The 115,343-nt window shown below is 42.3% G+C and carries 84 protein-coding genes, 1 tRNA gene and 1 riboswitch (1 of these 86 running past the window's edge); of the genes, 44 read left to right on the top strand and 41 right to left on the bottom strand.

Annotated elements, in window-relative coordinates; all coding sequences use genetic code 11:
• From RB622_RS11170 to RB622_RS11145, 6 genes are all read left to right on the top strand, one after another.
• Positions 1–1,442 carry the 3' portion of a DNA translocase FtsK gene (locus RB622_RS11170; RefSeq protein WP_308046628.1) on the top strand. 1,120 nt of this gene lie to the left of the window's left edge, so the window shows 1,442 of its 2,562 coding nt (coding positions 1,121–2,562); the start codon falls outside the window, past its left edge; its stop codon occupies positions 1,440–1,442.
• 201 nt (positions 1,443–1,643) lie between these two features.
• Positions 1,644–2,888 (top strand): acetylxylan esterase, encoded by a 1,245-nt coding sequence (locus tag RB622_RS11165; protein WP_308046627.1) that lies wholly within the window; start codon positions 1,644–1,646, stop codon positions 2,886–2,888.
• 35 nt (positions 2,889–2,923) lie between these two features.
• Complete coding sequence (fucP, locus tag RB622_RS11160) at positions 2,924–4,174, top strand: L-fucose:H+ symporter permease (RefSeq protein ID WP_308046626.1); 1,251 nt, start codon at positions 2,924–2,926, stop codon at positions 4,172–4,174.
• A 6-nt stretch (positions 4,175–4,180) separates the two neighbouring features.
• Complete coding sequence (locus tag RB622_RS11155) at positions 4,181–5,080, top strand: ROK family protein (protein WP_308046625.1); 900 nt, start codon at positions 4,181–4,183, stop codon at positions 5,078–5,080.
• A 185-nt stretch (positions 5,081–5,265) separates the two neighbouring features.
• Positions 5,266–5,916 carry an outer membrane lipoprotein carrier protein LolA gene (locus RB622_RS11150; protein ID WP_308046624.1) on the top strand — a complete coding sequence of 217 codons (651 nt, stop codon included), beginning with the start codon at positions 5,266–5,268 and terminating at the stop codon, positions 5,914–5,916.
• A 222-nt stretch (positions 5,917–6,138) separates the two neighbouring features.
• Complete coding sequence (locus RB622_RS11145; RefSeq protein WP_308046623.1) at positions 6,139–7,008, top strand: mechanosensitive ion channel family protein; 870 nt, start codon at positions 6,139–6,141, stop codon at positions 7,006–7,008.
• Positions 7,009–7,886: 878 nt separating this feature from the next.
• Here RB622_RS11145 and ahcY read toward each other — a convergent pair.
• The 4 genes from ahcY to murF all read right to left on the bottom strand — a co-directional run bounded on the left by ahcY (position 7,887) and on the right by murF (position 12,367).
• Positions 7,887–9,203 (bottom strand): adenosylhomocysteinase, encoded by a 1,317-nt coding sequence (gene ahcY, locus RB622_RS11140; protein WP_308046622.1) that lies wholly within the window; start codon positions 9,201–9,203, stop codon positions 7,887–7,889.
• Positions 9,204–9,551: 348 nt separating this feature from the next.
• A complete protein-coding gene (locus tag RB622_RS11135) occupies positions 9,552–10,142 on the bottom strand; it encodes a carboxymuconolactone decarboxylase family protein (protein WP_308046621.1) in 591 nt (196 codons plus the stop codon).
• 137 nt (positions 10,143–10,279) lie between these two features.
• Positions 10,280–10,831 carry a peroxiredoxin gene (locus RB622_RS11130; protein ID WP_308046620.1) on the bottom strand — a complete coding sequence of 184 codons (552 nt, stop codon included), beginning with the start codon at positions 10,829–10,831 and terminating at the stop codon, positions 10,280–10,282.
• A 228-nt stretch (positions 10,832–11,059) separates the two neighbouring features.
• Positions 11,060–12,367, bottom strand: a complete 1,308-nt coding sequence (gene murF / locus RB622_RS11125; RefSeq protein WP_308046619.1) for a UDP-N-acetylmuramoyl-tripeptide--D-alanyl-D-alanine ligase — start codon at positions 12,365–12,367, stop codon at positions 11,060–11,062.
• Between the two features lie 138 nt (positions 12,368–12,505).
• On the opposite strand from murF, the gene RB622_RS11120 reads away from it, so the two are divergent.
• From RB622_RS11120 to RB622_RS11065, 12 genes are all read left to right on the top strand, one after another.
• The gene (locus RB622_RS11120; protein WP_308046618.1) at positions 12,506–14,728 is read left to right on the top strand and encodes a T9SS type A sorting domain-containing protein; all 2,223 of its coding nucleotides are present in this window, start codon (positions 12,506–12,508) and stop codon (positions 14,726–14,728) included.
• Positions 14,729–15,004: 276 nt separating this feature from the next.
• Positions 15,005–16,084 (top strand): L-rhamnose/proton symporter RhaT, encoded by a 1,080-nt coding sequence (gene rhaT, locus RB622_RS11115; RefSeq protein WP_308046617.1) that lies wholly within the window; start codon positions 15,005–15,007, stop codon positions 16,082–16,084.
• A gap of 20 nt (positions 16,085–16,104) precedes the next feature.
• Complete coding sequence (locus RB622_RS11110; protein WP_308046616.1) at positions 16,105–17,343, top strand: DUF6786 family protein; 1,239 nt, start codon at positions 16,105–16,107, stop codon at positions 17,341–17,343.
• 177 nt (positions 17,344–17,520) lie between these two features.
• Complete coding sequence (locus RB622_RS11105) at positions 17,521–18,708, top strand: VCBS repeat-containing protein (protein WP_308046615.1); 1,188 nt, start codon at positions 17,521–17,523, stop codon at positions 18,706–18,708.
• A 48-nt stretch (positions 18,709–18,756) separates the two neighbouring features.
• Complete coding sequence (locus tag RB622_RS11100) at positions 18,757–19,602, top strand: sugar phosphate isomerase/epimerase family protein (protein ID WP_308046614.1); 846 nt, start codon at positions 18,757–18,759, stop codon at positions 19,600–19,602.
• A gap of 240 nt (positions 19,603–19,842) precedes the next feature.
• Positions 19,843–19,935: riboswitch (SAM riboswitch) on the top strand.
• Between the two features lie 162 nt (positions 19,936–20,097).
• On the top strand, positions 20,098–21,354 hold the full coding sequence (locus RB622_RS11095) for a TlpA disulfide reductase family protein (protein WP_308046613.1): 1,257 nt from the start codon (positions 20,098–20,100) through the stop codon (positions 21,352–21,354).
• A gap of 44 nt (positions 21,355–21,398) precedes the next feature.
• Complete coding sequence (locus RB622_RS11090; protein WP_308046612.1) at positions 21,399–22,577, top strand: cysteine desulfurase family protein; 1,179 nt, start codon at positions 21,399–21,401, stop codon at positions 22,575–22,577.
• A gap of 186 nt (positions 22,578–22,763) precedes the next feature.
• Positions 22,764–25,967, top strand: a complete 3,204-nt coding sequence (locus tag RB622_RS11085) for a SusC/RagA family TonB-linked outer membrane protein (RefSeq protein WP_308046611.1) — start codon at positions 22,764–22,766, stop codon at positions 25,965–25,967.
• Between the two features lie 210 nt (positions 25,968–26,177).
• Complete coding sequence (locus RB622_RS11080) at positions 26,178–27,623, top strand: SusD/RagB family nutrient-binding outer membrane lipoprotein (RefSeq protein ID WP_308046610.1); 1,446 nt, start codon at positions 26,178–26,180, stop codon at positions 27,621–27,623.
• 241 nt (positions 27,624–27,864) lie between these two features.
• Positions 27,865–28,143 (top strand): hypothetical protein, encoded by a 279-nt coding sequence (locus RB622_RS11075; RefSeq protein ID WP_308046609.1) that lies wholly within the window; start codon positions 27,865–27,867, stop codon positions 28,141–28,143.
• A gap of 217 nt (positions 28,144–28,360) precedes the next feature.
• Positions 28,361–28,855 (top strand): GNAT family N-acetyltransferase, encoded by a 495-nt coding sequence (locus RB622_RS11070; protein ID WP_308046608.1) that lies wholly within the window; start codon positions 28,361–28,363, stop codon positions 28,853–28,855.
• A 1-nt stretch (position 28,856) separates the two neighbouring features.
• Positions 28,857–29,780: a bifunctional helix-turn-helix transcriptional regulator/GNAT family N-acetyltransferase gene (locus tag RB622_RS11065; RefSeq protein WP_308046607.1), complete on the top strand. Its 924-nt coding sequence runs from the start codon at positions 28,857–28,859 to the stop codon at positions 29,778–29,780.
• A gap of 67 nt (positions 29,781–29,847) precedes the next feature.
• On the opposite strand, the gene RB622_RS11060 is transcribed toward RB622_RS11065, so the two are convergent.
• Complete coding sequence (locus tag RB622_RS11060) at positions 29,848–32,640, bottom strand: TonB-dependent receptor (protein WP_308046606.1); 2,793 nt, start codon at positions 32,638–32,640, stop codon at positions 29,848–29,850.
• Positions 32,641–32,870: 230 nt separating this feature from the next.
• Complete coding sequence (locus RB622_RS11055; protein WP_308046605.1) at positions 32,871–35,795, bottom strand: TonB-dependent receptor domain-containing protein; 2,925 nt, start codon at positions 35,793–35,795, stop codon at positions 32,871–32,873.
• 646 nt (positions 35,796–36,441) lie between these two features.
• On the opposite strand from RB622_RS11055, the gene RB622_RS11050 reads away from it, so the two are divergent.
• Complete coding sequence (locus tag RB622_RS11050; RefSeq protein WP_308046604.1) at positions 36,442–38,565, top strand: ATP-binding protein; 2,124 nt, start codon at positions 36,442–36,444, stop codon at positions 38,563–38,565.
• 170 nt (positions 38,566–38,735) lie between these two features.
• On the opposite strand, the gene RB622_RS11045 is transcribed toward RB622_RS11050, so the two are convergent.
• The 3 genes from RB622_RS11045 to RB622_RS11035 all read right to left on the bottom strand — a co-directional run bounded on the left by RB622_RS11045 (position 38,736) and on the right by RB622_RS11035 (position 43,745).
• Positions 38,736–40,265, bottom strand: coding sequence for a malate:quinone oxidoreductase (locus RB622_RS11045; protein WP_308046603.1), 1,530 nt, complete (start codon positions 40,263–40,265; stop codon positions 38,736–38,738).
• Positions 40,266–40,581: 316 nt separating this feature from the next.
• Positions 40,582–43,209: a sialate O-acetylesterase gene (locus RB622_RS11040; protein WP_308046602.1), complete on the bottom strand. Its 2,628-nt coding sequence runs from the start codon at positions 43,207–43,209 to the stop codon at positions 40,582–40,584.
• A gap of 200 nt (positions 43,210–43,409) precedes the next feature.
• Positions 43,410–43,745: a hypothetical protein gene (locus tag RB622_RS11035; RefSeq protein ID WP_308046601.1), complete on the bottom strand. Its 336-nt coding sequence runs from the start codon at positions 43,743–43,745 to the stop codon at positions 43,410–43,412.
• Between the two features lie 599 nt (positions 43,746–44,344).
• On the opposite strand from RB622_RS11035, the gene RB622_RS11030 reads away from it, so the two are divergent.
• Together RB622_RS11030 and RB622_RS11025 are read left to right on the top strand one after the other, a co-directional pair.
• Positions 44,345–45,586, top strand: a complete 1,242-nt coding sequence (locus RB622_RS11030) for a histidine kinase (RefSeq protein ID WP_308046600.1) — start codon at positions 44,345–44,347, stop codon at positions 45,584–45,586.
• A gap of 17 nt (positions 45,587–45,603) precedes the next feature.
• Positions 45,604–46,239 (top strand): response regulator transcription factor, encoded by a 636-nt coding sequence (locus RB622_RS11025; protein WP_308046599.1) that lies wholly within the window; start codon positions 45,604–45,606, stop codon positions 46,237–46,239.
• A 59-nt stretch (positions 46,240–46,298) separates the two neighbouring features.
• On the opposite strand, the gene acpP is transcribed toward RB622_RS11025, so the two are convergent.
• On the bottom strand, positions 46,299–46,532 hold the full coding sequence (gene acpP, locus RB622_RS11020) for an acyl carrier protein (protein ID WP_308046598.1): 234 nt from the start codon (positions 46,530–46,532) through the stop codon (positions 46,299–46,301).
• A gap of 593 nt (positions 46,533–47,125) precedes the next feature.
• On the opposite strand from acpP, the gene RB622_RS11015 reads away from it, so the two are divergent.
• On the top strand, positions 47,126–50,140 hold the full coding sequence (locus RB622_RS11015) for a C25 family cysteine peptidase (RefSeq protein ID WP_308046597.1): 3,015 nt from the start codon (positions 47,126–47,128) through the stop codon (positions 50,138–50,140).
• Between the two features lie 32 nt (positions 50,141–50,172).
• The gene (locus RB622_RS11010; protein WP_308046596.1) at positions 50,173–53,592 is read left to right on the top strand and encodes a C25 family cysteine peptidase; all 3,420 of its coding nucleotides are present in this window, start codon (positions 50,173–50,175) and stop codon (positions 53,590–53,592) included.
• A gap of 203 nt (positions 53,593–53,795) precedes the next feature.
• Here the strand turns inward: RB622_RS11010 and RB622_RS11005 are convergent, their stop codons facing one another.
• From RB622_RS11005 to gcvT, 10 genes are all read right to left on the bottom strand, one after another.
• Positions 53,796–55,739 carry an asparagine synthase-related protein gene (locus tag RB622_RS11005; protein WP_308046595.1) on the bottom strand — a complete coding sequence of 648 codons (1,944 nt, stop codon included), beginning with the start codon at positions 55,737–55,739 and terminating at the stop codon, positions 53,796–53,798.
• A 48-nt stretch (positions 55,740–55,787) separates the two neighbouring features.
• Positions 55,788–55,922: a lasso RiPP family leader peptide-containing protein gene (locus tag RB622_RS11000; protein ID WP_308046594.1), complete on the bottom strand. Its 135-nt coding sequence runs from the start codon at positions 55,920–55,922 to the stop codon at positions 55,788–55,790.
• Between the two features lie 140 nt (positions 55,923–56,062).
• Positions 56,063–56,803, bottom strand: coding sequence for a hypothetical protein (locus RB622_RS10995; protein WP_308046593.1), 741 nt, complete (start codon positions 56,801–56,803; stop codon positions 56,063–56,065).
• Between the two features lie 45 nt (positions 56,804–56,848).
• Positions 56,849–57,601: a hypothetical protein gene (locus tag RB622_RS10990; RefSeq protein ID WP_308046592.1), complete on the bottom strand. Its 753-nt coding sequence runs from the start codon at positions 57,599–57,601 to the stop codon at positions 56,849–56,851.
• Positions 57,602–57,786: 185 nt separating this feature from the next.
• Complete coding sequence (locus RB622_RS10985) at positions 57,787–58,431, bottom strand: uridine kinase (RefSeq protein WP_308046591.1); 645 nt, start codon at positions 58,429–58,431, stop codon at positions 57,787–57,789.
• A gap of 330 nt (positions 58,432–58,761) precedes the next feature.
• Positions 58,762–59,145 (bottom strand): GxxExxY protein, encoded by a 384-nt coding sequence (locus RB622_RS10980; protein ID WP_308046590.1) that lies wholly within the window; start codon positions 59,143–59,145, stop codon positions 58,762–58,764.
• Between the two features lie 166 nt (positions 59,146–59,311).
• A complete protein-coding gene (locus tag RB622_RS10975) occupies positions 59,312–61,114 on the bottom strand; it encodes a T9SS type A sorting domain-containing protein (RefSeq protein WP_308046589.1) in 1,803 nt (600 codons plus the stop codon).
• Positions 61,115–61,140: 26 nt separating this feature from the next.
• Positions 61,141–63,021: a hypothetical protein gene (locus tag RB622_RS10970; protein WP_308046588.1), complete on the bottom strand. Its 1,881-nt coding sequence runs from the start codon at positions 63,019–63,021 to the stop codon at positions 61,141–61,143.
• A gap of 47 nt (positions 63,022–63,068) precedes the next feature.
• On the bottom strand, positions 63,069–63,779 hold the full coding sequence (locus RB622_RS10965; protein WP_308046587.1) for a 2-phosphosulfolactate phosphatase: 711 nt from the start codon (positions 63,777–63,779) through the stop codon (positions 63,069–63,071).
• 91 nt (positions 63,780–63,870) lie between these two features.
• Positions 63,871–64,953: a glycine cleavage system aminomethyltransferase GcvT gene (gene gcvT / locus RB622_RS10960; RefSeq protein ID WP_308046586.1), complete on the bottom strand. Its 1,083-nt coding sequence runs from the start codon at positions 64,951–64,953 to the stop codon at positions 63,871–63,873.
• A gap of 162 nt (positions 64,954–65,115) precedes the next feature.
• Between gcvT and RB622_RS10955 the strand changes: the two genes are divergently transcribed.
• Positions 65,116–66,285, top strand: a complete 1,170-nt coding sequence (locus RB622_RS10955) for a VCBS repeat-containing protein (RefSeq protein ID WP_308046585.1) — start codon at positions 65,116–65,118, stop codon at positions 66,283–66,285.
• 37 nt (positions 66,286–66,322) lie between these two features.
• Here RB622_RS10955 and RB622_RS10950 read toward each other — a convergent pair whose 3' ends face one another.
• From RB622_RS10950 to panD, 5 genes are all read right to left on the bottom strand, one after another.
• A complete protein-coding gene (locus RB622_RS10950; protein ID WP_308046584.1) occupies positions 66,323–66,709 on the bottom strand; it encodes a DUF5618 family protein in 387 nt (128 codons plus the stop codon).
• Positions 66,710–66,844: 135 nt separating this feature from the next.
• On the bottom strand, positions 66,845–67,522 hold the full coding sequence (locus RB622_RS10945) for a zinc metallopeptidase (RefSeq protein ID WP_308046583.1): 678 nt from the start codon (positions 67,520–67,522) through the stop codon (positions 66,845–66,847).
• A gap of 94 nt (positions 67,523–67,616) precedes the next feature.
• Positions 67,617–68,102 carry a D-glycero-beta-D-manno-heptose 1-phosphate adenylyltransferase gene (gene rfaE2, locus RB622_RS10940; RefSeq protein ID WP_308046582.1) on the bottom strand — a complete coding sequence of 162 codons (486 nt, stop codon included), beginning with the start codon at positions 68,100–68,102 and terminating at the stop codon, positions 67,617–67,619.
• Between the two features lie 32 nt (positions 68,103–68,134).
• Entirely contained in the window at positions 68,135–69,169 is a 1,035-nt protein-coding gene (locus RB622_RS10935; RefSeq protein WP_308046581.1) for a lysylphosphatidylglycerol synthase transmembrane domain-containing protein, read from the bottom strand.
• A gap of 34 nt (positions 69,170–69,203) precedes the next feature.
• Positions 69,204–69,569 carry an aspartate 1-decarboxylase gene (gene panD, locus RB622_RS10930; RefSeq protein WP_308046580.1) on the bottom strand — a complete coding sequence of 122 codons (366 nt, stop codon included), beginning with the start codon at positions 69,567–69,569 and terminating at the stop codon, positions 69,204–69,206.
• A 347-nt stretch (positions 69,570–69,916) separates the two neighbouring features.
• Between panD and RB622_RS10925 the strand changes: the two genes are divergently transcribed.
• Positions 69,917–71,386, top strand: a complete 1,470-nt coding sequence (locus RB622_RS10925) for a Gfo/Idh/MocA family oxidoreductase (RefSeq protein ID WP_308046579.1) — start codon at positions 69,917–69,919, stop codon at positions 71,384–71,386.
• 64 nt (positions 71,387–71,450) lie between these two features.
• On the opposite strand, the gene panC is transcribed toward RB622_RS10925, so the two are convergent.
• The gene (panC, locus tag RB622_RS10920) at positions 71,451–72,293 is read right to left on the bottom strand and encodes a pantoate--beta-alanine ligase (protein WP_308046578.1); all 843 of its coding nucleotides are present in this window, start codon (positions 72,291–72,293) and stop codon (positions 71,451–71,453) included.
• Positions 72,294–72,518: 225 nt separating this feature from the next.
• Between panC and RB622_RS10915 the strand changes: the two genes are divergently transcribed.
• From RB622_RS10915 to RB622_RS10900, 4 genes are all read left to right on the top strand, one after another.
• Positions 72,519–73,325, top strand: a complete 807-nt coding sequence (locus RB622_RS10915) for a glycogen/starch synthase (protein WP_254411917.1) — start codon at positions 72,519–72,521, stop codon at positions 73,323–73,325.
• A gap of 303 nt (positions 73,326–73,628) precedes the next feature.
• A complete protein-coding gene (gene glmS / locus RB622_RS10910) occupies positions 73,629–75,467 on the top strand; it encodes a glutamine--fructose-6-phosphate transaminase (isomerizing) (protein WP_308046577.1) in 1,839 nt (612 codons plus the stop codon).
• Between the two features lie 160 nt (positions 75,468–75,627).
• Positions 75,628–76,227 carry a gliding motility lipoprotein GldD gene (gene gldD / locus RB622_RS10905; RefSeq protein ID WP_308046576.1) on the top strand — a complete coding sequence of 200 codons (600 nt, stop codon included), beginning with the start codon at positions 75,628–75,630 and terminating at the stop codon, positions 76,225–76,227.
• Positions 76,228–76,299: 72 nt separating this feature from the next.
• Complete coding sequence (locus tag RB622_RS10900; RefSeq protein ID WP_308046575.1) at positions 76,300–77,016, top strand: hypothetical protein; 717 nt, start codon at positions 76,300–76,302, stop codon at positions 77,014–77,016.
• 10 nt (positions 77,017–77,026) lie between these two features.
• Here the strand turns inward: RB622_RS10900 and RB622_RS10895 are convergent, their stop codons facing one another.
• From RB622_RS10895 to RB622_RS10885, 3 genes are all read right to left on the bottom strand, one after another.
• Complete coding sequence (locus RB622_RS10895) at positions 77,027–77,815, bottom strand: SDR family oxidoreductase (protein ID WP_308046574.1); 789 nt, start codon at positions 77,813–77,815, stop codon at positions 77,027–77,029.
• 133 nt (positions 77,816–77,948) lie between these two features.
• Entirely contained in the window at positions 77,949–78,512 is a 564-nt protein-coding gene (locus RB622_RS10890; RefSeq protein WP_308046573.1) for a transposase, read from the bottom strand.
• Positions 78,513–78,637: 125 nt separating this feature from the next.
• Positions 78,638–80,356, bottom strand: a complete 1,719-nt coding sequence (locus tag RB622_RS10885) for an IlvD/Edd family dehydratase (protein WP_308046572.1) — start codon at positions 80,354–80,356, stop codon at positions 78,638–78,640.
• A gap of 117 nt (positions 80,357–80,473) precedes the next feature.
• Between RB622_RS10885 and RB622_RS10880 the strand changes: the two genes are divergently transcribed.
• Entirely contained in the window at positions 80,474–81,742 is a 1,269-nt protein-coding gene (locus tag RB622_RS10880; RefSeq protein ID WP_308046571.1) for a serine hydrolase, read from the top strand.
• Here the strand turns inward: RB622_RS10880 and RB622_RS10875 are convergent, their stop codons facing one another.
• Positions 81,743–82,138, bottom strand: a complete 396-nt coding sequence (locus tag RB622_RS10875; protein WP_308046570.1) for a MerC domain-containing protein — start codon at positions 82,136–82,138, stop codon at positions 81,743–81,745.
• A 198-nt stretch (positions 82,139–82,336) separates the two neighbouring features.
• Between RB622_RS10875 and RB622_RS10870 the strand changes: the two genes are divergently transcribed.
• Entirely contained in the window at positions 82,337–82,756 is a 420-nt protein-coding gene (locus RB622_RS10870; RefSeq protein WP_308046569.1) for a transcriptional repressor, read from the top strand.
• Positions 82,757–82,809: 53 nt separating this feature from the next.
• Here RB622_RS10870 and RB622_RS10865 read toward each other — a convergent pair whose 3' ends face one another.
• Together RB622_RS10865 and RB622_RS10860 are read right to left on the bottom strand one after the other, a co-directional pair.
• Positions 82,810–83,364, bottom strand: a complete 555-nt coding sequence (locus tag RB622_RS10865; protein ID WP_308046568.1) for a hypothetical protein — start codon at positions 83,362–83,364, stop codon at positions 82,810–82,812.
• Positions 83,365–83,403: 39 nt separating this feature from the next.
• Positions 83,404–85,725: a TonB-dependent receptor gene (locus RB622_RS10860; protein ID WP_308046567.1), complete on the bottom strand. Its 2,322-nt coding sequence runs from the start codon at positions 85,723–85,725 to the stop codon at positions 83,404–83,406.
• A 302-nt stretch (positions 85,726–86,027) separates the two neighbouring features.
• On the opposite strand from RB622_RS10860, the gene RB622_RS10855 reads away from it, so the two are divergent.
• On the top strand, positions 86,028–86,753 hold the full coding sequence (locus RB622_RS10855; RefSeq protein ID WP_308046566.1) for a hypothetical protein: 726 nt from the start codon (positions 86,028–86,030) through the stop codon (positions 86,751–86,753).
• A 16-nt stretch (positions 86,754–86,769) separates the two neighbouring features.
• Here RB622_RS10855 and RB622_RS10850 read toward each other — a convergent pair whose 3' ends face one another.
• From RB622_RS10850 to RB622_RS10830, 5 genes are all read right to left on the bottom strand, one after another.
• Entirely contained in the window at positions 86,770–87,831 is a 1,062-nt protein-coding gene (locus RB622_RS10850; protein WP_308046565.1) for a 6-bladed beta-propeller, read from the bottom strand.
• A gap of 174 nt (positions 87,832–88,005) precedes the next feature.
• Positions 88,006–88,968, bottom strand: coding sequence for a 1-phosphofructokinase family hexose kinase (locus RB622_RS10845; protein WP_308046564.1), 963 nt, complete (start codon positions 88,966–88,968; stop codon positions 88,006–88,008).
• A 146-nt stretch (positions 88,969–89,114) separates the two neighbouring features.
• The gene (locus RB622_RS10840) at positions 89,115–89,885 is read right to left on the bottom strand and encodes an SDR family oxidoreductase (protein ID WP_308046563.1); all 771 of its coding nucleotides are present in this window, start codon (positions 89,883–89,885) and stop codon (positions 89,115–89,117) included.
• A gap of 112 nt (positions 89,886–89,997) precedes the next feature.
• Positions 89,998–91,242 carry an ATP-dependent Clp protease ATP-binding subunit ClpX gene (gene clpX / locus RB622_RS10835; RefSeq protein WP_308046562.1) on the bottom strand — a complete coding sequence of 415 codons (1,245 nt, stop codon included), beginning with the start codon at positions 91,240–91,242 and terminating at the stop codon, positions 89,998–90,000.
• A gap of 389 nt (positions 91,243–91,631) precedes the next feature.
• The gene (locus tag RB622_RS10830; RefSeq protein ID WP_308046561.1) at positions 91,632–92,306 is read right to left on the bottom strand and encodes an ATP-dependent Clp protease proteolytic subunit; all 675 of its coding nucleotides are present in this window, start codon (positions 92,304–92,306) and stop codon (positions 91,632–91,634) included.
• A gap of 301 nt (positions 92,307–92,607) precedes the next feature.
• Between RB622_RS10830 and RB622_RS10825 the strand changes: the two genes are divergently transcribed.
• Positions 92,608–92,985 carry a helix-turn-helix transcriptional regulator gene (locus RB622_RS10825; protein ID WP_308046560.1) on the top strand — a complete coding sequence of 126 codons (378 nt, stop codon included), beginning with the start codon at positions 92,608–92,610 and terminating at the stop codon, positions 92,983–92,985.
• 160 nt (positions 92,986–93,145) lie between these two features.
• On the opposite strand, the gene tig is transcribed toward RB622_RS10825, so the two are convergent.
• Positions 93,146–94,489, bottom strand: coding sequence for a trigger factor (tig, locus tag RB622_RS10820; protein ID WP_308046559.1), 1,344 nt, complete (start codon positions 94,487–94,489; stop codon positions 93,146–93,148).
• Between the two features lie 162 nt (positions 94,490–94,651).
• A tRNA-Leu gene (locus RB622_RS10815) sits at positions 94,652–94,733 on the bottom strand.
• Between the two features lie 172 nt (positions 94,734–94,905).
• Here RB622_RS10815 and RB622_RS10810 point away from each other — a divergent pair.
• From RB622_RS10810 to RB622_RS10800, 3 genes are all read left to right on the top strand, one after another.
• A complete protein-coding gene (locus tag RB622_RS10810; protein WP_308046558.1) occupies positions 94,906–97,188 on the top strand; it encodes a bifunctional (p)ppGpp synthetase/guanosine-3',5'-bis(diphosphate) 3'-pyrophosphohydrolase in 2,283 nt (760 codons plus the stop codon).
• Positions 97,189–97,362: 174 nt separating this feature from the next.
• Positions 97,363–97,869: a Fur family transcriptional regulator gene (locus RB622_RS10805; RefSeq protein ID WP_254411896.1), complete on the top strand. Its 507-nt coding sequence runs from the start codon at positions 97,363–97,365 to the stop codon at positions 97,867–97,869.
• 85 nt (positions 97,870–97,954) lie between these two features.
• Positions 97,955–99,250 carry an adenylosuccinate synthase gene (locus RB622_RS10800; RefSeq protein ID WP_308046557.1) on the top strand — a complete coding sequence of 432 codons (1,296 nt, stop codon included), beginning with the start codon at positions 97,955–97,957 and terminating at the stop codon, positions 99,248–99,250.
• Between the two features lie 79 nt (positions 99,251–99,329).
• On the opposite strand, the gene RB622_RS10795 is transcribed toward RB622_RS10800, so the two are convergent.
• The gene (locus RB622_RS10795; protein ID WP_308046556.1) at positions 99,330–102,281 is read right to left on the bottom strand and encodes a DEAD/DEAH box helicase; all 2,952 of its coding nucleotides are present in this window, start codon (positions 102,279–102,281) and stop codon (positions 99,330–99,332) included.
• A gap of 369 nt (positions 102,282–102,650) precedes the next feature.
• On the opposite strand from RB622_RS10795, the gene RB622_RS10790 reads away from it, so the two are divergent.
• Complete coding sequence (locus tag RB622_RS10790; protein ID WP_308046555.1) at positions 102,651–103,859, top strand: site-specific integrase; 1,209 nt, start codon at positions 102,651–102,653, stop codon at positions 103,857–103,859.
• A 21-nt stretch (positions 103,860–103,880) separates the two neighbouring features.
• Here the strand turns inward: RB622_RS10790 and RB622_RS10785 are convergent, their stop codons facing one another.
• Positions 103,881–105,377: a hypothetical protein gene (locus RB622_RS10785; RefSeq protein ID WP_308046554.1), complete on the bottom strand. Its 1,497-nt coding sequence runs from the start codon at positions 105,375–105,377 to the stop codon at positions 103,881–103,883.
• Positions 105,378–105,730: 353 nt separating this feature from the next.
• On the opposite strand from RB622_RS10785, the gene RB622_RS10780 reads away from it, so the two are divergent.
• The 7 genes from RB622_RS10780 to RB622_RS10750 are packed head-to-tail and all read left to right on the top strand — an operon-like array spanning position 105,731 to position 115,225.
• On the top strand, positions 105,731–107,308 hold the full coding sequence (locus tag RB622_RS10780) for a type I restriction-modification system subunit M (protein ID WP_308046553.1): 1,578 nt from the start codon (positions 105,731–105,733) through the stop codon (positions 107,306–107,308).
• Positions 107,309–107,322: 14 nt separating this feature from the next.
• Complete coding sequence (locus tag RB622_RS10775) at positions 107,323–108,348, top strand: virulence RhuM family protein (RefSeq protein ID WP_308046552.1); 1,026 nt, start codon at positions 107,323–107,325, stop codon at positions 108,346–108,348.
• Position 108,349: 1 nt separating this feature from the next.
• Complete coding sequence (locus tag RB622_RS10770) at positions 108,350–109,012, top strand: restriction endonuclease subunit S (RefSeq protein ID WP_308046551.1); 663 nt, start codon at positions 108,350–108,352, stop codon at positions 109,010–109,012.
• Entirely contained in the window at positions 108,955–109,395 is a 441-nt protein-coding gene (locus tag RB622_RS10765; RefSeq protein WP_308046550.1) for a restriction endonuclease subunit S, read from the top strand. The genes RB622_RS10770 and RB622_RS10765 overlap by 58 nt, the downstream gene beginning before the upstream one ends.
• A 39-nt stretch (positions 109,396–109,434) precedes the next feature.
• Entirely contained in the window at positions 109,435–112,377 is a 2,943-nt protein-coding gene (locus tag RB622_RS10760) for a type I restriction endonuclease subunit R (RefSeq protein WP_308046549.1), read from the top strand.
• A 28-nt stretch (positions 112,378–112,405) separates the two neighbouring features.
• Entirely contained in the window at positions 112,406–113,860 is a 1,455-nt protein-coding gene (locus tag RB622_RS10755) for a toll/interleukin-1 receptor domain-containing protein (protein ID WP_308046548.1), read from the top strand.
• Positions 113,861–113,902: 42 nt separating this feature from the next.
• The gene (locus RB622_RS10750; RefSeq protein WP_308046547.1) at positions 113,903–115,225 is read left to right on the top strand and encodes an RNA-directed DNA polymerase; all 1,323 of its coding nucleotides are present in this window, start codon (positions 113,903–113,905) and stop codon (positions 115,223–115,225) included.
• Positions 115,226–115,343 lie beyond the last annotated feature (118 nt).

Here is a 115,343-nt window from a genome sequence, read left to right as displayed (position 1 = left end):
AGCATGAAAAAGTAACGCAGGAAGAACTTGAAAGTAATAAAACCAAGATTGTTGAAACACTTGGCAGTTACGGAATTAATATATCCAAAATTAAGGCGACAATTGGGCCAACGGTAACACTGTATGAAATTATTCCGGAAGCGGGTGTACGGATTTCGAAGATCAAAAACCTCGAAGGTGATATTGCGTTGAGTTTGGCGGCTCTGGGAATCCGTATCATAGCACCGATGCCGGGGCGTGGTACGATCGGTATTGAGGTGCCGAATAAGAACCGGGAAACTGTCTTTATTCGCTCGGTTTTGATGAATGAAAGATTTCAGAAGTCAACCTATGACCTGCCGATTGTGCTCGGAAAAACAATTTCCAATGAGATTCATATTGCGGATCTGGCAAAAATGCCTCACTTGCTTATGGCCGGGGCGACGGGGCAGGGTAAATCTGTTGGTTTGAACGTAATCCTGGCTTCACTGATTTATAAAAAACATCCGGCAGAATTGAAATTCGTGCTGGTGGATCCGAAGAAAGTGGAATTGACGCTTTTCAATAAACTGGAAAGACACTTCCTGGCCAAACTTCCAAATGCAGATGAGGCCATTATCACCGATACTAAAAAGGTGATTTTTACGCTGAATTCTTTATGTATCGAAATGGATTCCCGTTATGATCTTTTGAAAGAAGCCTCGGTAAGAAACTTGAAAGAATACAATGCCAAGTTTGCCCAGCGCAGGTTAAACCCTGAAAAAGGCCACCGCTTCCTGCCTTATATCGTACTGGTTATCGATGAGCTTGCAGACTTGATGATGACGGCCGGCAAAGAGGTAGAAACACCGATTGCCCGTTTGGCGCAGCTTGCGCGTGCGGTGGGAATTCACCTGGTAGTTGCTACGCAGCGTCCTTCGGTGAAGGTTATTACAGGTTTGATTAAAGCCAACTTTCCGGCCCGTTTATCCTTCCGGGTAACATCCAGTATTGATTCCCGGACGATTCTGGATATGGGTGGAGCGGAACAGCTGGTCGGACAGGGAGATATGCTTTTGGCGATCAACTCGGAAGTGATCCGTTTGCAATGTCCGTTTATTGATACGAGAGAAATTGAAGATGTCTGCGAATTTATTGGTTCACAGCGCGGTTACGATGAAGCCTACGCATTACCGGAATATGAAGGTGATGAAGGCTCAGAATCCAGAAGTGAGGTTAATACGGATGATTTTGATGGGTTATTGCCTGAGGCTGCCCGTCTGATCGTGACGCATCAGCAAGGTAGTACATCGCTGATCCAACGGAAAATGAAACTGGGTTATAACCGCGCAGGCCGTATTATGGATCAGCTCGAACTGATTGGTGTGGTGGGTCCTTTTACAGGCAGCAAAGCCAGGGACGTGATGTTCCATGACTTAAACGGCGTGGATGAGCATCTGAGGGCGATGGGTATAAGTGGTTAATACCTGATCAATATTGAAAATATACGGGCTGTCGGTTCGAAAAAGTGTTTAGAGACTTTCGGACCGGCAGCTTTTTTTATTGTTATCAAAATAAAAAAATAGGAAGGACAGGGTAATATCAGTAAACCGGCACCATTGTATACTTTTGGCTGATAACCTGAATTGTCTTTTCAAACCAAATAGCTAATTGGGAACTCTAAAATGAAAAATAGACTCTGGTTTCTCGCCTTCTCATTACTTGTGACTTTTTCTTCCTCGGGTCAAAACAAAAATACTTCGTTGCCAGATGCGCTGACTTTCAATAATGGATCAAAAGTTACCAGTGTCAGGCAATGGAACGCGAGAAGAGAAGAATTACTGAAAACCTTTCGCACCGAAATGTATGGTACCTCGCCGGGACGACCGAAGGACATGCGTTTTGAAGTTTTTGATCATGATAAAAATGCGCTGAATGGAAAAGCGACCCGTAAGCAGGTTGCCATTCATATCCGGGAAAATGGAAAAGAGGTGAAATTTGACCTGCTGATTTACATTCCTAATCATGTGAAACATCCGGTACCTGCGATTATCGGGATTAATTTCATCGGTAATCAGGCCATCCATGCCGATCCGGGAATTAAGCTCACGGAGGCCTGGGTTGAAAACAGCAAAATGTTTCCCTGTGCGGTAGATGGAAAAGCGACGGACGCTTGTCGCGGCGTGAATGCCAGGCAGTGGCAGGTGGATAGTATCCTTGACGCCGGTTTTGCTTTGGCAACCATGTACCGGGAGGAAATAGCGTCGGACCGGAAGGAAGAAATGTTTAAAACGGGCGTTCATACGTTGTATCCGGAACTTCAAAATCGGGAAGATAACTTCGGAACTATTGCGGCCTGGGCCTGGGCGTTGAGCCGCGGTATGGATTATTTAGAGACGGATCAGGATATTAATGCAAAAAAAGTTGCTGTTTTCGGGTTTTCTCGTTTGGGCAAAGCAGCACTCTGGACAGGCGCGTCTGACACGCGTTTTGCACTCGTGTTAAGTAATGAATCCGGTGCCGGGGGCGCTAAACTATTTCACCGGGGCATAGGCGAAAATATCCGCAGACTGAACACCGTTTTTCCGCACTGGTACGCCAGAAGTTTCAGGAAATATATGGATCAGGATACATTATTGCCTTTTGATCAACATTTTATCGTGGATCTTATCGCACCAAGGCCAGTCTACATTGCCAGTGCGGAGGACGATAAGGGGGCAGACCCCGAAGGAGAATTTGCTACGGCAAAGGAGGCTGATGCAGTCTATCGTTTCCTTAAAACAAAAGGGCTTCCGGTGAAGGAAATACCCGCGCTAAACAAGGCTGTTATGGGGCAGATAGGTTACCATATCCGAACGGGGGGGCATGATGTTACAAGTTTTGATTGGAAACAGTTTTTAAATTTCTCTATTTTACGCCTCCAAAAATAAAAATACCAGAATAACTAATTTACAATATATCAAAAATGAATACAGCAACCTCGCCTGGTAAGGAAATTACAAAGGCCCGATTTACAGAAGACAGGTACCTGATTACCCTCATCTTTGTTACCTCCCTTTTCATGTTCTGGGGCATTGCCATTACGATGGGCGATGTTTTAAACAAACACTTTCAGACTGTATTGAGCCTTACCAAAACACAGTCGGCTTTTGTACAATTTGCAATTTTTGGTGCATATGGTGTGATGGGTATTCCTGCCGGACTATTTATGAAGCGCTTTGGTTATAAAAACGGCGTGCTTTTCGGGCTTTCACTTTTTGCTGGTGGTTCGTTCTTATTTGTTCCGGCTGCTGCGGCAGCTTCATTTCCGTTTTTTGGAATTGCATTGTTCATTCTGGGATGTGGTATTTCTACGCTGGAAACTGTGGCACATCCGTTTGTAGCTTCTTTGGGCGACCAGCGGACCAGTGATATGCGTATCAATTTTGCTCAGGCTTTCAATGCGCTTGGCACGATCATTGGACCATGGATGGGTTCTCATTTTCTTTTTGGAAATCATGTGGAAGGGAGCACCGATCTGACATCGGTTAAAATGCTGTATATCGTTATCGGAACTGTGATCGCTACGATCGCTGTACTATTTTCCTTTGTAAAAGTACCGGCATTGATCGATCCGCACGTGGCAGTGGCAAACCCTGATGCGGCCAATGTGGATACACATCCCGAAAAGGGCCTTTTTGCACACAAGCATTTTAAATGGGCCGTCGTAGCACAATTTTTCAACGTGGCGGCACAGGCGGGTACATGGGCGTTTTTTATCAATTATGGTCATGAAAAAATGGGATTCACGGACGCCGTTGCCAGTAAATGGATGATCCTCTTTTTTGTTCTGATGCTTACCGGCCGTTTTGTAGGTACTTTCCTGATGCGGTACATTGCACCGCCTAGATTGCTGGCCATTTTTGCAGCCTGCAACATCGTGATGTGTTTGCTGATTAGCCAAAGCTGGGGCTGGCCTTCATTTATTGCGTTACTGATGCTGAACTTCTTTTTCAGTATCATGTTCCCGACGATTTTTAGTTTGGGATTAAAAAATCTGGGAGCACACACGCAGCAGGCTTCATCCTTTATTTCTATGGGTGTTGTTGGCGGTGCTCTTTTCCCGTTCTTGATGGGGGCGGTGGCTGAACACGATGTAGCTTCTGCATATTACTTGCCGATAATCTGCTATTTTGTGATATTTTTGTTCGGTTTTAAATTTTACAAAGTTCGATAGTATTTAATGAAACTCTGGGGTATAGATTTAGGAGGCACAAAAATAGAATGTGCCGTGTTGGATTCTGATAATGATATGCGTGTTGTAGCCCGTAAAAGGCTGCCAACAGAGTCTGCCAAAGGATACGATCATATTTTATCGCAAATAAAAAGACTGATTGATTCGGTTGCCGAAGAAGTGGGTGAGAGACCGGTTAAAATTGGTTTTGCGACGCCGGGTGTTTCCGAACCCGATACCAATCTGATGAAAAACTCAAATACGACTTGTCTGAATGGCAAGCCGATGCAGCAGGATCTTACGGACCTGCTGGGCATTCCTGTAAAACTGGCCAACGATGCGAATTCTTTTGCGCTTTCGGAAGCATTGATGGGAGCCGGGAAAGACTATCCGGATGCTGAGGTTGTTTTCGGCGTGATCATGGGCACCGGTGTTGGCGGCGGACTAGTCGTTAATAAAAAGATTATTGGCGGTCATCACGGAATCGGCGGAGAATGGGGACATAATATCCTTGAAGAAAACGGAGAATCCTGTTATTGCGGCAAAAGCGGCTGTGTTGAGCAGGTGATCGCGGGCCCGGCCCTTGAACGTTTTTACGAACAGCAAAGTGGTGAGAAGTTGTCTTTGAAAACGATTCTTGAGCAATATCATGAAGGCGGAAATGTGCATGCAACAGCAACCATTGACCGTTTGCTTGAATATTACGGACGCGCCATTTCTACGCTTATCAACGTACTGGATCCGGGGCTGATCGTGATCGGCGGCGGTGTTGGTAACATTGATCTGCTTTATGGAGAAGGTTATGAAAGAATTAAAAAATACATTTTTAATAATCGTGTTGTGACCACGCCGATTCTGAAACCAAAGTTGGGAGACAGTGCCGGTGTTTTCGGAGCCGCATTGTTATAAATTCAGGCCTGAAAAGAAATTAATAGTCCTGGTTATATCGCCGGATGCTGACAGCAGCGTTTAGCAATGTAGCCAGGACTTCTTTTGACTTTTAAACCTTCATCCCGCAGTTTTGTCTAAATTTGCAGTTGCGTTTTAACCTGGCATGCTTTTTAAAGAATTAAGTAAGAAATAAAATATTGATTATGAAAAAAATAACAAGTTTCTCGTTTGTGCTTTCCATCGTCGCTTTTGCAAGTGTATTTACAACGTCGGTGCAGGCACAGGGAGATAAAAAATCGACGGCTATTTTAGACGCGATGAGTAATAAGTATCAGAAGATAAAATCTTTCAAAGCAATTTTTACATACACACCGGAGGGAGGAAAAGCTTTAAAAGGGGACGCGACCGTTAAGGGGACAAAATTTCGTTTGAAGATGGCAGGTCAGGAAATTTTCAATGATGGAAAGCTGATGGCAACTTATATCAAGGAAACAAACGAAGTGAATTATCAGGACTTTGATCCATCGGCAGGTGGAGACCTTGACCCGACAAGAATTTACTCGGCCTATAAAAAAGGTTTTAAGTATGCTTTCTTACAGGAAAAGAAAGAGGGTAATCAGGTTTATGAAGTGGTTGAGTTAACGTCAACAGGTAAAAACAGCCAGGTAGAGAAGGTTCAGATCCAGGTTAATAAGGCTGATAAATCGATAAACAGCTGGAAGATTTTTCAGAAAAATGGTCAGAAAGTGACCTATAAAGTGGAGCAGTTTCAGCCCGATGTTGCGATCGCTGATACTTATTTTACATTTAACTCCAAACAATTTCCAGGTGTTGAAGTGGTTGATTTGAGGTAATTGATCAGAAAATCATTGCTGGTTAAAGATTAAAAAGGGAGAAAAGTCGTTATGGGTTTTTCTCCCTTTTTGTTTTAAAAATGACAAAGGTTGACAAAGAAAATTTGCGATAAATGATGTAAACTGTGCAACAATTATCGCGTAAGTTTGTTTAAAATTAGTACCAGCCGGATTTTAAGAAGTTATCTGTTATCCGGCATTCTTATTCTTTTTTGCGTATACATGTTATTTCTTGAGCTTTCAAAAAAAGTGGATCCTATTTTCATAAAACTGGACAGTTGGTTTGATCTCAGCATTAGTTATGTGCCTAATGTTTTGATTGCAATTCTCTTGTTGGTTATTTTCCGGTTTTTGGCTGGTTATGGGGGGCGGTTGATGGCGAATGTATTGGCTAAGGCTTCACAGAACGAGGCGCTGGTAAGTCTTGTTTCCGCTTTGACCAGGATCGTTATTCTTACCACAGGACTATTTTTTGCACTGGGAATATTGGGATTGGAAAAGACCGTAACATCCATGGTGGCTGGTGCGGGTGTATTGGCGTTGGCGCTGGGTTTTGCGTTTCAGGATTTGACTACCAATTTTATTTCGGGTGCTTTTATCGCGATACAAAGACCAATCAAAGTAGGTGATATTATTGAGACAAACGGATTTACGGGGAAAGTTAAATCGATAAACCTTCGTTCGGTTATCATCGATAATCTGGCGGGGCAACAGGTTGAAATCCCCAGTAAGGACATTTTTCAAAAACCGATTACGAATTTTACGCATTCAGGAGAGAGGCGCGTTCAGATTGACTGTGGCGTTGGATTCACGGAAGATCTTGCTTTGGTTGAGAAAATTAGCCTGGAAGCGATGCATTCGCTGGGGTTTTTGAGTGCGACCAGATCGGTGGATTTTAGTTATGTAAAGTTCGGAGCCAGTACCATTGATTTTCAGGTGCAGTTCTGGATCGATCAGGCAAAGACAGGGCCGGGGTCAGCGAAAAGTGAGGCGATAAAGGTTTTAAAAACGGCGTTTGATATTCATGGGATAGTCATTCCGGTGAAGGGCTCGGAAGTGACACCGACGGAGGCTAAGAAGGATTTGACATAATAAGGCTGGTAGTTTGAATGGGGATATCGTTTCCAATTCTTATATCACCCTTTCAGGGTTTGGGCCGCGGCTGTTAGCTATTTTTTTTCTACAATAATTTCATCCCTTCGGGATTTGGTTGGTAGCGAGGGTGCGATTTATCTAATGTATTGCCTTTGTTGATTAATTTGTTTCTTCGACTGAAATATTGTTTCCAACTCTTATGGCGCGATTTCAGGGTTTGGGCCGCGGCTGTTAGCGATTTTTTTCTGCAATAATTTCATCCCTCCGGGATTTGGTTGGTAGATCGGGTGCGATTTATCCAATGTATTGCCTTTGTTGATTAATTTGTTTCTTCGATTTGAATCTTGTTGCAATTCTTATATCACCCTTTCAGGGTTTGGGCCGGGGCTATTAGCAATTTTTTTCTACAATAATTTCATCCCTTCGGGATTTGCTGGATTGACTAGTTAAGACACGTCCATACCGCTGATAGGTATGAAACGTAATGTTTATATAAATACCAGATGTTATTAAAACCCACCAACCAAATCCCGAAGGGATGAAATTATTGTAGAAATGAGCTCCTACGAGCCAGATCCAAACCCTGAAAGGGTGACATACCCCCTAGACATGATATTTCCAACCGGGGAAAGAATAAAATCCAAAATCACGTCAAGTCAAAAAGCGAAAACATTAACTAATAGCTCGCCCAGCGCACTAACCAAATCCCGGAGGGATGAAATTATTGTAGCAAAAAATTGTCCACGAGCCGGATCGGAACCCTGAAAGGGTGACATAATATCTTCGACAATATTTCTTACCAACGAAAAAGGCCTGTTTCGAATCATGTTCGAAACAGGCCTTTTAACGTTTAGCCAACCGCTAAAAAGCAATGCTTAGTATCTGTAAGTATCCGCTTTGAAAGGACCTTCTGTTGGTACACCGATGTAAGCCGCTTGTTCAGCCGTTAATACATCAAGTTTCGCACCAACGTGAGCCAAGTGGAAAGCAGCTACTTTTTCATCCAAAGCTTTTGGAAGAACGTAAACTTTTTTCTCGTATGCAGCCGTGTTCGTCCAAAGTTCGATCTGAGCAAGAGTCTGGTTAGAGAATGAGCATGACATCACGAAAGATGGGTGACCCATTGCACAACCTAAGTTAACCAAACGGCCTTCTGCAAGCACGATAATGTCTTTTCCTTCTACTGAATAGATGTCAACCTGAGGTTTGATCTGAGATTTTGTAGAGCCGTAGGCCGCATTCAACCAAGCCATGTCGATTTCGTTATCGAAGTGACCGATGTTACAAACTACTGCCTTATCGCGCATTTTAAGGAAATGCTTTTCAGTGATGATACGGAAGTTACCTGTTGCTGTAACGATGATGTTAGCACGCTCAACTGCTTCGTCCATAGTCACAACTTCGAAACCGTCCATAGCTGCCTGAAGCGCACAGATCGGATCGATTTCAGTAACCAAAACACGGCATCCTGCACCACGAAGAGATTCAGCAGAACCTTTTCCAACATCACCATAACCTGCTACTACTGCCACTTTACCAGCAAGCATCAAGTCGGTTGCACGACGGATTGAATCTACAAGTGATTCACGACAACCATATTTGTTATCAAATTTAGATTTAGTAACGGAGTCATTTACGTTGATTGCAGGCAAATGAAGCGTGCCATTTTTAAGACGGTCATACAGACGAAGAACACCTGTTGTCGTTTCTTCTGAAAGGCCTTTGATGCCTTCGATCAATTCAGGGAATTGGTCAAAAACCATGTTGGTAAGGTCACCACCGTCATCAAGGATCATGTTCAATGGCTTGCGCTCTTCACCGAAGAAAAGCGTTTGCTCGATACACCAGTTGAATTCTTCCTCGTTCATACCTTTCCAGGCATATACAGGGATACCCGCTGCCGCGATTGCCGCTGCTGCGTGATCTTGCGTTGAGAAAATATTACATGAAGACCAGGTAACATCAGCACCCAAAGCTGTAAGTGTTTCGATCAACACTGCAGTCTGGATCGTCATGTGAAGACAACCTGCAACGCGTGCACCTTTCAAAGGCTGTGATGGGCCGTATTCAGCGCGGATTGACATAAGTCCTGGCATTTCAGCCTCAGCCAATGTAATTTCTTTGCGACCCCATTCGGCCAGCGTTATGTCTTTAACCTTGTAAGGAATGTACGTTTCTGTTGACGTTGCCATTTTCTATTTAGATTTTGTTGTCGTTTTGAATACGACAAAATTAAGTAGAAAAACCAACAGGATTCATATTTGTAGATGAAAATTGGGGTTTTGATTTAGAATTTAGATATTCTATCCGGAAATGACTTCGTTAGATAATTTTTAAAGCAACAGGAGGGGTTTCAGAACGTATGTGTAGATATTTTGTCTAGTGATTGTTTTCGTTGATCTTTTATTCAGGAAAACAGGGTTAGTGCGTCTGATAATCAGTGTAATACTTCTGATGTTTAAATCGAAAAGCGCTGCCTTATGAGCAGCGCCTCGTATATAAAGATTACCAATGGGTTATTCAACCGCCTGATAAGAAGATTAGATTAATACAGTGAAACTCTTGAAAATCGCTCCGATGCGTACGGCATCAAAAATACGAGCCTGTGTTCCGCCGTGGTTAAGCACGGATTGTTCGTGAGAAGTTACGCACATTTCGCAGCCGTTCAGTGCTGAAACAGCCAGACTTAGTAATTCGAAAAATTCTTTGCCAAGTACCGGATTAACCATGATACTCATTTTGATTCCGGCAGGAGCCGAGTTGTAAAACTCTTTGTCCATAAAGTGTCTGAAACGGTAGAACACGTTATTGGCATTCATCAAAGAAACACAGGCAGTAACTTCGGCAAGTTCTTTTTCGTCAGCACCTTCGGCAACGGCGAGTTCTTCCAAAGCTGTGATAAGTGCCGCGTTTTTCTCGTTAACTGCAACGGAAAGTGCAATTAACAAAGCTTCTTTACGGTTGATATTTTGAGATTTTAAAACGTTACCGATATTGATTTTCAGGTCTTTCAGGTAACGGTGATCTATTGCTGCCAGCTTGTTGATAAGCACGCTTTCAAATTCAGCAGGCAAATTGATTTCTTTATACAGAGAATCTTTCGTGTTCCCTGTTGCTGCAAATGGATACATTTTAGTGAGATTGGAAGTGGGGAAGAATGAAGTGTTCTTTAACTGTTTGCTATTAGCGGTTGGCTTTTAGCTTTAAAAATGAGCCAGACCTATTTCCTGGCTCATTTTCTTCAATTTGACTTAACTTATATCGTGAATTAAACTAATGTCGCTTCTCCTTTAACCCAGTTGCAAGGACAAAGTTCGTCAGTTTGCAAAGCGTCAAGTACACGAAGAACTTCGTCTACGTTACGTCCAACTGAAAGATCATTTACACATACCCAACGTACGATTCCTTGTGGATCAACGATGTACGTTACACGGTAAGCGATTTTTTCGTTTGCTTCAAGGATACCAAGATCTTCAGCCAAAGATTTTGAAGTATCAGCAAGCATAGGGAATTGAAGATCACGAAGATCATCGTGGTTTTTACGCCATGCAAGGTGAACAAATTCGCTATCTGTTGAAGCGCCGATCAAAATAGTATCGCGGTCAGCGAAGTCTGAAGTCTTTTTGTTGAATTCAGCAATCTCCGTTGGGCAAACGAAAGTAAAGTCTTTTGGCCACCAGAACATCACCATCCATTTGTCAGCATTTTTGTGATCGTCAGATGTGATATCGTAGAATTCATTTCCTTTTTCAAGAGAAACTACGGATGTTTTTTTGAATTCCGGGAATTTCGATCCAACTGATACAATTGTATTTTTCATCGTTGTTATGGTTTCTGTGGTTTGTATTATTTTATGATCACAAAACTACGAACAACGGGTACCCAAGGCAAGAATTGGCATGGTACTATTCAAGGTAATGCTTGAATTAAATAAATGAATTTATGTTTTCTATTGAAAAAGTAGTCTGTATAAATAAAATCTATAAGTCTATAAATTTGGACTATATAATTATATTTATAAATTAAGTAATTATATAAATCCAAGATACTATTGCGGCATCACACTCAGCACCGACTCCAAAGCCATGCCTCTCGAACCTTTGATCAGGATGTGTGTATCCATTTGCGGATTGTCCATAACCCAGTTATGCAAGGAGAATTTATCGGGGAAATAATACGCTTTTGGCAAAGCCGGTAATGCAAACTGCATCAGTTTTCCTGAAAGAATCACAAGGTCAAACTTGGCCTCCGCGACTAATTTTCCTAAAGCCAGATGTTCTTCTTCCGCCGCATCTCCCAATTCGAACATATCACCCAGGATGACCATTTTGCGTTTGGCATCCAGTCTTGCGAAATTTTCAATCGCAGCAACCATCGAAGAAGGGTTCGCATTGTAGGCGTCCATGAAAACGGTATTGGTCCCGCGTTTTACAATTTGCGAACGGTTGTTGTCAGGCTGATAATTAGCAACGGCTTCGTACGCATCTTCATCGGTAACTTCAAAATGCTTGCCAACGGCCAGTGCAGCGCATATATTGTCAAAATTATAATGGCCAGGGATATGCGTTGTGACGGTTTTGTCTTTATTGCCTTTGAAGATAACCACCGGACTTTCCTGTATCAGTTCCGGATTAACGGGGCTGCTTTCGGTACAGTAAAAAATAATTTCTCCAAACGCCCGGCGTTTGCTAACCATTTCCATGACCGCATCGTTTTGTACATTAACGAAAACAGTACCTTTCTTCTTGGACAGAAAATCCAGAAGCTCTCCTTTTCCTTTTATAATCCCTTTTACGCCGCCAAATCCTTCCAAATGGGCCTTCCCTATATTGGTGATCAATCCGTGGGTTGGCTGTGCAATGCTGCTCAGCAGGGCAATTTCTTCCTGATGATTGGCACCCATTTCCACCACGGCCATTTCGTATTTCGCAGGATCGATGGCCAGTAAAGTCAGCGGTACACCGATGTGGTTATTCAGGTTTCCCTTTGTTGCATAAGTCTTGTATTTCATAGACAAAACCTTGGCAATAAGTTCTTTGGTCGTCGTTTTTCCGTTGGAACCTGTCAACGCAATAACGGGAAAAGTAAAGGTCTTGCGGTGGTGACGGGCAAGATCCTGAAGGGCAGTCAATACGTCTTCAACCAGTAAATGTCTTTTATCGGTAACGACATCAGGATTGTCGACAACTGCGTAAGCGGCCCCTTTTGTCAATGCTTCAGAGGCATAGGTATTGCCGTCGAAGGTATCTCCTTTTAAAGCAAAAAAAATGCAGCCGGGTGTAATTTGGCGGGTGTCTGTGCTGATGGTGTGGCCTTTAAGGTAAATATCGTAAAGCTGTTCCAGTGAGGTATGCATGAGAATTATCTGACGGTATAAAATCGGTTCATAAACTTTGCCTGTTCCGCTCAATCAAATGGCCGTAATTTCGTTACGTTTACATATGCGATTGTCCAGCTGAACAGACCGACAAAATTAATAGATTATTATTCAACGATGCGCACGAAATTTACCTGCCTCTTATTCTTTGCTTTTTCTGTTGTTTTAACCGCCCGGAGCCAGGCCCAAAAGTCATGGTTCAAAATGGATAGCCTTACCGTTCTTGCTGCCAATGGAAAAAAACTCCTCAATCCCTGGACCGGTGGTTTGAATGCCGGACAGTTTTCTAAAATGGATCTTAATGGCGACGGAACGGAAGATCTGATTGTTTTTGACAGAACCAGCGGAAGTTTGTCCACATTTCTGGCTGTTGCCGATCCGGCGAATGCGCAGAAGAAGGCCTGGAAACACGCGCCATCTTATGAATATCTTTTTCCAAAAATGGATAACTGGATGGTTCTCGCAGATTTTAATAAGGATGGTCATAAAGATCTTTTTACCTATACGCCATTGGGAATCATGGTGTACAAGCAGGTGCGCGACGGGAAAAACTGGTCATTTAAGCTTGAAAAAGCCGCGTTATACACTGAGGGGCTGTCAACTGACGTGAATTTGCAGGTTTCCGGGCAGGACATTCCGGGGATAACCGATATTGATAACGATGGGGATATCGACGTGATTACGTTTGATTTTGAGGGGATGGCCATTGAGTTGCACCAGAATATGAGCATGGAGCGTTACGGGGTTCCGGATAGTCTGATTTACAAGCGAAATGGGCAGTGTTGGGGGAATTTTCACAAAGGCGACGGTGAGGGTTTTGAACTTGGCGGAGATTGCGGTGTGGTAGGTAATTCACCCAGGCGGGTGATGCACACGGGAAATTCCATCATGTTACATGATCTTGACGGCGATGGTAAAAAGGATTTGATCGTTGGGCATGTTAGCAACGACCATATCTCTTTTCTGAAAAACACCGGCGAAAATCTGGTTGCGAACTTCACCAGTTATACACATAATTATCCCTCAGTAGATCCCATTTCATTTTATATTTTCCCTGCGGCCTATTATGAGGACGTAGATTTTGATGGTGTGAAAGATTTGATTGCCGCGCCGAATGTACCGAATAATGAAGGGAATCTGATGAATTTACAGTCTTCAAACTGGCTCTATCACAATGCAGGGACGAGTGAAAATGCAGATCTTAAACTCGTTCAGAAGAATTTTTTACAGGATCAGATGCTGGATGTCGGAGAAAACGCGGCGCCTTCTTTTTATGACGTTGATGGTGACGGAGATCTGGACATGGTGATAGGCACGGGTGGCACGCGTGATGGAAATAATTTTCGTGGCCGTTTCTGGCTGCTCCGTAATGTCGGAGATAAACAAAATCCAAGTTTTGAAGTGGCTTCTGATAATTATCTCAATGTCCCGGCAACGCTGAATATGTATAATCTTAAACCCCAATGGGCCGATTTTAATGGTGATGGCATACCCGACCTTGGTTTTGCCGGAACAACCGTCAAAGGCCTGGCTTATTATTATATTCCAAACAAAGCAGGAAAGGATCAGGCGGTGCAGTTGAACCCTGCGGACATGATTTCGATCACAATGCCTGATCAGTCGCAGGTTACCGATTATCCCTATTTTTATGATGGCGATGGCGATGGTGATCTGGATTTGCTTGTTGGTAAACCCCGGGGAAATGTCAACTATTACAAAAATACGGGCAGCAGCAAACAATTTGTGCTCAACCTGGAAACTGAGGCCTTTGCCGGTTTGGACGTGAATTTTGATGGAAGAAATGTGCAGGTATCCGTTGCGGATGTGGATCTCGATGGCAGACCAGACCTCTTAACCGTTGATTTTTCGGGCAAATTAAGGATTTCTCATTCCGGCGAATGGGGTAAATGGACACAGCGGGAAAGTCTCCTGATTGATCATAATGGAAAAGGCAACAGCCCGCTATTAGGTTTTTATCTCTATGCAACTGCCGCAGATTACAACGGAGACGGTAAGCCGGATATCGCCGTTGGGGGTAATACGGGAGGTTTACGTTTGCTCCAGAATATCCTGCCGCTGACGATCACCCCGGTGGAACCGCCGATTGAGCAAAGTGTAAAAGTGTATCCCAATCCGGCCAGAGAATATGTTAAGGTGTTTTCCAGCCAAAACGCTGCGCTTACGGTATTCTCGGCGAATGGCGTGGCAGTACAGCAAAATATTGTAATAAGGGCAAATCAGGAGAAAGAAATTTCGACACTAAACTGGACGCCGGGCTTATATGTATTAGAATTTAATACCGGTTCGGCGCGGGTTGTTAAAAAGATTGTCATTCAGTAAGGTCGTTATTGCAGTTTTGAATAACGTTAAAATTGAATTTGTTCAAATAAATAACGAAAAATTATAAATGAGATATAGGTTAAGTAAACACTTACACTCAGTTACTTAACCTGTGTCAGCCATTGAATTATGTAATTATTAAATCAAAAAACCGTATTTAGAGCAGTACGGTACAGGATGCGCTATTTCTCTGTGGGTGGCAATTTACGGGTTAAATGAGTGGTACAGTTGAACTTACACATTCATTAACCGAAAAAACATTAATCCTGTAACCTCATGCAAGCACTTCTCGGTGTAATTTTTCATTTTATTGGTGGCTTCGCTTCCGGCAGTTTTTATATTCCTTACAAAAAAGTCAAAGGATGGTCTTGGGAAACCTACTGGATCGTGGGCGGACTATTTTCCTGGTTGATTGTGCCTCCACTGGCGGCTTATCTGACTATCCCGGGTTATACTGAAATTATCGCACATACGGATGGGGGGATCCTGCTTCTGACTTATTTCTTTGGCGTCCTCTGGGGTATTGGCGGATTAACCTATGGTCTCGGCGTACGTTATCTGGGTGTGTCCCTGGGAAGTTCAATCATCCTTGGACTTTGTTCGGTTTTTGGAGCCCTAATTCCTTCGGTTTATTATTTGTTTGAACCAAAAGCAGGAAAAGATTCTATTAAAGACCTGGCCACCAGCAATTGGGGACAAATGGTTTTGCTTGGATTGCTGGTTTGTGTGATCGGGATTATTATCTGCGGAAAGGCTGGTGCCATGAAGGATAATGATTTGAAAAAGAGCGGGGTTATTGGCGATAATGCTGAATTCAAGATTGGCCTGGGACTTACGGTTTCCATCATCTCAGGTATATTAAGTGCATGTTTTGCTTTTGGTATTGACGCGGGAAAAGTAATGGCGGAAGAAGCAAACGATATTTGGAAAGCGGCGAACCCAGGTGAGGGTGAATTCCTTTTCCAGAATAACGTAACCTATATTGTCATTTTGCTGGGCGGTTTGACGACCAACTTTATCTGGTGTATGATGCTGAATGCGCGTAACAAAACTTTCAGCAATTATACGGATAAAAGCACGCCTTTGCTTTCCAATTATATTTTCTCGGCGATTGCAGGAACCACCTGGTTTCTTCAGTTTTTCTTTTACGGAATGGGAGAAAGTAAGTTGGGTAACGGCCCGAGTTCCTGGATTTTACACATGGCATTTATCATTTTAATTGCCAATACCTGGGGGCTGGTCCTGAATGAATGGAAAGGTGTGACCAAAAAAACGCTGACGACGATTGTGGCTGGTATTTTGGTGATCATTCTATCGGTATTAATTGTGGGCTATGGAAATTACCTGCATGAGTAAATAGATTTTTTTTGATGCTTATGAAGAAACAAATCTCAATTATTTTCATCATTGCGCTGGTGACCGTTGGTTGCCAGAAACAAAAAAACAAGCAAGAAAAAACTGTGGAAGAAACTATGGCAAGCCAGGAAGGTACTTTTGGGTACGACCTGGCTTTTTTGAAAAAATATAAGCCTGTTATCCTGCTGACAGCACCCGATGCTGAAAAATCGCAGGCTATCGTCGTTGCTGACTATCAGGGCAGGGTGATGACCAGCACCACGTCCGGAGATTCTGGCACCAGTTTTGGCTGGCTGAATTATGCACTGATAAAAAGTGGTGCGCATAAGCCCCATATCAATGCCTTGGGCGGGGAAGACCGTTTTTGGTTATCTCCCGAAGGCGGGCAGTTTTCAGTTTATTTTAAAAAAGGGAAACCGTTCACATTTGAGCACTGGCAAACGCCTGCGGTTATCGATTCGGAGCCTTTTGAGGTGGTTTCCTCGGGATCGTCTTCCGTGAAATTCAGGAAGACAACGGCGCTTGAAAATAATGCAGGGACAAAGCTGAATCTGCTTATCGAGCGTGAAGTGAAGATGCTGAGTAAAACAGAAATCTTAGAGGCACTTGAAGTTTCCGATCTTGATCACCTGCGTGCAACGGCTTATACTTCCATCAATTCAATCACGAACACCGGAGCTGACTGGAACCGTGAAACCGGCACGTTGGGAATCTGGATTTTGGGCATGTTTAAGCCGTCACCTAAAACAACGATCGTTGCTCCGTTTTCCACCGAGCATGCGGCAAAACCCCTATTAACTTCCAATTATTTTGGCGATATACCCGGTGATCGGCTGGTAACCGGAAATGCAGCGGTATTTCTGAAAGCAGATGGTAAATTCAGGAGTAAAATCGGGTTGTCGCCTAAATCAGCAAAAAATGTGGCCGGAAGTTATGATGCTGAAAAAGGTATCCTGACAATCATTTCTTACGATATCGATGAAAAAGGTGAATACCTGAAATCGACCTGGGAAATGCACAAAGATCCTTTTGGTGGCGACGTACTGAACGCATACAACGACGGGCCGTTGGAAGATGGTTCTCAAATGGGGCCTTTCTACGAACTTGAATCCAGCTCGAAAACCGATATTTTAAAGAAAAATGAGAAGCTGGTACATCGCCACAACACCTTCCATTTTGAGGGCGACAAAGTTTCGCTGAACAAAATTTCGTTAGCTGTCTTAGGCGTAACACTGGATGCGATTGAGAAAACTTTCTGATTCAAAATCTTGATTTACAGAAAGTCATCATTTTAGTAAGTAGTAGAGAAAGATATAGTTTATATTATTGATTTTATAATAAGCTATTAATCACTTGGTTATTGAGCTAGTCGCATATTGCCAACAGCTACTTAAAACTGCGCTTGTAAAATATTATCCCGGAAAATATACATGGTTATGAAAGTGAAAAAGAGAGACTTCATAAAAGTATTTTGTTTGACGCAGGTACTGATGTTGGGCACGCTGGCTTCCTATGCCCAGAAAAAGGGAAAGACAACTGTTTTTGAAAAACACACCATTACCTCCGATTTTATTGCTGAAGGTGCTGCTATTGGCGATGTGAATAAGGATGGGAAAAAGGACATCCTTTCCGGAGCCTATTGGTTTGAAGCGCCAAATTGGACGAAACATGAAATCATGCCACCTAAGGTTTTTTCATGGAAAGATGGATACAGTGATTCATTCCTCAATTTCAGCGTTGACGTAAATCAGGATGGCTGGGTTGACCTGATCCGTATTGACATTGCTGCCAAGCCCGCCGTTTGGTATGAAAACCCTAAAAACAAATCAGGGCATTGGACTGCGCGCCAGATCTATCCGTCTATTGGCAACGAATCTCCGCTTTTTGTAGATATCGATGGTGATGGCAGACTTGATTTGCTGGCAAATGACCCGGAAAACAAGCAGGTGATCTGGCTAAGTCAGCCGCGGAAAAAGGGTGATTTTGAGTGGGAAAAGAATATCATCAGCAGCGATCCGGAAATTGCAACCCACATGTACACCCACGGCTTGGGTTATGGGGATATCAACGGTGACGGAAAACCGGATGTTATTGTAAAAAATGGTTGGTGGGAAGGTACTGATCATCCGAAGACAAAAAACTGGAAGTTTCACGCAGCGAATTTGAGTCAGGATTGCGCGCAAATGTATGTGTACGATGTCAACAAAGACGGGCTTAATGATGTATTAAGTTCATCCGCACATAACTATGGGATTTGGTGGCACGAGCAGGGCAAGGATGCGCAGGGTAATACCACCTGGACGGAGCACGAAATAAGCAGGGATTTTTCTCAATCCCACGGACTTGGTTTTAAGGATGTTAACGGAGACGGTGTTCCCGATCTTGTTACTGGAAAACGCTGGTATGCACATAATGGAGGTGATCCGGGCGCACAGGATGCGTCGCTGGTCTACTGGTATGAATTGAAACCTGGAAAAAATCCGACCTGGATTCCTCATCGGATAGATACCGAAGCGGGTGCGGGCCTACATGTCGAGATTGAAGACATGAACAAAGACGGGCTCACTGATATCGTTACAGGCAATAAAAAGGGTGTTCACTTTTTTGAAAATCACAGGAAATAATCGTTATTCCGCCATCATTTCCCAATACACACGTTCAATCCCATTTTCATGAAATTCGGTATCAATACCTATTTGTTTTCCTCTCCATTTACAAACGAGAGCGTTAAATTTTTTCCTAAGTTTAAAGAATGGGGTTTTGATTTTGTAGAAATAGCCGTTGAGGAACCTGCTGATATTAACCCCGCCCTCGTACGGAAAGCGCTGGACGACAACGGGCTGGAATGCCGTTCGGTATGTGCCGCAACAGGGCCCGGGCGTGACCTTCGCGGGAATCGAAAAGAACAAATTGTGTCGATGGATTATATCAAATCACTGATTGATATCGCGCCGGTTTTGGGCAGTTCCCTCGTTGCCGGACCGATTTATTCGGCAGTCGGAAGGGCTGAATTTGTGACGGCAGAGGAGCATCATAAACAATGGCTGACTGTGGTGAAACATTTAAAATCACTTTGTGCGGATGCTGAAAAACAAAATGTAAAACTGGCTATTGAGCCGCTGAACCGCTACGAAACCGATTTTATCAATACATGTGACCAGGCATTAAGTCTTATCAAGGATGTTGACAGCGACGCGCTCTATGTGCATCTTGACTCTTTTCATATGAATCTTGAAGAGAAAGACCCTGCGCTGGCAATTTTGAAAGCCGGTAAAAAACTGGCTTTGCTGCATGCTTCGGGCAGCGACCGCGGTACACCAGGCGGGGATCAGATTAACTGGGAAAGAATTTTTGTGGCATTGGACAAGATCGATTACCAGGGCGACATTGTGATTGAATCTTTTACACCCGATGTCAAAGTGATCGCGAAAGCAGCCTCGATCTGGCGAAAAGTGGAGTCATCCAGTGAGTCCATAGCCATCGACGGATTGAAATTCCTCAGGTCTTTAAACTTATAGATTATTTTTTCTACCACCCAAGGCATCTGGCATGACCAAATATTATATCAAAATATTAGGTTCCTCTAGATGTATTAGGTGGTGACGTAATAAAACATTTACAATTATTCTTTACTAACACGTCGGGGGCGAAATATTCTTTTCGCCCCGTTTTTCGCCCTGATTTCTTACTCTTAAAAAAATTAAGAAAATCCTTGCACAGGAAATTTTTAATTCACAGCTTTGCCTATCGAAATAGTAGATTTATAAAGAACGAAGGGAGAGGTTAGGCTCAATGATCTTCTGGCAACCTATGACTCATAAGGTGCCCCAACCTAATTCTAATGATAAATCTTTAGAATCCACTGAACAAAAAGTTATTGCCGAGTACATCCTGTTATAGGATTTTATTGATGTTGTCCCGGAAAAAGAATCATTCAACTGGAATTATTTGTCTATATATCTAGTTAGATGGTAGAGAATATATACTATTATTTAAACTGAAATTTTATATATATGAAAATCAATCGTTTATTGTTTGCGCTGTTATCGGCATCGATTCTCGTAACCGGAATTACCGGAAATACATTTGCCAAGAACAAACCGGTTAAAGAAGGAAACTGGCGTGGTGTTTTTAAAGTCGGTGAATTGGATATTCCTTTCAATTTCGAAGTTAAAAAGAAGACAGGGGATGCGTTGGTGCTAACCGCTGTTAATGGCGATCGCCGGGATGATTTCAATGCGAAATATATCACAGCGGATTCCTTGCTGGTAACGCTCAATACATTTGAAGCAGGTTTGTTTGCAAAGATTGAAAATGACGGAAGTCTGACGGGGGCACATAAGAGTCTTGTGCCGGGTGCAGGCAGAGTGATTCCGTTCACGGCAAAGCCGGACCAGTCGTATCGTTTTATTGAACCTGGAAAAGAAATCAAACCTGCGGCAGACATTACTGGAAAATGGCTTATTAAAATAAAATCCGACAAGCTAGCTGCGGATCGTGTGGCTGTTTTTGAACAAAAGGGAAATAAATTAAACGGAATTATCCTGTCTGTCACAGGCGACAGCCGTGAACTTCAAGGGGATGTGCAGGGAGATGAATTTGTACTTTCCGGTTTTACAGGATCTGGGCCTTCTTATGTAAAAGGAAAGATTATCGATGGAAAATCAATTGAGGGTGCTATTGGCGCCGGTGCCAATCCGATCAGATTCTCCGGGACGAAAGATGAGAATGCCGCGCTTGCGGATGCTTATGCACTTACGTTTCTGAAACCCGGTTATGACAAATTGGATTTCACTTTTCCCGATCTCAACGGCAAACAGGTTTCGTTAAGTGATGAAAAATACAAAGGCAAGGTCGTGATCATTGAGCTATTGGGAACCTGGTGTCCGAATTGTATTGATCAGGTTCAGTTTATGGCGCCCTGGTATAAGGAAAACAAACATTTGGGTGTAGAAGCCATCGGTTTGGCTTTCGAGGCAAAGGACGACTACGAGTTTGCGAAAAAGACTTTGACAAAATTGAAAAACCGCTACGACATTCAGTATGATCTGCTTTTTGCAGGAAAGGCTGATAAAGATGTGGTAGCTCAAAAATTGGTAGCATTGAAAGAATTTCTTGCCTTTCCGACGACGATTATCGTAGGACGTGATGGCAAAGTAAAAGAAATCCATACCGGATTTTCCGGAAAAGGAACGGGGCAGTTTTACGATGATTACGTGAAAAAATGGAATACGGATCTTGCCAAACTGATCGCCGATCCACTGCCTTAATTAAAAATATTCAAGTTGGAAATCTTCAAACTAAAAACTTAAAAATGGAAATTTATTGTGATAGCGCGGCCACGACGGCCATTGATCCAGAGGTTATTGAAGCCATTTTGCCTTACCTGACAACAAACTTTGGCAATCCTTCGTCAAGCCATTGGGCCGGGCGCAAAGTGCGCGAAGTGATTGATGCCGCGCGTCAGACGGTTGCAAGGTTATTAAGTGTGACGCCGGAGGAGATTTTCTTCGTATCAGGCGCTACGGAAGCAAATAATCTGGCACTTTCCGAGTCAATCAGGGAGTATGGTTTGACGCACGCGATCACAAGCCGGATTGAACACAAAGCCGTTTTGGAACCGCTTTTGAGACATGAAAGAGAAGGCGATATCGAAATAAGTTATGTGAAGCTGGATAAAAAGGGAAATGTAGATCTGGAACATCTGGAAAGATTGTTAGATGCCAACCCACAATCACTGATAAGTTTGATGCACGGCAACAATGAAATCGGGAATCTTACGGATATACAGGCGATTAGTAAACTGGCGAAGAAATACAACGCAGCATTTCATACGGATACTACGCAGACCATCGGTAAAGTACAGCTCAATCTGAGTGAATATCCGGTTGATTTTCTGGTGGGATCGGCACATAAATTTCATGGTCCGAAAGGAGTCGGATTTATTTACATCAACAAAAGGCATAAGCTAAAACCACGGATTTTGGGTGGCGGCCAGGAGGGCGGACAAAGGGGAGGAACGGAAAATGTGATTGGCATTGCTGGTTTGGCCAAAGCACTGGAGATTGCTTACCGCGATTTTGATGCAGTCCAGGAAAAAACATCCGCGCTGAAACAACGCCTGATTGCACAACTTGAAAACAGCGGTATTGAAAATATCGGTTTTAATGGCGAAAGCAGATCTGAGGTTAAAAGTCTTGGCGCTATTGCTAACGTTTCCTTTCCCTGTTTGAAATCGGGGAGCTTGGTCAACAGCCTTGATCAGTTGGGGATAGCGGTGTCCGGCGGGAGTGCCTGTTCCAATCTGGGCAACGGCGGCTCTCACGTAATCAGGGCGATTGAGCATGAGGCTGACAAAGAAAATGTTCGTTTTTCTTTCAGCAAATTTAACACGAGCGAAGAGGTTGATCAGATGGTAAGCACAATCCTAAGAATTTACCAGTCCGATGTAACCCTTTCAGGGGCAGGGATTTTGAAGGAATCGTTTGCCTGAATTTCTTAACGGACAGGGGTTTTACATACGATTCACGACGCTATTTAAATACAACCGTTCACGCACAGTAATGCCAAATGTTTTGGAAAGAAATCTTGTGCGTTTATATTTGTATATTAAATCTATAAATTTAATAGGATAATAATTTTGAAAATAATTTACCGCAATGAATACCCAGTTTTAATTATGAAAAAAAATCTAATTTATTTACTCCTGGTTCTTTTTACCGGGCAAGTAAATCTGGCGTTTAGTCAGGACATCACGGTCACTGGAAAGGTTGTTTCGCAAACGGATAAGGAGGCTTTGCCAGGCGTGTCCATATTGCTTAAGGGAACTTCCCGTGGCACAACCACAACGGCGGAAGGCAATTACAGCATCGAAGCAACTCCGGGATCCGTTCTTATTTTCTCTTTTATCGGCTTAAAAACGACCGAGTTAACCGTACCAGCCAACGGAAAACTGGACGTAATACTGGCAAATGATGACACAGTTTTACAGGAAGTTGTCGTGACGGCACTCGGTATAGCGAAGGAGAAAAAGTCACTTGGTTATGCTGTGCAGGAGTTGAAAACAAAGGATTTGGCGGAGGCGCGCGAAGGAAATCTCGTGAATGCGCTGGCAGGGAAAATAGCCGGTGTGAATATCACCAATAGTCAGGGTGGTATGGGGTCGTCCCGCATCGTGATCCGTGGGGAAACGTCCATCGCGGGTAATAACCAGCCTTTGTTCGTGGTCGATGGTATTCCGGTGGATAACTCACAACTGGGTGCAGGTGCCAACGGCTCCCGCGACTTTGCAAACGCAATAGCCGATATCAACCCGGACAACATTGAATCGATCAGTGTTTTGAAAGGGCCCAATGCAGCGGCATTATATGGTTCCCGTGCGTCAAATGGCGTTATTCTGATCAAAACGAAATCGGGGAAATCTTCGGTTCAAAAAGGACTGGGCGTAACTTTGAACATCGGTTACACCCTGGATAAATTGCTTGTTTTACCAAAATACCAGAATGTTTTCGGACAGGGAACCGGCGGACAATTTTCTTACAAAGATGGAAAAGGCGGCGGCATAAACGACGCGACGGATGAAAGCTGGGGGCCTAAAATGGACGGACGTTTGATCCCGCAATTTTTCTCAAACGGTGAGGCGGTACCTTTCGTGGCACATCCGGATAACGTAAAGAACTTCTTCGAAACCGGACATACAAGAACAACGGGTGTCTCGGTTTCGGGGTCAAATGAAAAACTGGATTATCGTTTTTCATTCAATAACAGCAAGCAAACCGGGGTTATTCCGAATACAGATATTTCTAAAAACTCGTTTGGTGTAAACACAACCTACCGCATCAATGACAAACTGACTTTATCAACCAGCGCTAATTTTGTACGCACGGGCTCAGACAACTTACCGGGAACATCCGGACGCGGAAGCAGTGTAATGCTTCAATTCTTATGGTTTGGCCGTCAGGTGGATACCGAGCTGCTGAAAGACTACAACAAAGGCGGATTTGATTACAACTGGAACCACAGTTATTATAGTAACCCATATTTGCTTCAATACGAAAACACGGTTGAGCAGCGCCGCGACAGGTTTTTTGGCAACGTAAACCTGAATTATAAAATTACAGACTGGCTGACTGCCACCGTTCGGACCGGTAATGATTACTATACCGACAGGCGTAAATTCAAAGTAGCCTACGGAACAAATGGTACCCCTTTCGGATCGTATACTGAAGATGGTTATGCCGTAAATGAGAACAATACCGATTTTAATTTCAATTTACACAAAGCGATTGGCGCAGATTTTGAAGTGGACTGGTTGGTAGGAGGAAGTTTTCGCAGCAATTTCAACGAACAAAATTATCAGCAGGCTCCTAAGCTGGCAGTAAGCAATCTGTACACGTTGAATAACTCACGTGATGCGTTGATTTCTTACAATGTGTTGCGCAAGCAAAAAGTATATAGTGGATTTTCTTCAGCCCAGATCGGTTTCAGAAACTATGCATTCCTGAACCTGACAGCCAGAAACGACTGGTCGTCGACGCTTCCTTCGGGAAATAACTCTTATTTCTATCCCTCGGTTAACGCCAGTTTGGTACTTACAGATGCATTTAACATCAAAAGCAACATCCTGACTTTTGCTAAAATCCGCGGTGGATGGGCTGAGGTTGGAAAGGACACGGATCCTTATCAGTTGGTCAATACATATCCGTTCAACCAGCCTTTTGGCAGCAGTCCTTTGCTGACCGTTTCGGATGTACTTTTAAACGCCAACCTGAAACCTGAAATCACCCGTTCAACGGAGGTTGGTTTGGATCTGGCCTTGTTCAGAAATAAAGCCAGACTGGATTTCAGTTACTACAATACTGACAGTTATAACCAGATCCTGAAAGCTGACGTAAGTCCTACAACGGGTTACAAACAGAAATTGCTGAATGCAGGCCACATCAATAACCGTGGATTTGAAGCGATGTTAAACGTAAAACCCGTTGCAACTGCTTCTGGCTTTAAATGGGATATCGGTATCAATTTCTCAAAAAACGTAAGCAAGGTAGTTTCTCTGGATGACGAAGGATTCCTGAATGACTACAAACTGGGATCAAACGGATCGGCTACGGTGTATGCCAGTAAAGGCCTGGGTTATGGTGCCATTTTTGGAACCGCCTACACCAAAGATGCCAGTGGAAACATTGTGATCGGCGCCAATGGCTTACCGGTTCGTGATGCCAATCTGAAAGTTTTAGGTCATTACACTCCCAAATGGATCGGTGGGGTTACCAATTCGTTTTCTTTCAAAGGATTTAATCTGAGCGTTTTGATCGATACAAAACAAGGTGGGTCTATCTACTCGGCAACCAATGCAACGGGGAAATATACGGGTGTTTTGGCGGAAACATTGCAGGGGCGTGACGCGGCACATGGTGGTTTAACCTATTACTATCCTGGAAATAACAAATCAGCGGCAGCGGTTCAGGTGAATACGAGTGGTTCTGCACCCGGCGGCGAAGTGGTTTACGAAGACGGGATCATTGCAAAAGGTGTTACTGCTGACGGCAAACCGAATGCGACTATTGTTTCAGCAGAGAGATATTACAAAGGTGTTTACAGTAATAGTGCCGGGATTAACGAAGCGAGTGTTTTGGATGCTTCATTTATCAAGCTGAGAGAGGTGAAACTGAGTTATGCGTTTCCTCAGAGCTGGGTTGGTAAATACAGTTTGCAAAATGTAGTGCTTTCGGTTTATGGACGTAACCTGGCATTCCTGCAAAGAAAAGCTTCCAATATTGATCCTGAAACCGCCTTCAACACAGGCAATTCGGGGCAGGGTTTGGAATCACTTCAATTGCCAACAACCAGTTCTTACGGTTTTAACCTGTCAATCGGATTTTAATGATCCGATTTCCGGTAAAACTGTTTACCACAAAGAGCACGAAGCGGAGGCCGCGCGGTAAATACACGAAGGTTGCAATGAAATTGCCGCAATGTAAAAAACTTTACCCCTTTGTGTAAAGCTTTGTGCCCTTTGTGGTAAAACAAAATATCAAGTTTTTTGTCATACTCAATATAAATCATATTGAACCATTGTTTAATAACAGAAATAATGAATCATAAAAATATAATTTTCAGAAGCGTTTTCACTTTGGCACTTGCAGGTTTTTTAGGGGCGTGCCAGGATGATCTTGAAGATGTGAACAAAAATCCAAACGAGGCAATCATTGCCCAGCCGGATTATTTGCTTGCCAATGCGATCAAATCCAATGCCGATATTATCCTGGGTTCTGATGCTTCAATGGAAACGACGACCTTGTATGTACAGCATTGGGCAAAAATTCAGTATACAGATCCCGATAAATACACGGCCAGCGTAACAAATATTCAGAATGTCTGGACAAATTTTTATTCGCTGGGCCTGACCGATTTCGATAAGGTGATCAAGCTCGGAGAAGAGTCAGGAAATGTGAATTACCAGGCTGTCGGGCTGATCTTAAAATCGTGGTCATTTCAGTTGCTGACAGATTTATACGGAGATATTCCTTATAGCCAGGCGGTGAAAATCGAACAATTTCTTACACCTAAATACGATGCCCAAAAGGATGTTTATCTGGGTTTATTGGCTGATCTGAAAAAAGCGTCGGATTTGATCAATACCAGCGGAAGCCCGATCAGCGGGGATCTTGTTTACAATGGAAATCTGACAAAATGGAAAAAATTTGCCAATTCGCTTCGTCTGAGAATCGCATTGCGAATCGCTGACAAAGACCCGGTAACGGCAAAGGCCGTGGTAACGGAGCTGGCTGCAAACCCAAGTCTGCTTATTGCGAGCAACGATGAGATTGCCCAGTTGAATTACCTGAGCTCGCCAAACCAGAACCCGGTTTCAAAAGACCGTGAAACCCGTGATGATTACCGCGTAAGTAAATCCGTGATTGACAAACTCCAGGAACTAAAAGATCCGCGTCTGGCTGTTTTTGCAAACAAAACGGTTGATGCGACGCCAACTGGTTATGTGGGCGTGACAAATGGTTTGCTTGCGGATTCAGCAGCCAAACTTGGGTTTACAAAAACTTCTAAACTGGGCGATTATTTCACTGCACCGACGTCACCAGCTGTGTTTCTAAGCTATTCGGAAGTACTTTTCAACCTGGCGGAAGCGGCCCAGCGTAATTTTACTTCCGGTGATGCGGGCGCGTTATATCAGCAGGCGATCACGGCTTCTTTGCAGCAGTTTAAAATCAGCAGCGGAGATATTGCAACCTACCTGGCACAACCATCCGTGGCTTACAATGCGGCTAATTATAAAAAATCAATTGGTGACCAGAAGTGGCTGGCATTGTTCAGTCAGGGACTTGAAGCCTATGCAGAGTGGAGAAGACTCGATTATCCGCAACTCAAACCGGCTTATGCAGGTGTGTTGAATGGAAAATTCCCATCGCGATTGACTTATCCGACAGGCGAGCAGGCATTGAACAGCACCAATTATAAGGCGGCTGTGGCAAACCAGGGAGAAGATAAGCTGACAACCAAACTATGGTTTGACGCTCAGTAAGGTTAAAAAGATATAACAAGCAGATTTTGTTTTCCGCCGGAAGCATAGGTTTCCGGCAGAAAACAAAATTTAAGCCGAAGAAAAGCAGGTTTTAGGTACAATATCGGATTAATTTAAGTTATTAATATATAAAATTAGTAGACTATATAGAATAGTCGAGAATTAGTAGTAAATTTGAGTAACATAAGCAGAAACAATTTCAAAATAATCACAACATCAATGACTATAAACTTCATATCCAATGAAAAACACGTATCAAATAAAAATTTCCTACCGGAATAATCTGAGTCTTCACAAGATTACTTCGCTCATCGAATCGGTGAAAGGCGTGAAGATCAAACAACTGAATCTGATCAGCAAAGGCAGAGACTTTGTGGGCGTGCTTGGCGTCGAAGTTGCGCATCTGATCGATCTTGACGCTGTTGTATCGCTTATCCAGTCAAACCGTGAAGTATCTACGGTAGAAAAAATACATCCCAATCCCTTCGCTGCTTCCACAGAAATGTGGTGTACGCCTTAATGCTTCCGGCCCCGGTTCAAGAATCTGACTATAAAATCAAGACAACCGCCTTATAGTCTTTTCTTTCTTTTTAGATTTTATCCATCGCTTCCTGATTTTTATTGTCCTTAAAAACAGTGGTTTAAGACATATTTTTGTCAGCCTGTGAAAATTTAATAGTTTCGTTTTTTGCATTTTATGTAGTCAACTACATATATTTGTACATAAATTTAGCAGTATGTCAAATATACCTCACATAGAGCCTGTTGGTAATGCATATTCCCAACAGATCGTAGACCTGATCATCCCTATTCAGCAGATTGAATTCGGCGTGCCGATAACCCTGGCAGACCAACCCGATTTGCTGGATATTGAAAACAATTATCACGCGACGGGAGGCAATTTCTGGGGCGCTTTACACGAGGGTAAAGTTGTCGGGACGATTGCCTTGATTGCTATTGGCGATAAAAAGGGCGTGATCCGTAAAATGTTTGTCAACAAGGATTTTCGGGGAAAAGAGTTCGGGATTGCGCAGAAACTGCTGGACGAACTTGTTGTTTACAGCAAGGCCAATGGAATCGACGACCTGTATCTTGGGACCGTTGACATCTTGAAAGCAGCGATACGTTTTTACGAAAGAAATGGTTTTGTAGCGATAGCCAAACAGGATCTGCCAGCTACTTTTCCCATTATGTCGGCGGATAATGTTTTTTACCATCTTGAAATCCAATGATATGAACAGTATCGATCAATCCGGTATTCTTGCGATTTCCACGCGTTTGCAGCGTATCAGCGACCGGCTGAGAAAGGATGGTTTACAGATTTATAAGGAAAATGGTATTGAATTTGAGCCCAAGTGGTTTCCGGTGATTTATACTTTGGAGCAAAAAAAGTGTTTAAGTATTGGCGAACTGGCGACTGAGATCGGTTATGCGCATCCGTCCACCATCAGTTTGTTAAAAGAGCTGGAAAGAGAGAAGCTGATTATTTCAGTAAAAGATAAAAAGGATGACCGGAAACGATTGATTCAACTGACGTCAAAAGCCGAAGAGTTGATCACGAAAATGAGGCCTGTCTGGCAAATTATGATAGCGGCTGCAACAGAACTTACAGATACGACCAACAACATCATGCTCGCCATTAACGAGGTCGAGGCAGCATTCAAAAAAAAGAGTTTTCTGGAAAGGGCATTAACGATTATGGAAAATAACCAAACGGCTTTGGCAACGGAAACGAAGGATCATGTGGAAGTCAGAAAGATAACGGGTGCAGAGGATTTGAAAACGGCTTTTGCGATCCGCCGCCAGGTTTTTGTTATCGGCCAAAATGTGAACGCAGGCGCTGAGGAGGAAGGAAATGAGGAGGCTACCCATTTTCTGGCAAAAGTCAACGACCTGCCCGCCGGGACAGCACGCTGGCGTAAAACAAAAGATGGCTATAAGCTGGAACGTTTTGCCGTGCTGAATGCATATCAGGGAAACGGGGTAGGAGGAGCGCTTGTGCAAGCGATTTTGGCTGAGCTGCCGAAAGGTGCGAGGGCTTATCTGCATGCGCAGTTAAGGGCAGCTAAGTTTTATGAGAAAAACGGGTTTTCGCAATTTGGAGATGTCTTCACAGAGGAAAATATAGAACACATCAGAATGGAACGGTACATCTGAAAAATGGCTTACTTTCGACGATTAAAATTCGAAAGTAAGCCATTTTGCTGTTAAAGCTTATCCGTTTTTAGAGTGTCAGCGATAAGCGGGCGAATAGAAAACGCCCGTTAAAACCAAATTGCTGGCCAGTTCGGGAATACACAAAATAACCGGCGCCGGTATTTCCTCCGATGGTTTTATCGGGATAAATATCCAGCAAATTATTCGCTCCAAGTGTCAGACGAATGCTTTTGAAAAAGTCATAACTCAGGGCAAGATCAGTGATCACTTTTCCGCCGAAAGTCTGGGCATCCGCGTCAACATTGGTGGCAGCATCCACCGGTCCGAAGTACACATTACGCAAGAATAGACCAAACTTGTTCAGGTTATAACTGAGCGTTAGGTTGCTTTTAATACGCGGAACTGCCGATTCAAAGTAAGTACGGCTGGATTTATCAAAATAAATACTCTCTTTTCCGACCAGTAGCGGCGAAGCCTTTATCGGGCCTACGACATCCGTTTTGACAAATGTGCCCGCTAAATCGGCGCGGAAGCGCCCTTTTCCCAGGCGCTCGGTATAGGTCAGCACCGCATCAATTCCCTTGGTTTCCGTATCGATGGCATTGGCGAAGAAGCGGGCCGTTTGCGCATTCGCCTGATCAAGTAGTTCGTAAATCTCCTTATCCTGATCGCTGGCACCCGGTTTGTTGCTGCCGGTAAAATTGCCCGTGTAAATCACACGGTTGTCAATGCGAATGTAATAGCCGTCGACCGTAAGTTTAAATTTGCCAAAACTACCTGTTAAACCAAGACTGTAATTTTTAGAAGTTTCCTGTTTCAAAGCCGGGATACCCAGTAATTTGGCGGGTCGGCTGTCGTTGGTAAATGTTCCGGACTGGATAATCTGTCCGTCGATAAATAAACTGGATGTTGCGCTAAAATAACGCTGATGCAAAGAAGGTGCCCGAAAGCCCGTACTCGCAGCCCCGCGGATAGCCCAGTTTTCCCCGATTTTATAACGTGAAGAAATTTTCCAGTTTAAGGTAGATCCAAAATCTGAATAATTTTCAAACCGCAATGCACCACCAACCAGCCAGGATGGTGTGAAGTTAAATTCCAGATCGGTATAGGCGGCAACGGCGGTACGGGTAGCATTGACCGCATTTTCAGGACGAAAACCTGGGAAAGCCTGTGCTCCACCGGCATAAGGACTACCGTTCTGCGCTTTCCGTGTCTGGATATTCCCGGTAATATCCGGAATTAAAATATCTTTACCAGCGCCATCCGTTCCCACTTTAATAGCCCGGCCATAATCGGCATACGAATTTTCTTCGCCTTCGATAATCTTGTAGTTTTCAAAACGATGCTCGGCACCGAAAGCCACATTTAACCCGTATAAAACATCGTCAAACCGGCGGTTAAAATCCAGGTTCGTGGTATTTTGGGAAAAACGGTAACCTCCGTCCGTGAAGGTTGTGGGCGATGCTTTCAACAACGAAGCATTGAGCGCATTGGAGGTGGTGAAATCGATCTGGTTTCGCCCGAAAGTGTTGCTGAAATCGGCATTCCATTTGCCAACTTTTCCACGGATACCGGTGGCGAAAGACTGGTCATAATTATCCGTCCCGATTAACGGAAGAAAACCGAGCGGATAAATTTCCTGGATATTCTGTGTGATTTGTGCCGGCTGTCGGCGAAAAGCCGCTGATTCGCCGCTGCGGTAATTCAGACCACCGAAGGCATAAAACTCAGCGTCATCATGTAAAGGAATGACGCTGTTGAACGAAAATGCGCCGCCACGGTTGGATGCCTGCCCGATTCTTGAATTAAAATCGGAACGTTGCAGTCCCCGCCTTTGCAATTCTGCATTGGTGATATCGGCACCGGTTGGATTTGGGTATAAAGTCGGGTTGTTGTAATCATTGAAAATAACGCCGGTGAATTCTTTCATCCGGTTGGTTGGATTTCTGAAATCAAAAGATCCTGCAAAATTGATGAAACCGCCCTTGGTGCCTAATGGCAAACCAAAATTTACGTTTGCCTGTACGTTTTCGCCGTCCATGGTTCCTTCGGAATTTTTGGACACATAACCGCCCGTCGTGATGTTAGTGCGGATCTGGTTTACATTGTCTTCCAGAATAATATTGATCACACCGGCAATGGCATCAGAACCGTACTGGGCAGCTGCGCCATCACGAAGAATTTCTATTTTTTTAATGGCCGAAGTAGGAATTGCATTTAAATCCGTTCCTACGGATCCTTTTCCAAAAGTACCGTTGATGTTGATCAGCGACGTATTGTGCCGGCGTTTTCCGTTGATCAAAACCAAAACCTGATCAGGTCCAAGCCCGCGGAGCGAAGCCGGGTCAATATGGTCTGTTCCGTCTCCAAGAACCTGCGTGTTGGAGTTAAAAGACGGCGCGACGTAGTTTAAAATCTGGTTCACTGAAACCTGTCCCACGTCTTTCACGATCCGCTGTATGTCGATAACATCAACGGGCACGGGCGTATCAAGTTGCGAACGAGGCTCGCCACGGGAGCCCAGCACGACAAATTCTTCGAGGGAGATTGTTTCCAGATTAAAATTAAGTTCGAGTGTTTGTCCGCTACCCAGGGTCACAGACTGTGTTTTAGGCGCGAAGCCTGCAAAACTTGCTATTACCTGATAGCTTCCCGGGGATAAAGGAAGTTTGTAGGCACCTTGCGCATCGGTAATTACGCCGGAACTCTGTCCCTGCACATAAACCGAAGCGCCCGGTAATACTTCCTGTCCATCTTTTACAACGCCCTGGACGAAAGATTGGGCAAAGCTTAGGTTTGTCAGAACAAAAAACAGAAAAATTGTGGCTTCCAGTTTTCTCATGGGTAATAAACTTTTCATAGTCGGATCTGTTTGATGAATAATAACTTGAATGGCAATCACAAATCAGTACAGCGGCGTCAAACGCTGTAACAAAATAAATTAGATTTAAATTTTATAAAATTGGATTAAATTAATTTGATGCGTGGTATAAAAATAATGTTGCTAAATGGAAATGAAAGAAACCAAAAAGAGCAAGAGTTAACTTAACCCTTGCCCCTTCTGTTATTTCTTGGAAATTTTGTGACCCTTTAATTCAATAGATTATCAAAAGTAATGGCGACGTAATAAAGGCCGCCAAGTGTTGGCCCACCAGCATACTGGATGTAGTTGTTATTGAAAATATTGCTGCCACCTACTTTCACCGATCCTTTAATCGAAGGTACTTTGTAAGTAACCTGTGCATCGAAAGTATGGATTGCCGGAACATTTCCGTTAACCAGAGGACTTTCCCAAAGGAATTTTTGCTGCCATCTGTAAACTACACTGAAACCTAGGTTTTTAGCGATCTGGCGGTTTCCAAACTGGATATTGGTCGTCCACTCCGGCGTGTTAAATCCGGTAACGAAGATATCCGTTGTTGCGTTACTTTTAATTTTATTGAAACTGGTATTACCCGAAACCGTATAGTTTTTATAAAAATTATACGTCAGTCCCAAAGCAGAACCATAGTTTCTGTATTTGTTTTTTGCATTGGTATAAACACGGTAACGATCCTGACCGGAGTCTCTGTTGGCATCTAACATGGCCAAAACGGCTGCGTCAGTACCAACGGTCTGTCCTTTCGGAACGTCCACCTGCACCTGGCCAAGGAACCCATCATACGTGTTGGTATAGGCATCAAAGTCAAAAACCAATGTATTGTTCAGGAATACGCTTTTGTATCCGAATTCAAAAGAATGAATTCCTTCCGGGCGACCTTTTTCAAGCTGCGCTTTCACAAGTAAATTGCGGTTTGCCAGCGCTGCCTCATTACGATTTGCACCCGCTGCAACGGCAGCATTCACGGCTGCATTAAAGACTACACCCGAAGCCCGTGTGTAGCTGTTGTCAAGATATCCAAGCCCTTCGTTGATGTAAGGAAGGCTTCCTACACGTTTTACCCGTCCGTTGTTTACGTAAGACAATGCTTCAAACAAACCGGGGAAGCGATATCCCTGCTGGTAAGTGAAACGGAAATTGTTGCTTTTATCAGGGGAATAAACGGCAGCCAGACGCGGTGTCAGAATTGGTTTGAATTCAGGATTGTAGTCAAAACGCAGCGAACCGAATAATTTAAGTTTCTCCGCGAAAAGTGTTTTAGTCACCTGTGCAAAACCACCGATTTTTTTGTAGTCGATATTCTTGCCATAGGTACCGTTTTCCAAAACTTTACCACGGTCAGCGATCGGGCGTGAGAAGTCAACAAAGTTGTTTCCGTCCGGGATGATTTCATACAAACGTGCATCTCCACCGATCAGTAAATCAAAAACTTTGGTATATTTTGAAAGATCCCACTGGCCTTCAACGTGATACAAATGACTTTTCTGGATCAGGGCAGCGCCACCTGAAACAGGAGCATCCGGAATGGTGGATGATTTGATATCCCAGTTGTTGATGCTGCGGATCAATGCTTTTTGATCTTCAAATGCCTTGGTACCAGGAACGGCGCGGTTTGCATCGGCAATCTGGCGGGCAGAAGCTGTTGCTGCGGCAAGGTTCCCATCATTTAAGGCCCCTCCATTGTCGGTTGCATATTTATTCAACGCAGTTTTATAGGCCGCACTCCAGACAGAACCGCTTCCTCCGGTAGACAGATCCATATTGTCAGCAAGAGGTTTCACGTTGAAAGAGTCTCCCGAATCTTCTGACGACATGTAGGCACGTACCAGGAAGTTGGCTCCTTTTAATTCCAGTTTGTGGTTTTGAACGATCACGTTATCAAGCTGGATCTTATTTCCACGCTGAAAAACACCGTCCATTTTACCGATGCGATAGCTATATGAAAGTTCTGCTTTGTCGCTCAGGCGATAATGCAATGCCGCGTCAAATTTAAGGTTATCAACATTCGGGCTGACAAGATCTTTTTCCCAATAACCCGTGCGGGCTACGTTCAAGGTCTGATTTGCTTTTCCGTTAATGTTCAGGCCGCTGACCGAAACCGTGTTGCTGCCTGCAAGCACGTCGTCGCCATATTTATTCCAGCCATCAAAAGCCGCATTGTTTGCACCATTCAGCGTAGAGAAGCTTGGGTTGGCACTTTTTAGGTTATTTGGATTTTGATCCAGACGCGTATCCGCCAGCCAGTCGGTTCCTTTCATATAACTGAAATTGACCTTGAAAGCGAATTTGTTGTTAAAAGCTTTGGCGTAACGTATAGCCGTTTCTGTTAAAACACTTGCATCGCGTCCCGTTCCGCCTACGTGGTTAACACCGGTTTTCTGATAAATACTTAATCCCTGATAAAAGAAAGGACTTTTTGTCAAAAGGTTAGACATCCCGTTAATCGCGTTCAAACCATACAGCGCAGATGCCGCGCCGGGTGTGATTTCCACACTGGCAATGTCAAGTTCTGTCGGCCCGATTGCGTTTCCCAGCGGTACCCCCAGCGTGGCCGCCTGCATGTCAATACCATCGACCAACTGCATGAATCGGTAGTTACTCGGGATATTGAACCCGCGGGTGTTAGGTATTTTAAAAGTCAGACTTGAAGTCGTCATTTGTACGCCTTTTACATTTTCAAGTGCATCGTAAAAGGATGGTGAAGGAGATTCCCGGATTGCACGGATATCCAGTTTTGCAATGGCAACGGGTGATTTCAGAATACTTTCTTCCACCCGTGAAGCCGTTACCACAATTTCCTGAGCCAGCTGTGTTTGTGTTACGAGCTCAACATTGATGTTGGAACCAGGACTGGAAACTTCAAATTCCTGCGTCTGAAATCCAACACTTGAGATAATCAATGTGAAAGGATATTTGGCTTTTGAGCGTAGTTTGAAACTTCCGTCATTATCGGTAGTCGTTCCTGCAACGGTACCTTTAATAAGCACACTTACTCCTGGTAGTGTGGTCTTATCTCCTTTGTCAATAATTTTTCCGGAAATTTCAATGAAATTATTTCCCTGGCCAAAGCTCAGCACGGGAGTAATCAGCAGTACGAACAGGGTAAATTTCTTTACATAAAGCAGTGCTTTCATAAATGTGTATGGTATTTTTAGACGAATTGGATAAAAATGGTGGTTGTTTTGGTTGCCTGTGGCTCACTTGGTTAGGTGGCGACAGCATTTCAGTAAGGAGGTATTTTTCATAGTTGTTTTATATTCTCTATCGATTTAGTAGACAAAAGTAATCCCATTTTTGTAAACTTCAAATTTTCCAAAGAAATTATAATCATTTTAAGTGGAACCAAGTCGGGAAACCTATCAGCGAGCCTGGAATACGGGTTCTTAAAAATGTGAATTGTTAACTGATAAGTAGCTGTTGGCAATTAGCTATATGCGATTAGCTCAGTAAGCGGATGATTAATAGCTTATGATAATAATTAATAATGTAAACTAATTTTTCACTACTACTTAGGATGTTAAGTCTGAAAATTATGGCCGTATCTGATAGGAGAAAGCGGGGTCAGTTTTTTTCTCATAAATTAAAGAATAAGCCTAAGCAAAATGTACCCGGATTACCTTAACACCAACGGAGCGTGGGGAAGTAGTTTTTGTAGGATTGTAAATAATGCGGGATTATTTTTTGTAGTATTTTTTAATGTACTGGTAATAAATTAATTTTAGTCTTTGGAATAGTTTCTGAAATTATTTCGATAAAGCTCATAATTCTCATCAGAAATAAATGGTAAAGAGTCTTTCTGCCCATTTTGTCAATCTTCTCACTAAGGTAGGTAGTGCCGTATTCATTGCCGTTGCCGCTTTTTTTTTAGTATCCTGTCTGGGCCGGATAACGCAAAATGCCGATCATACGAACTATGTTGACAGTATCAGGGAAAAGGCCAATCGTATGATGGATGATGGCGAATTCAATAAGGCACTGGCTTTTTTTGATTCGGCTTATCACCAGATCAAACATCCCGGCACTGGTGACGAGATCGGGAAATTTAACTTTAAAGGGCAGAATTACTATCCCAAGATCGGAGACAATAAGAATGCACTTATCCATCTGGATAGTATTTTTTCTCTTCTGGCCAACGAAGACCTGAAAAAGAAGTACATCAGGGAATATTCCGCTGCATTATTTAGAAAAGGTGATCTGCTGCTTGATTTACAAAGGTTTAGTGAAGCGTATTTGTATTATTACAGAGGAAATTTAATTGCCAGGACCATACTCGATCCCTGTGCCGTTAGTGAGTATACCTATAGGTTGGGGATGGTGAGTTACAAACAAATGAAGTATGCTGAGGCGATCAATAATTTTAAGCAGTGTTATGAGGACGCGGCTTTTTGCCACAAGGATTTCAAGAATTTTGCCCTGAGACAGGAATTGCTCGCCAACATTGCGCTGAGTTATGGAAAATTGAACATGACCGACAGTTCTTTGGCTTTTAGCATGAAGGCGCTCGCTTTTATTAAGGAAGAAGGGGAGGTATTTCCTGACAGGAAGGATTACATCGAGATGGCCAAAGCGGTTGTATATGGGAATCAGTCGGGGCGGTATTATGAAAAAGGAGATACCCTGACAGCCATCGATTTGTTGCAGAAAAGTTATGAAACCAATGCTCAGAGAGGATTTGATTTGCGGGATGCGCAGGTGGCGATGGCAAGACTGGGGTATATTTATGTTGAATCGGGCCGTTTGGATGATGCTTATGCAATGGGGGTGAAACTTCAGGCGTCTCTGGATACAAGCTATAATTTGTCTGCCGATATACGGTTGCAAAAACTTTACTGGAAATACTATGACGGGCTCAAAAAACCGGAGCAAGCTTATGTTTTTCTGCAAAAATACATTCAGCTGAAAGATTCGCTTGATACCAGGGATAGGAAGCTGGTTAGTGCAGATGCCGGTAAGGAATTTCAGCACATTGAGCAGCAGTACAATTACAATCTGTTAAGTAAGGAAAATGACCAGAAAAAAAGCTATTTATATGCCCTGGCAGTTTTCATATTAATGGCGCTGGCCATTTTATTATTGATCTGGCAAAACTGGCGCGGTTCAAAATCCAATGTGTCTTCATTGACAAAACTTAATAAACAGATCACTTTTCAAAACACACAGCTGGAACAAACACTGAACGACCTTCGGCAAAGTAATGATGACAAGGATAAGATCTTGAAAGTAGTTGCGCATGATCTTCGCAATCCGCTGGGGGCTATTGTTTCTATTTCTTCTATATTGCTTGATGAGGAAGGCATTTCTGAGGAAAATGAGGAGCTGTTGAAAATGTTGAAAACCTCGGGACTGCAATCCATTGAAATGATCAGTGATTTGTTGTCGGCCAACCTGAACTACCGTCCGGAAGAAATGAAGATGGAAAAAATTGATATGCGCATGTTGCTTCATGAATGCGTGGATCAGTTGAAATTTAAGGCGGAGGAAAAGGAACAGCAACTGCAGTTGGAACTGGAAGCTGATGCGGTTGTGTCGGCCGATCGTGAGAAACTGCAACGGGTAATAAGTAATCTGATCGTCAACGCAATTAAGTTTAGCGAACTGAATGCTGTGGTGAAGATCAAAATGGTAGTCAGTGAGGATAGGATGGAACTTTCTGTGACCGATCAGGGCATTGGGATTCCTGAGGAACTAAAGAATAAGATTTTCGATCCGTTCACGGAAGCAAAACGCTGGGGGACTTCTGGCGAACAGCCATTTGGTTTAGGACTCTCCATTTCCAAACAGATTGTTGAAGCACATGGCGGGAAAATCTGGTTTGACAGTGTAGAAAATACCGGCACCATTTTTTATATAGAACTTCTTGTGAGTGAGTCTGTTATTGTCGAGTCGCCGCGGTTATCATTTTAGGCATTTAAATAAAAACCGGACTACGCGCGTAGTCCGGTTTTTATTTAAATGCGGATAAGTAGTCGTGAAAAATTAGTTTATATTGTTGATTTTTGTAATAAGCTAATAATCATCCGGTTACTGAGCTAATCGCATATAGCCAATTGTCAACAGCTACTTATTTGCAAGAATTATGCAAGGATTTCCTGCTCCATTCTTGAAGCACTTAGCTGCAATACCTCTGTCGTCCATGCTCTGGTTTTGGCAGCAAGTTTTGCATCCTTGGCCAGGGAATTTCCAAATGAAGGAATAAGCGTTTTCAGTTTTTGTTTCCACTCCGCCGACTGCGTTTCCTTTGGATAACAGCGGTGGATCAAATCAAGCATGATCGAAACCGAAGTGGATGCACCCGGAGACGCACCAAGTAACGCGGCCAGAGACCCGTCCGCAGCCGTTACCATTTCGGTCCCGAATTCCAGTACACCGCCTTCTTTTTTGTCTTTTTTGATCACCTGAACACGTTGTCCTGCTTTTTCCAGCACCCAGTCTTCCAGGCGCGCGCCCGGCATGTAATCTTTTAAAGCATTCAAACGGTCTTCGGGTGACTGTCTAACCTGATCGATCAGATATTTTGTCAATGGTATATTGTGAATACCAGCGGCAAGCATTGGCTTAATATTATTTAATTTGATCGAACGCGGTAAGTCAAGATAAGAACCATTTTTAAGGAACTTCGTTGAAAAACCTGCATAAGGACCAAACAGAAGCGCTTTTTTTCCGTCAATGACACGGGTGTCAAGGTGAGGAACAGACATTGGAGGCGAACCAACCGCTGCTTTTCCATACACTTTGGCCTGATGGCGCTCGATGATTTCAGGTTTAGTACAAACCAGCCATTGGCCGCTTACCGGGAAGCCGCCAAATCCTTTTCCTTCCGGAATCCCTGATTTTTCCAGTAATGGCAATGACCCGCCACCGGCACCGATAAATACAAACGGCGTACGTACTTTCTGTGATTTCCTTGTTCCGAGATCTTTGATGGAGATTGTCCATGAACCGTCAGGCGCATGTTTGAAATCTTCAACTTCGTGGTTCAGGTAAAGATTGACACCATCCAGTGTTTCAAGATGGTCGAATATTGTTCTGGTTAATGCTCCAAAGTTAACATCGGTACCAAGCTCCATGCGCGTTGCAGCAACGGCCTCTTCCGGAGCCCTTCCGTCCATAATCAAGGGAACCCAGTTTTCTATTTCCGACTTGTTTTCAGAATATTTCATTCCTTCAAACAAGTGGTGAGAGGTTAGTGCGTCGTAACGTTTTTTCAGATAGTCGACATTCTCGCTTCCCCACACAAAACTCATGTGCGGAATATGGCGAATGAATTCTTCCGGCGACTCAATAATTTTATTCTCTACAAGATACGCCCAGAACTCTTTTGAAACTTCAAATGATTCGGCGATTTTAATAGCTTTAGAAATTTCAACAGAACCATCTTCTTTTTGCGGCGTGTAATTCAACTCGCAAAAAGCGGAATGTCCTGTTCCTGCATTGTTCCAGGCATCGGAACTTTCGGCAGTTACACGATCCAGTCTCTCAAAAATGGAGATTGTAAAAGCGGGATTCAACTTCTTAAGTAAAATCCCCAGCGTAGCACTCATGATACCGGCTCCGATCAATACGACATCCGGAGCAATCGATTTTATAGACTTTTTGGTACTCATTATGTAGGAAAGAATTATAGTTCATTAGGCTTATCAGCCCGGGCTGTGCGCCCCGGAAAAATCCAAAATCTCTATAATGAACAATATTGCTGATAGTATTTGTTTCCAAAATAAGCTAATTGAAAAAATAAATTGGCCCAAATTGTAAAAGTTCTTTTTTTAGATCAATTAAAACATTGTTAGATTCTATAAATTTCACTGCAAAAGTAATTTTTAGAAAGGGGAACAACAAATAAAAAAATGTTGCCAGCGATGAGCTGACAACATTTTTCTTAGATAAGTACCTGATGTAACTTTTTACGAATAAATGACTTACTTACTTTTTGACTATTTTAAAAACTTCGTTATTGATCTTGATCAGATATAGTCCGGCGGGTAATTTTGTCATTTCAACGTTGTAATAATGGCTGTTCGGACGTGCAGACAGCAATTTTATCCCAGAAGGATTTGTAATTTCAACTGAGTTTATTTCAATTTCTGATTGAATGCTTAATTGATCGGTTACAGGATTTGGATAAACTGTTATAGCGGTTGCTGCTGTCACTTTAAGGCTGATAATCCGGCTATGTTCGAAGGATCCGTCCAAATCAACTTGTTTTAAGCGGTAATAATAAATACCGTCGGCCATGGTATAGTCCTGGTACGTATATTGTCTGGCGGATTTGGAATCACCGGCTGCCGATACCTTTCCGATCGTTTGGAAATTGATGGCATTGGTGCTGCGTTCTATTTCGAAATGAGATGAATTCTTTTCTGAAACCGAAGCCCATTCCAGTGTCGAGGCATTGTCGGTAGTATAACCTGAAAAGTATTTCAGCGTTACGGGAAGCGCACTGTTAATGGTACTGACAAAAAATCCACCGGTGCTTATGACATCAAAACTGACAATCCAGCTGCTAAGCGTATTGTCCCAAACGACGGATGCAGGCATGATTTCACTGCGGCTACCCGTGTAACTACCAAGGGATCCATCGGTGGATGTTCCTTGATACTGAACGATACGCAGGTTATTGATACCCGCTTGATCTGTCGGATTTTTGGCAAGATCCATTGCGCTTACCACATTAAAAGCATCGAATTCCTGCTGGCTGAAAAATAGGGTTAACTGGGAATTGATACTGCCGTTCACATCCGTTTTTATGTCAAAATGACGTTGCAGATAAGGAGCATTCTGATATGTTTTCACGGAAGGGTCAATAATAACCCTGGTGGTTAATGTACCGTTGATCTGGGGCGAGCCCGTCGAGGGAAGTATTGCTCCGATAATCCGGCAATCCGTTGCCATGATGCCATTGGCTCCCGTATGAATAGTCTGCTGTGACATGTCGGTGTTTTTGGCAATGGAAGTTGGCTGCACAGTACCGGGGATTTTTAGTCTTGGCGAGAAAATGACATTCTTGAAATTGTCTGTAAGCTGGAGTTTGTAATCGCCTGACGATGACGTGAACTGCGCTGAACCGGAAAGAGAATTGTTACAATTGTCCGGAGAAAGCCAGCTGTATCCAGACCAGCCATTGGGCGCCTTAAGTATTACATCGGCCGTTTCGGTGCGGGAAAGGGTGACATTTGGTGGTGGTATGGCGGCATAAGGTGTTGAATGCTGGAAAAAATCCTGGTTTAGTTTTTCAGACCAGAAGCCTGCCAGATGCAAAAGACCTGCGCCCGAGAAATGAACCTCATCGCTTCGGTAATTGCTGTCCCAGTAATCGTCTGTGGCGGGGCCGGCAAATACGTCAGGCAGTTTGTAAGCCATATCGTTGCCATGGCTGCCAATACCAATCACATCATTTTGTGCATCAATAACTGGTTGCCAGGTGCGGGATGTACCGCCAACGGGGAAGCGAGAAACTCTGGAAACTACCCAGGCCAGCTTGTCTTTTCCCGTTAAGTCGCGGGTGGCCTGTATTACTTCACGGATATCTTTTAAATAATCAGCATCCGTGCGGCTGACCAGGTTATCGGTTTCACCCTGATGCCACAATACTGCCCTGACGCCCAGTTGTGCTATGTAGTTATTCAGCGCGATCCGTAAATGACCGAATGGAAGCCCTGTGGGAAAGGTGTATCCAAATTCGCTTACCGTTACCTGGGAGGGGTTAATCGTTTCCCGCCAATTCCTGATGCCGGTACTGGACCAGCCGGCGTTAAAAATCATGACAGGAACCTGTAATTTTTTAACAAGGCTATCGCCAAAAGCACCCCAGCACCAGGCATAGTTCCCAAATGGAGCCGTTTTCGTCGCGGCATCCAGATGGACAAATTCGGGGCAGGGAAGCTGGATGTCGCCATAAGGTGCAATACCGGGGAAATTATTGGCGTCCACATTTTGAAAGTTGACGCTGTTGACGCGGTCATCGGTTGCGCCAGGACCGTTCGCATTGCCGTCGCCACCGGTTGCGTTCGACTGGCCTGCAACAACAAAAACTTCACCGGCACCAACGTGTTCGACTGTTCCACTGCCGACTTCGGCATTGTCGAGTATGGCTCTTACCTGAAGCTTGTACCAACCCCCGGAAACGGATAAGGATCCATAAAAATTACCGCCAACGGGGTTATTCTGGATTGTTGCCCAGCCTCCTCCGGCAGGAGATTCAATACCTTGCCCGGTAGCGCGTGGTACAAAACGGGCTTCCACGCGATCCACACAGCCGGAAAAATAACCAGCGATGGTTATTACGGCCTGATTTGCATTGTCTCTTTGAAAAACGACGCGGTCAGAGGGATAGGTAACAGTTATTTGAGCTGAACTGATTTGTGGCAGGATAAGCGCCAGGACTAAAATAGGGATATAAAGTAATTTCATAAAAGTGCCTTCAGCAGAAGGGTAATTAAAGAGCGCATGGCCTGTGGGCCAGATCAGAAAATGAATAAATTGTTTAAACTCGGGAATGAGATGTAGTCGTTCAGCGTCAGATAAGTGCGTGTAGCACTGGCGGAAAGACATTGTTTTTCACCCTTTTTGAAAATGACATGTACACAGAGAACCTCAAATCGATGGCTGATTTGTGATTTTAGCAGTTGTGCGAGAACAGTGCCGCTGCTGAAAAGGCATGGGGAAATTGAAAGAAAATAATTTCCTGAAGAGGTAAATTTCATAAGTAAGAAAAATTGGAAAGATGGATGCAGAGAATTTTAGAAAAGATCTCAGACAAATTCACTTTTCAATTTATCATACAAATTATAAAGACGTCCAACAAAGTCGTTACATTCATCCTCGGTCAGGCAGTCAATGGTATTGGTAACAGGATTGACCACGACACGTCCTTCTTCATTTAACCGGGGCCCGCCTTTTTTGATAAAAATCACAAGATCTTCCCACTCGGCGGAAAGTTGTTCGGAAAAATATTTAGGATCCAGGATGTTAAAATAAGCTGCCTGTGCTTTAAGGCGCTCTTTGAGTTTTACCGACGTACTGGACAGGGAGAGGCTTTCTACCATTTTGGAAAGCTCTACATAAGTGAAAATGTTAGACTGTTTCATAAGCAAGGAGGGTTTATACGATAAAAATATGATGATTTATAGGTGTGTGTTGTAATGTAAAAAGAATAATGTGTGTCAATTGTTTTAATATCAGCGAGTCTCATTTTTATGGGACCCGAATACAAATTTAGTTGGTAAAGTTAAAAATTAGAAATTATATTTCTAATAGTATAATATTGGTGACTTTGTAGAAATAAATTGATGAAGATTATCTGGATCGTTGAAATCAACCTGCTGGATAAGTAATTGATCGGGAGATACTTCATGTGTCCGTACGGGGCATTGCTATACAAGCAGGTGTTTGTCTGACAGCGGGATGTTACATTAACAACACCGGAAAAAAATCCCCGGGATTACGCATTCGCTGGCAGGTTTACACTACCAGCGAATTATTTGATGCCCTATTAGGCTGATGGAGGAGGATTTTAGCTATAAGTGTTTGATAATAAAGTGGACTAATTTTTGCCCTTTACCGATGAGGAGTCAAAAATAGAGGCATAAATGCCGGTAATCAATCACCCATATTGGGGGATTTTAAAAAACGAGGGGGCTGGTGTTCATTAAAATGCAATAAGGCTGGTTAAATTTGTTCTGTTAACATGACAAAGATGATTCCTGAGAAGCTGATCCATTATTTTTTGCCCCCCGAAATGCGAAATCAGTTGCATCCGGAATACGATCAGGTGCGGACCATCGTCAGCGGTACCACTGTGGCTACGGCGTTGTTGCTTGTTTTGCCAATTCCGCTCGCGTTTTTCCCTCCGCCACTGATGGGGTATTATGTGATGGCATTTCTGGGGATATGCACGTTATTTTGTCTGAAATTTTATGGAATCTACTGGCCGCCGCTAATTCTGGCATTGCTGACGAGTTATTTCGTCATCATTACGGATACTTTGGAAACCGGCGCGATCGATTCTCCGGCCGTTACCACTTTATATTTGCTCTTGCTGACCGGCTTTTGGTTTAACCGGAAAATAGGCCTTTGTATGATGGTGCTGAACATGATCTCGATCACCATTATATTCTATTCCGTACCGGAAGTCAATGGGCAGAGTTTGTATGCCGTGGTGTCGCATATCGTGCTGACGATATTTTTTGGCATTTTCTTTTGGTTTGTTCAGGAGCAGCATGACGCGGCGCGTTTGCAGATCAGGGAGCAGCAGCATATCCGGATCGATCTTTTAGACCGCGCAGTAAAGGAGCGTACGCAGCAGTTGACTACGATGCGTCAAAATCTGGCCAGCGATTTTCACGATGAAACCGGCAATATGTTGTCGGCTATTACCAGGCAGGCGGCGGTTTTGAAATTGAAACTGAAGGATCAGTCGTCGGTACTGACTATTGTGGATAACATTATAGCCAACAGTGATCAGCTTTATGCGTCCAGCCGCGATTTTTTATGGAGTGTCAATAATAACAGCGATGATCCACAGGAGCTTTTTGCCTACCTGACTTCTTTTGGGCAGATATTTTATAACCAGTTTGATATTGCATTTTCAGCAAACGTAACGATTAATTCGGCTCAGGAGTCGGCACATTTACAGCCCTTTGCTTCAAGACATATCATTTTTATTTTCAAAGAAGCCATGACGAATGTTGCCAAACATGCCGGTGCCAGGGAAGTTATTTTGGAAATGGCAGTGTATCAGAAACATGTCAGTATTTCGTTGCAGGACGATGGCAGCTGGAAGGAGCCCGATGAAAAAGTTTTTCATAACGGACTACAAAGTATGGAGAAGCGGAGTCGGGATAATCAGTTCAAATTCAATGTGTACGGCAGTTCCAGAGGAACCCGTCTGCAATTGGAGGCTCCGGTTTATTTTACAATTTTAGCATAGACGATCAACCCGAAATCATGAAGAAGCGGATCACCATTATTGAGGATAATGCCTCTATACGGGAAGGTTTCAGTGCGGTGCTGGATACCATCGAAAAATATAAGGTTATGAATTTGTACAGCAATTGTGAAGATGCGCTGACAAATCTGGATCAGGACCAGCCCGATGTTGTGCTCATGGATATTGAGCTGCCCGGTATGGACGGGATTGCAGGGACCATCAGGATCAAAAAACAATTACCAAATTGCATTGTTTTGATTATCACCGTTCTGGAAGACAGCGAGAAGGTTTTTCGTTCGTTGTGCGCCGGGGCCGGAGGTTATATTGTAAAGAATTCAAATCTTTCGGAGATTGTTCAGAATATCGACGAAGCCCTGGCAGGCGGAGCACCCATGAGTTTATCGATCGCAAGGATGGTGGTGCAGTCTTTTCGTCAGCAACAGGATTCACCGCTGACAGACCGGGAAATCCAGGTTTTACAAAGTATTGCCGAAGGGAAAAGTTATTCTAAAATAGCGCTGGATCTGTATGTCAGTAAGGAAACCATCCGCAGTCATATCAAGAATATTTACAGAAAGCTCGAAGTGTCAAGCAAAGCAGATGCGATTAAGATTGCCAACTCCAATAAATGGGTGACGGGGAGGTCTTTATAAGCCAGTGCCGTGCTGGACGATCCTGGCTTATAAAAAGTATATTGTAAACCGAAAACTAATTATGCCAATACGTTCATACGTTCTTCCAGATATGCTACCAGGCTTTTTACGGTAATTATTTTTGAATAATCATCATCAGGAATAGCAATATTAAATTCCTGCTCAAGCTGCATCATCAAATCAACAGTATCCAAGCTATCGAATCCCAAATCTTTAATAAAGTTCGCGTTATCGGTAACAGCACTGCTATCCACGCCAAAATTATTTAATATTTTGATAATACGTTCTTTCATGCTCATGGGGGCTAATATGTAAAATTTACAATTTTTATAGTCTCAGGATTTCGGTATAAACGAAATTAATGTAGAATTAGTACCGCTAAATAATACAAATCGTTCCCCGAAAGTAATTTATTTTTTATATTCCTCATTATTAGACTATTATCCATATTAAAATATTTTAAAATGAGCTTGTTGTTTTGATAATAAATTGGATTAGTTATGTTTAATCTAATACGACATAGCTATTTTATATTAGTCACGCAAATGTGATTTAAAGATGGCTTTAAAAATTTGCCCTGTATGAAGTAACCAGAGGAATATTACGGAGAAACGTTACCATTTTGTTTTTTCTGGTCATAAGTATAGCGGGAGGCGTTTCGTTATCGGAAGTCACGATAGTTTTTTTTTGACCCTATATATACCCAGCGGTTATAATAATAAGAATAACTTGTACGGATGTTTAACTTGTTGTATTTTTATCGTCAATTACTGGAATTAAATGGGTGTTTATTACCGTGATTGATCCTGTAAGACATGCTTTTTGCTTTCAGCATGCGCTAATTGAAATACTGAAATATCGTAACATCATTAACCCTTAATGCACGATGCATACAAAATTTACTTTATACGGAAATAGGATAGCTCATAGCTTGTTCTTAGCCGTTTTCTGTTTGATCCTTGGGATCTCAAATATCAGCGCGCAAACCCCCTGGAGCGGTGTTTATGGAAATGAGTGGTTGGCTGGGAAGTATGGACAGGAGTGGATTAAGATAAGTGTTAGCCAGAAGGGGATTCATAAGGTTACCTTAACCGGAAATTTTATTGGAAAGGCTAACAAATTGCATTTGTACCATAGAGGTGTTGAAGTTGCATTAATCAGCGCGACGAACTCAGAAATTGAGTTTTATGGTGTTCCCAATGATGGAAAATCAGACGAGCTTTTGTATAGAAAAGATATTTTTACACCTGACCCAACCCAGAGAACAAATCCATATTTTAGCTACTATTCGGACATCAGTGCTTATTTTTTAACGTATTCTGATATTGATGGAGTAAGAGCAGTGACAGTTAATGAGGCTGTGCAGGATATTAGCGTCGAACCATATCATTTGGAGGAATCGGTTAAATCTTTTACTAATCATTATTCTTTGAGTAAGGATATAAATTTTATTACGGTTACCCTTTTACAAAGTTACTTAGAGAATGGAAAAGGGCCGACGAGCGAAATTTATGGTAAAATACAAAATGTTTCAAATCCAAATCTAAAGGGCGACCCAATTTTTTTGTTACCGATAAAAAATTTATACGTGGATCAAAGTACTAAGCCGCAATTAGAGCTATTGATTTATGGTAGGACTAACAGTGATAATGATATTGGAATCAAGGTAGGAAAGGCAGGATCAAGTCTAAGAGCAATCGAAAATTTTACTTTTTCTGGATTTACGGGAGTTAAGAAACAATATTTACTGGAGGTTTCTGATGATGAGTCTATATCTGATGTTCCTAAAAATGGTGATTTAAATATTGGCATGATTACAAATAGAATAACAGCTAGTTCCCAAACAACAGGGCTATATTCAGTTACATATTTGAAAGTTACCTATCCTCAGCTATTCAATATGGATCAAAAGACTTCAGCTGTGTTTAATCTTAAGTCAGTATCAGCGGGTACAAATATTACCAAAGTTGTAATTGATAATCCGCCATCAAATGCTAAAATATACGATATATCTGATCTGGATAATCCCAAAATACTGACTGGGCAGTATGTTAGTTCGAAATTAAATGTCATGATACCTAGACAAGCTGATAAAACGTTACGTTTTCTGGTTACTTCGGACCCTGAGCTAAATGTGGTATCAACAACTCCTGTCGCATTTGTAAACAATAATCCTTTATCGTACAATTATTTGATTATAACCAATGACGTTCTCAAAGTTGCAGCAGACGAATATGCCTTGTATAGAAATTCTCAATTAGGCGGTTCAATGAATCCTATTGTGGTCAATGTAACGGATGTTTATAATCAATTCAATTATGGCGAACCAAGTCCGGTTGCTATAAGACGATTTGTAGATTATATGATATCAAAAGGAATAAGAGCGAATCATAATTTATTGTTGCTTGGACATTCTATATCAGAAGGCGATCAATTAGTTAGTAATAAAGAACTTGTAGGGCAAGTGCCTACAATTGGTTTTCCTGGATCTGATATTTTATTGGTTCAGGGGTTGAAAGGAACGCCTGCCGATGTCCCGGCTATTCCCGTTGGTAGGGTTACCGCGACAACAGTTGAGCAACTGAGAAATTACAAGGAGAAAGTGGAAGCGTATGAGCAAAGTACAACTAACCTGTCCTATAGGAGAAAGGCGATGCATATAAATGGGGGAGTAAACCCAGGAGAGAGCGATAGGTTTAGTACTTATTATACCAACAACTTAGATTCGAAAGTTACGTCGGCTCCTTTTTTAGGGACGGTACTTGCGAAAAAGAAAGAGAGTACGAATTACGTTAACCCTTTTACCCTAGATATTTCCAGTGATGTAAATACTGGTGTTGGATTCATTTCTTATTTTGGGCACGGAAATCCACATTACAGTGATAACAATATTGGTTATATTTCTGATGAAAGAAGGGGGTATAATAATATCGGCAGGTATCCTGTAATGTATTTTAATGGTTGTGGTGTCGGTAATATTTTTACAGGAAGTACAACTAAGTATCCCGATAACTATGCTAATAGCGATAAAGATCTTAGTAAATCGGTTTTGTCTATGTCGGCCGATTGGCTTCTGGCGTTTCAAGCCGGCGCGGTTGCAGTAATTGGAAATAGTTATTATGCGTTTGAATCGTCCTCGCGGGATTATTTGTTTGCTATGTATGACCAGATATTTCCAAAAGCGGATATTGAGAGAAATACAATTGGGAAGATTCATCAAAATACTGCAAGATTTATCTTGACAGGAAGTGCAGGTGGAAGAGTTATGGCAGTTGATAACTATTCAATGGCAAATACCCATCAATCGCTTTTGCAAGGTGATCCTGCCTTACATATCCTTTGGACTCAAATTCCATTTCCTGTTGAGCTTTATAATTTTAATGCTAAAATTTATAATAATAAAGAAGTTAGAATCGAATGGAAAACTGCCTGGGAGAAAAACAATAGCCATTTTGTAGTTGAAAGAAGTTACAATGCTAAAAATTTCAGTCCAATAGGCAGTGTTGAAGGAAAAGGTAATGCAGACAGAGAATCTTCATATCAGTTTTTTGATTCAAAACCAATTCCGGGAATCAATTACTATAGGCTTAAACAAGTTGATACTCCTGAAACAGGGACCTCTAAAGAAGTAGCAACATATTCGACGATTGTTTCTGTAAATATTCCGGATACCGAAATGTTATCTGTTTTCCCGAATCCAGTTTCGGATGTCGTTACAATTAGATTAAATATCCCTTCCAAAATTATTTCTTGGAAAATTCATGACTTAAGAGGGGAGCTCGTTTCAAAGGGGACATCATCGAAGGAGATTTCTGTAAGAAATTTGGTTCCAGGAGAATATATAGTAGAGATGATGACAACTGAGGGAGAAACGTACAGTAAAAAAATTGTTAAACAATAGGAAAAAATACACACTTGTTTAATTACATTTCAATGCACTCTATTTTAAGATATTTAGGCCCAATATTGATTTTTTCATTATTAAGTATTTCTGAGCTATCTGCGCAGTGGGGGGCTCCCTATTCCAATAATTGGCTTAAAGATCAATACAATCAACCTTTTGTAAAAGTAAAGGTTACTTCAAATGGGGTCTACAAAATACCTATTTCTTCTTTGCCGGCTGAATTCCGTACGGTAAATTCCTCAAGGCTTCAACTTTGGCACCGGGGAAGTCAGATAGATATTATAAGCGCAGATAACAGTGAAATTATTTTTTACGGTGTATTGAATGATGGACAATCAGATGAGCTTTTGTATCGTTCGTCTATCACTCAGCCGAGTATAAACTCAAGAACTAATCCGTATGTAAGTATTTATTCTGATGTAAGTGCTTATTTCTTGACCATTGGTCCCAAAGACGGGAATAGGGCATTGAAGATATCGAAGGATTTAGATAAAGGTTTGACTTCTGATCCATACCACCTTCAAACAGATATTCTGAAATTTGTCGAGCATTATTCTCATAGTCCTTCAATTAACTTTATCACTTTGAACTTAGTGCAAAGTTTTCTTGAAAAGGGTAAGGGATTAACCAGTAAAATATATGGTAAGAACTCGGCAGTGACTAATCCGAATTTAAATGGTGACCCGGTTTTTAATTTGGTGATGCCTAATTTATATATTGATTCAAATAAAAGGCCAGAATTAGAGATCTTACTCTACGGCAGGACAACAAACAGCAATAATATATCTGTTCAAATAGGTAAAAATATTAATGAACTTAGGACATTCTCCGACAATATTAATTTTGACGGTTTTACAGACGTAAAAAGATTATATGGCTTAAAAGTGTCAAATGATTTATCAGATTCTGATGTAACAAACGATGGGAATACATATTTGAAACTGGTTTCTAATAAAGTTACGGAATTAAATAGTTCTACTGGACTCTATTCTGTTACGTATCTGAAATTATCTTATCCTCAAATGTTCAATATGAATAAAAAGGGGAAAGCGGTATTTAATTTATTACCGACAAGTAATACGTTCAGTAGAGTAGCAATTAAAAATGCTCCGGAGAACGTGAAGGTATTTGATGTGACAGACATTCATAAACCTAAGGTCTTATCTGGGAGTATTATCGATGGGGTTTTTGAAGTAATGGTACCGCGTCAAAAAGATCAAATGGCGTCTTTGTTGGTGACTAATGAAGAGGCGGTAATCACTAGTGCCGGGATTTCGGTGGAAAAGATTTCTTTTATAGAACCTTCGGATTATAACTATTTGATAGTTACAGTGTCAAATCTTAGAAAAGTTGCTAATGAATATGCCGAATATAGAAAATCCGAGATCGGTGGCTCTTTTAAGCCATTGGTTATGGATGTTAAGGATATTTATTCACAGTTTAATTATGGGGAGCCAAGTCCCGTTGCTATTAGGCGATTTGTGGACTATATGCTTTCAAAAGGTGTAGATCCTAAGCACCAATTATTGTTGATTGGGCATTCCATATCCAACGGAGATTCGATTAATTATAAAAAAGAGTTAGAAGGAATGGTTCCAACGGTCGGATATCCTGGTTCTGATTTATTATTAGTTACGGGGTTGGCTGGATCTTCAATTGATAATCCGGCGATTCCAGTTGGTAGAATTTCTGCTGTTACAGAGAGCCATGTAAGAAATTATCTTGAAAAAGTTAAAAGCTATGAATCTAATGCCAACGGTGATATTAGTTGGAAGAAGGAAATACTCCATTTGAGTGGTGGGAAATCGGCTTCTGAGATTGTGCAGTTAAAGACTGCACTTTCATCATTGACACCAGTAGTGGAAGGGGGAGAAGTTGGTGGGATGGTGAAGGCATTTGAAAAGCAAAGTGTTATTGAAGTGGAAAAAGTAAATATCACTCCTGAATTGAATAACGGGGTTGGTATGATATCCTATTTTGGACATGGCTCAACGAATATAACCGATTTGGATATGGGTTATGTTTCAGATGCTACGAGAGGATATAAAAATAAAAATAAGTATCCTCTGATGTTCTTTAATGGTTGTGGTGTTGGAAATATCTTCAAGGGAAATTTAAATGAAGATATTACTGCCGGAGATCGTGAACCATTGTCGTTTGACTGGATGTATGCGAAAGACAAAGGGGCTATTGCTATCATTGCTAATTCTTATTATAGTTTCTTAAGTCCATCCTCACGTTATATTAAAGAACTTTATCAACGTATATTTTCTAGCTCTGCTACAAGCCAATTGACCATTGGCCAAATACAAAAAGATATAGCAAAACAAATATCTTCGGAATCGTACTCGGAATACGATGTTGCTAATTTACACCAATCCGTTTTGCAGGGGGATCCATCGTTAAATTTGATTAGATCGAGCAACCCGGACTATAAGTTGGATGCAAGCGGCGCAATAACTTTACACTCGGAATCTTCTAATAAGACAATTGGACAGTCAAAGACGTTAACCGTTGCAATTGACATATCTAACATTGGGAGTTACAGTAAGAATCAATTAATACCAGTGATTGCTAGATTGTTTTACCGTAGTGGCTATACAGAAGATAAGAGATTGAATGTTGCTTCACTTTCATATCGGGACACCATATTTTTAAGTCTCAATAATAGTCAACCTCTTGGAAGAATTGAAATTGGAATAGATCCGGAAAACACGATAGTTGAATTGAGTAAGTCTAATAATAGTGGACAATTAATAGTAGATTGGGATATTGCCAAGTCACAAAAAATCTACCCATTGGGAAAACTTGTTGATATAATCCCACCAATTTTAAATGTTTCTTTCAATAACTTAGGTTTGAAAAACGATGAAGCTATAGCCCCTAATCCAGAGATTAAAATAATCCTAACCGATGATAATCCGTTGCCTTTGGATTCTACATTGCTTGATGTTTATATAAAGCATTGTGGAGACAATAACTGTGACTTTGTTAAATTATTGTACTCTGATAGCCGGATTAGATTTACCGCTGTCAATAGCAACACTCTGCAGATAAAGTATATTACAAGTACTTTTTTGACTGGTAATTATGAGTTGTTAATAAATTCTAAGGATGGCTCGGGAAATACGATATCTAACTCCTATCACATAAAATTTGAAATTTTGGGAGAACCAGTAAAGCATAAAATTACAGTTAGTCCTAATCCTGCGTCGGAATATATACGTTTTGAATTGGAAGGTTATGAATTGGGATTGTATAGTTCAATGGAATATGTTATTTATGATCAAAAAGGAAATATTATTGAAGATAAAAGAATTGATGCTGTCAATAAGATTTGGTACTGGATACCGGGAACAATACCTGCTGGAATGTATTTTTACAAAGCTTTTCTGAGGAGAGATAATTTTAGCGATGAGATATTTGTAGGGAAAATTATAATAAAATAATAAACTTAGATATTTTAACCGGTTTTGATCTAGTAATCTATCATTACATACCTATTTCGTGGGACGATTTCTTAGATGTAAATGGTTGGTTCTATGCTAATTGTAGGAATAGTGTAAATGAATTGGTGAGGAGAAAAGATACCATGATAAAGGGCTTGCTGAACCGTGAATAGAAAAATTTGAAAGGTAAATTAAATAGTAAATTAATCTAGAATTTTATTCTCATGTAACCATTCAAGCCAAACCGCGAGAGCGATTGTTCGTAGAACATGAAAGGTTGCTTTTCCTGGTTGCTCATTTTTGTGAAGAATTTCAGTCACTAGTTTGAATTTTTGTTTATCTACAAATTCCCATACGGGGCTGTTATCGTTGATAATTGTGCCGTATGCTTGTGCGTACAAGCGGATGGCTACATCTCTGCCATATAAGCTAAACTTCCCTTTGTCCCCTCTGGTACGAACGCTTTCCGGTAAAATTCCCTTCATTCCGGCCCGCAAATACCCACGTAGCCTTCCCATATCGTACTTTACCGTGAGTGGAGCTGACATTCCAAGTTCGAATAGGTTTTTATCATAAAAAGGGAATTTTTCTAAAACCTGATAATGACTTCCCAAAGTATATAAATTTTCCATTATTGTAATGGATTCACCACCATATATATCATCAAATGATGTGGTGTCGATGTTGTACAAGCCTTGCTTCATTACATCGGGAAGTCTAATAGAGTTTTCATTTTGAGAAGAACATGTTAGCATGATTTCCTCGTTTAAAATGGTATTTGGATATATTTTGAAATCTTTAATTTTATCAATTGCAGAATAGCTAATTTTTTTAAGAACTGATGACAGTATAGAGGTGCCAAAAAAGCTATTTACCTCGCGTGCATGAGCAATGAACTCCAGATAAGGAAGTTTTTGAGCTTTATGCTTCAATTGTTTAAAAAGAAAACTGGCTATATAGTGGTGTTTCTTTTTTGATGGCGTTAGCGAATCCCAATTACGATTAATATCAGAGCGGGAATATATTGTCGAAGCGAAGGAGAGAATTTCTTGCAGTTCAGTCCATCTATAGTTATTATACAGCATCTCTGGATACTCAATTCCTATGCCTACAATGCCGTCTCCATCATGTCCGCTAAACATGTTATTTGAACCAATTTCATTTGCAAATTCGAACATCGTCCCAGTAAGTGCTGATCCGGAAATCATTTCTTCTGGACGCCCATACAAAGACGTATGCAAGGACAAGAAGTGAAGATCATTGGTAGAAGGACTAAGGCTATGAAACTTAGCTCCAATGCGTTTTGCGACATCAAGGGCAAAATGTTTTTCACTTCTCTTGATGTTTGGCAAATCAATAAAAACAGTGTCAAGGCAGGAATCTGGATTTATCGATTTAATCATTGAGCAAATAGATGAAGAGTCGATACCACCACTTAGCTGAGCGGTAATTAGATTCTCGCCACTCATAGATCTTTCAACGGATTCTTTAAACAACGATTTAAATACTTCCCCGAATTCTTCGACTGACTTAAGATGCTTCCATTTTTGAGGATAAAATTCAAAATCCGGAAATTCTCTAATTGAAGCGCTATTACTAACATGTAGACTATGTCCAGGAAGTAATCTTTTGATCCTGGTATAAACGGTATCTGAGGAGTAAGATTGCGAAGTGCCGAAGGTCAGATACTGGGCAATCCATTTAGAATTTATTTTTAGATATTGCTTCACTTGATCAATTTGAAGCAACGAAACAAGTTGAGTAGAGAAAGCGAAAAATTTTGATTCGACATTTATGTAGTAGATAGGGATACCAGATAGAACATTGCGAAATAGCTTTAATTCTCCCGTTATGTCATTATACCATAATGCAATTTCAGGTTGATCGGCGCTTTGTCTTATTATATTGTCGAATGTGCTTAAGCTAATAAACTCGCAATCTGAATACAGTTGCGAGTTTATTAGCTTAGAAGAAGTTGATTTCTGATTAAAAGCAACGAAATTGGAAGAGTCTCTAAATTCAGATCTTGTTGAAATATCAAACCGAGAAAAAAATAGATTCCCCGGGAAAAAAATATTATCATTCAAAAACCCTCCCTTGTGCAGATTTAGATTATTTTCAAAGTAAATACACCCTTGGAGAATCACAACATATTTTAAATTGATATTTAACTTTTAACTTAGTTGCTATAATTATTAAGCCTTTGCCGTAAGGTCAAAATCCGTAGAGCCACCAGTTCCACCTCTTGTTAATTTCGAAACAGTTCCTTTTTTAACCAATACCGGCTTACGGTAAGATTTTTTTGTCTGTGTAGAGTGCAGATTTATCATTTCAGTGTTTTTTATGGTTTACAATATATCCGAGTGTAAAATTAGTAGGATTTTTTTTATTTCCAAATTTGAGAACTAAAAGAAAGTGTTGGTTGATTTCTTTTACAGAGCCCAACCTTACGAATACTTTTTTTGGGAACTCATAAAGTTCCGTATTCTATAATTTTGCGAACCTTATGCGTGCCTGAATCTACGACCCCTTGCCCGATACAATCTGGTGTTGCCTGACAAAAATCGTAAGCCGTTTGTTCATCGTAAACAAGGCCCACGCCAAGTGCATAGCGTTTTAAACCCAGACTATAAGTAATGACAGAGGTTGTATCTGCTCTTTCCACAACCGTTAAGCTGTTGTCAAAAGAAAGCTTTTCAAGCTGATAGGGTTGATTAATATCCTGATAATGATAATCTTCTTTATCGAGCGTATTATACATATTCCCATTCCATATTACTTTCGAATCAATTGGAAAAATAAGTGGAACCGTATTTTGATTGTCAATATTAAGGATCAATTTATCCGGAAATTGTTCTATTGCGTATTCTTTAACTTTTTGCCAGTAGTCAGTTGCTAAGTTTCGGGAATAACGTGACACGATGTAGGTCGAGATTCCGTTTGTGTTCGTAGATACACGACTAACTTCATCTTTTTCCTGCCACAAGCGTATAACTGGCTTGCTTTGTCCCGATGAGTAAACCTCTTCGCTAACCTGGTAGATTTGGTAGCGGCCTACGGCAAGAGGGAGGTAGTCATAGGTGTTGACCGGATTGGTGGATGAATCGCCACAGGATTGAAATAGTAAACTCAGTAAAAAGAAGTATGCCGTAATTTTGAAATAATTCTGGTAAGCTTTGGTGCTGTTTTTAGCGTTGTTCGATACTCTCATGCCTCACGTAAAGTTTGTAAATTAGTTCCTATGTGTGTAGTTGATTTAGTTATTTTGGCCATATGCTATAATTTTCCTGGTTTTCCTTTGACCGGACGCAATGACTTTATCCCCAATAAAATCTCCGTTGTACTGTAAATATTCAAAATCAGCTTGCTCTGCGCATATCAAACCTACATTTAGCGCATAATATTTTTGCGCAACTTTATAATCCGTCATGGAAGTATCAAAACGTTCCTTCACCATTAAAGTATTATCAAAAGATATGGCTCCAACGGCAAGAGGCTTATTGATATTCTGGTAGCTATTTTTGTAACCGTAGCGATAATCTTCTTCATTGAGGTTAAAATACATATAGCCGTCCCACTTCAGGTTTGAATCAATCGGGAATAACAACGGTACGTTTACTTCATTATCCACTGTTTCAATGATTTTGTCAGGGAATTGCTGAATGCTGAATTCCTTCACTTTTTGCCAGGTGCCGGACGCAGCATTACGCGTGAAGCGGGATAAAATAAAGGTTTGCACGCCATTGTCAGTTTTTAGTAATTTTGTTACTTCATCTTTCTCCTGCCATTTAGTCACAACGGAATCTTTTTGGCCTAAAGCATAAACGACTTGATTCACTTCAAAAATTGAAAACTGACCAACTTTTACGGGGAAATAATCGTATGCATTGATGGGATTAGCATCATTGTCATGGCATGATTGTAAAACAAATATGGAGACGATGACAAGAAAAACCTGCGCAACGAAATTTTTGCCAGGCAGTTTCAAATAGCGTGTGTGAATTTTCACCTAGTTAAATTTAGAAGGGTAGATCAATGGAATGAATTGCCGTACTTTCTTTTCAGTATTGCATGATACAAATTTACCCCATACCAGTATCAAAAAATAATTTTCCGGTAACAAAAATTCGAATCTGATTGTAATGGATGTAAGTTGTTAATCCCTTTGGGATAATCACTTACATCCATTAACGACTATTTCGTCGTTCGCTCAGCCAGCTTCTTTTTCAAAAATCCAACCAGTACACTCAATCCCGTATCAAAACGCGTGTTGTTGTTGATGATCATATCGGCTTCTGAACGGAGGGGCAGTATGTATTTGTCATACGTGGGGGCCACGTGATGTTCCCAGCGGTAGAGGACATCGTCAAGATCGTACCCGCGTTCGTTGTTGTCGCGGATGATACGACGCTTTATTTTGACATGTTCCTTGGCATCTACGAAAATTTTCAGATCTATAAGACGTGCGATTTCCGGGAAGTATAACACAAAAATCCCTTCCACAATAATAATTGGACGCGGTTCAAAAACCAGTATTTCCGGTTTGATCAGTGGGTTGTTGAACGTATATTCTTTTTGTTGCACCTCACGACCCGCCCGCAAAACGGCTATATGTTCTGCAAAAAGGTGGTGGTCGATGGTTTCGGGAAGGTCGAAGTTTTCTACGCCGTTTTCGTCTCTTGGTATTTCATGGATCGGGCGGTAGTAATTGTCCTGTGAAATGCGGCAGACATCTTCCGGTCTGAAAGAATCGATCAGACATTTCATGAAAAAAGTTTTGCCAGATGCGCTGCCACCGGTTATGCCAATGATATAGGGTTGATTTTCAGTGGGTATCATTTCTTTTTGTTTTACTATATGTTTTACCACAAAGGACATCAAGGGGTAAAAGGTTATTTATTTGCTTTTATGCTGTCCTTTTTACATTGCGTTCTTCGTGTATTACTTGGCGCGCTTTGTGTTAAAAGACTTACCACCAAGGACACCAAGTTTTAGACAAAGGGGTAAAAGGTTATTTATTTGCTTTTATGCTGTCCTTTTTACATTGCGTTCTTCGTGTATTACTTGGCGCGCTTTGTGTTAAAAGACTTACCACCAAGGACACTAAGTTTTACACAAAGGGGTAAAAGGTTATTTATTCGATTAAATTTTTTTCTGGGATATGAAAATTTAAAATAGGGTTCCGTTGATTACTCTTTTTACTCCATCTTTTAATTTGGTCACGTTAAAATTTATCAATAGACCAAGCTTGTAATGTCCTAATTTTAGGTAAGTTATTGTTTGGGCCAAATGTATATCATTTAATGCTTCAACGCTCTTCAATTCTATAACTAGTTTATTTTCAATCAGCAAATCAATTCTATATCCGCATTCTAATTTTACTTCGTGGAATATGAGGGGCATAGGCTTTTCTTTCTCAACATATAACCCAGATTTTCGTATGTTGTAGAATAAACATTCCTTGCAGGCACTTTCAAGTAATCCTGGGCCCAGCGCACTATGGACCTCTATGCTAAGTCCAATAACTTTATTTGATAGTTCGTTTTCCGTCATTTATAGCGTGTGTTTAACTGTAATATTTACATTGCGTCCTTCGTGTATTTACCGCGCGTCCGCTTCGTGCCCTTTGTGGTAAAACCAAATTTACCACAAAGGGCACGAAGTTTTACACCAAGGGTAAACGGTTATTTACATTGCGTCCTTTGTGGTAAAGAACTAACTACCAGATAACTGCCAATTTTCCAGCTATTTTCTCTCTTCTGTCGGAAGATACAATGATTATTAAATAAATGCCTCCTTTGGCTCTTCTGCCGGTATAATCATTCAGGTTCCAGGAAGCTGTTCCGCCTTGTGAGCGGGTTTCATAAACAAGGCGCCCGGAAAGATCGGTTATTTTTACAATACTGTTATCGGTCAACCCTTTGATCCCCAGATTTCCTTCATAACCCGGGCGGACCGGATTGGGGAAAATGGTAATGGCTGAAAGATTTTCCTGCGCCGTTGTTGCGTCACTCCGGTAGGAAACCATGCCATTTGGTGTATCGGCAAACAATAAGCCTGTTTCATTTTCAAAGAGCAGATCCCTGACCTGATTTGAGGGCAGCGGGCTATTCTCAATGTTGAATTCTGTTATGCGTTCGCTCCCATCGGCAGTGAACTGAAACAATCCGTTATTGGTCGCAATCCATTTGCGGTTGCCAGGTTCGACGGCAATGGCATTACATCGTTCATTTGAAAAAAGTTTTCGTTGACCATAAACCGGTAATATTGCGTCTTGCCGGGAGCCGCTTAATATCTCATCCGGAATAAAATAGCCTACGCCACGATCACTTGCAAACCAGATGAATCCATCGGTGTCGACCGCGAGGCTGTTGATTGCGGATGATGGTAATCCTCCGTTTCCGGCGGCCACTGAAAGTACGCGCTGCTGATTATTTTTTTGGTTTTTCACTAGAATACCTCCACCGAGATAGGAAGGTAGCCGGGACCAGACAAGGCCGTTTAAGTCAACGATTGCTGAATCTTTTTTAACGGTGATGGTCGTGTCTCCCTGGGACGGATTGTACGACTTGAACGTGCCATCTTTGTTACTGAGCAAACCTTGCTGCGCATCAGCTGTCCAGAAAAATGTGCTATGGAAGATTGACTCTCGTAAAGACCGGAAAATGGGATTTTCATAAACATCGGGTTTATCTTTACCCAAAACGATGATTCTGTTGGATAGGGTAGCCAGATTTTCGGAAAACGAGCTATTGGCGCTGGTGGAAGCATAGACCACATCCCATTTTTCACTATTCTTTTTGAAAATTCCCTGACCGGAAAAACCGGCGTACAAACTATTATTTTGATAGGAAATCGCGATGGCTTTGTAAGGCGTTGAAATGGTTTTCCAATTGGCAAAATACTGACGGTTGATACTGGAATTCAGTGAAGTGCCTAATAAACCTTGTGATGTAGCAGCAAAAAGTGAATCGGAAGTGAAAGTCATGTCCGTGACCTGAACTTCTGTGCCGTTCGGGCCGATATACCGGTACGTTTCGACCACTTCCCGTAACCTGGGGTTGATCACAATGATGCCGAAATTGGTACTCAAATAGGCGCTTTGATCTTTAAAGAGAATCTTGCTGATACGCTTTGATTCCGGTAAACCGGCCGCGTCCTGCAAAAAGGGCCAGTTAATGATCTCTTGAGGTTCAGCCTTCTCATTTAAATACAATAAATCCACATTTCCGTTGCGGTAGGCAAGTAAGAGAAGGTTTGCAGTTGCATCATAAGCCATGCTGCTGATACCGACGTCGCTCAGACCATTGGCTTTGGAGTAAGCAACAACCTGGTTGTCGGCAGGATTGATGCTGAAAAGTCCGTTATAGGTAGAGCAGAAAATTCTATTCTTTGCCTCAACGATGTGCTGGGCGGATTTATAGCTGAAATGAGATTGCCATTGTCCCAGCGCAATATCCTGGGCTTGGGTATAAGTTTTTAGTAAACCCAAAAGGAAAAGCAGTATAAAAGTGCGTATCATTCCGCTTTTCCTTTTGGGTTGAAAAATTATTTATCAACAGTTACGGTTGCTGAACCCGTGCCAATACCTGTCCCACAGCCGCTTTTTAGGGAGCTGATTGTGTATTCTGTCGTCGCGGTTGGAGAAACGGTGATCAGGTATGGATTCAGGAAGGTTCCGTTTACCGAAGTTCCGTCGGATAGCGTAAACGACCATGGCGGTAACCCGTTTTTGAATTTCAGCGTGATCCGCGTTGACCTGCCTCCGGTGATGAATGCTTTGCCTGAAACCTCTCCAACGGCTTTATTATTGGCGATAACCCTGATTTCTTCCTCTTTGCTGGATACAGCCGGAGACGATGAAATAATCCGGATCTTCTGTGCTCTTACGGTATCGCCCGGTGCCACTGCTGCGGTAACTTTTGCTGTAAACGACGTAGGTGTTACCGTTGTTGGCAGGTCAACAAATCGTCCGGTTTTGTCCGTGATCTGCACGACAAATCTGTTGGTGGAAGAATATCGGCCAACAGTTTTGTAGGGAATTTCAATACTGCTTCCGGCGCAAACCATGGATTGCGGCAGTTTCTCCATCGTGATACTTGCTGGCGGTGTGGTAACACTAACTTTTGCGCGGCCCGAAAATTTACCTACACCACAAAGTCCACCGGCCGATGAAATCTGGTAATTGGTATCGTTGTATGGTTTCACACTGATCTTGTGCGGCGAGTCCATAATATTGTTTTCATAAGTTCCGTCCGACAGCATGACAAACCACGGGCCGCCGCCGTCGAAACGAACAAATAAATCTCCGGTGCCGTTTTCCGGAAGGTGCAGCGAATCTCTTTGCAACGTCGCAACGGTTGGTGAAACAATGCTGATATTAGCCGTTTGACTAATCAGATAAGGAGCCGACGACATAACCCGCAAGCGATAGTCACCCGGTTTGTAGGTATTAGGAATTTGTGTGGTGATATAACCCGTCGTATCAGGCGATGAAATTGTTTTAAATGCGCCGGTACGATCCGCGATCTGAACAACAAAACGGTTGCCGGATTTGAATTTTCCGGTAGCGCTGAAAGGTACCGGAAAGGGAATTCCTGAACAAACGCGGACCAACTTATCTACCTCTTTCAGTTCTAGCTTAGGCTCCGGGTTGTCGTCAACGTTGATAATGGGTTCTCCCGACGTGGTCCCGCTACCGCAGGCATTGGAAACACCCACAATACTATAAGCCTGTACATGTTTTGGTTTGACAGTCAGATAATGCGGATTGGATAACGTCTGATAAACAATCGTGCTGTCGGAAAGACGGAATGACCAGGGCGCAGTGCCCTGCAGATTAACTCTCAGCTGTACTTCATGACCCGGCATAACACGCACTGCCTGTGTGCCGTCAATGATTTCTATCCGGGCCGTTGGTGTTTGTAACAAACGGATTGGTACTTCCTGGCTTTTAATCACCGGAATTGTACTCAGAATCTGTATTTTGTAAACCTCGCCTCCGATTTTATACGATGGGATCACCGCTTTGATCGGTCCGCCTTTTGTTGGCAGCGAAATAGGGATAGACTTCCCCGACGGATCAATCAGATGGGCGATAAAGTTATTGTCCGCATCAAAGGGGCCTTCGGTTGCGAAAGGAACGGTTATCGTTGTTCCGGGACAAACCGATAAGTACGAAAGGTCACCGGTAATAATTTTATAGGCGTAAACTGTATCGCCGTTGGCTTTTGCAGCTTTCAAAAGCTGTTCTTCTGCTTCCTTTTCGGATAATGTGTCAGCAACTGCCTCGTTAGATTTTTGACCCTTTTTTTTCAGAGGAATGGTTAAAGTACTGTCCGATTGCGGTTCCGACGGGACTTCCTGGGCAGCAACCCATGTTGTGCTCAAAAACAAACCAAGAAAAGCAATGATGAAGAATTTTGACATGAATAGTTGTTCTGACTTATTGATTAACGAAATAAAACAGGGAACCGTTAGTGCATGGCTACAAGCGTAGTTCCCCTTAAAACCGGTACGACGTCATAAAGATCTGTTTGCAGGCAGTATGCGATATCTTTTTGAATACCAAGACGCTGTAATCTTCTTACGTGTGATGAATTTGAAACGGAGGCAAGCAGGTTCTCCCGACTTTCATTATAAAGTCTTTGCGCCATCAGCGTTCCATCTTCTCTTAACATAAACTGATCTTTTAAAGCCTCGGCCAGTGCGCCTGCAAATAACGTGTCTTCAAGGTTTGGTCTTCCTTTCCAGCCGGCGCAAAGAACCAAAACGTCATATTGTTCTGATCTTAAATGGTTAGCCAATGCACCCAGGTTTAGAAAAGCACCTACCATTACTTTTACGGCGGATGCTCTGGCTTTTGCAATGGATAACGTACCATTCGTCGTGGTCATTGCAATTTCAGAGCCAATTAATCGCTCGTTCATATAACTGAACGGAGAATTGTCAAGGTCAAAACCTTCTACTTTATGTGCATCACGTTCGGCTGCGGCTATAAATCCTCTGTCCTGCAATAGTTTACATTCTTCGACGGTGGCAACGGGCGTAATACTTTTTACGCCATAAGCAAGGCCGGTAACCATACAGGAAGTAGCGCGGAAAATGTCGGCTACCACAACAATAGAATTATCAAGTTTATGTAAGTGGAGTAAATCAGGCGTCAGGCAAACATCCAGGTGTTTCATATAAAAGACAATGCGGGAATTTTTTGTAGTAAGAATATGGAGAAAATGATGCTGACGAACAGGTAAAACCTATTCGTCAGCAGGTCCTATGTCAGCCTTTTACGAAAGGTAGTTTTACAACTTTCGCTTTCAAAAGGCGGTCTCTCACCTTTACAAAAATCTCTGTTTCCGGTTTGCTGTATGCAGTTGGAACATAGCCTAAGCCAATACCTTTCTGTAACGTAGGTGACTGCGTTCCCGAAGTAACATCACCCAATTTATGTCCCTCCGCATCACATAATTCGTAATGCCCGCGTGGAATGCCACGATCGATCATTTCAAATCCTACCAGTTTATTTTTCAAACCCGCTTCTTTCTGACTTTTCAAATCAGGGGAATTGATGAAATCTTTTGTGAATTTAGTCACCCAGCCTAAGCCAGCTTCCAAAGGCGAAGTTTTGTCGTCGATATCATTACCATAAAGACAGAAACCTTTTTCAAGACGCAAGGTATCGCGTGCGCCCAATCCAACGGGCTGGATATTAAATTCTTTTCCTGCTTCGAAAATAGCATCCCACATTTTATGGGCGTCTTCTTTTTGTATATAAATTTCAAATCCGCCGGCACCGGTATACCCCGTGGCAGAAATAATTACATTGTCGATACCCGCCATCGTGCCAACCTGAAACGTATAATATTCCATCGCTGCCAGATCAACCGCTGTTAATTTCTGTAAAGTAGCCGTGGCTTTTGGGCCTTGTACAGCCAAAAGGCACAGGTCGTCAGAAAGGTTTTTCATTTCCACACCTTCTGTGTTATGGCTCTGGATCCAGTTCCAGTCTTTTTCAATATTGGATGCATTCACGACGAGCAGATATTCTTCTGCATTGTAGCGGTATACGAGTAAATCGTCCACCACACCGCCATCAGCATTTGGTAAATAGCTGTATTGTATTTTTCCGTCAAACAAGACCGAAGCATCATTGGCCGAAACTTTTTGTATAAGATCCAGTGCTTTTGGGCCCTTAACGCTGAATTCTCCCATGTGGGAAACATCGAAAACACCTACATTGTTGCGGACCGTGTGATGTTCTTCCATATCCGAGGAATAGCGCACTGGCATCTCAAAACCTGCAAAGGGTACTATTTTAGCACCTAATTGAACATGGACCTGATGTAGGGGAACAGTTTTCATAAAATGGTTTTTGGTTCTCTTTAAACTACAAAAGTATGAAAAGCAGAACAAAGCGACGCAAAAATGTATGTTTTGAAATGTGGCTAACGATCTTTTTGAAGTATATTGTGAAAAAGTAGGCTTTAATGGCTTCTTTTGAAGTGAAAATTGAAAATTTAATCTATGAAAAAACAAATATTATCCGGCATCATTTTTTTACTCTTTCACCTGAAAACCAACGGGCAAACGGCAACTTTTAAAGGAGAAGTGATTGATGACGAGATCAGCATCGGCTATGGGGTGGTGACGGGGGATGTCGATGGTGATGGGAAACCGGATATTCTGCTGGCAGATAAAAAGGAAATTGTCTGGTACAAAAATCCGGGCGAGAAGACCGCGAAATGGATCCGTTATGTGATTGCGAAAGATCTTACCGAACAGGATAACGTATGTATCGCTGCCCGGGATATTGATGGTGACGGGAAAGTGGAAGTGGCCGTGGGCGCGCAATGGAATCCGTCAGAAACAAAAAATAATAAACTATCGGGCGCAGTATTTTATTTGGCCCCCGGTGAAAATCGAACCGAATTATGGCACCCGGTTCGGCTGCATCACGAGGTTACGATACACCGAATGCATTGGGTGAAAAAAACAGATGAAACTTTTCAGCTCGTTGTATTGCCATTGCATGGAGAAGGGAATGCCAGCGGGGTTGGCGCAGGCGTAAAAATGATTGCTTTTGATGTTCCTGAAAACAGAAAGGGGCTTTGGGGATATGATCTGGTGGAAACCAATATGCACATGACGCATAATTTTCAACCTATGGAGGTGTCTGGCCGCTTTGCTGGTCTGGCCGTTGCAGGTAAAGAAGGTGTACAGGTATTCCTGAATGGGGTGGACGGCTGGGCGCCGTCAGGAAACTGGATGGTGCCGGGGCAGGGGGTGGGAGAAATCAGGATGGGTACTTTGGGTAAAAATCAGCTCTTTTCCGCTACCGTTGAACCAATGCATGGGAACTCGCTCGTGGTTTATTCCAAGGATAGCCGGACCGTTCTGACGGATAAAATGAAGGAAGGACACGCATTGGCTTGCGCGGACTTTTTTGGACAGGGCCGTGATCAGATTGTAGTGGGCTGGAGGAATCCAAACGTGGCGGATATTATGGGCGTGCGAATGTTTGTGGGTATGGATCCGGAAGGGAAAAAGTGGCAGGAATATTCTTTGGATGATAAGATTAAAATCGCCTGTGAGGATTTGACGGTTTCTGATCTGGATGGTGATGGTGATTTAGACGTTGTCGCTTCCGGACGCTCCACACATAATGTTGTGATTTATTGGAATCAAAGAAAATGAGTATAGCTCTGCAATGAGATATGTAAAAAGAGGGAAGTCAAGCAACCGCTTTTGCCATTTTTTGCTCCGTCCAGTTAATAATATTTTCAGCTTCCTGAAGGCCGATGATGATCACTTTTGCATTCTGCACACCATCGTAACCCATGGAGAGGTGCAGGATTTCATAAACATCAGCAAATGAACCCGTAATTTTTTTATCTATTCGGGATAACTCCAGCTGATACCACTCAACGCTTTTTCTGGCATTCTTTTTCTTATTACCAAACAAAGCGTCCAATGCTAACAACACGCCGGTATAGGCCGTATGTCCTGCCATTTTGATGTATTTTTTATCCTGATAACGGTCATCTTCTTTTCGCGCTTTATCCCTTAATATTTCTTTCGCGTTAGCAAGATGGCGGCGTGCTTCTGATATGGAATCCATGGCGTGGTGTTTTGATTAACAGCTTTTTGATTGAAAGTTGCTGAAGTATGATCAAAGATAGCCATCAAAAAAAGAGCAGCCAAGTTTTCAAAACTTGACTGCTCCGTATATTCCAAATTCGAATAAACTTGTCTGTTAATTTCTTCTGCCCAACAAAATGCTTACGTAATAAACCAAGGTGGCCAAAGAGCTGATTGCTGCTACGAGGTACGTTCTGGCTGCCCATTTAAGCGCGTCTGCGGCCATCACATATTCCCTTTCATTCACGACTCTGTTTTGCTGAATCCAGGCCAACGCCCTATTACTTGCATCATATTCCACCGGAAGTGTGATAAAGCTAAATAGTGTTGTCGCTGCAAAAAGCGCAACACCAATGGCTAATGGGATCGGCGTGGTCTGCAACAACAAGATTCCTCCCAAAATAACCCATTGCATATAACGCGATGAAAAACTTAAAAACGGAACCATCTGGGACCTGAATTTCAGCCACTGATAAGCCGTTGCATGCTGAACTGCGTGACCGCATTCGTGGGATGCCACAGCTGCTGCTGAGACACTGCGTCCATGAAATACATCAGGGCTCAGGTTAACTGTTTTATCCTGTGGATTATAGTGGTCCGTCAGTTGGCCTTCAACAGAAACAACCCGTACATCATAAATACCACTATCTCTAAGCATTTTCTCAGCAATCTCGCGACCACTCATGCCATTACTTAGCCCGACCTGCGAATATTCTTCAAATTTACTCTTTAAACGCCATTGCACATAAAAGCTAATGCCCATGACGAGAATAATAATTAAGTAAGCACCCATATTTTCTCTTTTAGTTTTGTTACGAAAAATTAAACTTTCATTAATACAATAAGAGGGAAATGTCAGCTACTTACTTCCGAAGATATATTTCCTCTTAATATCCTTTTTTTATCTTCTCAATAAGTGCTGAGGTTGAATAACCTTTTACCAAAGCTATTGTTTTTACCTCTCCCCCCAAATTAAGAACAAAATCTGCACCAGCAATAGTTTCTACTGTATAATCGTCACCTTTTACCAAAATGTCAGGTTTTAGGGCCTCGATTAACTGACTTGGGGTAGGTTCGTCGAACAAAATGACAGCATCTACGAAAGACAAAGCTGCCATTAAACGTGCTCTCGCGTATTCGTTCACAACCGGACGCAACGGACCTTTTAACCGGCTTACCGACGCATCGGTGTTCAGGCCAAGTACCAGACGACCGCCCAGTGCATGTGCTTTTTCCAGGTAGTCGATATGACCTAAATGTACGATATCAAAACAGCCATTGGTAAAAACCACCTTCTGTCCGGCTCTTTGCCAATCCTCAATTAACGTTTTTGCTTCTTCTACGCGTAAAATTTTACTCTCTGTCGCATTCATTCTTGAAAAGGGAATTAGGATTTATAAAGGATTTAGTGATTTGTCGTTGCTACGGTCGGTTCATCAGCCGTTTTATTCTGGATCAAAACATAAAGAAATGCCAGGGCGCCTACCACCAGCATAAACAACATCTGCGTTCCGTGAATGAAGGTCGCCAGTGTAATGCCATCTTTTTGGGTCAGTCCGTATAAAACCATAACGCTGCCCACCAGTAAATGATAAGCCCCGATGCCACCCTGCGTTGGGGCTGTCATACCAATCGAGCCTACAACGAGCAACGTAAGCCCTGCTAATAATCCAAGCTGCGAGGTTTCCGGGATACAGAAGAACAAAACGTAGGAAACCAGATAATAACAGATCCAGATGATGGCCGTGCTGAGAAAAAACAGTCCCGGATTTTTGAGTTTCCGTACACTTAACAAGCCTTCGAGCATTCCTTTCAGAAACCCAGCAATTTTTTGAACAATCGGGTTTTGCAACAACTTATTTTTTATAGCATCACTTCTGAAAACTACGATAGTCGCTACAATGATCCCCAGAAAAACAATACCTGTCAGGATCAGCAGGGTACTGGGGCCGGAGTCGACTGATCCGTTTCCCTGAATTTTACTTTGAAAAATATCCGTAAAAAAACTGCTTAACCTGTCAAATTCCAGGATAAAGTTCAGTCCTATCAATCCAAGAAGAATGATTACATCGAAAATACGCTCAGCGACCACCGTCCCGAAACTCAGGTTTACGGGAATCCTTTCAAGCCTGTATAATGTTCCGCAACGGGTTACCTCGCCCATGCGGGGCACAATATAGTTTGCAAAATAACCCGTCAGAACTGAGACAGAGCTATTAAGAAGTCTCGGTTTGTAACCCAGCGGCTCCATAAGCATTCCCCACCTCCAGGCTCTTGTAACGTGGGCGCAGAGTAAAAGAAACGATGAAAGTGCAATCCAACGCCAATCTGCCTGAACGAATCTGGTAAGCATATCGGCCAGATCTATATCCTTGAATACAAACCAGATCAAGCCACCCGCCAGTCCAAGCGAGATAATATAGCGAAGAGCGCTTTTCATAAAATTAGAATATTGATGCGTGATAAGATTTGTACTAACCTCTGGCCGTTACACTGATTACCTGATTGTTATGATCAGGGAATACGACCATCGGTTTGAAGGTTTTTGCTTCTTCCGGTGTCATGCTGGCGTAGGAGATAATGATCACAATATCGCCAATCGCTACTTTTCTTGCAGCGGCACCGTTCAGGCAAATCATTCCTGATTTACGTTCTCCTTTGATCACGTACGTCACAAACCGCTCTCCGTTGTTGTTGTTAACGATGTGCACCTGTTCATTTTCAATTAAACCTGAGGCATCCATCAAATCTTCGTCAATCGTGATACTTCCAATGTAATTCAATTCCGCCTGAGTCACCTTTACCCGGTGAATCTTCGATTTCATCAATGTTATTTGCATTACTCAGCTAGATGAGTGAATATTAATATAATATACATACCAATCCTGCAAAGTTACAGGAATTATACGACGCCTTCAAAACATCGGGCTATTCGGGGGAGTTCCAATTTTTTCCCAGCGCCATTCCGATCTTCCTTTACAGCGGTTAAACAGAGAATAAATCCGTGTTAATGAGCAGGTAATCTGGATGATAAGTCTGGAGCAGAATCTTAATCATCAATTAATGGAAACGGATGCGGCAATATATTCGAACATCATTATATTTAAGCCCTGATTAATTCAATTCAGTATGAATGAGTCTGACAACGCTTTTGACTATTATTAATTTATTTTAAGACTAAAACCCGATGAGTACAGAGAATAAACCAAACGGTGTCACGCGTCGTGACTTTCTTCAGAAAACTACCGCGGCGGCAGTGGGAAGTTTCTTTATTGTGCCCAGAAATGTTCTGGGCAAAGGATTTATCGCACCTAGCGACAAACTGAATATTGCCGGTATAGGTGTGGGAGGAAAGGGATTTTCGGATACCAATAATGCTTGGAATAAAGGGGCGGAAAATCTGGTAGCGCTTTGTGATGTGGACTGGGGCCAGGCTAAAAAGAATTTCGAATTACATCCGACCGCGAAAAAATATAAGGATTTCAGACGCATGTTTGATGAAATGGATAAGGATATAGATGCCGTTACCGTTTCTACAACGGATCACATGCACGCCATCATTGCGATGACTGCGATGCAGCGGGGGAAACACGTCTATGTACAAAAACCATTGACGCACAATATATATGAGGCGCGTATGCTGACCGAAGCAGCGAGGAAATATAAGGTTGTGACACAAATGGGAAACCAGGGTGCTTCCAATCCTGCACAGGTTCAGATGAAGGAATGGTTCAAAAAAGGCCTGATCGGGAATGTGCATGAGGCGCACGTATGGACCAACCGTCCGGTGTGGCCGCAAGGTATTCCCGTGCCGGTAGGGAAAATGCCAACGCCGGAGGAACTTGACTGGGAACTTTGGGTTGGTTGTGCGGATTGGGTAGATTATAACCCGGCATGGCACCCATTCAAATGGCGCGGCTGGTGGAATTTCGGTACCGGTGCGTTGGGCGATATGGGCTGTCACTTGATCGACCCTGCTTTCAGAACATTGGGACTTGGTTATCCTACCGAACTTGAATGTAGTGTAGGTACAGTGTTTATTAAAGACTGGACTGCAGAGTATATTCCGGAAGGTTGCCCTCCGTCGTCACGCGTTCAGTTGAAATTCCCTGCCAACAAGATTAATAAATCGGAAGTGACCTTAACCTGGCATGACGGTGGATTGCGTCCTTTCCACCCGGATTTGATTCCTGCCAATGATCCGCTGGGTGAGCCGGATAGCAGCAACGGTGTGTTGTTGATCGGTGAAAAAGGTGTGATGACTTGCGGCACTTACGGGAAAGCTCCGAAAGTATACCTGAAAAATGGTACCAAACTGGAATACAAAGAGGGAGATTTTGGTAACAAATATACGCCAATGCCTGAGTTTGGACATCATGTTTCATGGTCAGACGCTTGTAAAGCCGGTTACCAAAGCAAGGAGCACAAAGCATTGACATCGTCATTTGACTACGCTGGCCCGCTTACGGAAACGGTTATTATGGGTAACCTGGGTATCCGCAGTTATAACCTTCGTGCGGCAAGAGCCGATGGTAAGGGCTTTGATTACCCAGGACGTAAGAAATTGCTATGGGATGGAAAAAGTATGAAGGTTACCAACTTCGATGAGGCGAATCAGTTTGTGAAACGCACCTATCGCGGTGACTGGAAATTGTAGTAGTTGCACATTCTGTCAAATACAAAAGGCCTCCGATCGGAGGCCTTTTGTATTTGACAGAATGTTAAAATATGATGTTATCAATTAATCGGACAGGTCCTAGGAAAGCGGCGATGCAAAGTGCCGTGGTGCCGGCGCCACCGAGAATATGAATGGGCTGCAAAGATTCGATATTGACAATCTCGAAATAATCCAGCTCGAAGCCAGCCATGGCATTAAACTCGATCCTGACGGACTCTTTTACTTCTTCGGTATCATCACCGGAAATCAATTTTTCCCTGGCATCCATCAGAATTTTATAGATAATCGGACCGTGTGCGCGTTCTTCCTGGCTCAGGCGGCGGTTACGGGACGACATGGCGAGTCCGTCATCCTCCCGCACGGTCGGGCAAATAACCAGTTCCAGATTAAAGGAAAGGTCTGCGACAAGTCTTTTTACTACCGTCACCTGTTGCAGGTCTTTTTGGCCGAAATAAGCCTTATTGGGCTGTACAATATTGAAAAGCTTGGAAACCACTACGCCAACACCATTGAAATGACCGGGGCGGGAGGCTCCCTCCATCACGGTTTCGATCAAACCAAAATTCATGGTAAGCGTTGTCGGTTCGGGATACATTTCTGTCACGGACGGGGCGAATACAACGGAGGCACCGGCTTTTTCAAGCATTACACAGTCGTTTTCCAGCGTTCTGGGATATTTTGCCAGGTCTTCCGGGTTGTTGAACTGGGTAGGGTTTACAAAAATGCTGGCGACCGAAATATCGTTTTGCTGTTTTGCGGTTTCTACCAGTGAGATATGTCCTTCATGCAACGCACCCATGGTTGGAATGAGCCCGACAGTCTTGTTGTCGAGACGCTGATGAAAAAGAAATTTTTTTAAGCTATGAATTGAAGTAAAAACTTCCATGAAAAGTGTTATATATAGGAAGGTGCAGGATCAATACAAACACAACATGTTTTTTCGTTTGTATAATAGGTTAATCCGGCCTGTTCGCTGGGGTTTCTGAAATATTTGGCATAGATATGCCCAAACTCTGCGCAATATTACAATTAGTTTTGAATTTCTATTGAAAATGCAGTTTTTTTTATGTAATTTTGCAAAACTTTTTTTCACAAACTGCTTTAAATATCTATGGACAAACTACGAATTTTGTATGTAGCCAGTGAAATCAATCCTTTTCTCCAGACCACAGATGTTGCCGATTATGTAAGAAGACTTCCGCAAGCAATGCAGGAGCGCGGTGCAGAGATAAGAATTTTGGTACCTCGATTTGGTCTAATCAATGAGCGTAAAAACAGGCTTCACGAAGTAGTTCGATTGTCAGGAATTAATATTACGGTTGGTGATGAAGAAAAACCACTTATTATCAAGGTTGCTTCTATCCCAAACGCAAAGCTTCAGGTTTATTTTATAGATAACGATGACTATTTTCACCGTAAATCCGTGTTCTTCGATAAGGAGAATAACTTTTACGATGATAACGACGAACGTGCGATTTTCTTTTGCAAAGGTGTTTTAGAAACAGTTAAGAAACTTGGATGGGCTCCTGACGTTGTGCATTGCAACGACTGGATGACCGCTTTGATTCCATTATATCTTAAAACAACATACCGTAACGATCCCATGTTTAAGGATACGAAAAGTGTGTTTACTGTGCATAATAATGCTTTTGATTATAAATTCGACGCGGATTTACAAAGCAAGGCAAAAGCAATGGATGTGAGTGATGAAGCCTTATCACATCTTCATTCAGCAGATTTTGAAGGTTTTGTTAAAATCGGTTGCGCTTATGCAGATGCAGTTGTAAAAGCGGAGGAGCATTGCAGCGAAAGTCTTAACCAGATTTTCAACGATGCGCCGAAGCGTGTAGAGCTTGACGAAGAGGAAGAGAAATTCTCGGAGTCATATTACAATCTTTATACTGATTTAATGAGTTAAGATTTTTAAATAGATGAAAAGCGGCGATCAGATTCTGGTCGCCGCTTTTTTTGTGCCATATTGTTTTGCCTGCATAACCAGTTTCGCCGATACCGGTAAATTTCCAGAACGTCATGAAATGATCCTATCTTTATTTTTTAATATTTTTTAATATGTAAAGGCTTCATAATGAATATGCTATGGTGTGTTCGAGCACTCTCTGGGAATTGGATAATTTCTAGTATTTTGTTTGTTATCGAATTGTTATTGCTATTTATTTGCACTCAATACTGTATACACATTTAACAATTAATTATTCAAAATATGTGCGGAATTGTAGCTTACATAGGAAATAGAGAGGCCTGTCCATTAATTATCAAAGGTCTCAAAAGACTTGAATACCGGGGTTATGACAGTTCTGGCGTTGCGTTGATAGAAGACTCGGAATTGAATATTTATAAGAAAAAAGGAAAGGTGTCTGACCTGGAAAGCCAGCTTACCGATAAGAACCTGAATGCAAAAATCGGGATCGGCCATACGCGTTGGGCAACGCATGGAGAACCTAACGATGTGAATGCACACCCGCATTTTTCCAACGACCGGAAACTGGCTATCATTCACAATGGTATTATTGAAAATTACGCAGCGATCAAACAAAATCTGATACAAAAAGGACACGTTTTTCAAAGCGCCACGGATACCGAAGTACTGATCCATTTTATTGAAGACATTCAAAAGGAAACGGGAACCTCACTGGAAGAAGCTGTAAGGCTTGCCTTGCTGGAAGTTGTTGGGGCTTATGCGATCGTTGTCATGTCCGTGGATTTTCCGGATCAGCTGATTGCGGCGAGGAAAGGAAGTCCGTTGGTGATTGGCGTTGGTAAAGACGAGTTCTTTTTTGCTTCTGATGCCACACCGATTATTGAATATACCAAAGACGTGGTTTATCTGGATGACTATGAAGTGGCCGTGGTCCGCGATGGAAAACTGAGCATTCAGAATCTGGATAACACCCAAAAAGTACCGTACATTCAGAAACTTGAAATGGAACTGGAAACCATCGAAAAAGGCGGTTACGACCATTTCATGATTAAGGAAATTTTTGAACAGCCACGTTCCATTGCCGACAGCATGCGCGGCCGGGTAAGGGCGGACGAAGCACATTTGCAATTGGGCGGCCTGGCCAATTATATTGATAAGCTGGCTGCTTCGGAGAGAATTGTCATCGTTGGCTGTGGTACATCCTGGCATGCCGGTCTGGTGGCCGAATATTTGTTTGAAGAACTGGCACGGATTAATGTTGAAGTGGAATACGCTTCGGAATTCCGTTACAGAAACCCTGTAATCAAGGAAAATGATATCGTGATTGCCATTTCACAATCCGGTGAAACGGCCGACACCCTGGCGGCTATTGAGCTCGCCAAATCAAAAGGAGCGACGATTTTTGGTGTTTGCAATGTTGTCGGGTCTTCCATAGCACGGGCGTCGCATGCGGGTGCTTATACCCACGCAGGGCCCGAAATCGGGGTGGCGAGCACAAAGGCTTTTACGGCCCAGGTGACAGTTTTGACGCTGATTGCGATCGCTACGGCTAAAAGAAAGGGAACGATTTCAGAGGAGACATACCGACAGCTTTTGGTAGAACTGGAAACGATCCCTGCTAAAGTGGAGCAGGTTTTTGAAAATGCTGCCAAAATCAAGGAAATCGCTTTCATCTTTACCTATGCCCGCAATTTCATTTATCTGGGACGTGGTTTGAATTTTCCGGTTGCACTGGAGGGTGCATTAAAACTGAAAGAGATTTCTTATATCCACGCCGAAGGATATCCAGCCGCGGAAATGAAACACGGCCCCATTGCCCTGATTGACGAGGATATGCCGGTTGTTTTTCTGGCGACGAAAGACAGTTCTTATGAAAAAATAGTTTCAAATATTCAGGAGGTAAAAGCGCGTAAGGGGCGCGTGATTGCCATTGTGACGGAAGGAGATACGTTAATTCCGACAATGGTTGATTTTGTAATTGAGGTGCCGAAAGTACATGAAATCCTGACACCGCTCGTGTCTGTGATTCCTTTACAATTGTTGTCTTATTACATCGCGGTGATGCGCGGCAGAAACGTGGATCAGCCAAGAAATCTTGCTAAATCCGTGACTGTGGAATAATTGGTATGTTCATGTTTCAAATAAAAAGGGAACCGGTCTGACAAAGACTGGCTTCCCTTTTTGCTTTTGTCTGTTACGGTAAATCAATAAGTCAAAATATTATAAAGCTCTTTTCGTTAGCTTTGCAGGCAAAATTTCCGTTTAGAGAAATCCCAAATCAATGCAAAATCGTTTTCCTGCTTTTATCCTAATGCTTTCTTTTTTGTCGGTTTTTCTTTTTTCCTGTGGAAAAGAGGAGCAGGCCTATGTACCAAAACCCAAAGGTTTTAACCGTATTGACCTGCCGGAACAGCTTTATCAAAAACTGACGGAAAACCATCCTTATTCATTTGAGTACTCGAAATCGGCTGAAATCCTTCCGGACACCTTTGCGCTTGCCGAAAAAGATTGGATATTTATTTATTACCCCCAATTTAAGGCCAACATCCAACTGACTTATAAGCCCGTTAGGAATAATCAGACACTGTTGAGAAACTATATCAATGACTCGTTCAAGTTAACGGGGAAACATCAGGTCCGGGCTTCTTCGATTCAGGAGCAAAAATTAATGACTCGAAATAATTTGACGGCCATGATTTTTAAAATTGAAGGTGACGTGCCAAGTCCTTATCAGTTTTATACAACCGACAGTACTACGCATTTTCTGCGAGGTGCCATATATTTTTCCACAGCCACGAAAAATGATTCTTTAACGCCCGTGATCAATTTTATACAAAAGGATATGATCCATTTGCTTAACACACTGGAATGGAAGAGATAAAGTGCCTGCGGCTATTGTGGTGAAAGGCGGAAGAATGTATCTTTGAAAATAATATCTAACACTTCACAAAAGATGGCCAGAAAACAAATAAAAAATCAGCTTCCACTCGATTTTTCAGTCCGCGGCAATAGAATTATTTTGCATTTGGGACAAATAGAATGTCAGCGGGCAGCGGATCAGTTATTTGAAGAACTTGTCAATGGCGACTGGGTGATTGAACCGGCCGGTGAAGTGGCTGATGTATCGTATGCACAGGATATTGTCCACCAAATCGGGCATAAGCTGCCCTATCCCGAGGGAATCAAGATTGCTCAATTGCATCATGTCGATTCAGCCTTTAAAGGATTCTCGGCGATGTATCACCAGAAAGGCTGGGTCTTTGTCAATGCTGCTTTGGAGTTTAATGAGCGGAATTATCATATTCATTTACTGACCGTATCACTGGGGCTGCATAGTTCTTATGCCAATCCGGTTTCGCTTGCCAATCGCTCGGAGCAGTTGATTTTTGACGCATTGCTGCCTTTCAAAGACGTAGAGAGTTTTTTCAGGGATGATATTTCCAAAATTCCAGGTTTTTTAGCTTCTGATATTGCCAATTTTTTCAAAGTGCCTTTCCCGATCGTACTGAAAAGAGCGCTTCAATTGAGAATTATTTCGGATGAACAATACCGTAATTTTATGACGGTGAAGCCTGTTTCTTCCGCAAAACCGAGAGAACTTTTTATTTCCCAGGAAGGAAATATAGACGATCTGGAAGCTCAGTTGTTTGCGGAAGGTTTAGGCGAGTAATTAATTTTTTTCAGACATCCATATTGCTAAGATCGGGTAGGGGACTCACCGATGTCCATCCACCGTCTACGATCAGACTTTGTCCTGTGATATGCCCTGAATACGGGGAAAGCAGGAATAAGGCCGCATTGGCAATATCCTCACAAATGGCAGGCCGTCCCATAGGTGTTATGGCCGACCAGGTTTTAGGATAGGTCGGGTCGGTTGTTAACGTTCTTTCCGTAAGCGTGGCGCCTGGCGCAACGGCATTGATCGTGATGCCATGCGGAGATAATTCCAGTACCAGATTTTTGGCCAGCATTTCAAGCCCGGCTTTGGTCATGGCATAAGCGCCCAGAAACTGATGCGACTGGTGTCCGACAACGGACGACATCAGTAAAATTCTTCCGCCGGATTTTTGTGACCTTATTTGCCTGGCGGCTGCCTGGGTTAACAAAAAGGAGCCCATTAGATTGACTTCCAGTACTTTTTGTAAGTTTTCTTTCGGGTAATCAAAGAAGTCTCCAAACAGCGTGATTCCGGCATTGGCTACCGCGATGGTAAGTTTTCCAAAACAGCGTACCGCTTCATCAACCATGCCATCGATAATTTCTGTTTGGGAGGCATCTCCGGAAAAAGCAACGCATTCGCCGCCAAGGGCACGGATGCTGTTCGCGGCCTCTGTTGCCAGCTCGGCGTGGGCATCATTTAAAATTACACAAGCTCCCTTCAATGCTAGTTGTTTGGCAATCTCAAATCCAATTCCCTGGCCCGCGCCGGTCACAATGGCAACTTGATTATTAAATAGGTGGGTGCTCATAGTACTAATATGTTAATGTTATTTACCCGTCGGATGGCGGAAAAAGCCATCCGACGGGTTTGCTCCGTCCGACGGCTTTTTTGGCCGTCGGACGGATATGAAACAGCGTGATAAATGACATCCGTAGGGTCACTTAAAGTATTTTATCCAGATATTCCTTCTCAATAACCTGGTTTGATAGTTTTAAAAATTCGACACCATTTTCAGGAATATTCAACAGTAGTCGTGCTTTTTCCAAATTACACATTTTATCGGCTCTCACCAGTGCATAGCTTTTTACTGAACTAAACTCCCAATTTTCAATCGCTCTCACCAAACCTGCACGCAGTGGATTTTGATGAATATAGTGAAAACAAATTTCTGCATGTTGCGTGTTGTTTTCTAATGATTTAGTCTTTGTGTGTTGTTGAAATAATGAACCTGTTCTATTTTCCTGCTTATTAATTGCCTGTGAATAAGAGCTCAAAATAATTTGAATAGCCTTATTGATCGAATTTTCCTGCATATTTTCTTTTGACTCGATCAGTAAATGAAAGTGATTCGGCATCAGGCAATAGGCTAAGAGATCACAATGTTTGAGCAGGTGATCATTTATCTTTTTTAGGAAATAAACATAGTTGCCATAATTGAAAAAGATCTTTTGAGCATTATTTCCCCTGTTGTACACGTGATAAAGTGTGTTTGACTTAAATTCCATAAGTGTGTGTGGTTTGCGCTGTATTATAAATATAGCTTTTAAAACTGGTATCTGTGTGTGATTTTGTTTGTGTTATTTACTCGTCTGATGGCAAAAAAGCCATCAGACGGGGTGTCCCAAAGACTTTAATGCGAATCCCGCGCCACTTTGTCTCCGGATCCGCCTCTGAGGAAGTCCAGGTCGGCACCTTCGTGCGCCTGTGTAACGTGGTTTATATGAAGATTAACGTAACCGCGGTTGTAACCCATATCCAGCGGTTTCCATAATTTCCGGCGTTGTTCCAGTTCTTCGTCAGAAACTTCAAGATTCAGTTTTCTATTTTCGACATCCAGCTCAATGATATCGCCATCCTGGACCAGGGCAAGAACGCCGCCAACTGCCGCTTCCGGGGAGACGTGTAAAACAACGGTTCCAAAACCCGTTCCGCTCATACGGCCGTCGGAAATACGGACCATGTCGATAACGCCTTTCTCCAATAGTTTTTTAGGAAGCGACATGTTGCCAACTTCAGGCATACCCGGGTAACCTTTGGGGCCAACATTTTTCAAAACCAGGATACTGTTTTCATCCACATCGAGTGCCGGATCATCCAGTCTGGCTTTGTAATCATCTATATCTTCAAAAACGATTGCTTTGCCGCGGTGTTGCATCAGTTCCGGTTTCAGTGAAGCGGAAGGTTTGATCACGGCACCATTTACACACAAATTACCACGGACAACGGCCAGACCCGTCAGATTTTTTACAGGCTCTTCCAGCGTACCGATTACCTCGTTATCAAAACATTCGGCAGAAGCACAGTTTTCAGCAACGGTTTTACCGTTGGCAGTAATCGCATCCTTGTGTAAGAGCGAAAGCATTTCCTTAATCACCACCGGCAATCCGCCTGCGTAGTAAAAATCTTCCATGAAATAACCGCCAGAAGGTTGCAGGTTGAGCAGTAAAGGTATCTTTTCGCATAAAGCGTTAAAATCATCAAGGGAAAGTTCGACGCCAATGCGGCCTGCAATGGCCAGTAAGTGGATTACAAAATTGGTAGATCCGCCGATGGCCGCGTTCAGCATGATGGCATTTTCAAATGCTTCGCGCGTCAGTATCTGCGACAATCTCAAATCATCTTTTACCATTTGCACAATCCGGCGGCCTGATAGATGCGCGATTACTTTTCTACGCGAATCTGCTGCGGGTATCGCTGCGTTTTCCGGTAAGGTTAAACCAAGGGATTCGACCATACAAGCCATCGTGGAAGCCGTTCCCATTACCGCGCAATGTCCCTGGCTGCGGCACATACAAGCCTCGGCTGTGGTAAGTTCTTCCTGTGAAATTTCACCTTTGCGGTACATTTCGCTGAAACGCCATACGTCGCTGGTCCCAATTGTTTTACCACGATAACGTCCTGTCAGCATTGGCCCGCCCGAAACCACAATGGTCGGGATATCAACACTGGCAGCTCCCATGACGAGCGATGGCGTTGTTTTGTCGCAGCCACAAAGTAACACCACTCCGTCGATCGGGTTGGCACGGATTGATTCTTCTACGTCCATACTCGCCAGGTTGCGGTATAACATGGCCGTGGGTTTTATTAATGTTTCGCCCAGTGACATGACGGGAAATTCAAGCGGAAATCCGCCCGCTTCCCAAACCCCTCTTTTCACGGATTCGGCAAGTTCACGGAAATGTCCGTTGCAGGGAGTCAGTTCTGAAAAGGTGTTACAGATGCCTATTACGGGACGTCCTTCGAATTCATCCGCAGGATATCCCTGATTTTTCATCCATGCTCTGTATATAAAACCGTCCTTTCCTGACTTTCCAAACCAGCCACGGCTGCGCAATTTATTTTCTTCCATTATTCGCCATTGTTTATATTCGAATAGTAAAGGCAGAAAGTGGTTAAATATAATTCTGTCTGTCCTTTAAAAAGTAAAATATAGTATCTTCGTTAAACACGTGCTCCCGGTTAACCTATGATTTCGTCAGATATTATCAGAACGCTTTCGTTAAAAATCTTTACCTGCTTTATTCTCGGTATGATCTCAGCTCCGGTATCTGGACAAACCATTCACAATGGACAGTTTCTTGAAAAACTTCTGAAAAAGCACTCAACGCACTTAGCCAACGTACTCGATAATCCTGACAAATACGAAGTTCAGATTCTTTATACCAAAATAGACCGGAACAGGAAAAATGAGCCGCATTTTACTACCTATGGTTATCACGTTAACAACGGTAAATATTTTTATCCGGCCAGCACCGTTAAATTATCTGCGGTTGTGCTGGCACTGGAAAAGCTGAATAAGCTAGGTATCGATAAAAACACGCCGATGCTCACCGGTGCTGACCGCCCGGAACAAACGACTGTGACAGCTGATACAACCGCTGAGGATAAACTGCCATCCGTAGCGCATTATGCCCGAAAAATACTGTTGGCTAGCGACAATGATGCTTTTAATAGATTGTATGAATTTATCGGACAAGCCGATTTTAACGACTCGCTGCATGCCAAAGGGTATAAGGATGTCAGGATCACGCATCGGCTGGAATCTTCGATTGGTGCTGAAAATAACCGTTATACCAATCCTGTTACATTCGAAAAAGACGGAAAGGTGCTTTATAACCAGCCGGGAAAGTATTCAGAAAAAAAATACATTTCACCTGAACCGATAAAAATGGGGAAAGGCTATATGAAAGACGGATCACTGATCAATGAGTCTTTCGATTTTACAGAGAAAAACTTCTTCGCGCTGGAAGAACAGCACAAGCTTTTGAAATCACTTTTCTTTCCAGAGCAGGTCCCTGCCCGGCAAAGATTCAACCTGACCGCTGAGGATTACCGGTTTTTATACCAATACATGTCGCAATTCCCGGTGGAAACCGAGTATCCGGCCAATTATACCGATGATTACTACGATGGGTATTGCAAGTTTCTGCTTTTTGGCGGAACAAAAACAAGGTTGCCGAGGCATATCCGTTTGTTTAACAAATGCGGGGATGCATACGGTTATCTGCTTGACAACGCTTACATCGCCGATTTCGAAAAGGGGATCGAGTTTATGCTGACGGCGGTGATTTATTGTAATGAAGACCAGATTTTCAACGATGACCACTATGACTACGAGGCGATCGGGTTACCGTTTATGCGTGATGTTGGAAAGGCGATTTTTGATTACGAGCTGGAAAGACATCGTCCGATACGCCCGGATCTAAGCCGTTTCGAAGTCCGTTATGATAAATGATCAGGAAACTTTAAGCTTGGTTTGCGGGGCAATCTGACAAATGTAAAGGTTGATAAGATGTCCGGTGATCAGCAACGCAGATCCAAGATAACCCAGCCATTGGAATACGGCGTTACGTTCTTCAAAAATCAGTGAAACTGCAAAAAGCACCAGGGCAGACCAGAGTAAAACATTTACGAAAACAGACCGGTGATTTCGGGTAGCAAAATAAACCGCGGCCGCGTTGATCAGGATAAACAAATAATCAAGCGAAAGAAAACCGACGTGCAGGTGATGGTCATGTCCGAAAGCAGAGCCAAGCGCCAATACCGGCATGGCAAGACAATGTACAATACAAAGCAATGAACCAAGTATGCCGACGTAATCTGCTTTGTTGTGAGAATGACTGATTTTCATGCGTAAATACAATAAGGTTGCAAAAGTAACGGTAATCTGTAACACTTGCAACGATGTTGCAGTGTTTTTTGTTCAATATTGATGAAGCCGGAGAAAAGAATTTATCTTTGTGAGGATTTTGCTGAACTTAGAACTTAACTTTGGACTGGAAGGTTTTTAAGATAACCGAAACCAGATTAAGAATTAAATTGGTTGAAAATGGAACAGTTAAGAGAAACACTCAAAGGCCATCATTTGCGTACGACCACGTGCAGGGAAGATGTTCTTTTGACGTTCATGAATAAAAAAAATGCGCTTTCTCATGGTGATCTTGAAGGCGCGCTGGGCGAAAACTACGACCGTGTAACGATATACCGTACTTTAAAAACTTTTTTGGAAAAGGGAATTATCCACAAGGTTTTGGATGATGAAGGGCTACGGTATGCACTTTGCTCGCATCAGTGCTCGGAAGAAAAACATCAGCATGATCACATTCATTTTAAATGCAATGCGTGCGGGAAAACCAATTGCCTGGAAAATTTACATATCCCCCATGTGACTTTGCCAAGCGGATACCAGCCGGAAAGTTTCAATTTACTGATTCAGGGAAAATGTCCTGAGTGTTTGGGAAATAATTAAAATAATAAAACGAGTTCAGACATTTTCTGAACTCGTTTTATTATTACCTCTGCTTACTTGACTTTCAGGTTAAAGTCAAGATTTACATCGTCACTGCCTGGTCCTGGTGTCCCGTTTTTAGCATTGGGCTGGTGGCGTAGCTGTACTTTCAGTTTCCCTGTACCGGCAACTCCTGCTTTTGCAGTTCCCGTCAGTCCGATCGGATAATTATTTTTGTCTTTATCTCCGTACGTATAAGTCAGTAAGGACGTTGGGTTTGGCGTGTAAACCAATAAATGTTCGTCTGATTTTTCAGCAATTTCTTCCGTAATATTGTCCACAGGCGTTTTACTTTCGTCCAGGAATTCAACGGCCAATGTATAACTCGTGTTGGCTTTAAGCGAGATCGTATCGAATTTTGTCGGCGCATTTCCTCCATCCCCATCCGGATCCTTGTAGGAGAATGAGGTAACGGTATTGGTTCCGGATTCGGTGAATTTAAGGGTTACTGACGTGATCAGTTCATTTTCGTCATCCACTTCTACCTCATCACCGGAGTCCTTGCATTGTGTAAATAATGTGGCTATGCCAAATAACAACATCCAGGTTAATTTGCGGTTCATTTTCATACTTTACTTGTTTTATGTATTGTAAAAAGGGAAATCCTATTATGCGCCAAACTTCCATTTGATGCGGAGTGAAGCATTCCTGCCGATATCGTCGGCGTAGTAGCGGAAACGGTTCATGTAGTCCCGGTAAACGGTATTGAAAAGATTCGTGACTGAAATCCTGACTTCCAACTGCTGTTTTTCGGAAACGTGAATTGTTCCGCCCGCCTGGATATTCCAGAGTGAATAGGCTGCCGGCGGAGGCAAAAAGTCGCTGGCTGGCGGTACTCTTTTCTGATGGGTAACCCATAGATTTCCGGCAGAAAAATACAGGTTATGCCACTTTCCAAGTTCCGGCAGTTCGTATTTAAGCTGATTGTCCAGCCTGTTTGCAGGAATCATGACCAAATAACTGTCATTCCGTTTGTCATAAGCCCGCAGATAACTCAGCTTGCTGGTTATCGTCAGGTTTTTCACAAATTGCCAGGCAGCGGAAACATCGATTCCTTTGAAAGAAGCATCCGTTTGGGTGTATTTAAAATAAGGAAATGCGCCACGAACGGTCAGGATCGGGTCGGGCTGTGGTTTCAGGTAAATGAAATCTTTGATATAATTATAATATCCCCCGATTTCAATTGTGAGTTTTTCGCTGGCGTATTTCACACTGGCGATGGTATTGAGTGCTTTTTCAGAATGCAATGTTGAGTCACCTTTTTCAAAAGCCGCCGCCCCATGGTGTACGCCGTCGCTGAATAATTCACTGACATTGGGCGCCCGCCAGGCCGTACCCGCATTTAACCGGGCCGATAAATTGGGCGAAAAATTCCTTGTTGCCCCGATGGTACCTGAACCATTGGAAAAAGTAAAATCATTGGATACTTTTTTGCGGCTTACAATGCGGTGCGTATTCAGCGTTCGGTAATCATAGCGTGCTCCGGCTTCAAATTCCCAGTCATTTTTCACATAACGCTCAATCCAGAAAATACCAATATTAAACTGGTTGAAATTTGGGATCAGGGGTCGGCCAGTCATCAGGTTATATTGATACAATGTGCTGACGCCGATTTGTCCTGAAATTTTACCGGCAATGGGTTTATGATCCCAGATCACATCATTTGTCAGCGTGTGCAGTTTGAAAGTCAGCTCAGGGTGATTGAGCGAAGCTATCGAATCATTACGCGGCACATGTAGGTCATACTCGTTCCGGTTATTGATTTGCTGGGCAATGGTCCATTGCAGACGATTCCCGTCTTTAAAATGATAATGCGTTTCGGCTTTTAAAAGGTCGTGCGTAACGTTTTGGTTTGGTCTTCCGATTTTATAGCTAAAACCCGATTTCACGAACGGTTCGCCGTTTTTAATGACGTTCAATAGATCGGTCACGCTGCCGATATGCGATCCTGAGAAAATACCGATTTTGGTATCGAAACGACTGTAAAACAAATCAATACCGAATCCTTTTTTACGATAACCTGCGCCAACGGAGAAGTTTTTTTCACTGATGCCTGTATTGTCCAGAAAATAATTGGATGTACGGATATTTCCTCCACGTTTTATGGTTCCCTGTGCGCGCCAGGCAAATCCAGAAAATCCCTTCACGCCTCCCTGCAATGTGGAGGAAGCAACGCCTTGGCGACCATTGCTAAAACCAACCAGATTGACTTCCCCGCTCAATGTTTTGTTAAAAGGCAGTTCCTCGGGCTCTACGAGAATAACACCGCCAATGGCATCCGATCCATAACGAACACCCGCGGCTCCCTTAATGACGGACATACGAGTAGCCACAAAAGGATCAATTTCCGGCGCGTGTTCAGAACCCCACTGCTGGCCTTCCTGCCGAACGCCATTGTTCATGATTAAAACGCGATTGCTATGCAAGCCGTGAATAACCGGTTTGGAAATGGAAGAACCCGTTTGCATGGCGGTGACACCGGTAATACCTTTCAGACTTTCGCCGAGGGCCTGTCCTCTGGTTTGTTCGAGATCATTGCCCGATAAGATTGTTAGCGGCTGGGAAGACGGTGCATCGGTCCGGTGAGCCGTGATCTCAACGTCTTTTAGATGCACTTCCTGTTCCTGCAGATTAAAGTTTTCTTCGTGACCCGCCGTTAGGTCAATTGTTTGTTTGTAAGCACTATATCCAACAATTCGGGCTTCGAGCTGATAAGTGCCGGGGCATAAATTCCGGATTTCATATCGCCCCTTGTCATCGGTGAAAACGCCAGTATTTTTCCCGATGAGCAAAACCGTAGCCCCCACAACTGGCTGACCGCTATGCTGATCTTTTACAATACCGCGGATGAAGCAGGCACAGGTCGGGTTTTGCGCGTGACCCAGGGATATTGCGGTTAATGTAAGGAGCAAAAAAAAATATTTTTTCATCGGGTTATTCAGTGATCAATAAGTGAAAGAGCTGATTGCTATCAGCAAACGCTCTTGGTCTTATATTGGCCGGGTTATGTTCAAGAATGAGCGTGAAACGGGTTTGTAATGCATAACTCGTTTTGTTACAACGTTGCAAAAGTATAATTTATGCAACTGTGTTGCAATAAAAATTCAGAATTTCTTTACGGGTTTTATTTTAACCATGTAAATTTGATTACTGATATGAGTCTAGATCCCAGGTCAGTCCATTTTTTAATCCTGAAAAAGTGTCTGATCTTTTATTTATAAAAATACTCTTAATGCCTCCGCTGATTGCGGGGGTTACGCTCTCGGTACGGAAATGGGGAGAGGGATTTGGTGGCTGGGTAGGAGGGTTTCCCTGGGTTGCTGGTCCAATTTCCTTTTTTATTGCAATGGAAAACGGAGCCGCCTTCGCTGCGTCGACCATTCCCTCGGCTTTGATGGGATCCATCGGTACTACTTTTTTTGCATTGATTTATTCGGTAGTTGCCCCAAGGTTATCCTGGCTTCCGACTGTTTTGATCAGTTATGTGGCGTTTTTTGTTGTTGCGCTGGCATCGTTGAGCCATACGCCGTCACTTCCTTTTGCGGTCGGACTTAATCTCGTTGTGCTTTCCGGGGTTTTATACATTTTCCCAAAACCGAAAGGCAAGGGAGAATCCAGAAAGAATCCGACCTATGACATTCCTTTGCGGATGTTTGTTGCGACTTTGTTTGTGGTTTTGTTAACCCAGCTTTCGGAGAAACTTGGTCCAACGTGGAGTGGAATTCTGACACCGTTTCCAATTATGACTTCAACGCTGGCTGTTTTTACTCATGCGCAGCAAGGACCGCAAGCAGCAGCCCGAATACTTTATGGACTGCTGCTTGCGGGATATGGTTTTGTCGTATTTCTGTTGGGTGTCTGGTGGCTGGTGCCCAAGCTGCCGATTGGTCTGGCTTATGGAACCCTGGCTATCGTGGTGATGACCGTAAATGCCTTGCTGATTAAACTGATCCGATAATGCGGATTGTTCAGCATCAAACCCGTTCCAGTTTTACCGGATAGGTTTTCTTCGCATTCCACTGACAAACGTAAATGTTTTTATCCTGGTCAATACACACGTCGTGGCAGTGCATAAATATGGGTTTGTCCTGAACCATCATTTGTAATTTGTTGCCGATGTATTCGGGTTTTGTTCCTCCGGGGTTGGAAATAACCTTATTGTTTTTATCAAGAATGGTAACAAAACCAGAGTTCGGTGTCTGGTTGTAATACCGCAAACGCGACCAGCAAACGCCTGCGTATAAGGTATCGCCATTAATTACAGGACGGCAAACGAAGGCGCCGGGAAGGAAAATCGTAGATAAATATTTTCCATCCAGCGTAAAACGTTTGAAGGAATTGTGAACGCGTGAAGTAACGAGCAAAGTTGGATTGGTTTTATCACGATAATCCACCGTAATACCGTGCGCGGTTGAAAACTGGCTGTCACCGTCGCCTGATCCCCCAAACTTATCAATAAATTCTCCTTTGGGGGTATATCTTAAAATCCACTGTGAACCATAACCGTCAGCGATATAAATCGTGCCGTCAGGACCGATGGCAGTTTCTGTCGGTTTGAATGCGTCAGCCTCTTTGTAGGCGCCAACTTTTGAAGGATGTTCGATGGTCAGCAGGATTTTTCCTTTCATATCGGTTTTAAAAACCTTACCGATATTCGGATCGCAGACAAACAAAAATTCCTCCCCGTTGGCATTCCAGAGCGTGAGACCGTGCCCTCCCGGGAATTCGTGTCCCCAGCTGTCAAGCAGTTTTCCGGAACGGTCATAGATCAGAATATTGTTTTTTACTTCATCGCCAATCATAATCAGGCGACCTTTGCTATCCTGCACCATTTCATGGCAGTTGTTGATCGGGAACTTGGACGAGTCAAGATTTCCCCAGCCCTGCTGTACACGATATTTATGTGAGCCATGGCCTATAATTTCTCCATCCGCTTTTGGTTTGGCGTGGAGTATATAAAATGGCTTGAAAGTAAGCGCTGTGGCTGTTACAGCGGCAATTTTTGCGAATTGGCGGCGTGAGTGTTTCTGATCCATGAATTATTGTTTTCATGGAAAAGACATATCAGGTAAATTTCTCCCTATGTCTTATAAAAAGAGCCTATCGTTTTTTAGGCGATAAGCTCTTTTAGTAGTTGCTATAATACTGATAACCCTTCGGGTTTGTTAAAGATGCGGCCCCCGAATATATTTTGGCTGCTATCCTTAAATTCAGGAATTTCCTGAATAACGTTGCCCGTAGCGGTTTAACCAGTCCATGAGTTTATTCACATCCTGCATTTTAAACAATTCACTTCCGGCACTCATCGTCGCGGCCGATCCGCAGGCAACGCCCATTCTCACGGCTTCCCGCAATGATTTTCCTTGTGAAAGCGTCCAGACAATGCCGGCCACCATACTGTCACCGGCCCCAACGGCACTTTTTTTCTTAACCGGAGGCGCGGGAATATGTTCAACCTGATCTTCCGTTACCAGCATGGCACCCATAGCACCCATCGATACGACGACCACCTCACACTGATTACGAATGATCAATGCGCGGGCAGCGTCATCGACATCATCCATTTCGAGTTTGTCCACACCAACCAGCTGACTTAGCTCCGTAATATTGGGTTTTAACAGATATACACCGGCTTCTGTCGCAGATTTCAACGCATCTCCCGACGCATCCGCAATGAAACGTGCACCTTGTTTGTGAGCGATTTTTGCGATTTGTCCATAGAAATCAGCAGGAGCACCCGGCGGCAAACTTCCGCTGGCTATGATGTAAGAAGGTTTTGGATCAAATTCTTCAATTGTTTCAAGAATCGAACGAACTTCTGTCGGCATTAATTCTGTACCGGGCACGCCAAACCGATATTGAAAACCCGTGCTGGTTTCCAGCACGTGAAAATTTTCACGGGTCCATTGCTTGGTTTCAATAACCATCGTTTCCACACCCTCACTTTTCACGAGTTTGTGCAGGCGTTGGCCCGTAGGCCCGCCAATCGTGAATACGGCAATCGGATTTCCACCAAGACGGTGAATAGCTTTGGCAACATTAATTCCACCACCACCGGCTTCAAAGTTGGGTGTGTCGCAACGAAGCTTGTTTTCCGGCACGATGCGGTCAACGTTAGCACTCTTATCCAAAGCCGGGTTAATAGTCAGCGTTACAATGGGTCCGGTAGCCATATTTTTTGAAATTATTTAATATTAAATTGAAACCAGTTACTAAAAATCGTGTCTGCTGGGCGAAATTACGTGAATATAAACAGAAAAGTGAGTTACGGTTATTTCAATTTACATTATCACGAATAAATACTTAAAACTTTTCACCCTTATCCTTCTGTCAGATTCCAGCCTCCATCGACGGTCAGCGTCTGCCCGGTGGTGAATTTGGAAAGGTCCGACATGAAGTAAACGGCCGCACCGTCAAGGTCTGCGGGCAAGCCAAAACGACCTCCGTTTAATGTCTGTTTTGCACTGATAAACTCCTCAATCTGCTGGTCTTTATTCTGAGCGCTTTCAATGATCGATGGCGCCAGTACATTGATACGGATATTATTTGGCGCATAGGTGGCGGCAATGGATTTTGAAAACCCGATAACCGCAGATTTTGCCGTGGCATAAGCATGTGCCGAAAAATGCCCCGGGAAAGGGGAGAAGTCAAGTGCTGAGCTCATATTTAAGATCGTACCGCCTTTGCCCATACCCAGAAAAGCCTGGACAGCCGCCTGGTTGGATAACATCAGCGAAGTCAAATTAAGGTCAAGTGTATTGTTCCAGCCGCTTAGCGTTAGCTGATGCAGTGGCCCGTCTCCGTATTTTTTTCCGCTTCCGCCTGCTACGTGGTATAACCCGTCAAAACTTCCAAATTCGCGAATACATAATTGAATAGCTTCCAAAGCGGTGTTCGGTTGCGTCGCATCGCCTTGTTTTGCTCGTGCCTGACTGCCGAGCTGGAGTTCAGCGACCAGACAGTTTTCAGGATTCCTTCCCACCACAACCACATTTCCACCATGTTTTACAAAAGCTTTGGCGGCCGAAAATCCCAAACCCGTGGTTCCTCCGATGATAACGATATTCTTATTTGACAGCCAATTTTCCATAATCTTTTCAATTTTTGATGCAAAATAGAACTATTGACATAGAATATAAAATAAAAACGCCCTGCATCTCCGATCAGGACCTGCAAGGCGTTTTATATGAGGTATTAACTGTCTAAGCTACTGAACGTAATAGCGACATGGATGATTTGCTGAATTTCTCCTGAGCATAATCCAGCGTCATCGTGAATTCCTTCACATCTTTTTGTGATGGCAAATCAAACATCGCGTCTGTCATGATCGACTCGCAAATGGCACGAAGTCCGCGGGCACCCAGTTTGCAAAGCATTGCCTGATCAACGATGAAATCCAGCACTTCTTCGGTAAAGTGGAGTGCAATGCCCTCCATTGCAAAAAGCTTGCTGTATTGTTTAACCAAAGCATTTTTTGGTTCCGTCAAGATACGACGCAGCGTTTCACGATCCAGTGGATTCAGGTGCGTAAGTACGGGCAGACGACCGATAAGTTCAGGGATCAGTCCGAAAGATTTCAAATCCTGGGCCGTCACGTAACGCATCAGATTTCCTTTGTCAAAAATTTCGATGATGCGGTTATCTCCTGAAAATCCGATTGGACGGGTGTTGATCCGTTTTGCAATATGGCGTTCGATGCCGTCAAAAGCACCGCCGCAAATGAAAAGAATATTTTCAGTATTGATCGTGATCATTTTCTGATCCGGGTGCTTGCGGCCACCCTGAGGTGGTACGTTCACAGACGAACCTTCCAGCAATTTCAAAAGCGCCTGCTGTACACCTTCACCGCTTACATCACGTGTGATGGATGGGTTATCGGATTTACGGGCAATTTTATCCATTTCATCGATGTAAACGATGCCGCGTTCTGCTGCTTCTACATTGTAGTCGGCAGCCTGCAAAAGGCGTGTCAAAATGGTTTCCACATCTTCCCCAACATAACCTGCCTCTGTAACAACGGTTGCATCGGCAATACAAAACGGTACCTGAAGAATGCGCGCGATGGATTTGGCAAGATAGGTTTTACCGGTTCCGGTTTCACCCACCATGATAATATTCGATTTTTCGATCACCACGTCATCATCCGTAACCGTTTGGTTAAGGCGTTTGTAGTGATTGTAGACCGCAACAGCCAGCGAACGTTTTGCCTCGTCCTGACCTATAACATATTGTTCGAGAAAACGCTTGATTTCAGTCGGAGGGATTGACTTAAGCTTTGGTAATTTGGTCTTCTTTTCTTTTTTATCGTCTTTGGAATTCAACTCTTCCGTAATCACCTGATACCCCTGTGCAATGCAATGATTGCATATATGGGCATCTATCCCCGAGAGTAACAGTTCAACTTCATTTTTTTTGCGTCCGCAAAACGAACAACTAACTTGTGCCATTGGTGAATATATACAGTTATTGAATTTACTATGATTGATCAGATACTTATGAAAATAATTGTATCATGAAAAATACTATTGGATAATGTTCTATAACAAAAGGATTGGGGGCATTGTTTCAAAACCCTGAAATTCCTGCGAATACTTTATCTCTTAAAATTAATAATCACGTTTTAATTACAAATAAAGACGAAAAACGTGCTGAACTACCATGATAAGATGATCAGTATCAGAGAACGGAGCAACTTTATTCTTTGTCAATGCAATAGGGAATTTTGGCAAAGTTCCGGCTTTTTAAGTTTGTTACCAAATTCAATGTATGCCGGTAAATAAAAATCGCCCGAAAGACGGATCTCCGGGCGATTTTGTATCAATTAAATTCAAAAAACTTATTTATCGCGCGTCAAAACTTCGTCGATAAGTCCGTATTCTTTTGCTTCGTAAGCACGCAGCCATTTGTCACGGTCAGAGTCAATGCCAATTTGCTCAGCCGTTTGTCCCGTGTGATTCGCAAGGATGTCGTACAATTCATGGCGAAGTTTAACGATTTCACGGGTTGTGATCTCAATATCAACCGACGTGCCCTGTGCTCCGCCTGATGGCTGGTGAATCATAACACGTGCGTGCGGAAGTGCGGAACGCTTGCCGGCAGCACCGCCCGCTAAAAGAACAGCGCCCATAGAAGCAGCAAGACTGGTACAAACCGTTGCGACGTCTGGACGAACATATTGCATGGTATCATAAATTCCCAAACCTGCATAAACAGAACCACCCGGACTGTTGATATACATCAGGATATCTTTTTTCGGATCAGCAGATTCTAAAAAAAGTAATTGGGCAACTACGATATTCGCTATGTTGTCATCAACGCCCGTTCCCATAAAAATAATACGGTCGGCCATCAATCTTGAAAAAACATCCACTTCACGAAAGTTCATCGGACGCTCTTCAATAACCGAACGGGTCATGTTTTCAACAGTGTGGTTCATGTAACCGTCAACTGTAAGGCCACTCATCCCAAGATGGTGAACGGCATATTTTCTAAATTCATTTCCGTTATTCATGAATAAACTTTAAATTTTAAAATAATATGTAATGTAAGGAGTACATGTTGGCTAGAACAAAAACCCTTTTGTCTTAGTTTCTGGATACGAATATCCTGATTTGTTTCTTTGTTCTGTACAAAATTGACTATTTCATTGAATAATCCTTGTCTGTTGGGGTTATAAATTATCGAAAAATGCGAGAAGCGATTCTTTGAATGCTTTTTAACTTGCAGATGTTATTACCCAAAAGCCAATAATACGAGTAAAATTTAGTCTTTCAGAAATTCATTCTAAAAATTTATTCTGCGTTTTACAGACTATGAGCGATACAATAAGCCCATCAGAAAGAATCCGGCAGCTGCGGCTGCAAAAGGAATTGTCACAGGAAAACATGGCCGATATGCTTGGATTGTCAACGACGGCCTATGGAGATATGGAAAGAGGAAGAACAGAACTTTCGTTTTCACGATTGGAAAATATTGCCAGGCTGCTGGATGTATCCTTGCCTGCTTTACTGGGTTTTGAAACAAAAACGCTTTCGGAAACAGAATGGCTGCGCCAGGAAAATGAGCGGCTTATGGCTTCAAACGCAAAACTGCAAAAGGAACTGGACCAATGGAAAGAAAGATTTGGTTCGCTGGCGGCCGCTGAAATCGGGCGGCAGATTCAGCAGAATCGGGAACCGATCGGGTTTTGAGAGGTATGTAGAGAAAAGAGAAGGAAGTCAAGACTGGACGCCCCCGTTTTTCAAAACTTGCCTTCTTTAATAACTTTGAAATATCTTCTTTCAAATACGCTATAACAAAGAAAGGCTGCAAAATTTGCAGCCTTTCTTTGTTATAGGATCGGGAAGTCAATTAAGCAACTTCGCCTTTCGCAAGTTTTTCGAATGCCGCAACATCGATTGTCTGCTCATCCGTAGCCACCTGGGTACGAACGATATCAATGATTTTGTTATCGAAAACCTGATTGAATATCTGAGAATAGTTATCGCGTTCTTTGTCTGCAAGGTAACCAGCCGCCACACGGTCAATGGTGTCAGCCATGCTGTCGTCGTCACCGTACATTCCGAACTGACCACGAACCATTTGTTTCGTAAATTCAAGAATTTCAGGATATTCAACTTTAACGCCTTCTGAATCAGCGATTTTATTTTTGATAAGGCTCAGTTTCAATGATTTCTGGAAATCTTCGAATTGTTCCTCAATTTGCTCACGGGTGAACTTGCCTTCGTTGGTACGTTCCAACCAGTCTTTAAGGAATTCGCCTGGAAGATCGATCTGGATCGAATCGATCAAAGCAGTTTCCAAATCACGACGAAGCAATGCTTCTGTTTCGCGTTCGTAGTTGCCTTTAATTACTTCCGTAACTTTTTCGTTGAACGATTCCTCGCTGTCAGCGATTCCTGGTCCAAGTACTTTGTCGAAGAATTCCTGGTTAACTTCCGCAGGAGCCGAACGGGTGATATCTTCAACGATCAAAGTGTAATCACCTGAAAGTGCTCCGATATCTTCTTTTTTCTTTCCTGTAACGTGTGCGATTGCAGACTGGTCAGCAAAAGTATTCTGGATATCAAACGTAACGACGTCACCTTTTTTGAGACCGATAAATTTAGCCTGGTTTTCTTCTGCAACCTGTTTTGTAGGGATCGCTGTACGGGTTGTAAATTCGCTTGATTCCTGCTTCAATTCACCGAACACCATGTCACCCAATTCACTTACTTCCGGGTGGATGCTGTCAGCAAATCTTTCGCGAAGGCTGTCAACTGTTTTAGTCAGTTCGGTTGCGTCCGTTTCAATGGTGTAACGTTTTACCGCAGAAATTTCAGGAAGTTTAACTTCGAAATCCGTTGCAAGACCAAGATCGTAGCTAAATTCGAAATCAGCAGGCTTGTCCCAGTTAGCTTCTTCTGCTTTTTCACGGTTCGGGATCGGATCTCCCACAACCTGTAATTTATTTTCGCGGATATAAGTACTTACTGCGTTGCTCAAAAGACTGTTTACTTCGTCCACCAATATGCTTTTTCCATACATGCGCTGGATTACATGGGACGGCACTTTGCCCGGACGAAAGCCTTTTAAACTCACACGTTTGGTATAATCCTTAATGGATTTATCAACCTTCGGCTGGTAATCATCTTTGGTTAGCTTAACTTTAAGAGAGGCCAATGTTGGCGAACTCTTTTCTAACAAAACTTCCATGCGTTGCTTATGATATTAGTAAATGTCCTTTTTTAGATAAAACGCAAAACAAAAATGCCCTCAAAACAGTGTCCTGAGGGCATTTGACGGGTTTTCTTCGGAGCAGTTCATCTTCTTATTTCAGATAGGAAATATGACGCCCCGTCAGTCCCTTGTTGTTCGTACGGGCGGAGGGAATCGAACCCCCACGCCTTGCGGCACTAGATCCTAAGTCTAGCACGTCTACCAGTTCCGCCACGCCCGCTCTTATTTTCTCTTTAATCTTCAACCCTTGTCGTTGGTTGGGAGTGCAAAGGTAGCAAAGTTTGTTTTAAACATGCAAGCTTTTTGAAAAATATTTTTGAAATATTTTTTTTCATTGAATAATCTCGCTAAAATTTGTTATTTTGGTGAAGCGTACTAATTACTATTAAGCATTGGAGCAACTCGTTGAAACCCTGAGCATAGATCTGGAGCAGGAGCGTAAGGATATCCTTAAAAAATACCGTAGGCTGTTGCGGACAGCCAAACCGTTTTTAAAGGACAATGATGCAAAATTAATCAAGAAGGCCTTTTATACATCGGTGGAGGCACATAAGGATATGCGCCGCCGATCGGGCGAACCCTATATATACCACCCGTTGGCCGTGGCACAGATTGTCGTGGAGGAAATTGGGCTGGGTACCACGGGTATCGTTTCTGCCCTGCTACATGATGTGGTGGAGGATACGGATATGCGTATCGAGGATATCGACCGGTTGTTCGGAAAAAAAGTTGCGAAAATTATTGACGGCCTCACCAAAATTTCAGGGAGGTTCGAATATGGTACTTCGCAGCAGGCCGAAAATTTCCGGAAAATGTTGCTTACCCTGTCAGACGATGTTCGGGTGATTCTGGTAAAACTGGCAGACCGTTTGCATAACATGCGGACGCTCGACAGCATGCCGCGTGACAAGCAGCTCAAAATCGCATCCGAAACAATTTTTATTTATGCTCCTTTGGCGCACCGGCTTGGTCTGTACAGTATCAAATCCGAGCTGGAAGAATTGTATCTCAAATATACCGAGCCACAGGAATACCGTGCAATTTCGAGAAAGCTGAGAGAAACCAAGAGCTCGCGTGACCGGTTTATTTCAAAATTCACGGAACCGATTGCCCAGGATCTTGAACAGGCAGGTTTAAACTATATCATCAAAGGCAGGCCCAAATCGATTTATTCGATCTGGAATAAGATGCGCAAGCAAAACAAACCTTTCGAGGAGATATATGATTTGTTTGCCATTCGTATCGTTTTGGAATCTTCTCAGGAGGGCGACCGCGAAAAAGCACTTTGCTGGCAGGCCTATTCCATCGTGACAGATCACTATAAGCCTAACCCGGACCGGCTGAAAGATTTCCTCAGTACGCCGCGCGCCAACGGCTATCAGTCGCTGCACTCGACCGTAATGAGTAAGAGCGGCCAATGGGTGGAAGTGCAGATCCGTACGTCGAGAATGGACGAGATCGCGGAAAAAGGCTATGCGGCGCACTGGAAGTATAAAGGGAATGACACGAAGGTGCGCGGAAATATTGAGCAATGGATCAGCCAGGTGCGTGAAACACTGGAAACGGGTTCTGGAGATAAAACCGCTGCAATCGAGTTTCTGGATGAATTCCGGACCAATCTTTTTAATGAGGAGGTTTTTGTTTTTACACCAAAAGGTGAACTGAAAGTATTGCAAAGCGGTGCAACGGCGCTCGATTTTGCTTTTGAAATACACTCGGAAGTGGGCGTACATTGTATGGCTGCCAAAGTGGGCGGAATCCTTGTTCCGATCAGTTATGTGCTCAATAATGGCGATCAGATTGAAATCATAACGTCCAACAAACAAAAGCCGAATGAAGACTGGCTGCGTATTGTACGAACTTCCAAAGCACGTGCCCGGATAAAAGACTTTTTGAAAGAAGATAACCGTCGCTATGAAACGGACGGTCGTCAGATGGTTGAAAAGAAGCTTAAAATTCTGGGGATAGAACTGACCGCGGAAGTTGTGAACCAGCTGCGTGCTTTTTTTGAATGTAAAACCGCTTCCGACTTTTTCTACAAGATTGGAAAAGGATATGTTCAGCTGGATGAATTAAAAAGATTTAAAAGAGAGAAGGAGGCGAAGGAAAGAAAAGCGATCACCGCTGTTATTCCACAGGTTGACGGGGCAGACGGTAAAGCTTATACCAAACTTTTAAAGAATATTCATGGCGACCGGGCTGACAGCGATACGCTGCTGATCGGCGATGATATGGACAAAATTGATTACAAACTGGCACCCTGTTGTAATCCGATTGCCGGGGATGACGTTTTCGGTTTTGTGACTATTAACGAAGGTATTAAAATTCACAGGACAACTTGTCCGAACGCGGCTGAATTAATGTCCAAACACGGAAATCGTATCATCAAAGCAAAGTGGGAGTCGAATAAGGACGAAGCTTTCCTTGCCGGGCTTTATATTTCGGGAACGGATCGGGTTGGTCTGATCAACGACGTGACCCGAATTATTTCCAATGAGCTTCATATCAACATGCGTGGACTTACCATCGATACCAAAGATGGCGTTTTCAATGGAGATATCAGGCTTTATGTACAGGATACGCGGCATTTGGATGTGCTGATCAGCAAGCTCGAACAGGTGGAAGGTGTGTATACGGTGCAAAGATTCGACACGAACCTGTCAGGAAATAAATAAAGAAGGAACCATTATGTGTGTGACTTGTTAATGAATTGGTTTATAGTTCGGGTGCAACAGCGTTATAACCGCATAAACATCGCCGCATGAAAGCTTCAAATGACTACCGCTGCATAATTGCCACTGTGATTTAAGAAAAAAAAGCACGTAATTTGCGCAAGATTTTCAAAAGATATGCCACAAGCCAGCAAACCAAATTTTGAAGCCGCGAAGAAAATTCTTACGGCTTACCTCGAAAATAAAGGACTTCGCAAGACCCCTGAAAGGTTTGCGATATTGGAAGAAATCTATACCCGTGAGGACCACTTCGATGTAGATGAACTCTATATCAGCATGAAAAACAAACGTTATCGTGTAAGTCGTGCTACCGTGTATAATACCCTGGACGTACTGGTTGACTGTGATCTGGTAACCAAACATCAGTTTGGCAAGAACCTGGCACAGTTCGAAAAATCGTACGGAAACAAGCAACATGATCATTTAATTTGTACGGATTGTCATAAGGTAATGGAGTTTTGCGATCCACGGATCCAGTCTATCCAGAACATGGTAGGCGAGATGCTTAACTTCAGTGTACTGCATCATTCCCTGATCTTCTACGGCAATTGCACCAAGGAAAATTGCCAGAACCGGAAAGAAATTTCCGAGGAAGTTTCAGAAGGACATGAAATAAGAGAGTAGGTTTCGATAAGGCGTAACAGGCAACTTATGGTTTGTTACGCCTTATCAGTTTAGCAAATAATAGTTTTTAATAACCATTTATTGGATGAAAGTTGACGTATTGCTTGGTCTCCAGTGGGGAGATGAAGGTAAGGGTAAAATTGTGGATGTTCTCGCACCACGTTATCAGGTAGTAGCAAGATTCCAGGGAGGCCCTAACGCCGGACACACCTTGGAATTTGATGGTATTAAGCATGTTTTGCATCAAATTCCATCCGGTATTTTCCGTAGCGAAATCCAGAACATTATCGGAAACGGGGTTGTTTTAGACGCCATCGTTTTTAAAAGAGAAATTGAAAATCTTGCTAAATACAACCTTGATTTGGCGGGCAATTTGTTTATTTCTAAAAAAGCATCGCTGATTTTGCCAACGCATGCTTTGCTGGATGCAGCTTACGAACGCTCAAAAGGTGATTCGAAAATCGGTTCTACACTTCGTGGGATCGGACCTGCTTATCAGGATAAAGTTGCGCGTCTGGGATTGCGTGTGGGAGATGTTTTGTCTCCTAATTTTGCAGATAAGTACAAAAAACTTGTTGACGCACATAAAGTAATTCTTGACTTTTATTCATTCGATTACGCGGCTGTGCTTCCTCAGTCAGAAGAAAATTTCTTCGCTGCGGTTGAATTTATGAAGCAGTTTACAATGGTTGACAGCGAGTACGTTATCAATGATGCGATTGCAGAAGGAAAAACGGTTTTGGCCGAAGGTGCTCAGGGTTCTTTGCTTGATATCGACTTTGGTTCTTACCCGTTTGTAACAAGCTCTACAACCATGGCTGCCGGTGCCTGCACAGGCCTTGGCATTGCGCCAAGTGCTGTTGGCGAGGTATTTGGTATCTTCAAAGCTTATTGCACACGTGTAGGAAGCGGGCCTTTCCCGACAGAATTGCTTGAAGAAACAGGCGAAAAAATGAGACAGGAAGGCCGTGAATTCGGAGCTACAACAGGTCGTCCGCGTCGTTGTGGATGGTTGGATCTGCCAGCATTGAAATATGCCATTATGATCAACGGTGTAACGCAGCTGATCATGATGAAAGTGGACGTGCTTACTGTTTTTGATACAATCCGCGTTTGTACAAACTATCGTTTGCCAGACGGAACTTTGACGGATCAGCTTCCATACGACCTATGTGATGATACAGTTGAGCCGGTTTACAAAGATTTTGCAGGATGGCAAACATCTCTGGATGGAATCCGTGATTTCGATGCGATCCCTGATGCGTTACTTGCTTATGTGAAGTTCCTTGAAGCTGAGCTTCAGTTGCCAATAACATTTATTTCAACAGGCCCTGATCGCGAGGCTTTAATTACCCGCGAAACTACGGCGCTTTTGAACTAAAAATAGATTTAATACCAAAAAAAATGCCCTGGGAACATATCGTTACCAGGGCATTTTTAATTTTGGTATTGGTTCAAGATTATTCCAGCAGCGATAGTACGTCTTCTCTTGAAAGTGATTTAATGAATCCGTCCTCATTTGAGATCAGATCATCAGCCAACCGCTTTTTAGTGCGCTGCAAGGCTAGAATTTTTTCTTCAACAGAGTTTTTGGTGATAAATTTATAAGTAAATACCGTTCTGTCCTGGCCGATGCGGTGCGCCCGGTCTATGGCCTGCGCTTCAATGGCTGGATTCCACCAGGGGTCTAAAATAAATACATAATCTGCGGCGGTAAGGTTAAGGCCAAGGCCGCCTGCTTTCAATGAAATCAGGAATATTTTGATATTTTCATTATTTTGAAAATTTTCCACTTCCGCCTGACGATCTTTTGTCGATCCATCCAGGTAAGCATAGGTTATTTTACCCTTATCAAGATAAGCCCTGAATAGGTCAAGATGTTTTATGTATTGGCTGAATATCAAAATTTTATGATTTTCGCTAATGGCCGTTTCCATCTTGTGTAGCACATCTTCGAACTTTCCGGATCCATCCGCATAGTCCGGATCAACCATTTTCGGGTGATTTGCCAGTTGTCTTAATTTGGTAAGCCCCTGTAAAACCACGAGTTGAGATTTTGAAATTCCTTCTGAATCAATACTTTGCAAGATAAGATTGCGATAATATGCCTTGGCCTCTTCGTAAGCTTTTTCCTGCTCCTCGGACATTTCGCAGTATTGAATACTCTCCACTTTTTCGGGAAGATCCGTAGCAACCTGAGACTTATGACGACGTAAAATGAACGGTTTTATAAGGTTATAAAGTCGCTTTGATTTTTCCTCGTCGTTCTTTTTCTCAATCGGGATCTGGAATTCGTCGCGGAAAAAACGCTGGCTTCCCAGTAGTCCCGGATTCACAAACGACATCTGGGACCATAAATCCATGGTACTGTTTTCGATCGGAGTACCCGTCAGGATAAGCCTGTTCGCAGAATTCAGTTTTCTGACGGCTTTGGTAATAATGGATGCCGGGTTTTTGATCGCCTGGGATTCATCCAAAATCACGTAATTAAACCGGAAGGATTGAATGAAATCAATATCCAGCCTGACAATGCCGTAAGAAGTCAGGATGAGGTCGAAGCCTTCAAATTGTTCCGTATTTTTTTCACGGTAGGTGCCCGTATAAAGCATCACTTTCAACTTGGGCGTGAATCTTTTCGCTTCAAGCGCCCAGTTATACAAAAGTGAAGTTGGCATGATCAGTAACGACGGTTCTTTGATCCCAGCTTCTTTTTGAGATTGTAAAAAGGCCAGCGTCTGCACCGTTTTACCCAAACCCATATCATCGGCCAGGCAGCCTCCAAAGCGGTATTGGTTCAAGAACTGAAGCCAGTCATAACCGGCTTTCTGATAGGGGCGAAGCGTCCCTTTAAAGTTCTTAGGCGCAGTGGTCGGCTCAATCTGATTAAAGTCACGCAGCTTTTCCAGCTTATGGCTGATGACAGCAGTAGCCAGACTTTCTTCTTTCAATTCCTGAACGAGTGCCAGGTGGTGCATGCGTAAACGGATGTCATCACTGCTACTGTCATGTTCTGAAAAAGCGAAAAGCTCGGAATATTTGGTAAACCACCATTCGGGTATTACCGCAATTTCTCCATTCGGAAGGGTAAATTCCTTTTTCTGGTTTAGAATATAGCTCCTGAGCTGAATAAAGGGGATTTCGTATTCACCAAACTGAACGCGCGCATTGATATCAAACCAGTCACGGCCTTCTTCGATAGAAACATCAAGGGAGGAATATCCAAGAAAGTAGCGTTTAACGTCAGCAGTATTCTGTCGAAGAATAAAACCGTTTTCAGATAGAGTTTTGGCTGCGCTCTGGAGCCAGCCGAATGCCTGGGATTTTGGCATCAGCGTTTGGCCATTGCGAATGGTCAACCCCCATTCTTTAAGCTGGTTGAGGTTGTGACGTTCCGTCGGGATGTCACGCTTGACTTTATAAAAAATATAATCTTCTCCCTTTTTATCCATGAAGACACTCGAAGGGCTCGCAAAGCTGTCGAAAGGAAAAGTATAGGTTCCATATTGGAAAGCGATCTGGAAAGAGACATCCCCGTCTTCATATTCTGCCGGCAAGTGATCGTCAGAATCGGCTTCTGCAAAAAGCAGGGCAGGTGTGGTTTTACTTTTTACGGCCGTATCCGTAATGGTCAGAACCGGTTTCGGCACCGTAGCGATATTCCTGATGTCAAAACCCCGCGAAACCACATCATACGAAGCAATAAGCGGGGCAACGAAACGCTCATAATATGTTTCTTCAACCTTTCGAGGAATAGCAATAAATTTTTTTGCCAGAAATGGTTTAATTTTCTTGCCATCCACATTGCCTTCAAAATGATATAAATGGCCGTCAACGACGAGCCAGGCAGGTTCTTCACAAAGGATGATGGCATTTTTGTATTGAAAATCCAGTTTTTGGCCGTCGTGTTTAATCGCTGGGAAATAGTGCGTATTGTCTTCGTTCCGCATGAAATGAAAACGAATGGTCGCTTTTTTAGTTTCCCACACAACGGGTTTCCAGAGCGGGTTTCCGTCACTCCCCATGATGAAGAGGTCTTTGCCAGCCAGTTTAGCCAGGATGCGAGCCTTGCTGTTTTCCAGATAGGCGCTAATAGCTTCCTGAATCACTTTGTCCCCTTTCTGCACGTCGTAAATTTTGAGGAAAAAATCGACTGGGGACAGCTTTTTAGTATTGAATTTTTTTAAAATCGTGTCTTGTTGGATGTCATCAATCAGGCTTACGAGCTCGAAATCAGTTGCATCAAGCCCTGAACTGAATTCCTCTATATTTTTTGAAGAAATATTTTGTATCTGATAAGAAAAGTCACCCTGCGCATTGAGCTGGACTACAAACGATTCGAATATGTAGCCGAGATACTCATGATCCAGGATGGAATATATTATTTTAAAAGGTTCAGAGGTCGATACTTTCATAAGAATCAGTTCGCAAAACGATGACGCAGCGTTCGAAAGCTATCCAATCGAAAAATAGTTCGCTTCGTTAGCATTTGAAAAATATCAAATATAGGATAAAGAGGAGCAAAAAAAAAGACTTCCTTTTGGGAAGTCTTTAAAGAAGTGATGTACCGGGGACGGGAATCGAACCCGTACGAGCGTTTCGGCTCACAGGATTTTAAGTCCGACTTTTTATGGTTTTATATGGTGTGATTTGTAGTTATATGATCTGATTATCAATTGGTTATAAAATAAGTAAATGCAGGTGATATTAAGCAAAACCGCTATTTGTTGTACCTATGTTGTACCAATTTTTGATTATCTTCGTATGCTAAACATCTGAAAATCATGGCCTCATCACTTAAAGTTGTCCTGCGAAAAAAAGGGAAACAGGATGGTACTTACCCACTAGCCCTGCGTGTCACCCTAGACCGGAAATCCACTTATATCTATTTAGGACACGATATAAAGGAGTCCGATTGGGATGTTGTGGCACAGAAAGTTAAGAAATCTCATCCAAATTCTGTGCAGATGAATAACTTTATTCTTAAAAAGAAAGCAGAGGCCAACGATAAGATGCTCAATATGGGAGCACATGAAAAAGATATTTCAGTTAAAGCCATTCGCAATCAAATCAAACCCAAGGTAGGAGCCTCATTTTTTGCTCAGGCGGCGGTTTATTGTGAGGATTTAAAAATGTGCGGGAAGTTCAATCAGCGTTCGGCAGATGAACCCCGTATTCAGCAGTTCAAAACATTTTTGGGTGGTTCAGACATTAGCTTTGCAGAAATCAATCCGGCACTGTTGCTAAAATTTAAAGCCTATCTGATTGGTAAGCGCACGATATCGGAACGTACCGCCGTCAATCATTTAGTTATCATCCGTACCATTTTTAACCGGGCTATTGTAGATGGGTTGGTAGATCAAAAATATTACCCATTTGGAAAAGGAAGAATATCCATCAAATTTCCAGATAGTTTGAAGATAGGATTGACTGTGGAAGAGGTGAAGGCATTGGAACAGTTAGAGCTTCCAGCTGGTGAGAACCATGCACGGAATCTTTGGATGGTATCTTTCTATTTTGCAGGCATGCGTATTTCAGACGTGTTGAGACTTAAATGGTCAGATTTTCAGAATGATCGTTTGTACTATGCCATGGGGAAAAATCTAAAAACCGGATCTCTGAAAGTACCCACTAAGGTATGGGAGATACTAGAACAGTATCCGAAAGGCGTTAATGCGCATGATCTGGTATTTCCTGATTTGGCTGTCATGCCTGATTTAACCAAAGCATATGAGGTGCAAAGCTATATCAAAACCAGGATTAAAAGCGGGAATGACTATTTGAAAAAGGTAGCCGCAAAATTAGAGCTGACAAAATCCTTGTCTATGCACATTGCCAGGCATAGCTTCGCTCAAATATCTGCTGATCGTATTCCAGCCAATATTTTGCAAAGGCTTTATCGACACTCTGATATTAAGACGACCATGGGCTACCAGAGCAATTTTATCACGAAGACTACGGATGATGCGTTGGATGCGGTGATTAATTTATAGCGTCGCCATGTAATGAAATAATTATCGCACGTTTGATGCAGATGGTTTGTTATCTCCAGCGTCGATTAAAACGATACTTTTGTCATCCTGCAAGCCAAGCTCTTTTATTATAGATTTGACCCTTTGGTGCTCAATTTCATCGAAATACATAATAGCTTTTATGGATTTCTTAGCGTTACTGGCTGCTTCATACACTTTGGTCTGATTTTGTAAGTTCATTTTTATTTTTGAGTTCGATGCTAATTTGAACTCAATAAGGGCTTTATCGTTAGCGCCGTTTGATGCAATGTAATCAACTGGGCCACGGCCATTATTTACCTCTCTATTAATATCGATAGGTGAAGTAAACCAAGTAAGCCGATACATAACCTGAAGGTCTGACTCTCGTTTAATTGGTTTTCCTTTGTGATAAAATAATTTATAGCCGTCTTTATTTTCTATTACGTCTTTGAGAAAGTGAATTCTTATAAGAGCCTCTTCATATGAACTATCAGGTTTGTATTTATAGAAATCGGTTTCATCTAATAGGCTTTGAATTAGTTGTGTCACATGTTGCTGGAAAATAACCTCGACTTCCTGCACTTTTTCATCGGCAACACTTTTTGCTTCGTCAGTTAGACTTTCTTTCAGTTTGATATAGTAATCTACTATTTCTGGGAATTTAATAATAGTTTCGTTGACAGCTTTCGCAATATCCTCTTGTGAAGGTAATTTTTCCCTACGCCTTTTACCTTTTCCAACAAAAACTGGTGCGGGTAACATTCGGCGATAAAAGTTTGTGATGTCATTTCTAAGTTGGTCATTCGGTATGGAATTACAAATTCCAGTAAAATCTCCTTTAAGGTCATTACTATTAATCCAGTTCTCATCCTTCGTTAAAAGGTCTCTTGGAGTTAACAGGACGAAATCATCTTTATAGATGGGAAGGACGTATTTTTTTGTCATCCATTTTTCAACTTCGTAATCAAAATAAGCCTTATCAACCGAACATTGCCTGGTCTGTTCGGTTTTTAGAAATTGCTTCGCAAACGATTCTGTGTATTCCAACAGATAACATTTTATAAGATTGCATGTGAAATCGCTGATATTATCCTTGCCTACACCGATTTGAAATAAAGCAGCTTTTTCTAAGTGAGATGTTTGGGATATTTTTTCTTCAAAGATGTCATCAAAAATTATATGCATATAAGATGACATAGCTCGACCAAATTTTTCTCCCAATCCGCTACCTCCGTTGCCAGCAACACTAAATCCTAGCCAATTTTGCTTTACTTCGGAGAACTTATACCAGGAAGATATCTTAGTATCTGTGATATTACCCCTCTGAGATTTGCTTTGTAAAAATGAGAGATAACTCAAAATACTTTGGTGCATTGTTTGATAATCGGGATTTTCACTTCCGTATAAAAGGAAGGGATCAATAAAAAGGGGAAGATCATTGATCAAAGAGATGTTGAAAGCGCCGTATTTTTCTAAAACATCTTCATCAATGTTAAAATAGTCAGTAAAGTAAACCATAGGCCCCGTGATGTTAATTTCAACATTATAAATTACTTATATCATACTTTGTAAGGTAAATGAACCAAATAGATTAAACAAATATTATGTAATCTAATAGTAAATTGACATGCTTGAAGTACCAGGTGGGTAGGTGAGTGAATGTTCTGATTAGAAGTTTTAGAGCTTATCCAAAATTCATAGTTCAGTGTACAATTCTTCACCACAGACTGAATTCCTAGATTGTTTCCGACGTAAGACCATAAATTATCTTTACTTTGTAACATCCGGATTTAGGGCTTCTCCGTCAGCTACTCATGTGGTAAGGTAGTGCTGGTCTGAATACAATTTAATTAATTGAAAAAGAACATATAATGAGTGAAGATCAGAAGCGTGTGCTTGAACAGCAGCTTTGGAATATTGCCAATACCCTCCGTGGTAAAATGAATGCCGATGAATTTAGGGATTATATCCTGGGTTTTATTTTCTATAAGTATCTGGCCGAGAAAATGGAACTATATGCCAATGCAATTTTGGAACAGGATGGCATCAGATATAAAGATATTAATGAGCATACCGAAGATGGCCGGGCGTTTTTAGAAGCGGTGCAAGAGGAATCCTTAGAGAAACTAGGGTACTTCCTGAAACCTTCGGAACTGTTCAGAGAAGTAGCAAAACGTGGGAATAGTGACGGTGAAGAGGGAAGTGCGAGTAATTTTATTCTGGAAGAACTGCAACGTATTTTAACCAATATCCAGCTCAGTACCATGGGTACAGCAAGTGAGGAGGATTTTGACAACCTCTTTGAGGATATGGATCTGACGAGCAGCAAGCTGGGCAAAACGCCGGAACTGCGGAATGAGTTAATCTCAAAAGTGCTGGTGCACCTGGATAAAATAGATTTTAAATTAGAAGATACAGAACTCGATGTATTGGGCGACGCTTATGAATATCTGATTGGACAGTTTGCCAGTGGGGCAGGAAAAAAAGCAGGGGAGTTTTACACGCCTCAGCAAGTCAGTAAAATTCTTGCAAAAATCGTCACAACAGGAAAGGAGCGTTTACGATCAGTCTATGATCCAACTTGTGGATCGGGTTCTTTGTTGTTGCGTGTAGCTAAGGAGGTTAAGGAAGTCAGTAACTTCTACGGACAGGAACGCAACCCTACGACTTACAACCTGGCCCGGATGAACATGATCCTGCACGATGTGCATTACCGGAAATTTGATATCAAGAATGACGATACACTGGAAAATCCACAGCATTTAGACTTACAGTTTGAAGCCATCGTGGCCAATCCACCTTTTTCGGCACATTGGAGTGCAAGCCCTTTATTTTTGACCGATGATCGTTTTAGTCAGTATGGACGTTTGGCCCCAGGGACGAAAGCCGACTTTGCCTTTGTACAACACATGGTGCATCACCTGGCCGAAAACGGCAGTATGGCGATTGTATTGCCACATGGTGTGCTTTTCCGTGGAGGGGCTGAACAACATATCCGTCGTTTCTTGATTGAAGAAAAAAATTACCTCGATGCAGTGATTGGCCTACCAGCTAATATTTTCTATGGTACGAGTATTCCAACTTCGGTATTGGTTTTTAAAAAATGCCGCGAAAACCCGGAAAATATTCTGTTTATCGATGCCAGTCGTGATTTTGAAAAAGTAAAAACTCAGAATATCCTGCGTGAGGATGATGTTGATAGGATTATCACTACCTATCGTAATCGCACCGAAATTGAAAAATATAGTAAAATTGCTTCATTAAGTCAGATTGTCGAAAACGATTATAACCTCAACATCCCGCGTTATGTCGATACGTTTGAGGCAGAAAACAGCATTGATATCAATGCTGTTGCGAAAGAACTGAAAGCATTGGAAACCGATATGTTGGCTACCGATCAGGAGTTGGCCGCTTTTTGTGATGAGTTGGGAATTGAAAAACCATTTTGAACCGGAATGTGGACATGGCAAAGAAACTAGCACCGCAGTTAAATACAGAAATTATCATTTACCAGACACAGGATGGTAAAGCGTCGGTATCGCTCTACGCGCAAGATGGGTCTGTCTGGATGAGCCAAAGTCAGTTGGCTGAACTTTTTGACACCTCCAAGCAGAATATAAGCCTGCATATAAATAACATACTGAAAGAAAAAGAGTTGTCTTTGGATTCAGTTGTCAAGGAATACTTGACAACTGCCAGTGACGGGAAGACTTATAATATTACCTTTTACAGTCTGGACATGACCCTGGCCATTGGATTCCGGGTTAGGAGTAAGAGGGGAACGCAGTTCAGGCAGTGGGCTAATCGTAACTTGAAAGAGTATATGGTTAAGGGATTTGTCATGGACGACGAGCGTCTTAAAAATCCAGATGGGCGTCCAGACTATTTTGATGAGTTACTAGCTCGCATACGAGATATACGGGCTTCTGAAAAACGTTTTTATCAGAAAGTTCGCGATTTGTTCGCACTGAGTAGTGATTATGATACAACGGATAAAGCCACCCAGATGTTTTTTGCTGAGGCTCAGAATAAGATTCTATTTGCTATTACCGGCCATACTGCCGCTGAAATTATTGTAAGCCGCGCCAATCCAAATGAGCCCAATATGGCGCTTACCAACTGGAAGGGTAGCATTGTCAGAAAACAGGATATCTATATTTCAAAGAACTACCTGACGGATGATGAACTAGACACATTAAACCGGTTTGTGACAGTGTTTCTGGAAACGGCAGAGTTACGTGCTAAAAACAGGCAGGATATTACCATGAATTTTTGGCGAAATAATATAGATCGAATTATTGAATTCAATGACAGACAATTACTTACGAACAAAGGTCGTGTCAGCAATGCGCAAATGGAGAAAATGGTAGAACAACTCTATGAACAGTTTGATACAAAGCGAAAAGTAGAAGAAGCAAGGCAGGCTGATGTCATAGATATTGAGGAATTAAAAGCTCTGGAAACGAAAATCAAAGGGGCGAAAAAATAGTATGGATATACAAATGAATGTGCCAAAACTTCGCTTTTTGGGATTTGATGATCAGTGGGAGAAGAAGAAATTAGGGAATTTGGCGGAAGTGTCATCGGGAGGGACACCTAGTCGAACAAACCCAATTAACTGGAATGGAAATATTTCTTGGGTTACAACTTCTTTAATTGATTTTAATGTAATTACTCATTCTGAGGAAAAAATTACAGATGCAGGATTAAAGAATTCATCTGCAAAATTGTTTCCAAAGGATACCATCTTAATGGCTATGTATGGCCAAGGAAAAACAAGAGGTAAGGTTGCGAGACTAGGCATTGAAGCGTCTACTAACCAAGCTTGCGCAGCGATAATCGTAAACCGTAAATTTCTCAGTTCAATATTTTTATTTCAAAATTTATCAAAGCGATATGAGGAAATCAGAGATTTAAGCAATCAAGGAGGACAAGAGAATTTAAGTGGTGGAATAATTAAAGGAATCGAAATATCATTTCCTTCACTCCCCGAACAACTAAAAATAGCATCATTCCTTATCAAAGTGGATGAAAAACTGACCCAGCTCAAAAAGAAAAAAGAGTTATTGAAAGGGAAGTTGTTCCTTTCATTAATATGGATGTTAACACATCTAAAATTACTGAAAGACAATATTGTAAAAATGGAGATTTAATAATTGCGGATGCTTCGGAAGATTATGCGGATATTGGAAAGGCAATTGAAATTGTTCATGTTGGGAATGAAAAGATTGTAGCTGGATTGCATACAATTCATGCAAGGTTAATTGAAAATCAAAATGCAATTGGCTTTGGTGGCTACATGCTTAGGTCCGAAAGAGTTCGTGCGCAAATTATGACAATTGCACAAGGAACAAAAGTTCTGGGCCTCTCGTCCAGTAAGTTGGCTAGTGTAATGATACCTTTTCCTAGTAAAGAAATACAAACTAAAATAGCTAACTTCTTATCTGCCATAAATAAGAAGATCGACCATACGAAAACCCAAATCGATAAAGCCGAGCAGTGGAAAAATGGACTTCTTCAACAGATGTTTGTTTGAATTCTCTCTTGGTAAAGGATCAGTAACTTGAACAAAGTAATGCCTAAACAACCCGAACAAGTTTTAGAAGAACAGTTAGTGACCCAACTGCAAGGTATGGGCTACGGCCTGGTCGCCATCCAAGGTGAAAGCCAGCTCTTAACGAACTTAAAAGCACAACTGGAAAAACATAATAAGATTCTGTTTACGGCGGGTGAGTTTGAGAAAGTCCTCAATTTACTGAGTAAGGGATCGGTATTTGAAAAAGCAAAAACGCTTCGGGAAAAGCAGCATATCGTTCGGGATAATGGCGATAGTCTCTATTTTGAATTTATCAACACAGAGCATTGGTGCCAGAATCAGTTTCAGGTCACACACCAGGTATCAATGGAAGGCAAATACAAAAATCGTTACGACGTCACGCTGCTGATCAATGGCCTGCCGATGGTACAGATAGAACTTAAACGGCGGGGGCTGGAACTTAAAGAAGCATTTAATCAGATCAATCGTTACCAGGGTCATTCTTTTGGAGCGGGTGCGGCGCTGTTCCAGTATGTACAGCTGTTTGTGATCAGCAATGGCGTCAATACCAAATATTACGCCAACAATCGGAACCAGTCTTTTAAGCAAACTTTCTACTGGACGGATAAAGATAATAAACGCCTGACCAACATCTTGAATGGCTTTACCAGCGCATTTTTGGAACCTTGCCATATCTCCAAGATGATCAGCAAATATATTGTGTTGAACGAAACTCATAAAATTCTGATGGTACTGCGACCGTATCAGTTTTATGCCGTTGAAGCTTTGATTGATCGGGTCAAAAATACGCGTGATGCTGGCCCGGCTAAAAACGGATATATCTGGCATACAACAGGTTCAGGTAAAACGCTGACATCCTTTAAAGCCAGCCAGATACTGACGAGTTTGCCGCAGGTGAAAAAAGTGGTCTTTGTCGTAGACCGAAAGGATTTGGATTATCAAACAACCAAAGAGTTTGATAGCTTCAAAAAAGGTGGTGTTGATGCCACGGAAAATACTCATGATCTGGTTACGCAGTTTACGGATGATACCAAACTGATCGTAACCACCATTCAGAAATTAAATACGGCTATTAGTAAGAAGCACCATTTGAGTAAAATGTCTGCGCTTCAAAATGAACGAATTGTATTCATCTTTGATGAATGTCACCGTTCTCAGTTTGGTGAAACCCACAACCGGATCAAAGCTTTCTTTAATAACATTCAGCTCTTTGGCTTTACAGGCACACCAATTTTTGCCGATAATTCGGTCAAAAATGAACTGGGTAAACGCACTACCAAAGATTTGTTTGAAGAATGTCTTCATAAGTATGTCATCACCGATGCCATTCGAGATGAAAACGTGTTGCGATTTTCTATTGAATATGTGGGGAGATTTAAGCGAAAAGACGGAACAGATAACGAAATAGATATTGAAGTAGAAGATATTGATACACGGGAATTGATGGAATCTCCGGCACGTGTAGAGAAGATCGTTGATTATATTCTGGCGCATCATGGCCGTAAAACGCATAACCGTGATTACTCAGCCATGTTTTGTGTGAGCAGTGTGGAATCACTGATCCGCTATTATGATCTTTTTCAAAAAAAGAAAGAAGCAGGAGAACACGACCTGAAAGTGGCGACGATATTCAGCTATGTAGCCAATGAGGACGATGCCAACGCCGACGGACTGATACGTGAGGATACGGAGATGCTCACACCAGGATTACGGATGGCAGCGGATCCGCCGGTATCTTACGGACAGGCGCAGGAAATAGCCCCTGTGATTAATATGCATAGCCGTGAAAAGCTGGATAGCTATATTGGACATTACAATACCATGTTTGGTACTAAGTTTTCGACCAGGGATTCACAATCCTTTTATAATTATTACAACGATCTTTCCAAAAAACTCAAAGACCGGGAGAAAAGCCCGGATAGCCCGGCCAGCCGGATTGATATTCTGTTGGTCGTGAATATGTTCCTGACGGGTTTTGATGCCAAAAAGGTAAATACATTGTATGTGGATAAAAATCTGAAATTCCACGGATTGATTCAGGCTTATTCCCGTACTAACCGGATTTTGAATGAGCAGAAGTCGCAGGGAAATATTGTGGTGTTCCGTAATCTAAAAAAGGTGACGGATGAAGCTATTACGTTGTTCAGTAACAAAGAAGCCATTGAAGAAATCATTCTTGAACCGTTTGAAGATTACGTTGAGAAGTTCAATACGGCGATAGAGAAACTGTTGGATATCACGCCGACAGTCAAGAGCGTGAATGAACTGGTAAGCGAAGAAGATGAACTGAAATTTGTGAAAGCTTTCCGTGATCTGATCCGGATCAAGAATATCCTGGAATCTTTTGCTGATTTTTCGTGGGAAGAATTAGGGCTTACCGAGCAAACTTTTGAGGATTACAAGAGCAAATATCTCGATTTGCACGACAAAGTAAAGTCTAACCATACCAAAGAAAAAGTATCCATTTTGGAAGAGGTGGATTTTGAGCTGGAACTCATTCACCGTGATGAGATCAACGTTACCTATATTTTGAAACTTTTGGCCGGACTGAAAACAGCTAAGCCAAAAGATCAGGAACGAAAACGCAGAGAGATTGAGCAACTGTTAAATTCAGAAATACAGCTCCGTAGCAAGCGGGATCTGATCGAGAAATTTATCGAAGAAAACCTGCCCCTGATCGAAGACGTTAGCGATATCAGTGATAAGTTTGATGAATTCTGGCAGCTGGAACAAATCAAATCGTTCAATGTACTGATAGAAGAGGAAAACCTCGATGCCGACAAAACACAACAGTTAATTGAAGACTACCTCTTTGCCGAACGCGAACCACTCCGTGACGAAGTCCTGTCTCTTTTAAAAGCTGGGCGCCCATCCTTGCTACAACGCAAGAAAATAGGCGACCGGATTTTGGATAAGATATTGGGGTTTGTGAAGACGTTTGTTGAGGGGGGAGAAGGGTGAAATATATATTTTGTAAGGACTTTTAATCATGCTTTCAAAAGAACAAATAATAAAACGAGTTTTTATCTCCTATAGCTGGACAACGCTATCTCATGAGGAATGGGTAATAAATTTGGCCGAAAGACTTGTTTCAGATGGAGTGGATACGACTATTGATAAATGGGACTTGAAAGAAGGGCAAGATAAATATGACTTTATGGAGTCCATGGTGAAATCTCCTGAAATAGATAAGGTGCTTATCATTTTGGACCGAAAGTATTCTGAAAAAGCAGATCAGCGTAGTGGTGGTGTGGGTACAGAAACCCAGATTATTAGTCCACAAGTATATAATAATGTATCGCAAGAGAAATTTATCCCAATTGTTGCCGAGAGAAACGAAGAGGGTAAGGGATATTTTCCAACTTATTTAGAAAGCAGGATATATGTAGACTTAAGTGATCAGGATACCTTTGAGGAAAATTATGAGAAACTAATTCGAAATATATTTGGAAAACCAGCCTACAGTAAACCACAGCTAGGAAAGATGCCGAGCTATTTGCAAGAGGAAATCCACTTAAGTCACAAAACATCAATTTTGGTCAGAGGATTTGACGCTCATGCGAGTAAAAATTCAAACCGCATAAATTCTTTATTGAGAGATTTTTTAGACGAGTTTACAGAGAGTTTAAAAGGATTGTCATTTAAGATTCAGAAGGCTGATAATATTTTAATGGGCAAGCAAGTGCACGACCAGATTATTTTGTCCACTCCATTGAGAAATGATTTTATTGCGTTCTTTGATAAAGTTACAAAAGAAGAATATGGAGAATTTGATGTTGATATTATTTTAAAATTTCTTGAACGGCTTCCATTGTTTAAACGACCACTTGATGAAACAAATTCTTTTTATGAAATAGAATTTGATCATTTTAAATTTTTAATTCACGAAATATTCCTGTACTTAATTGCAACTGGAATAAAAAATGAGAATTATAAATTTATTGAAGAGCTATTTTATTCTGGGTATTATTTTCAAGATAAATATACTCACAAAAAGGAGCCTAGTAGTTTTTCCGATCTATATAATTATGTTGATTCATTTGATGCTTATTATAAAGAGACGTACTCAAAGAATTTTCACAGCTCAATGGCTGATCTTATTATCAAAAGGATACCTGATAGCGTTAATAAGGAGCATTTGATTGAGGCAGATTTATTGTGTTTCTATATAGCAACCATGAATGACACCCATTGGTTTGCTATGACGTATATCTATTATGATGAGTACAAGCCAATTCCATTTTTTAATAGAATTACCTCTAAGCGACATTTTGAAAAGGTAAAAGGGATATTTGATGTACAAAATGAGGAAGAACTCAAAAGGAAATTGACTGTGTTAAAAGAAAAGGGGCAGGAAAGAAGAATCTCTTATTCAGGGTCTTTTAGGTCGATAGAGCCTATATATAGTCTTATTAACATCGAAAATATTGGGTCTACTCGATAAGTTGTGGTAAATATGCTTTTGAACATTGTCTAGAAGAACAGAATGACCAATAACGAATCCCTTTTAGAATTTGCATCTGATGATGAGATCTTGATTAATCATGAAGACGTTGAGTTTGAAAATGATGCCGGCAATATTCTCGGGCTTAGTAATCTTGATGCGCGTAATTTTTTCTTGAAGGGAACAAGTTATTGTAGTGTCGATTTACCGTTATATTTTGACTTCAACTCTCTACTTGATACAGTTGTGGCAAAATTAGGAGCTAGGGATCTTTCCAACTTTTGCTGCCAGATACCGAAATCCAATGGGGTTGGTACTAAGGCTGATGATCCAAGTAGCCATGAGGACGTGAATTATAAGCTAATTAATAACAAAGATGGCAGGTATGCATGGAGACCATTTCAACTTATACATCCTGCAATTTATGTTCATCTTGTTCACAAGATCACCGAGGAGATAACATGGACAACTGTGGTGAATCGTTTTGCTGAATTTGCCACTAACCCTAAAATACACTGTTTAAGTATTCCCATTGAATCTAAGACCAAGAGATCCGATAAGGCAGAAATGGTGTCACATTGGTGGCATGATGTCGAGCAGAAATCTATTGAAATGGCCTTGGATTATCAGTATTTGACGCAAACAGACATTACAGATTGTTATGGTGCTCTTTATACCCATTCAGTTGCATGGGCGATGCATGACAAGGCGGTAGCGAAGGCCAAAAAAAATGATAATACGCTTATAGGGAATGTTATCGACAAAAGTTTACAGTCCATGTCTAACGGGCAAACTAATGGGATTCCCCAAGGCAGTGCACTTATGGATTTTGTCGCAGAGATGGTCTTAGGATACGCAGATTTGCAGTTGTCAGAAAGGCTGGTATTGAAACCTGAGATTAACGATTATCAGATCCTGAGATATAGGGATGACTATCGTATATTTACCAATAACCCAAGTGATGGTGAGACGATAGTTAAGTTTATTACTGAAATATTGATTGAGCTTGGATTGAAGGTAAATCCTCAGAAAACAAATACTTCTGGGAGTGTTATTCGAGCATCCGTTAAAGAAGATAAGATATACTGGATAAATAATATTAAACTTGGGAAAAGTCTACAAAAACATTTATTGATTATTCACACACTAGCAGACAGATATCCAAATTCTGGTAGTCTTACTATAGCTCTAAGCGACTTTTATAAAAGAGTAGCGAAATATAAGAGGGCTAACGAAAATATAATTGTTTTAATTAGCATTCTGACTGATATCGCTTACAAGAACCCAAGAGTCTATCCGGTTGCGTCGGCAATATTGAGTAAGTGGAATTGCAACCTTTTGTTGGAGGAATTTGCTAGGCAATAGGGAGTGTAATCTAAACTCTGTCTGGTCGTCAAAGTTGATTCAAATTTAATTTTTCTTTTCGATTTCAAATGTTTTTTTTGCTTGCTATTGAGTTTGTCAAGGGCGGCTGAGGCACGAA

Source organism: Dyadobacter sp. LHD-138, from assembly GCF_030929615.1.
Taxonomy (GTDB): Bacteria; Bacteroidota; Bacteroidia; order Cytophagales; family Spirosomataceae; genus Dyadobacter.
Note: the sequence above shows the minus strand (reverse complement) of the source record. Positions and strands in the feature narration are given on the sequence as shown.

What these genes read in the sequence shown, in the direction of transcription:
- acpP (WP_308046598.1), bottom strand. Translation starts at nt 46,532, where the DNA reads ATGAAAGAACGTATTATCAAAATATTAAATAATTTTGGCGTGGATAGC.
- RB622_RS11105 (WP_308046615.1), top strand. Translation starts at nt 17,521, where the DNA reads ATGAAAGTGAAAAAGAGAGACTTCATAAAAGTATTTTGTTTGACGCAG.
- RB622_RS10955 (WP_308046585.1), top strand. Translation starts at nt 65,116, where the DNA reads ATGAAAAAACAAATATTATCCGGCATCATTTTTTTACTCTTTCACCTG.
- panD (WP_308046580.1), bottom strand. Translation starts at nt 69,569, where the DNA reads ATGCAAATAACATTGATGAAATCGAAGATTCACCGGGTAAAGGTGACT.
- tig (WP_308046559.1), bottom strand. Translation starts at nt 94,489, where the DNA reads ATGGAAGTTTTGTTAGAAAAGAGTTCGCCAACATTGGCCTCTCTTAAA.
- RB622_RS11165 (WP_308046627.1), top strand. Translation starts at nt 1,644, where the DNA reads ATGAAAAATAGACTCTGGTTTCTCGCCTTCTCATTACTTGTGACTTTT.
- murF (WP_308046619.1), bottom strand. Translation starts at nt 12,367, where the DNA reads ATGCATACCTCACTGGAACAGCTTTACGATATTTACCTTAAAGGCCAC.
- RB622_RS11030 (WP_308046600.1), top strand. Translation starts at nt 44,345, where the DNA reads ATGACAAAGATGATTCCTGAGAAGCTGATCCATTATTTTTTGCCCCCC.
- RB622_RS10995 (WP_308046593.1), bottom strand. Translation starts at nt 56,803, where the DNA reads ATGAGAGTATCGAACAACGCTAAAAACAGCACCAAAGCTTACCAGAAT.
- RB622_RS10845 (WP_308046564.1), bottom strand. Translation starts at nt 88,968, where the DNA reads ATGGCTACCGGACCCATTGTAACGCTGACTATTAACCCGGCTTTGGAT.
- rhaT (WP_308046617.1), top strand. Translation starts at nt 15,005, where the DNA reads ATGCAAGCACTTCTCGGTGTAATTTTTCATTTTATTGGTGGCTTCGCT.
- RB622_RS11050 (WP_308046604.1), top strand. Translation starts at nt 36,442, where the DNA reads ATGGTAAAGAGTCTTTCTGCCCATTTTGTCAATCTTCTCACTAAGGTA.
- RB622_RS10970 (WP_308046588.1), bottom strand. Translation starts at nt 63,021, where the DNA reads ATGTCAAAATTCTTCATCATTGCTTTTCTTGGTTTGTTTTTGAGCACA.
- RB622_RS10840 (WP_308046563.1), bottom strand. Translation starts at nt 89,885, where the DNA reads ATGGAAAATTGGCTGTCAAATAAGAATATCGTTATCATCGGAGGAACC.
- RB622_RS11055 (WP_308046605.1), bottom strand. Translation starts at nt 35,795, where the DNA reads ATGAAAGCACTGCTTTATGTAAAGAAATTTACCCTGTTCGTACTGCTG.
- RB622_RS10980 (WP_308046590.1), bottom strand. Translation starts at nt 59,145, where the DNA reads ATGACGGAAAACGAACTATCAAATAAAGTTATTGGACTTAGCATAGAG.
- RB622_RS10805 (WP_254411896.1), top strand. Translation starts at nt 97,363, where the DNA reads ATGCCACAAGCCAGCAAACCAAATTTTGAAGCCGCGAAGAAAATTCTT.
- RB622_RS10950 (WP_308046584.1), bottom strand. Translation starts at nt 66,709, where the DNA reads ATGGATTCCATATCAGAAGCACGCCGCCATCTTGCTAACGCGAAAGAA.
- fucP (WP_308046626.1), top strand. Translation starts at nt 2,924, where the DNA reads ATGAATACAGCAACCTCGCCTGGTAAGGAAATTACAAAGGCCCGATTT.
- RB622_RS10860 (WP_308046567.1), bottom strand. Translation starts at nt 85,725, where the DNA reads ATGAAAAAATATTTTTTTTTGCTCCTTACATTAACCGCAATATCCCTG.
- RB622_RS11000 (WP_308046594.1), bottom strand. Translation starts at nt 55,922, where the DNA reads ATGATAAATCTGCACTCTACACAGACAAAAAAATCTTACCGTAAGCCG.
- RB622_RS10780 (WP_308046553.1), top strand. Translation starts at nt 105,731, where the DNA reads ATGAGTGAAGATCAGAAGCGTGTGCTTGAACAGCAGCTTTGGAATATT.
- RB622_RS11060 (WP_308046606.1), bottom strand. Translation starts at nt 32,640, where the DNA reads ATGAAAAGTTTATTACCCATGAGAAAACTGGAAGCCACAATTTTTCTG.
- RB622_RS10790 (WP_308046555.1), top strand. Translation starts at nt 102,651, where the DNA reads ATGGCCTCATCACTTAAAGTTGTCCTGCGAAAAAAAGGGAAACAGGAT.
- RB622_RS11035 (WP_308046601.1), bottom strand. Translation starts at nt 43,745, where the DNA reads ATGAAACAGTCTAACATTTTCACTTATGTAGAGCTTTCCAAAATGGTA.
- RB622_RS10785 (WP_308046554.1), bottom strand. Translation starts at nt 105,377, where the DNA reads ATGGTTTACTTTACTGACTATTTTAACATTGATGAAGATGTTTTAGAA.
- RB622_RS11100 (WP_308046614.1), top strand. Translation starts at nt 18,757, where the DNA reads ATGAAATTCGGTATCAATACCTATTTGTTTTCCTCTCCATTTACAAAC.
- clpX (WP_308046562.1), bottom strand. Translation starts at nt 91,242, where the DNA reads ATGGCACAAGTTAGTTGTTCGTTTTGCGGACGCAAAAAAAATGAAGTT.
- RB622_RS10890 (WP_308046573.1), bottom strand. Translation starts at nt 78,512, where the DNA reads ATGGAATTTAAGTCAAACACACTTTATCACGTGTACAACAGGGGAAAT.
- RB622_RS10915 (WP_254411917.1), top strand. Translation starts at nt 72,519, where the DNA reads ATGGACAAACTACGAATTTTGTATGTAGCCAGTGAAATCAATCCTTTT.
- rfaE2 (WP_308046582.1), bottom strand. Translation starts at nt 68,102, where the DNA reads ATGAATGCGACAGAGAGTAAAATTTTACGCGTAGAAGAAGCAAAAACG.
- RB622_RS10945 (WP_308046583.1), bottom strand. Translation starts at nt 67,522, where the DNA reads ATGGGTGCTTACTTAATTATTATTCTCGTCATGGGCATTAGCTTTTAT.
- RB622_RS10895 (WP_308046574.1), bottom strand. Translation starts at nt 77,815, where the DNA reads ATGAGCACCCACCTATTTAATAATCAAGTTGCCATTGTGACCGGCGCG.
- RB622_RS11095 (WP_308046613.1), top strand. Translation starts at nt 20,098, where the DNA reads ATGAAAATCAATCGTTTATTGTTTGCGCTGTTATCGGCATCGATTCTC.
- RB622_RS10880 (WP_308046571.1), top strand. Translation starts at nt 80,474, where the DNA reads ATGATTTCGTCAGATATTATCAGAACGCTTTCGTTAAAAATCTTTACC.
- RB622_RS11075 (WP_308046609.1), top strand. Translation starts at nt 27,865, where the DNA reads ATGAAAAACACGTATCAAATAAAAATTTCCTACCGGAATAATCTGAGT.
- RB622_RS10825 (WP_308046560.1), top strand. Translation starts at nt 92,608, where the DNA reads ATGAGCGATACAATAAGCCCATCAGAAAGAATCCGGCAGCTGCGGCTG.
- RB622_RS10900 (WP_308046575.1), top strand. Translation starts at nt 76,300, where the DNA reads ATGGCCAGAAAACAAATAAAAAATCAGCTTCCACTCGATTTTTCAGTC.
- RB622_RS11135 (WP_308046621.1), bottom strand. Translation starts at nt 10,142, where the DNA reads ATGTATCCATTTGCAGCAACAGGGAACACGAAAGATTCTCTGTATAAA.
- RB622_RS10965 (WP_308046587.1), bottom strand. Translation starts at nt 63,779, where the DNA reads ATGAAACACCTGGATGTTTGCCTGACGCCTGATTTACTCCACTTACAT.
- panC (WP_308046578.1), bottom strand. Translation starts at nt 72,293, where the DNA reads ATGGAAGTTTTTACTTCAATTCATAGCTTAAAAAAATTTCTTTTTCAT.
- RB622_RS11155 (WP_308046625.1), top strand. Translation starts at nt 4,181, where the DNA reads ATGAAACTCTGGGGTATAGATTTAGGAGGCACAAAAATAGAATGTGCC.
- RB622_RS11070 (WP_308046608.1), top strand. Translation starts at nt 28,361, where the DNA reads ATGTCAAATATACCTCACATAGAGCCTGTTGGTAATGCATATTCCCAA.
- RB622_RS11085 (WP_308046611.1), top strand. Translation starts at nt 22,764, where the DNA reads ATGAAAAAAAATCTAATTTATTTACTCCTGGTTCTTTTTACCGGGCAA.
- RB622_RS10830 (WP_308046561.1), bottom strand. Translation starts at nt 92,306, where the DNA reads ATGAATAACGGAAATGAATTTAGAAAATATGCCGTTCACCATCTTGGG.
- RB622_RS11040 (WP_308046602.1), bottom strand. Translation starts at nt 43,209, where the DNA reads ATGTCTTTCCGCCAGTGCTACACGCACTTATCTGACGCTGAACGACTA.
- RB622_RS11010 (WP_308046596.1), top strand. Translation starts at nt 50,173, where the DNA reads ATGCACTCTATTTTAAGATATTTAGGCCCAATATTGATTTTTTCATTA.
- RB622_RS11150 (WP_308046624.1), top strand. Translation starts at nt 5,266, where the DNA reads ATGAAAAAAATAACAAGTTTCTCGTTTGTGCTTTCCATCGTCGCTTTT.
- RB622_RS10775 (WP_308046552.1), top strand. Translation starts at nt 107,323, where the DNA reads ATGGCAAAGAAACTAGCACCGCAGTTAAATACAGAAATTATCATTTAC.
- RB622_RS10795 (WP_308046556.1), bottom strand. Translation starts at nt 102,281, where the DNA reads ATGAAAGTATCGACCTCTGAACCTTTTAAAATAATATATTCCATCCTG.
- RB622_RS10855 (WP_308046566.1), top strand. Translation starts at nt 86,028, where the DNA reads ATGCCTCCGCTGATTGCGGGGGTTACGCTCTCGGTACGGAAATGGGGA.
- gldD (WP_308046576.1), top strand. Translation starts at nt 75,628, where the DNA reads ATGCAAAATCGTTTTCCTGCTTTTATCCTAATGCTTTCTTTTTTGTCG.
- RB622_RS11065 (WP_308046607.1), top strand. Translation starts at nt 28,857, where the DNA reads ATGAACAGTATCGATCAATCCGGTATTCTTGCGATTTCCACGCGTTTG.
- RB622_RS10800 (WP_308046557.1), top strand. Translation starts at nt 97,955, where the DNA reads ATGAAAGTTGACGTATTGCTTGGTCTCCAGTGGGGAGATGAAGGTAAG.
- RB622_RS10985 (WP_308046591.1), bottom strand. Translation starts at nt 58,431, where the DNA reads ATGATACCCACTGAAAATCAACCCTATATCATTGGCATAACCGGTGGC.
- RB622_RS10760 (WP_308046549.1), top strand. Translation starts at nt 109,435, where the DNA reads ATGCCTAAACAACCCGAACAAGTTTTAGAAGAACAGTTAGTGACCCAA.
- RB622_RS10850 (WP_308046565.1), bottom strand. Translation starts at nt 87,831, where the DNA reads ATGGATCAGAAACACTCACGCCGCCAATTCGCAAAAATTGCCGCTGTA.
- RB622_RS11145 (WP_308046623.1), top strand. Translation starts at nt 6,139, where the DNA reads ATGTTATTTCTTGAGCTTTCAAAAAAAGTGGATCCTATTTTCATAAAA.
- RB622_RS11120 (WP_308046618.1), top strand. Translation starts at nt 12,506, where the DNA reads ATGCGCACGAAATTTACCTGCCTCTTATTCTTTGCTTTTTCTGTTGTT.
- gcvT (WP_308046586.1), bottom strand. Translation starts at nt 64,953, where the DNA reads ATGAAAACTGTTCCCCTACATCAGGTCCATGTTCAATTAGGTGCTAAA.
- RB622_RS11090 (WP_308046612.1), top strand. Translation starts at nt 21,399, where the DNA reads ATGGAAATTTATTGTGATAGCGCGGCCACGACGGCCATTGATCCAGAG.
- RB622_RS10870 (WP_308046569.1), top strand. Translation starts at nt 82,337, where the DNA reads ATGGAACAGTTAAGAGAAACACTCAAAGGCCATCATTTGCGTACGACC.
- RB622_RS10755 (WP_308046548.1), top strand. Translation starts at nt 112,406, where the DNA reads ATGCTTTCAAAAGAACAAATAATAAAACGAGTTTTTATCTCCTATAGC.
- RB622_RS10975 (WP_308046589.1), bottom strand. Translation starts at nt 61,114, where the DNA reads ATGATACGCACTTTTATACTGCTTTTCCTTTTGGGTTTACTAAAAACT.
- RB622_RS11080 (WP_308046610.1), top strand. Translation starts at nt 26,178, where the DNA reads ATGAATCATAAAAATATAATTTTCAGAAGCGTTTTCACTTTGGCACTT.
- RB622_RS11110 (WP_308046616.1), top strand. Translation starts at nt 16,105, where the DNA reads ATGAAGAAACAAATCTCAATTATTTTCATCATTGCGCTGGTGACCGTT.
- RB622_RS11130 (WP_308046620.1), bottom strand. Translation starts at nt 10,831, where the DNA reads ATGAAAAATACAATTGTATCAGTTGGATCGAAATTCCCGGAATTCAAA.
- RB622_RS11015 (WP_308046597.1), top strand. Translation starts at nt 47,126, where the DNA reads ATGCATACAAAATTTACTTTATACGGAAATAGGATAGCTCATAGCTTG.
- RB622_RS10885 (WP_308046572.1), bottom strand. Translation starts at nt 80,356, where the DNA reads ATGGAAGAAAATAAATTGCGCAGCCGTGGCTGGTTTGGAAAGTCAGGA.
- glmS (WP_308046577.1), top strand. Translation starts at nt 73,629, where the DNA reads ATGTGCGGAATTGTAGCTTACATAGGAAATAGAGAGGCCTGTCCATTA.
- RB622_RS10875 (WP_308046570.1), bottom strand. Translation starts at nt 82,138, where the DNA reads ATGAAAATCAGTCATTCTCACAACAAAGCAGATTACGTCGGCATACTT.
- RB622_RS10925 (WP_308046579.1), top strand. Translation starts at nt 69,917, where the DNA reads ATGAGTACAGAGAATAAACCAAACGGTGTCACGCGTCGTGACTTTCTT.
- RB622_RS10770 (WP_308046551.1), top strand. Translation starts at nt 108,350, where the DNA reads ATGGATATACAAATGAATGTGCCAAAACTTCGCTTTTTGGGATTTGAT.
- RB622_RS10750 (WP_308046547.1), top strand. Translation starts at nt 113,903, where the DNA reads ATGACCAATAACGAATCCCTTTTAGAATTTGCATCTGATGATGAGATC.
- RB622_RS10865 (WP_308046568.1), bottom strand. Translation starts at nt 83,364, where the DNA reads ATGAAAATGAACCGCAAATTAACCTGGATGTTGTTATTTGGCATAGCC.
- RB622_RS11025 (WP_308046599.1), top strand. Translation starts at nt 45,604, where the DNA reads ATGAAGAAGCGGATCACCATTATTGAGGATAATGCCTCTATACGGGAA.
- RB622_RS11045 (WP_308046603.1), bottom strand. Translation starts at nt 40,265, where the DNA reads ATGAGTACCAAAAAGTCTATAAAATCGATTGCTCCGGATGTCGTATTG.
- RB622_RS10935 (WP_308046581.1), bottom strand. Translation starts at nt 69,169, where the DNA reads ATGAAAAGCGCTCTTCGCTATATTATCTCGCTTGGACTGGCGGGTGGC.
- ahcY (WP_308046622.1), bottom strand. Translation starts at nt 9,203, where the DNA reads ATGGCAACGTCAACAGAAACGTACATTCCTTACAAGGTTAAAGACATA.
- RB622_RS10765 (WP_308046550.1), top strand. Translation starts at nt 108,955, where the DNA reads ATGGATGTTAACACATCTAAAATTACTGAAAGACAATATTGTAAAAAT.